Annotated in this window: 94 protein-coding genes and 1 rRNA gene (1 of these 95 running past the window's edge); 36 read left to right on the top strand and 59 right to left on the bottom strand. The window is 42.8% G+C overall.

Features of this window, described 5'->3' with window-relative positions:
• Positions 1-86 carry the final stretch of a hypothetical protein gene (locus tag GKR61_RS02640; RefSeq protein WP_036952573.1) on the top strand. It extends 541 nt beyond the left edge of the window, so the window shows 86 of its 627 coding nt (coding positions 542-627); the start codon falls outside the window, past its left edge; its stop codon occupies positions 84-86.
• A 131-nt stretch (positions 87-217) separates the two neighbouring features.
• On the opposite strand, the gene GKR61_RS02635 is transcribed toward GKR61_RS02640, so the two are convergent.
• The 9 genes from GKR61_RS02635 to dgt form a co-directional block, all read right to left on the bottom strand.
• Positions 218-1,603, bottom strand: coding sequence for an SLC13 family permease (locus tag GKR61_RS02635; RefSeq protein WP_036952575.1), 1,386 nt, complete (start codon positions 1,601-1,603; stop codon positions 218-220).
• Between the two features lie 374 nt (positions 1,604-1,977).
• Positions 1,978-6,945 carry a TcdA/TcdB pore-forming domain-containing protein gene (locus GKR61_RS02630; protein ID WP_230083108.1) on the bottom strand — a complete coding sequence of 1,656 codons (4,968 nt, stop codon included), beginning with the start codon at positions 6,943-6,945 and terminating at the stop codon, positions 1,978-1,980.
• Between the two features lie 35 nt (positions 6,946-6,980).
• The gene (locus GKR61_RS17650) at positions 6,981-8,783 is read right to left on the bottom strand and encodes a T3SS effector HopA1 family protein (RefSeq protein ID WP_230083107.1); all 1,803 of its coding nucleotides are present in this window, start codon (positions 8,781-8,783) and stop codon (positions 6,981-6,983) included.
• A gap of 207 nt (positions 8,784-8,990) precedes the next feature.
• On the bottom strand, positions 8,991-10,292 hold the full coding sequence (eno, locus tag GKR61_RS02625; protein ID WP_154639528.1) for a phosphopyruvate hydratase: 1,302 nt from the start codon (positions 10,290-10,292) through the stop codon (positions 8,991-8,993).
• A 64-nt stretch (positions 10,293-10,356) separates the two neighbouring features.
• The gene (gene pyrG / locus GKR61_RS02620; protein ID WP_036952584.1) at positions 10,357-11,994 is read right to left on the bottom strand and encodes a glutamine hydrolyzing CTP synthase; all 1,638 of its coding nucleotides are present in this window, start codon (positions 11,992-11,994) and stop codon (positions 10,357-10,359) included.
• Positions 11,995-12,358: 364 nt separating this feature from the next.
• A complete protein-coding gene (gene mazG / locus GKR61_RS02615) occupies positions 12,359-13,153 on the bottom strand; it encodes a nucleoside triphosphate pyrophosphohydrolase (RefSeq protein WP_154600103.1) in 795 nt (264 codons plus the stop codon).
• A 276-nt stretch (positions 13,154-13,429) separates the two neighbouring features.
• On the bottom strand, positions 13,430-15,661 hold the full coding sequence (gene relA / locus GKR61_RS02610) for a GTP diphosphokinase (protein ID WP_036952589.1): 2,232 nt from the start codon (positions 15,659-15,661) through the stop codon (positions 13,430-13,432).
• 16 nt (positions 15,662-15,677) lie between these two features.
• Entirely contained in the window at positions 15,678-17,009 is a 1,332-nt protein-coding gene (rlmD, locus tag GKR61_RS02605) for a 23S rRNA (uracil(1939)-C(5))-methyltransferase RlmD (RefSeq protein WP_154600104.1), read from the bottom strand.
• A 205-nt stretch (positions 17,010-17,214) separates the two neighbouring features.
• A complete protein-coding gene (gene dgt, locus GKR61_RS02600) occupies positions 17,215-18,747 on the bottom strand; it encodes a dGTPase (protein ID WP_036952594.1) in 1,533 nt (510 codons plus the stop codon).
• A gap of 131 nt (positions 18,748-18,878) precedes the next feature.
• Here dgt and mtnN point away from each other — a divergent pair, with 131 nt between their 5' ends.
• Both mtnN and btuF read left to right on the top strand, forming a co-directional pair.
• A complete protein-coding gene (gene mtnN, locus GKR61_RS02595; RefSeq protein WP_036952597.1) occupies positions 18,879-19,571 on the top strand; it encodes a 5'-methylthioadenosine/S-adenosylhomocysteine nucleosidase in 693 nt (230 codons plus the stop codon).
• Between the two features lie 95 nt (positions 19,572-19,666).
• Positions 19,667-20,476 carry a vitamin B12 ABC transporter substrate-binding protein BtuF gene (gene btuF, locus GKR61_RS02590; protein WP_195848375.1) on the top strand — a complete coding sequence of 270 codons (810 nt, stop codon included), beginning with the start codon at positions 19,667-19,669 and terminating at the stop codon, positions 20,474-20,476.
• A gap of 294 nt (positions 20,477-20,770) precedes the next feature.
• Here btuF and erpA read toward each other — a convergent pair whose 3' ends face one another.
• The gene (gene erpA, locus GKR61_RS02585) at positions 20,771-21,115 is read right to left on the bottom strand and encodes an iron-sulfur cluster insertion protein ErpA (RefSeq protein WP_036952599.1); all 345 of its coding nucleotides are present in this window, start codon (positions 21,113-21,115) and stop codon (positions 20,771-20,773) included.
• Between the two features lie 237 nt (positions 21,116-21,352).
• Between erpA and hemL the strand changes: the two genes are divergently transcribed.
• A complete protein-coding gene (gene hemL, locus GKR61_RS02580; protein ID WP_036952602.1) occupies positions 21,353-22,642 on the top strand; it encodes a glutamate-1-semialdehyde 2,1-aminomutase in 1,290 nt (429 codons plus the stop codon).
• Positions 22,643-22,863: 221 nt separating this feature from the next.
• Here hemL and mrcB read toward each other — a convergent pair whose 3' ends face one another.
• Positions 22,864-25,413: a bifunctional glycosyl transferase/transpeptidase gene (mrcB, locus tag GKR61_RS02575; RefSeq protein WP_154600106.1), complete on the bottom strand. Its 2,550-nt coding sequence runs from the start codon at positions 25,411-25,413 to the stop codon at positions 22,864-22,866.
• Between the two features lie 211 nt (positions 25,414-25,624).
• Positions 25,625-28,084, bottom strand: coding sequence for an ATP-dependent helicase HrpB (gene hrpB / locus GKR61_RS02570; protein WP_272537320.1), 2,460 nt, complete (start codon positions 28,082-28,084; stop codon positions 25,625-25,627).
• Positions 28,085-28,245: 161 nt separating this feature from the next.
• On the opposite strand from hrpB, the gene sfsA reads away from it, so the two are divergent.
• From sfsA to panD, 7 genes are all read left to right on the top strand, one after another.
• The gene (gene sfsA, locus GKR61_RS02565; RefSeq protein ID WP_036952609.1) at positions 28,246-28,962 is read left to right on the top strand and encodes a DNA/RNA nuclease SfsA; all 717 of its coding nucleotides are present in this window, start codon (positions 28,246-28,248) and stop codon (positions 28,960-28,962) included.
• 190 nt (positions 28,963-29,152) lie between these two features.
• The gene (dksA, locus tag GKR61_RS02560; protein ID WP_006659320.1) at positions 29,153-29,608 is read left to right on the top strand and encodes an RNA polymerase-binding protein DksA; all 456 of its coding nucleotides are present in this window, start codon (positions 29,153-29,155) and stop codon (positions 29,606-29,608) included.
• A gap of 377 nt (positions 29,609-29,985) precedes the next feature.
• Positions 29,986-31,512 carry a polynucleotide adenylyltransferase PcnB gene (gene pcnB / locus GKR61_RS02555; RefSeq protein ID WP_207910782.1) on the top strand — a complete coding sequence of 509 codons (1,527 nt, stop codon included), beginning with the start codon at positions 29,986-29,988 and terminating at the stop codon, positions 31,510-31,512.
• Between the two features lie 71 nt (positions 31,513-31,583).
• Positions 31,584-32,066: a 2-amino-4-hydroxy-6-hydroxymethyldihydropteridine diphosphokinase gene (gene folK / locus GKR61_RS02550; protein ID WP_036952614.1), complete on the top strand. Its 483-nt coding sequence runs from the start codon at positions 31,584-31,586 to the stop codon at positions 32,064-32,066.
• A 66-nt stretch (positions 32,067-32,132) separates the two neighbouring features.
• The gene (gene panB / locus GKR61_RS02545; RefSeq protein ID WP_036952616.1) at positions 32,133-32,924 is read left to right on the top strand and encodes a 3-methyl-2-oxobutanoate hydroxymethyltransferase; all 792 of its coding nucleotides are present in this window, start codon (positions 32,133-32,135) and stop codon (positions 32,922-32,924) included.
• Positions 32,925-32,958: 34 nt separating this feature from the next.
• The gene (panC, locus tag GKR61_RS02540) at positions 32,959-33,822 is read left to right on the top strand and encodes a pantoate--beta-alanine ligase (RefSeq protein ID WP_154639527.1); all 864 of its coding nucleotides are present in this window, start codon (positions 32,959-32,961) and stop codon (positions 33,820-33,822) included.
• A gap of 218 nt (positions 33,823-34,040) precedes the next feature.
• Complete coding sequence (gene panD, locus GKR61_RS02535) at positions 34,041-34,421, top strand: aspartate 1-decarboxylase (protein ID WP_036952622.1); 381 nt, start codon at positions 34,041-34,043, stop codon at positions 34,419-34,421.
• 155 nt (positions 34,422-34,576) lie between these two features.
• Here panD and GKR61_RS02530 read toward each other — a convergent pair whose 3' ends face one another.
• Entirely contained in the window at positions 34,577-35,347 is a 771-nt protein-coding gene (locus GKR61_RS02530; RefSeq protein ID WP_108478347.1) for an ABC transporter permease, read from the bottom strand.
• Positions 35,344-36,285 (bottom strand): ABC transporter ATP-binding protein, encoded by a 942-nt coding sequence (locus GKR61_RS02525; protein ID WP_036955596.1) that lies wholly within the window; start codon positions 36,283-36,285, stop codon positions 35,344-35,346. Before GKR61_RS02525 ends, GKR61_RS02530 begins: the two co-directional genes overlap by 4 nt.
• 254 nt (positions 36,286-36,539) lie before the next feature.
• Between GKR61_RS02525 and can the strand changes: the two genes are divergently transcribed.
• Positions 36,540-37,193 carry a carbonate dehydratase gene (gene can / locus GKR61_RS02520; protein ID WP_036955599.1) on the top strand — a complete coding sequence of 218 codons (654 nt, stop codon included), beginning with the start codon at positions 36,540-36,542 and terminating at the stop codon, positions 37,191-37,193.
• A 73-nt stretch (positions 37,194-37,266) separates the two neighbouring features.
• Here the strand turns inward: can and hpt are convergent, their stop codons facing one another.
• Both hpt and cueO read right to left on the bottom strand, forming a co-directional pair.
• A complete protein-coding gene (gene hpt / locus GKR61_RS02515; RefSeq protein ID WP_108478397.1) occupies positions 37,267-37,803 on the bottom strand; it encodes a hypoxanthine phosphoribosyltransferase in 537 nt (178 codons plus the stop codon).
• A 115-nt stretch (positions 37,804-37,918) separates the two neighbouring features.
• Positions 37,919-39,583, bottom strand: a complete 1,665-nt coding sequence (gene cueO / locus GKR61_RS02510) for a multicopper oxidase CueO (protein WP_154600108.1) — start codon at positions 39,581-39,583, stop codon at positions 37,919-37,921.
• A gap of 330 nt (positions 39,584-39,913) precedes the next feature.
• Between cueO and GKR61_RS02505 the strand changes: the two genes are divergently transcribed.
• The gene (locus GKR61_RS02505; RefSeq protein ID WP_036955602.1) at positions 39,914-40,261 is read left to right on the top strand and encodes a YacC family pilotin-like protein; all 348 of its coding nucleotides are present in this window, start codon (positions 39,914-39,916) and stop codon (positions 40,259-40,261) included.
• Between the two features lie 64 nt (positions 40,262-40,325).
• Here the strand turns inward: GKR61_RS02505 and GKR61_RS02500 are convergent, their stop codons facing one another.
• Both GKR61_RS02500 and GKR61_RS02495 read right to left on the bottom strand, forming a co-directional pair.
• Positions 40,326-41,366 carry an AbrB family transcriptional regulator gene (locus GKR61_RS02500; protein WP_036955818.1) on the bottom strand — a complete coding sequence of 347 codons (1,041 nt, stop codon included), beginning with the start codon at positions 41,364-41,366 and terminating at the stop codon, positions 40,326-40,328.
• Between the two features lie 191 nt (positions 41,367-41,557).
• A complete protein-coding gene (locus tag GKR61_RS02495) occupies positions 41,558-42,196 on the bottom strand; it encodes a TetR/AcrR family transcriptional regulator (protein ID WP_036955604.1) in 639 nt (212 codons plus the stop codon).
• Positions 42,197-42,599: 403 nt separating this feature from the next.
• Between GKR61_RS02495 and GKR61_RS02490 the strand changes: the two genes are divergently transcribed.
• Both GKR61_RS02490 and GKR61_RS02485 read left to right on the top strand, forming a co-directional pair.
• Positions 42,600-43,820, top strand: a complete 1,221-nt coding sequence (locus tag GKR61_RS02490; protein WP_036955606.1) for a Tm-1-like ATP-binding domain-containing protein — start codon at positions 42,600-42,602, stop codon at positions 43,818-43,820.
• 10 nt (positions 43,821-43,830) lie between these two features.
• Positions 43,831-44,658 carry a phosphoenolpyruvate hydrolase family protein gene (locus tag GKR61_RS02485; RefSeq protein ID WP_036955608.1) on the top strand — a complete coding sequence of 276 codons (828 nt, stop codon included), beginning with the start codon at positions 43,831-43,833 and terminating at the stop codon, positions 44,656-44,658.
• A 91-nt stretch (positions 44,659-44,749) separates the two neighbouring features.
• Here the strand turns inward: GKR61_RS02485 and GKR61_RS02480 are convergent, their stop codons facing one another.
• Complete coding sequence (locus tag GKR61_RS02480; protein ID WP_154600109.1) at positions 44,750-45,511, bottom strand: hypothetical protein; 762 nt, start codon at positions 45,509-45,511, stop codon at positions 44,750-44,752.
• A gap of 167 nt (positions 45,512-45,678) precedes the next feature.
• The gene (locus tag GKR61_RS02475; protein WP_108478351.1) at positions 45,679-46,575 is read right to left on the bottom strand and encodes a diaminopimelate dehydrogenase; all 897 of its coding nucleotides are present in this window, start codon (positions 46,573-46,575) and stop codon (positions 45,679-45,681) included.
• Between the two features lie 193 nt (positions 46,576-46,768).
• On the opposite strand from GKR61_RS02475, the gene GKR61_RS02470 reads away from it, so the two are divergent.
• Both GKR61_RS02470 and GKR61_RS02465 read left to right on the top strand, forming a co-directional pair.
• A complete protein-coding gene (locus GKR61_RS02470; protein ID WP_154639526.1) occupies positions 46,769-48,115 on the top strand; it encodes an MATE family efflux transporter in 1,347 nt (448 codons plus the stop codon).
• A gap of 196 nt (positions 48,116-48,311) precedes the next feature.
• Positions 48,312-49,637, top strand: a complete 1,326-nt coding sequence (locus tag GKR61_RS02465) for an L-cysteine desulfidase family protein (protein WP_154639525.1) — start codon at positions 48,312-48,314, stop codon at positions 49,635-49,637.
• Between the two features lie 166 nt (positions 49,638-49,803).
• On the opposite strand, the gene yjiA is transcribed toward GKR61_RS02465, so the two are convergent.
• From yjiA to GKR61_RS02445, 4 genes are all read right to left on the bottom strand, one after another.
• On the bottom strand, positions 49,804-50,769 hold the full coding sequence (gene yjiA / locus GKR61_RS02460; protein ID WP_154600110.1) for a GTPase: 966 nt from the start codon (positions 50,767-50,769) through the stop codon (positions 49,804-49,806).
• A gap of 39 nt (positions 50,770-50,808) precedes the next feature.
• On the bottom strand, positions 50,809-51,012 hold the full coding sequence (locus tag GKR61_RS02455) for a YbdD/YjiX family protein (RefSeq protein WP_036955629.1): 204 nt from the start codon (positions 51,010-51,012) through the stop codon (positions 50,809-50,811).
• A gap of 101 nt (positions 51,013-51,113) precedes the next feature.
• Positions 51,114-53,267: a carbon starvation CstA family protein gene (locus tag GKR61_RS02450; protein ID WP_036955633.1), complete on the bottom strand. Its 2,154-nt coding sequence runs from the start codon at positions 53,265-53,267 to the stop codon at positions 51,114-51,116.
• 394 nt (positions 53,268-53,661) lie between these two features.
• Positions 53,662-54,150 carry a WG repeat-containing protein gene (locus GKR61_RS02445; RefSeq protein ID WP_036955820.1) on the bottom strand — a complete coding sequence of 163 codons (489 nt, stop codon included), beginning with the start codon at positions 54,148-54,150 and terminating at the stop codon, positions 53,662-53,664.
• 373 nt (positions 54,151-54,523) lie between these two features.
• Here GKR61_RS02445 and GKR61_RS02440 point away from each other — a divergent pair, with 373 nt between their 5' ends.
• Positions 54,524-56,131 carry a GMC family oxidoreductase gene (locus tag GKR61_RS02440; RefSeq protein WP_154600111.1) on the top strand — a complete coding sequence of 536 codons (1,608 nt, stop codon included), beginning with the start codon at positions 54,524-54,526 and terminating at the stop codon, positions 56,129-56,131.
• 48 nt (positions 56,132-56,179) lie between these two features.
• Here GKR61_RS02440 and purT read toward each other — a convergent pair whose 3' ends face one another.
• Both purT and rarD read right to left on the bottom strand, forming a co-directional pair.
• Positions 56,180-57,358, bottom strand: coding sequence for a formate-dependent phosphoribosylglycinamide formyltransferase (gene purT, locus GKR61_RS02435; protein WP_154639524.1), 1,179 nt, complete (start codon positions 57,356-57,358; stop codon positions 56,180-56,182).
• 161 nt (positions 57,359-57,519) lie between these two features.
• Positions 57,520-58,446: an EamA family transporter RarD gene (gene rarD / locus GKR61_RS02430; protein ID WP_036955645.1), complete on the bottom strand. Its 927-nt coding sequence runs from the start codon at positions 58,444-58,446 to the stop codon at positions 57,520-57,522.
• 641 nt (positions 58,447-59,087) lie between these two features.
• Here rarD and GKR61_RS02425 point away from each other — a divergent pair.
• A complete protein-coding gene (locus tag GKR61_RS02425; RefSeq protein ID WP_036955649.1) occupies positions 59,088-59,717 on the top strand; it encodes a response regulator transcription factor in 630 nt (209 codons plus the stop codon).
• A 743-nt stretch (positions 59,718-60,460) separates the two neighbouring features.
• Here the strand turns inward: GKR61_RS02425 and GKR61_RS02420 are convergent.
• The 3 genes from GKR61_RS02420 to GKR61_RS02410 all read right to left on the bottom strand — a co-directional run bounded on the left by GKR61_RS02420 (position 60,461) and on the right by GKR61_RS02410 (position 63,740).
• Positions 60,461-61,093 (bottom strand): helix-turn-helix domain-containing protein, encoded by a 633-nt coding sequence (locus GKR61_RS02420; protein WP_154609512.1) that lies wholly within the window; start codon positions 61,091-61,093, stop codon positions 60,461-60,463.
• Between the two features lie 217 nt (positions 61,094-61,310).
• Positions 61,311-62,645, bottom strand: coding sequence for a 30S ribosomal protein S12 methylthiotransferase RimO (gene rimO, locus GKR61_RS02415; RefSeq protein WP_036955655.1), 1,335 nt, complete (start codon positions 62,643-62,645; stop codon positions 61,311-61,313).
• Positions 62,646-62,810: 165 nt separating this feature from the next.
• Positions 62,811-63,740, bottom strand: a complete 930-nt coding sequence (locus GKR61_RS02410) for a DUF7916 family protein (RefSeq protein WP_154639523.1) — start codon at positions 63,738-63,740, stop codon at positions 62,811-62,813.
• Positions 63,741-64,006: 266 nt separating this feature from the next.
• Here GKR61_RS02410 and GKR61_RS02405 point away from each other — a divergent pair, with 266 nt between their 5' ends.
• From GKR61_RS02405 to efeB, 5 genes are all read left to right on the top strand, one after another.
• Positions 64,007-64,564: an iron transporter gene (locus GKR61_RS02405; protein ID WP_036955660.1), complete on the top strand. Its 558-nt coding sequence runs from the start codon at positions 64,007-64,009 to the stop codon at positions 64,562-64,564.
• A 101-nt stretch (positions 64,565-64,665) separates the two neighbouring features.
• Positions 64,666-65,004, top strand: a complete 339-nt coding sequence (locus GKR61_RS02400; protein WP_036955670.1) for a cupredoxin domain-containing protein — start codon at positions 64,666-64,668, stop codon at positions 65,002-65,004.
• 8 nt (positions 65,005-65,012) lie between these two features.
• Positions 65,013-65,870: an FTR1 family iron permease gene (locus tag GKR61_RS02395; RefSeq protein ID WP_154639522.1), complete on the top strand. Its 858-nt coding sequence runs from the start codon at positions 65,013-65,015 to the stop codon at positions 65,868-65,870.
• Positions 65,863-66,750 (top strand): EfeM/EfeO family lipoprotein, encoded by an 888-nt coding sequence (locus GKR61_RS02390; protein WP_154637003.1) that lies wholly within the window; start codon positions 65,863-65,865, stop codon positions 66,748-66,750. Before GKR61_RS02395 ends, GKR61_RS02390 begins: the two co-directional genes overlap by 8 nt.
• Positions 66,751-66,761: 11 nt before the next feature.
• A complete protein-coding gene (gene efeB, locus GKR61_RS02385; protein ID WP_154639521.1) occupies positions 66,762-68,051 on the top strand; it encodes an iron uptake transporter deferrochelatase/peroxidase subunit in 1,290 nt (429 codons plus the stop codon).
• Between the two features lie 73 nt (positions 68,052-68,124).
• On the opposite strand, the gene GKR61_RS02380 is transcribed toward efeB, so the two are convergent.
• The 3 genes from GKR61_RS02380 to GKR61_RS02370 all read right to left on the bottom strand — a co-directional run bounded on the left by GKR61_RS02380 (position 68,125) and on the right by GKR61_RS02370 (position 71,004).
• A complete protein-coding gene (locus tag GKR61_RS02380) occupies positions 68,125-68,859 on the bottom strand; it encodes a vWA domain-containing protein (RefSeq protein ID WP_036955681.1) in 735 nt (244 codons plus the stop codon).
• A gap of 144 nt (positions 68,860-69,003) precedes the next feature.
• Positions 69,004-69,888, bottom strand: a complete 885-nt coding sequence (locus tag GKR61_RS02375) for a hypothetical protein (RefSeq protein ID WP_108478363.1) — start codon at positions 69,886-69,888, stop codon at positions 69,004-69,006.
• A gap of 180 nt (positions 69,889-70,068) precedes the next feature.
• Positions 70,069-71,004, bottom strand: coding sequence for a LysR family transcriptional regulator (locus GKR61_RS02370; protein ID WP_036955688.1), 936 nt, complete (start codon positions 71,002-71,004; stop codon positions 70,069-70,071).
• A 144-nt stretch (positions 71,005-71,148) separates the two neighbouring features.
• On the opposite strand from GKR61_RS02370, the gene GKR61_RS02365 reads away from it, so the two are divergent.
• The gene (locus GKR61_RS02365; RefSeq protein WP_154609509.1) at positions 71,149-72,975 is read left to right on the top strand and encodes an adenine deaminase; all 1,827 of its coding nucleotides are present in this window, start codon (positions 71,149-71,151) and stop codon (positions 72,973-72,975) included.
• On the top strand, positions 72,975-74,318 hold the full coding sequence (locus GKR61_RS02360) for an NCS2 family permease (RefSeq protein WP_036955694.1): 1,344 nt from the start codon (positions 72,975-72,977) through the stop codon (positions 74,316-74,318). Before GKR61_RS02365 ends, GKR61_RS02360 begins: the two co-directional genes overlap by 1 nt.
• 75 nt (positions 74,319-74,393) lie before the next feature.
• On the opposite strand, the gene mdlC is transcribed toward GKR61_RS02360, so the two are convergent.
• A complete protein-coding gene (mdlC, locus tag GKR61_RS02355) occupies positions 74,394-76,025 on the bottom strand; it encodes a benzoylformate decarboxylase (RefSeq protein ID WP_154600115.1) in 1,632 nt (543 codons plus the stop codon).
• Between the two features lie 707 nt (positions 76,026-76,732).
• On the opposite strand from mdlC, the gene gltS reads away from it, so the two are divergent.
• The 5 genes from gltS (at position 76,733) to GKR61_RS02330 (ending at position 82,565) form a co-directional block, all read left to right on the top strand.
• Entirely contained in the window at positions 76,733-77,938 is a 1,206-nt protein-coding gene (gltS, locus tag GKR61_RS02350; RefSeq protein WP_036955698.1) for a sodium/glutamate symporter, read from the top strand.
• A gap of 155 nt (positions 77,939-78,093) precedes the next feature.
• Positions 78,094-79,002: a LysR family transcriptional regulator gene (locus GKR61_RS02345; RefSeq protein WP_036955699.1), complete on the top strand. Its 909-nt coding sequence runs from the start codon at positions 78,094-78,096 to the stop codon at positions 79,000-79,002.
• Positions 79,003-79,058: 56 nt separating this feature from the next.
• On the top strand, positions 79,059-80,300 hold the full coding sequence (locus GKR61_RS02340) for a D-amino acid dehydrogenase (protein WP_154639520.1): 1,242 nt from the start codon (positions 79,059-79,061) through the stop codon (positions 80,298-80,300).
• Between the two features lie 3 nt (positions 80,301-80,303).
• Positions 80,304-80,657: a RidA family protein gene (locus GKR61_RS02335; RefSeq protein ID WP_036955705.1), complete on the top strand. Its 354-nt coding sequence runs from the start codon at positions 80,304-80,306 to the stop codon at positions 80,655-80,657.
• Between the two features lie 252 nt (positions 80,658-80,909).
• A complete protein-coding gene (locus tag GKR61_RS02330) occupies positions 80,910-82,565 on the top strand; it encodes an alpha-keto acid decarboxylase family protein (protein ID WP_036955708.1) in 1,656 nt (551 codons plus the stop codon).
• A 53-nt stretch (positions 82,566-82,618) separates the two neighbouring features.
• Here GKR61_RS02330 and GKR61_RS02325 read toward each other — a convergent pair whose 3' ends face one another.
• From GKR61_RS02325 to GKR61_RS02315, 3 genes are all read right to left on the bottom strand, one after another.
• Complete coding sequence (locus GKR61_RS02325) at positions 82,619-83,164, bottom strand: DedA family protein (protein WP_036955717.1); 546 nt, start codon at positions 83,162-83,164, stop codon at positions 82,619-82,621.
• 202 nt (positions 83,165-83,366) lie between these two features.
• Positions 83,367-83,636, bottom strand: coding sequence for a DUF1471 domain-containing protein (locus GKR61_RS02320; protein ID WP_108478370.1), 270 nt, complete (start codon positions 83,634-83,636; stop codon positions 83,367-83,369).
• A 244-nt stretch (positions 83,637-83,880) separates the two neighbouring features.
• Positions 83,881-85,527 (bottom strand): alpha-keto acid decarboxylase family protein, encoded by a 1,647-nt coding sequence (locus GKR61_RS02315; protein WP_154639519.1) that lies wholly within the window; start codon positions 85,525-85,527, stop codon positions 83,881-83,883.
• 124 nt (positions 85,528-85,651) lie between these two features.
• Between GKR61_RS02315 and GKR61_RS02310 the strand changes: the two genes are divergently transcribed.
• On the top strand, positions 85,652-86,542 hold the full coding sequence (locus GKR61_RS02310; RefSeq protein ID WP_154639518.1) for a LysR family transcriptional regulator: 891 nt from the start codon (positions 85,652-85,654) through the stop codon (positions 86,540-86,542).
• A 169-nt stretch (positions 86,543-86,711) separates the two neighbouring features.
• On the opposite strand, the gene rlmF is transcribed toward GKR61_RS02310, so the two are convergent.
• A complete protein-coding gene (gene rlmF / locus GKR61_RS02305) occupies positions 86,712-87,677 on the bottom strand; it encodes a 23S rRNA (adenine(1618)-N(6))-methyltransferase RlmF (protein WP_336426598.1) in 966 nt (321 codons plus the stop codon).
• Between the two features lie 407 nt (positions 87,678-88,084).
• Between rlmF and mutS the strand changes: the two genes are divergently transcribed.
• Both mutS and miaE read left to right on the top strand, forming a co-directional pair.
• Positions 88,085-90,652, top strand: coding sequence for a DNA mismatch repair protein MutS (gene mutS, locus GKR61_RS02300; RefSeq protein ID WP_154639516.1), 2,568 nt, complete (start codon positions 88,085-88,087; stop codon positions 90,650-90,652).
• Between the two features lies 1 nt (position 90,653).
• Positions 90,654-91,418, top strand: coding sequence for a tRNA isopentenyl-2-thiomethyl-A-37 hydroxylase MiaE (gene miaE, locus GKR61_RS02295; RefSeq protein ID WP_154634261.1), 765 nt, complete (start codon positions 90,654-90,656; stop codon positions 91,416-91,418).
• Positions 91,419-91,489: 71 nt separating this feature from the next.
• Here miaE and rpoS read toward each other — a convergent pair whose 3' ends face one another.
• The 15 genes from rpoS to cysJ all read right to left on the bottom strand — a co-directional run bounded on the left by rpoS (position 91,490) and on the right by cysJ (position 106,967).
• Positions 91,490-92,476, bottom strand: coding sequence for an RNA polymerase sigma factor RpoS (gene rpoS, locus GKR61_RS02290; protein WP_108478377.1), 987 nt, complete (start codon positions 92,474-92,476; stop codon positions 91,490-91,492).
• 51 nt (positions 92,477-92,527) lie between these two features.
• Positions 92,528-93,592 (bottom strand): murein hydrolase activator NlpD, encoded by a 1,065-nt coding sequence (gene nlpD / locus GKR61_RS02285; protein WP_108478378.1) that lies wholly within the window; start codon positions 93,590-93,592, stop codon positions 92,528-92,530.
• A 215-nt stretch (positions 93,593-93,807) separates the two neighbouring features.
• On the bottom strand, positions 93,808-94,434 hold the full coding sequence (locus tag GKR61_RS02280; RefSeq protein WP_036955749.1) for a protein-L-isoaspartate(D-aspartate) O-methyltransferase: 627 nt from the start codon (positions 94,432-94,434) through the stop codon (positions 93,808-93,810).
• The gene (surE, locus tag GKR61_RS02275) at positions 94,431-95,192 is read right to left on the bottom strand and encodes a 5'/3'-nucleotidase SurE (RefSeq protein ID WP_036955752.1); all 762 of its coding nucleotides are present in this window, start codon (positions 95,190-95,192) and stop codon (positions 94,431-94,433) included. Before surE ends, GKR61_RS02280 begins: the two co-directional genes overlap by 4 nt.
• Positions 95,170-96,219, bottom strand: coding sequence for a tRNA pseudouridine(13) synthase TruD (gene truD / locus GKR61_RS02270; protein WP_154639515.1), 1,050 nt, complete (start codon positions 96,217-96,219; stop codon positions 95,170-95,172). Before truD ends, surE begins: the two co-directional genes overlap by 23 nt.
• Positions 96,185-96,697 carry a 2-C-methyl-D-erythritol 2,4-cyclodiphosphate synthase gene (gene ispF / locus GKR61_RS02265; RefSeq protein WP_108478380.1) on the bottom strand — a complete coding sequence of 171 codons (513 nt, stop codon included), beginning with the start codon at positions 96,695-96,697 and terminating at the stop codon, positions 96,185-96,187. The genes truD and ispF overlap by 35 nt, the downstream gene beginning before the upstream one ends.
• Before the next feature lie 9 nt (positions 96,698-96,706).
• Positions 96,707-97,435: a 2-C-methyl-D-erythritol 4-phosphate cytidylyltransferase gene (gene ispD, locus GKR61_RS02260; protein ID WP_154639514.1), complete on the bottom strand. Its 729-nt coding sequence runs from the start codon at positions 97,433-97,435 to the stop codon at positions 96,707-96,709.
• A 60-nt stretch (positions 97,436-97,495) separates the two neighbouring features.
• On the bottom strand, positions 97,496-97,792 hold the full coding sequence (gene ftsB / locus GKR61_RS02255; protein WP_036955764.1) for a cell division protein FtsB: 297 nt from the start codon (positions 97,790-97,792) through the stop codon (positions 97,496-97,498).
• A 159-nt stretch (positions 97,793-97,951) separates the two neighbouring features.
• On the bottom strand, positions 97,952-98,575 hold the full coding sequence (gene cysC / locus GKR61_RS02250; protein WP_036955768.1) for an adenylyl-sulfate kinase: 624 nt from the start codon (positions 98,573-98,575) through the stop codon (positions 97,952-97,954).
• Between the two features lie 4 nt (positions 98,576-98,579).
• On the bottom strand, positions 98,580-100,022 hold the full coding sequence (gene cysN, locus GKR61_RS02245) for a sulfate adenylyltransferase subunit CysN (protein ID WP_036955771.1): 1,443 nt from the start codon (positions 100,020-100,022) through the stop codon (positions 98,580-98,582).
• 24 nt (positions 100,023-100,046) lie between these two features.
• On the bottom strand, positions 100,047-100,955 hold the full coding sequence (gene cysD / locus GKR61_RS02240; protein ID WP_036955774.1) for a sulfate adenylyltransferase subunit CysD: 909 nt from the start codon (positions 100,953-100,955) through the stop codon (positions 100,047-100,049).
• 14 nt (positions 100,956-100,969) lie between these two features.
• Positions 100,970-102,382, bottom strand: coding sequence for a siroheme synthase CysG (cysG, locus tag GKR61_RS02235; protein WP_036955777.1), 1,413 nt, complete (start codon positions 102,380-102,382; stop codon positions 100,970-100,972).
• A gap of 303 nt (positions 102,383-102,685) precedes the next feature.
• Positions 102,686-103,420: a phosphoadenylyl-sulfate reductase gene (locus GKR61_RS02230; RefSeq protein WP_154639513.1), complete on the bottom strand. Its 735-nt coding sequence runs from the start codon at positions 103,418-103,420 to the stop codon at positions 102,686-102,688.
• Positions 103,417-105,162, bottom strand: coding sequence for an assimilatory sulfite reductase (NADPH) hemoprotein subunit (gene cysI, locus GKR61_RS02225; RefSeq protein WP_036955784.1), 1,746 nt, complete (start codon positions 105,160-105,162; stop codon positions 103,417-103,419). The genes GKR61_RS02230 and cysI overlap by 4 nt, the downstream gene beginning before the upstream one ends.
• Positions 105,162-106,967: an NADPH-dependent assimilatory sulfite reductase flavoprotein subunit gene (cysJ, locus tag GKR61_RS02220; protein WP_108478384.1), complete on the bottom strand. Its 1,806-nt coding sequence runs from the start codon at positions 106,965-106,967 to the stop codon at positions 105,162-105,164. The genes cysI and cysJ overlap by 1 nt, the downstream gene beginning before the upstream one ends.
• A gap of 265 nt (positions 106,968-107,232) precedes the next feature.
• Here cysJ and queD point away from each other — a divergent pair, with 265 nt between their 5' ends.
• On the top strand, positions 107,233-107,598 hold the full coding sequence (gene queD, locus GKR61_RS02215) for a 6-carboxytetrahydropterin synthase QueD (RefSeq protein ID WP_036955790.1): 366 nt from the start codon (positions 107,233-107,235) through the stop codon (positions 107,596-107,598).
• A gap of 53 nt (positions 107,599-107,651) precedes the next feature.
• Here the strand turns inward: queD and queE are convergent, their stop codons facing one another.
• Positions 107,652-108,323: a 7-carboxy-7-deazaguanine synthase QueE gene (gene queE / locus GKR61_RS02210; RefSeq protein ID WP_108478385.1), complete on the bottom strand. Its 672-nt coding sequence runs from the start codon at positions 108,321-108,323 to the stop codon at positions 107,652-107,654.
• A 177-nt stretch (positions 108,324-108,500) separates the two neighbouring features.
• On the opposite strand from queE, the gene GKR61_RS02205 reads away from it, so the two are divergent.
• Positions 108,501-109,868 (top strand): amino acid permease, encoded by a 1,368-nt coding sequence (locus GKR61_RS02205; RefSeq protein WP_108478386.1) that lies wholly within the window; start codon positions 108,501-108,503, stop codon positions 109,866-109,868.
• Between the two features lie 102 nt (positions 109,869-109,970).
• On the opposite strand, the gene GKR61_RS02200 is transcribed toward GKR61_RS02205, so the two are convergent.
• The 6 genes from GKR61_RS02200 to rrf form a co-directional block, all read right to left on the bottom strand.
• Positions 109,971-111,161 carry a methionine gamma-lyase gene (locus tag GKR61_RS02200; protein WP_154639512.1) on the bottom strand — a complete coding sequence of 397 codons (1,191 nt, stop codon included), beginning with the start codon at positions 111,159-111,161 and terminating at the stop codon, positions 109,971-109,973.
• A 15-nt stretch (positions 111,162-111,176) separates the two neighbouring features.
• Positions 111,177-111,569 (bottom strand): hypothetical protein, encoded by a 393-nt coding sequence (locus GKR61_RS02195; RefSeq protein WP_036955802.1) that lies wholly within the window; start codon positions 111,567-111,569, stop codon positions 111,177-111,179.
• Positions 111,570-111,582: 13 nt separating this feature from the next.
• The gene (locus GKR61_RS02190) at positions 111,583-112,770 is read right to left on the bottom strand and encodes an NAD(P)/FAD-dependent oxidoreductase (protein ID WP_108478389.1); all 1,188 of its coding nucleotides are present in this window, start codon (positions 112,768-112,770) and stop codon (positions 111,583-111,585) included.
• Positions 112,771-113,013: 243 nt separating this feature from the next.
• On the bottom strand, positions 113,014-113,583 hold the full coding sequence (locus tag GKR61_RS02185) for a DUF1287 domain-containing protein (protein ID WP_154639511.1): 570 nt from the start codon (positions 113,581-113,583) through the stop codon (positions 113,014-113,016).
• Positions 113,584-113,663: 80 nt separating this feature from the next.
• Positions 113,664-114,455 (bottom strand): endonuclease/exonuclease/phosphatase family protein, encoded by a 792-nt coding sequence (locus GKR61_RS02180; RefSeq protein ID WP_187129611.1) that lies wholly within the window; start codon positions 114,453-114,455, stop codon positions 113,664-113,666.
• A 629-nt stretch (positions 114,456-115,084) separates the two neighbouring features.
• Positions 115,085-115,200 (bottom strand): 5S ribosomal RNA (gene rrf / locus GKR61_RS02175).
• Positions 115,201-115,343 lie beyond the last annotated feature (143 nt).

Genomic DNA, 115,343 nt, shown 5'->3' with positions numbered 1-115,343 from the left:
CTCAAACTAGAAATTCCTTACTACGTGGAAATAGTGAGATTTCAATATTCAGAACAGGAGACTTTCAGCTAGGGAAGAATCAATAGATGCATGTCATATCAACAGCATCAGAAAATAAAAACGGCCTCATTCTCTGAGGCCGTACTATTATTACGTTGCTATTTACGGTATTGCGCTTTATTAACAACGTCTATTTTGTTGAATTTTCCGGGGGCTATTACAGCCAGAAGAACCAAGCAAATAAAGAGATGACAATGATACATGCCACGTTCAATACAGCACCTACACGTACCATTTCAATTTGTCGAATATAACCCGAACCAAATACAATCGCATTCGGTGGTGTCGCGACAGGTAACATAAAGGCACAAGATGCACCGATACCGATAATCATGGTTAACGCCATAACAGGCATACCTAATGCTTCCGCAACCGTTGCAAAGATTGGAACCAACAGCGCCGCACTGGCTGTATTACTGGTAAATTCCGTCAGGATGATAATAAAAGTCGTCACCGCAAGAATGATTACAAACCAATGACTTTCACCAAATGTCATTTGCATCCAATCTGCCATGATTTTACTTGCACCAGATGAGCTTAAAATCGCGCTCAGTGTCAAGCCACCACCAAACAGCATCAATACGCCCCACTCGGTATTTTTCTGGATTTGTGACCAACTCGCCACCCCCGTAATACCGATTAATACTGCCGCGCTCAATGCAATGATGGTATCTAAATCTTTCACACCACCAAGAGCATCACTAATAAATGTACTAGTGATCCAGCAAACAACTGCCAATAAGAAGATACTCATCGCAGTAATACGCTTGCCATTCCATTCAACTTTTTCTAATTCAATTTCAAAACGGTGTTTTAAGTTTGGACGCAGCATCATATACATCAAAACAAACATCATTGGCAGTAAAACTACCATGATTGGAATACCGTATTTCATCCATGATAGGAAATCTAAGCCAAGAGCAGAAGCTGCAATTGCGTTCGGTGGGCTACCTACGATGGTTCCTAAGCCACCAATACTGGCACTATAAGCCACACCCAATAATACGAATACAAACGTATTGCGCTCATGGCGAACATCAAGGTTAGAAAGAATACCTAAAACCAGTGGTAACATCATTGCGGCAGTTGCCGTATTACTGATCCACATCGATAACCCTGCGGTCACCCCGAACAGCAAAATCACTGCAACAGATAAGCGTCCACGTGCTGCCATCAGCAGGCGGTTAGCAATCAGGCGGTCAAGACCTTGAATATGCAATGCAGTTGCTAGTGCAAATCCACCAAAGAATAAGAAGATAATTGGGTTTGCGAATGCTTTTAAAGCATCCCCTGTTCCCATTAATCCGAGACCTACTGCCAATAATGGGATACAAAGTGCGGTAATGGTCACGTGAATAGCCTCTGTCAGCCAAAGCACACCGACAAAAACCATTAAGGCCAGCCCAGCGTTTGCTTTGTCATCAAAAGGCAAATATTTCAACAGTAAAATCAGTAATACAACATCAACAGCTAAAATTATCCAACCACGCTTATTAGAAGGGGTTGGAGGAACTGCTGGTGTCAAAGATTCAGAAGCATCCATGTTTACTCCATAGCTCGGAAGCAATTTAAGTTTTCAAGTAATTTTTGTTAATCATTTTTTACAGGAGGTAAAATATAGAGTTAATTTAATGAGATGGAAATGTAGATAACCTAAAACTGCGATCTGAGCCGCGCAATTTATTTGCTTTATAGCTAAAATCTTAAAAATCTCGCTAGCGATTCACAAAAATCGCAATTTAATTACCGAAAACAAGGTATAAGCAAGCATAACTCACTACTTTCCCTTCTATAAATTATTCCCTTTAAAAATATATAACAATTTGATAGTTCAGATAAATCGTCCTATATTCATTTTGTGAACTGTAAGCCAGCTAATTGTGTAACTTAGACTGGCTTACATTTTTCTTTGTTATCTTAGGAAGGGGAATTTAACAGGCTATAATATAGTCTCTTTTGAGGCAGTTGCTCAGTCTGCATTCCTGATACCCCTAAAGATTCTTTTTGTTCAAGACTGGATGTGTACCCTGACAATAGTGATATATCCACGTCACTCTCTATATCACTGTAGTTTGGTATGCTAATGTTTGTTTCTACCAAGTCGTCAGTCATTATGAGCAGATGCTGACTCATAAATTCCTCAAGAGGAATACTATTTGGCTGGTTAATAAAACGTAATTGCAAATGTTGATGAGACGCTTTCTGATCCCCAAAAACCTGACGTAAAACCAGTACAGTATTTTGGCTAACATCCGTAATCAATAAATCATCCCCATGTTGATTCACGAGTAGCTCATCTATGTTTTCAATGGGTAATATCAATGTATCCAACTTTAAGTCATGTGAATTATTATCAATGATAATTCCATGATAGTGCTGCCAAACTTCTTGTGAAATCCAGTAAGTGTCCTCACCCTCACCTGCGCTTAATACGATATTTTTGACATTCTTAATGGTCGATGGAGACAATACATCATTCTCTCTTCCACCACGTATGACTAGCGAAGAGCCTATATGCATTCCATTATTTTCTAGTATATCGATATAGATAATCTCACCGCTCACCGCTGAAAGTAATAGCCCGTGACCAATCTGTTTAATATTTGAAAATTGCAAATTGGGATAAATATCCTCAGCAGAAGGTAGATCCTCATGCTTTAAAAGTGTTGAGCCTTGCGCAAACGCCAACCGTAATTGGCGTTCACTCACCACAGGCTGCCTATACAATTTTTTTGTCGTAGAATCGAAAAGTAAAGCACTTGATTTCTGTTCATCAAAACCCCAAAATTTAATCTCATTTTTCAGTGATAATTCGTGTGCTATCACAATTTCACCATTAACAAACCAACCGGGAAAGGAGTCTTGACCTGTCGAATCCTGTAATCCAATTAACATAATAGGCTGACAGCAGTAGTAATCACCTAATGCTTTCCACCATTCCGCTCGTTGATTAAACCAAGTTTCATTGATTGCAACCACATGGAATTTCCCTTCTGCATCAATTCGGCTGACAATTCCATCCGCATCAGACATAAAAATTTTCCCCTGTAAGAACACCACATTTTGTAAACTAAAAGGGGTATTTAAGAACCATGCGGTCGGTTTAATCACATTAAGTACATCTTGTCCTGGCCCTTCTTGGCGATAAACTTCCTTATTCTTCTTGCTATAAAAATAGAAAATCTCAGTACCTTGTTTATCGAACAAACTACCAACTAATGTGAGGTCAGATGGAATAGGCCAATGACTTTGGTGTAATCGAATATTTGTCGGTGTTTCTCCATAGCCTAAAGAAGGGGATAAATTAGGTTTGATAAGTAAACCATCCGTTTTTCTCAACCAATAGCGGTGCAATACTTGATTACCATCGACGCCTGAGATAGTAACTGTTTGACCTAAAATCGCATCCATATGTTGTACTTGTTGACCATGTAATTTATAGGTACTGCTAAGCATATAACTCTGTAGAAATGAGTGAGGGGATTGTGATGAAGATTGAGTCGGCGTTTCTGCAAGACGCATTAATAATCTTGAATCTGCATTTAAACCCAATAATTCGACTTGATTTTCCTTAAGCTGAAAATTGGCAACTTCATAAGTATCAGAATAACGGCACGAAAAATAAATATGTCCATCACCTTTCCATAATTGTAGTATTTCAAAATTCCGATTATTTTTATTTTCTAATTGGTATTCAGCATTAATCACACCTGTAGCAATATCAACTTCCCATATCTTTTTCTGTTCCGGCAAGTAAAAATAAGCGTTTTGACCAACAGTTGTGCTAAAAACTGCATTTTGTTTATTTTCATTCGTACTACTAATAAAAATATAGCGCTGAGAACTGACTTCATAGAACGCCCGCCCAACATTTTCATTATTATATTGATGATTTTCTATCACAACATATTGCCCATGATTTTGATTCTGTTCAGCGTAATGTTGTAAATGTTGAGTTAAACCTTGTGGCCCCTCTTTCCATTTTTTTTCATCTTCACTAAGGATACTCATTTGTTGTGATGAGAAAGTAACTTTTTGTATTTCATTATTTTTATCAATAAATAGTATCATTCCTTGAATACTACTGGAATCGACATCAATAATGATTCCATCTACTATCAACTGACCATTTTTTATCTCAACATAATTACTTCCTAACTGACTAATATCAATAATCCACTTAGAATGTTGATTATTAGATGAATCATCAGTTAGCTTAATTTTGACACCTTTATTCAACGTTAATTTATATGTACCGCCATAGCCTTGTATATGATACTCAATCTTTCCATACCATTCCGATGCTAATTGAGGTATAACTAAATTACGGTCCTTTTTATCAAGAACAATATTTATAGATGTATCTACATATTCATGAAAAATTTGGGTAATCGTATTTTCACTTGGGAATATGTAAAAGTCATAATCAAAGTTATCTTTTTTCTCTAAACGCCTAATAACATTAAAGCCACTATCATTACGCGATGTACAACCGGGCCATAAGTTATAACTGTATTTTATATAAGACTTAGGTATAACTGGAAGGATTATTGTGTCCACATGTTGAAAATCAATATCACGCTCTTTGTTTTCATAACCAATTCCTTGACGAATATTTATGGCTTTAGATTTATCCAATAGCATCGAGGGAAAATTACCAGCCCAAAAGATATAATTTTTCCGTCCACCTCCTGCTGAATTCGGTTTTGTACGATATATATACTGACTATCAAATTCAATTTTACTATCTCTAAGAGAGATAGTACTAAATACCGCACCAAATTTTGGAATGAGCATATTTTTATCTGAAATATAATCAAAACCATTACCTTTATAAGCTTCATCTAGTGTGTAAAAATAGCGTCCAACTGCCTTTGCATCCTCACCAATGATTGCAAAATTACGTGCTAATCCAACAAATCCGATACCTAACCCTGCCACAAGAACACTAGCGCTCCCTAAAGCACTTGCGGCCCCTGTACATCCAGCAATACCTAATCCTATTCCTCCAGAGCCTGCTGCAAAACTAGCAGAGTCAAAAGCAAGTTGAGTGCCAAATATAATACGTTCAGGATCATTTTCCGCATTTGATAATTCATAAGCATCAAAACCAACTAAGGCCCCACTAAAAATAACTGTCATTCCTTCATTCGCTGTTTTTGTCATTGATGAAAAGAAAAAATTCATTCCTTTCCCTGCTATTTCATTTTCTTGAGCTAGCTCTAATTTAACAATATCATTGATTTTTACTATGTCATTCATTGCACCATGTGCCATCATTGAGTAATTAACATAGCTATGAATTTTTAATGCTAAATATAAATTTGATGATATTTTTCCTTTTGATACATTATTATGATTCTTTTCTTCTGCCCATTGAATTATTGATTGGATTGCAATACCTGCATTTAATCCATCAAATGATGAAGAACTTGCTTCACCAAACTTTTCACGTAGATGGTTTTCTTCAAATGTATAATATTGTCTGAAGATTCCCATTTGTTCTAAGGAATGGCGCTGAAATCGCATAAAAACACTATCTTTAGTTTCAACCCAACAAGTTAACTTTGAGTCCTTAATATTAACGAACTGAATTTTGTAATTTTCATTACCCAATGACTCTACTGACGAAAATAATGGTATCCAGTTTTCATCCAATTTATTTTCTGTTGTTAATATTGTTAGAGATTGATCGATATTTTCAGCCCATTGCTCCGCATCTAAAATCACTAAAGATGTTTTCAATTGAGTGTCATGGATAATTTCATTTTGTTGATGGAATAAATCCTCGATTTCCTTTTCTCTTAATGACTTTATTGATAATTCTTCAGATGAAACTAAGTCATTTACAGTCAAATGATTACCGATAGGAACATCTTTCATACGACCGACATCAATAAAGACTAACTCAAATGCAGGATTATTATTACGCTCAAAAGCGCTATAATAACTTGCCATTTTCTTATCAATAAAAAAAATCTTTAAGGCTGCAAATAATCGTTTACTATTTTTGAAGGAAAATAAACCAAAATTAGGATCGTAAAAATAATATGTACTTTTCCCATTTTCTACAACCTTCCCAACTAGCATCGAATGGCTTTTACTGTTCATTGCAAACATTTTTGTTTCTTCATTGATATCTAGTAATGTCTGTATTTTCTTCAATTCCATCACGCCATGAGAAAAGGAGGATTCAACCGCACTAACATTGGAATGAAGATTTTTGAGTGACGATTGTAATAATAGCGCATCCTTACTTTCAGGCGCTGCCGCTGCCATATATAGCTTATCAATAAATCTATCAGCACCTGTATGTCCATTAAGAGCTAATGCTACAGACATCGTTCTCACTAAAGGGTAACAGCGACCACCTGAATCACTTCTTATTAATGATAAATAAAAATCTTGTGGTATTAACCGATTTGTTTTACTGCCTAAAGAAGAAAATAACTCACTAATCTTCCCTGTTTGATTTAAAACCTTTGAAATATATTCAGAATAACTTACATCTTGAATTTGGCGATATAGTGCACCTCTTTCTTTTGCTGTATATTCTCCAGTAACATACAATTTCTTTAATTTATTTGAATTCATTGATACATCAAAACCAGGAATGTTAATCTCTTTATAATCTTCAATACCTAGGTTAAATTCATTTTTAAATCGTAGGTTTCGAGTTAACTTATGTGAATAAATTAAATTTTCATAGCGTTCATTAATAGTAAGGTGGTATTCGGAGCTGGCATTTACTTCTATATTTTCATCATGATCAATTGTTTGAATAACAGCATCTGTCCCATGTTTTTCTTTAGTACTGATCCATATCCAACTCCGTTCCACCTCTCGTAAAGCATAAAGTAAATTCCCGTATTTTCTTTTATTCAATGAAACAATCGTTTTATTCGTTTTAATAAGGCTTTCTAGATACTGTCTTTTATTGCTATCGGTTGTATTGAAAGTTCAAATTCTAAGAATTTACATTTTTCATTTAGCTTATTATTTTGGATATCTAATTTTAATTTTATACACTCACCTATATCCAACCAAGTGTTTACTGATGCACTTTGCTCTAATGGCTCTTGCAACATATCTTCACTTTCAGGTATATCACTAAATATAATATTTAGATTACTAGCCAAATCTTTCAGTTCTTGATGTATCTTATTTCTATAAATATAAAAATCATGCATTCTTTGCTTTCTTGAGTAATCTCCAGGCTTTTGCCTTATAACCATATTACTTTCTGGATTTAATGAACTATCGTTTCTTTGCGGCTGAAAAATAAGGCTCCACTCTCCATCATTATAATGCATAAATACGCTAGCTTTAGTAATATTATGTTCTTTAATATTGTAATCTCGCTCATCAATAGCCATCACGACATTATCATATAATAAAGATGCATCACTTCGATTATCCCTATATACTCGATATGTTTCACTATTCAATTCTGTAACAATAATAGAACCACCACGCAATTGCCCTGTAAATAAAAATTGTATTTCCGAATTTTTTTTAGGGATATCAATATATTCAACTTGTTGACTATCTTTACTTCTCATTTTTGATTCTAAAAAATAGCAATCAATAGAATTAAAGTCATCATTTCTATAACTATCATCTACATACTCAATAAAATAACCGTGACCAATCTTTTTATTAAAAATAACTTTGCCTTCCGATGGTAACTGTAAAATTGTATTCAATTCTTTCGCATTCAATATATACTGCTGAGAAAAATTTATAGGATCCTGTTTAAAAATATTAATATCTTTACTGGGTAATACCTCTACCCCATGATTGCTGCCAGCTAAACTAATATCATGACTAGCCTCGCGAACGGATTGAGAGATCAATGCTGGATTTTCAACTGAATAACCATAGATACTTAGCTGATGGTCAAGACACTCCTCTACAGGCGTCCCTGTTAATAATGACTCGGACACAGCTTTAGCCATTATCTCTGCTCTTACTTCTCCATGGCTGCTCGATTGATTTTTCAAGGTTTCAGAATAAGAGATTCCCTTATCAATACGGTGCATCCCTATAGGTACATGTTCAACAAATGCATCTTCAGGTAATAGTTCCTTTAATTCATTCGCAATCTCAATTGCATCTTGTAAATTTGCATTGGGAAAATAAATAACAGCTTGATCTGTTAAGTTACCTAATTTTTTAGGTCCCATAATCTTTGACTGCATAATTTTATTATGAGGATCTCGTTCATACAAATAGACTAGTGCTTCAGCTAATGAAAAGTAATGCTCTTTTTTCACATTAATTGTTAATCGTGACATTAACATCGAATTATTTTTATATCGCCCATTGAAGTCCTTGGGTAAAAGACGATAAGCATCACCATCTAAGAGATCACTATCCGATAAGTGACTAAAATAGTCTTCATTTTTTCCTTGAATTCTAATTTCAATATTTGAATTATTTTCAGCTAATAATTTAAACTTATCCAAATATTCTTTTTGCTCTTCACTAGTTAAGCTGCTTGCATCTATAGGCTTATTTGAACTGTATTTTTTATATATAAAATTTGAAAGATTTGATTCTATTATTTTTAGTTTTTTAACTGAAGATGAACTCCAAGATCCATTATTTTTATATTCTGTCTTTATCTCCATCACTAATTTCTTAATAGCCGTATTACTATTGGCATATTGATAAAGATGTTTTGTTTCAGTTAACAATGAATTACGACTATTTGTCGGCATAATTATATCCCTATTTAGTATTCATATTAGTTAATACAACAATCCTATTAGATTGTTATCCTATTACTAACACAAACTTTCAAAATGACTAAATAGAGTTAATCTGTATTATTTATAGATTTTAAATACTTTCAAAAGCATTTTTTTTAAATAAAAAAAGGGACGATTTCTCGTCCCTTTTCTCAATTTAATCTAAGCGAATATAAATTACGCTTGACCTTTAACTTCTTTCAGGCCGTTGAATGGTGCGCTGTTACCCAGAGCTTCTTCGATACGGATCAGTTGGTTATACTTAGCAACACGGTCAGAACGGCTCATAGAACCGGTTTTGATTTGACCTGCAGCAGTACCAACCGCTAAATCAGCAATAGTTGCGTCTTCAGTTTCACCTGAACGGTGAGAGATAACGGCAGTATAGCCAGCATCTTTCGCCATTTTAATCGCAGCTAATGTTTCAGTCAGAGAACCAATTTGGTTGAATTTGATCAGGATTGAGTTAGCGATGCCTTTCTCGATACCTTCTTTTAAGATCTTAGTGTTAGTTACGAATAAATCGTCACCAACTAATTGGATTTTGTCACCAAGAACTTTAGTTTGGTATGCGAAACCATCCCAGTCAGATTCGTTTAAACCATCTTCGATAGAAACGATTGGGTATTGTTTAGTCAGTTCTTCTAAGTAATGAGTGAACTCTTGTGAAGTGAAGGTTTTACCTTCGCCTTTCAGTTCATAGTTGCCAGTTTCTTTGTTGTAGAACTCAGAAGCTGCGCAGTCCATCGCCAGAGTCACATCTTTACCCAGAACATAACCCGCTTGCTCAACCGCTTCTTTAATAGCAGCCAGTGCAGCAGCGTTAGATTCTAAGTTAGGTGCATAACCACCTTCATCACCAACAGCCGTATTCATACCTTTAGATTCCAGTACTTTTGCTAAGTGATGGAAAATTTCAGAACCCATACGTACCGCTTCTTTCAGAGTCGGTGCGCCAACAGGTTGGATCATGAATTCTTGGATATCAACGTTGTTATCTGCGTGCTCACCACCATTGATGATGTTCATCATTGGCAGAGGCATAGAGTATTGACCGTGAGTACCATTCAGATCAGAAATATGCTCATACAGAGGCATACCTTTTGCCGCAGCTGCTGCTTTTGCGTTTGCTAAAGAAACTGCCAGAATTGCGTTTGCACCGAATTTAGATTTGTTTTCAGTACCATCTAAGTCAATCATGATTTTATCGATATTTGCTTGATCTTTAGCATCTTTACCGATAACTGCTTGAGCGATTGGACCGTTAACAGCGGCAACAGCTTTCAGAACACCTTTACCCAGAAAACGTGATTTATCACCATCACGCAGTTCCAGTGCTTCACGAGAACCTGTAGATGCGCCTGATGGAGCCGCAGCTAAACCAACAAAACCACCTTCTAAATGTACTTCAGCTTCAACAGTTGGGTTACCACGAGAATCAATGATTTCACGACCGATCACTTTAACAATTTTGGACATTAGGTTTTCCTCAGTACAAGTTAAATTTCGGGAAGTTGGCGAAAATTGCCGACTTCCCCGTATCTTATTTCAACTCACCTTTCTGGTACTTACCAGCGGCTTTAACAAAACCTGCAAACAACGGATGACCATCTCTTGGGGTCGAAGTGAATTCAGGGTGGAACTGGCAAGCCACAAACCATGGGTGGTTTGGATTTTCAATGATTTCAACCAGTTTATTATCCACGGAACGACCTGCAATGTTCAGACCCGCATCTTCGATACGTTTCAACAGCAGATTATTCACTTCGTAACGGTGACGGTGACGTTCAACAATTGTTTCTGCGCCATACATACCGCGCACTAAACTGCCATCGGTTAAATGACATTGCTGACCACCAACACGCATTGTACCGCCAAGGTCGCTCTCTTCAGAACGCACTTCAACGTTGCCATCTTCATCACGCCATTCAGTAATCAGCGCAACAACTGGGAATTTGCAATCTGCATCAAACTCAGTGGAGTTCGCGTCTTTCATATTCGCAACATTACGTGCAAATTCAATGAGAGCGACTTGCATTCCCAGACAAATACCTAAATAAGGAATTTTATTCTCACGGGCATATTGTGCCGTCAGAATTTTGCCTTCAATACCACGAGAACCAAAACCGCCAGGAACTAAAATCGCATCCAGACCTTTGAGTAACTCAACGCCACGGGTTTCGATATCTTGAGAATCAATCAGCTTAATATTCACTGTTAAGCGATTTTTCAGACCCGCATGTTTCAGTGCTTCGATAACTGATTTGTATGCATCTGGTAATTCTACATATTTACCCACCATACCAATGGTAACTTCACCTGCTGGATTGGCTTCTTCGTAAATAACTTGTTCCCACTCAGATAAATCAGCTTCTTTGCAGTCAAGACGGAAGCGATTACAGATGTATTCATCTAAACCTTGCGCCTTCAGCATGCCAGGGATTTTATAGATTGAATCTGCGTCTTTCAGAGAGATAACCGCTTTTTCTGGAACATTACAGAATAGGGCAATCTTCGCGCGCTCATTCGCAGGAATGACGCGATCTGAACGACAGATCAGCACATCTGGCTGAATACCAATTGACAGTAACTCTTTCACAGAGTGCTGTGTTGGTTTTGTTTTCACTTCGCCCGCAGCCGCTAAGTATGGCACTAAGGTTAAGTGCATATACAGTGTGCGCTCACGGCCCACTTCCGCAGCCATTTGACGAATAGCTTCTAGGAATGGTAGAGACTCGATATCACCGACTGTACCGCCGATTTCGACTAATACGACGTCATGACCTTCACCACCACGGATGATGCGATCTTTGATTTCATTAGTGATATGAGGAATAACTTGGATGGTCGCGCCTAAGTAGTCGCCACGACGCTCTTTGCGCAGGACTTCAGAATAAACACGTCCAGTCGTAAAGTTGTTGCGACGTGTCATTTTGGTACGAATAAAACGCTCATAATGACCTAAATCCAAGTCAGTTTCAGCGCCGTCTTCTGTAACGAAAACTTCCCCGTGTTGGGTTGGGCTCATTGTGCCTGGATCTACGTTAATGTAGGGATCCAGTTTCATAATGGTCACATTGAGTCCACGGGCTTCGAGTATAGCCGCCAAGGAGGCTGCGGCAATGCCTTTACCCAGAGAGGATACGACCCCGCCGGTCACAAAAATATAATTAGTTTTCATGCTGAACCTGAACGTTTAGGTTTAAAAGATGATGGATATAACAGGACGGGAAAACAGTATACCCGAACCTTAAATCTCCTACAAATGTTCTAAGCGCAATAAGGCTAGTTTTCATTAATACCTTAAATAAATCAGCAAGTTAAAAATAAAAATATTTATCGTTTGATAAATAGTCACTTTCTAGGGTGCTATTCAACTGTTTTGCAAGATTAACACATTTTTGTGTAAATGCTAAATCCTTTCAGCTTAATCTATCACTGAAAAAACATCATTTTGCCGATTGTTTGATTTTGAATAACTATTTCAATCCGTGACTATCATTATCGACGAGCATTCTTTGCAAAATTTAGCTGTCTGAATTGGGTTATTCATTTAATTTGATAGACACCCACAATGCTTCCATCTCATCAAGTGTAGCAGTTTCTGTCGATTTGCCAGTTTTTGCTAATCGTCTTTCGATTTCACGAAAACGGCGTTCAAACTTACTGCACGCTTTTTGTAAGGCAAGCTCAGGTTTGTGCCCTAAATGGCGGGATAAATTCACTGTCGCAAACAGTAAATCACCAATTTCTTCTTCAAGATGCTGTTCATCCACTACTGCTTGAGTGGCTTCTTCCATCACTTCTGCTAGCTCTTCGGTGACTTTACCAGCCACAGGACCCAGTGTATCCCAATCAAAGCCTACTGAGGCACAACGTTTTTGAATTTTATAGGCTTTCATTAAGGCAGGAAGTGCATTCGGGATATCATCCAACACTGAGTATTGGTCTTTCTCTGCACGCTCTTTGGCTTTACGCTGCTCCCAACCTGCAATGGCTTCTTGGCTGCTGAGTTGGTTGTTTTCGTCGAAAATATGAGGATGGCGGCGTTCAAGTTTGTCGCTGACAGCTTGGCAAATATCATCAAAATCAAATAGATTTTGCTCTTGTGCCATTTGCGCGTAGAACACCACTTGAAAGAGAAGATCCCCCAACTCGCCTTTTAAGTCGGTAAAATCTTCCCGTTCAATGGCGTCTAGAACTTCATAGGTTTCTTCAAGGGTATAAGGGGCAATGGTTTTAAATGTCTGTTGCGTATCCCACGGACAGCCATTTTGCGGGTCTCGCAAACGCGCCATAATAGTGAGTAACCGTTCAATTTGTTTATTGCCCTGCTGCATATTTAACCCTTATCAAAAAATAATTACATGGTGTTTTAATGAGGGTTATACCTTAACCAAATTGAATTGAATACGCTAAATTTTCAGATTTTTATTAACTAAACAACGAAAAAACTCTTTTCAAGATCATACCCAAATATACCGAAAGTAGATTTTCAAAATAGTTTGGATGTGCAGCTAGGCGGCAAGTAAGCAAGACCCTAGGAGCATACATAAGTATGTGACTAGGGCGAGCGCGCGCAGCCAACAACGCTGCGCGCCAAAATATGAAGAAAATTAGGAAGAGTGGCGTTTCGCCTCGATAACATCCGGCAACTGATTCAGTTTCGAAAGCACCCTTCCCAACACCTCGATATTATACAGCTCGATGGTCATATCGATAGTGGCGAGCTGCTGCTTCACATCGCTGCGGCTGCTTACCCCTAGCACGTTGACTTTTTCGTTCGCGAGGATTGTCGTAATATCGCGCAATAATCCACTGCGGTCATTGGCTATCACTCTTACCACCAACGAGTAACCGCTAGAGTAGTTTTCACCCCAAACTGCATCAATCACACGCTCTGGCGCGTGGCTTTGCAGCTCGGCAAGCTGTTCACAATCCGCACTGTGAATCGAAATTCCACGACCTTTGGTAATAAAGCCGACGATTTCATCACCCGGAATTGGTTGGCAGCAACGAGCAATATGGTGCATCAAGTTGCCGACCCCTTCGACCACCACACGCCCACTACCGTGGGATGGTGCTCTTGGGACACCGGATTTATTCTCCAGCGACTTCATCGCAGCGCGATCTTCTTCCTCTGCCGTCGCTTTATTAAACTTAGCTTGTAGGAAGTTAACCAATTGGTTGATACGAATATCACCGCCGCCAATTCCCGCAAGGACTTCATCCAGTGAGTGTACGTTATAACGGGCAATCAACTGTTTTTCTGCATCTCGTAAACTGATATCTAGATGAGATAATTCGCTGTCGAGAATTTGACGTCCCGCCAGAATATTTTTATCGCGGTCTTGTTTACGGAACCAGTTTTGAATTTTCGCCCGTCCACGGCTGGTTGTCACATAACCGAGGTTAGGATTGAGCCAGTCGCGACTCGGGTTTGGGTGCTTCTGGGTGATAATTTCAATCTGATCGCCCATTTGCAATTGGTAGCTAAATGGCACGATACGGCCACCAATTTTCGCTCCAATACAGCGGTGTCCGACATCACTGTGAATATGGTAAGCAAAATCGAGCGGCGTTGAACCTGTTGGTAAATCCACCACATCGCCTTTTGGCGTAAACACATACACTCGGTCATCAAACACTTGGCTACGTACTTCATCCAGCATTTCACCAGAATCTGCCATCTCTTCTTGCCACGAGATGAGTTTACGCAGCCATGCAATGCGGTTTTCGTAGCTGCTGCCCTTACCTACGCCACTTGCACCTTCTTTATATTTCCAGTGCGCAGCAACGCCCAGCTCTGCATCTTCATGCATTTGGCGGGTACGGATTTGGATCTCTAGTGTTTTACCATTTGGACCTAAAACCACTGTATGGATCGACTGATAGCCATTTGGCTTTGGGTTCGCTACATAGTCGTCGAACTCATCGGGTAAATGACGGAAATGAGTATGCACAATCCCCAGCGCCGCATAGCAATCTTGCAGGCGTTCAACCACGATACGTACCGCACGCACATCGTATAACTCGCCAAATGCTAAGGATTTCTTCTGCATTTTGCGCCAAATACTGTAAATGTGTTTTGGTCGGCCATACACTTCAGCTTGAATTTGCTCTTTGAGCATATATTTGCGCAGTGTGCTAACAAAATTGTCGATGTATTCTTCACGATCAATACGGCGCTCGTGCAGCAATTTCGCAATTTTTTTGTATTCCTCAGGGTGCAAATAACGGAAACAGAAATCTTCTAATTCCCATTTTAATTGCCCGATCCCTAAGCGGTTTGCCAACGGTGCATAAATGTTGGAACACTCTTTCGCTGCTAAGACGCGCTCATCTTCGCTGGCATCTTTGACTTCACGTAAATGAGCGATACGCTCGGCGAGTTTAATGACCACGCAGCGGAAGTCTTCTACCATCGACAACAGCATACGGCGGATGTTATCCACCTGTACGGAACTGGTTTCGTTAGATTGAGTAGCTTTAAGTTCGCGGATGGCATCCATCTCAATCACGCCTTTTACCAGCGCATGAATGGATTGACCGAAATCATCAATAACGGATTGTTCGTCGAGTTTTCCCTCTTCAACTAAAGGGAACAGCAACGCAGCTTGTAAGCTACCAATATCCATGCTGAGCGTGGATAGAATTTCGGTCATTTCAATGCCGCGCCACAGTAGCAGAGGCGCAATATCCTGCCCCGATAATTTATCGTGACAATACTGCCAGGTATGGATGAGTTTTTCTTCTGATTGTTTATTATTCAAACCCAAATCATTAACCCATTTTTCGGGGGCAAATTCACCTGCTGGGGTTAAATGCGCACTTCTTACTGCAACCATATATTCTCCCTACCTGTTACACCTCTGGGCTACGAACAAATAGCGCCATGGATTCCAGATGACTAGTTTGCGGAAACATATCCAACATCCGCAATTGAGATAACTGATACCCGCCTTCAAGCAAAACTTTACTGTCTCTTGCTAACGTTGTTGGATTACAAGAAACATAGACAATTTTTTCTGGCATCAGTTTAATTAAATGTTCCATTACACCAGCGGCGCCTGCTCGAGCAGGATCTAGCAGCACTTTATTGAAACCTTCTTGCGCCCACGGCTGAGTGTGAATCTGTTCTTCCAAGTTCTCATTATAGAACGCCGCATTCTCAATTGAGTTGCGCTGGGCGTTATTTCTGGCTTGATTGACTAAATTTTCAACACCTTCAACGCCTACCGCTATTTTTGTTAAGCGGGCAATTGGCAGCGTAAAGTTACCCATCCCACAGAAAAGATCCAATACCCTATCTTCTGGGCTTAGATCTAACCATGCTAAGGCTTGTGCCACCATATGCTGGTTAATTTCACCATTCACTTGAATAAAATTGGCAGGGCTAAATTGTAAGGTTTCACCCGCCACCTGATATTCAGGTAAAATGGAGCCAGCCTCAAGCGGGACTAACTGACCTTCATTCCCTGCTAACCAAATACTAAGTCCATGAGACTTGGCAAATTCTAGCAAGTGTTTTCTATCAGATGCGTCAACAGGGGTTAAATGGCGTAGTAGGATAAGATTGCCGTTATCCCCGTGAATCAGCTCTACATGCCCTAATTTGCTGGCAATCGATAGCTGATTTAAACAGATGGACAATGGCGCTAACAGTGCATCAAGTTCTGCGTGCAATACTGAGCAACTTTTAATGTCCACCAGCGTGTTGGTTTGCGTTTGGCGAAATCCCATCATTAAGTGATTAGATTTATTTTGATATTGCAGCCCCAAACGCGCGCGGCGACGATAACCATATTCTTCACCGCCAATCACCGAAATAGGTGGCAGTACAGAGCCAGTCTCCCGCCCCATTAAATGTTGTAAAGCCTGCGCCTTGCTTTCGCGTTGAAGCCCAATCTCTACATGCTGCTGTTGGCAGCCACCACATTGATTAAAATAACGGCAGCGGGGTTTCACTCGTTGCGGGCTAGTGCTAAGGCGTTTAATGACTTTGGCTTTGGCAAAATGACGTTTATCTTCCGTCAGTTCGACTTGCGCCTCTTCCCCTGGTAATAAACCAGTGATAAATATGGCTTTGCCATCATGACGAGCTACGCCTTGCCCAGCGGCATCTAAACTATCGACATGAACCGTGATTTGACGGCGTTGGGTGGTGCGGCGATTTGGCGAGTAAAATTGGGCCATAAGTAGTCACTAAACGGAGTTAAATAAATTCTATTTCAAGCCACAGGTGGTAAGCCCATATTTACTTTATAACGGCTTACTTTATCACTGCGACTGCCTGATAATTGGGTAGACAAATTAGCGGGCTATCATAGCATTTTTTTTACCAAAATTAGTGACCACTTAGTTTTTTTGTCACGCTATATACTGACTTTTTTTATCAGCGTTAATTCGTCACCATAAATTTTCGATACTCTTCATAAGCATAATGGTCAGTCATTCCGCTAATGTAGTCTTGGAGCAGTCTGGCTCGATAATAAAACTCTAGCATCGATTTATCCGCATCGCTGGTGACTGAAATTTTTTCCAAGGCTTCGTTATAGGAGAGTCGATGTTTATTCGATAACTTATGAAATAGGCGAGTTTCGATAAAAAAGTGTTTATGGTAATTTTGTGCCACTAATGCCGCAAAATCCTCTCTATCCATCATCAATAGTGGGCTGTAAACATCTAACAACCCGCTAATAATTCGGTAGCCTTGTAGCTCTAACTCTTCCACTTCATGGTGATTAAACACATGCTTAAACGCCACTGTTTTTAAAGCTTTTAAGAGGCGATGCTCTTGGCTTTTATCCTCAAGTAACGCGCTGTTAAAGCTGCCGTGATAAATTTCAGGCAGGTTTTGAATAAAGCGCTGAGCACTGTAATGGGCGAGTTTTCCTGTAATATTGACACGCAAATACATAAAAAACTGATCTTGCTGAATGCGCCTTGTGTGGTTATCGCTGATATTATTGAATGCCCGCAAAATAGTTTGGTCGAAGAGATCCCCAGATTTTACCTCGCCCCACTCCGCTTTTAGGTATTCAATTAGCTGCTCAACGGTATAAATGCCCTTTTCTGCTGCATCGTCTAAATCCGCAATACAGTAAGAAATATCATCCGCAGCTTCCATGATATAAGAGAGCGGAAAACGGCAATATTTTCCCATTTCCAATTTTTTACTTAACTCGCTGACAAAATCCGCTTCAGACCAATAATAGCCCGGTTTTTTCATTAAATAATCAAATTCTGGCGGGATAGGCTCAAGGTCATAAGCGCCGCGAGTGTATTTCAAAATAGAGCCAATTTGGGCGTAGGTTAAATTCAGCTTGAGCAGGCGATGCGCCATGCGCAGCCCTTGAGCGTTCCCTTCAAACGAGCATAAATCACGCTTAAGCTGACGACGAAATAGATCCTGTTTTTCATTACCAGTCAGTTGTAACGCTTTAATTTTGCAAGGGTCTGTCGTTTCTGGCGTGAAGAGATAATCTGGCGATAACAATTTACTGAACCAGCGTTGAATAGCCGCTTCACCGAAATGCCCAAACGGCGGGTTGCCAATATCGTGCATCAAACACGCCATTTCCACCAGGCTTTCAAAGGCATCACAACGGTCCGTTAACCCATATTCATCAAGCATTTTTTTCTTTTTCAGCTCACCCAACACCGTTTTACTGATGTAGCGCCCAACTTGTTGGACTTCAAGAGAATGGGTTAAACGGCTGCGTACGGCGGAGTTTTGTTCAAGGGGAAAAACTTGGGTTTTCTGTTGTAAACGACGAATCGCAGCGGAGTTGATAATCCGCCCACGGTCACTTTCAAAGAGACGGTTTACGGCATCTTCATCATCGGGTGAGACTTTTTGATTTTTCGCACTGCTCATATAGTTACGCTGGAAACTCAGTTTTTTAACAAAATTAATCTTTTTTCCCGCCATGCTAGCCTCTATGCCTTACCGTTTTATTCCTGAATCTCCAAAGAAAAGGCAGAGGAAAACCCACCTTTCGATGTTACACTTTAGCCATCTACGACATAAGTGTCTAATTAATCAACAGTGAGTATGACATAATGAAAATCGGTATCATAGGTGCGATGGAGCAAGAAGTTGCGACCCTGCGCGAAAAAATTGAAGGTTGCCAAACATTGAGCCTTGCTGGCTGTGAAATTTATACAGGGAAAATAAACGGCGTTGACGTCGCTTTATTAAAATCGGGCATCGGTAAAGTCGCAGCGGCAATCGGTACCACATTATTGTTAGAACACTGCAAGCCTGATGTTATCATCAATACAGGTTCTGCGGGCGGTTTAGATCCACGTTTAAATGTAGGTGATATCGTCGTATCTACCGAAGTGCGCTACCACGATGCGGATGTCACCGCATTTGGTTATGAGCCGGGTCAAATGGCACAGTGCCCACCGGCATTTATTGCTGATGCAAAACTCATTGAAACTACCGAACAGTGCGTGAAAGCGTTAGATATGAACGCCGTTCGCGGTTTGATTTGCAGTGGTGATGCTTTCATCAACGGAGCTGAGCCTTTAGCGCGTATCAAAGCGACATTCCCAACCGTTGCTGCCGTTGAAATGGAAGCCGCGGCTATCGGTCATGTCTGCTACCAGTTTAAGGTACCTTTTGTGGTGGTTCGTGCAATTTCAGATGTGGCAGATAAAGAGTCCCACACTAGCTTTGACGAGTTTTTACCTGTCGCTGCACGCCAATCATCCTTGATGGTTGCTGCGATTGTCACAGCATTAGCGTAATTTATTTCTCACTTTCTAAGGCATAACTGACCTTCATTTATGCCTTTTCTAATACCTCTTTGTGAAGTAATGCTATGAATCTAACGACCAAACTCATGCGCTCACTGATTGGTTTTCTATTTTCCTTAACCCTAATCAATAGTGCATTCGCCACCCCCAAATCCCGAGTCATTAGTTTATCACCTGCCAATACGGAGCTGGCTTATGCCGTAGGGTTGGGAGATAGCTTAATTGCCGTAAGCGCCTATTCCGATTACCCAGAATCTGCCAAAAAGCTTGAGCAAGTAGCGGATTGGCAAGGGTTAAATGTGGAGCGGATTATTGCCTTAAAGCCAGATTTGATCTTGGCGTGGCGTGGCGGCAACCCGCAGCGACCTCTGGATCAACTTGCATCGTTAGGGATTCCAATTGTCTATTTTGATCCGCAAAGCATTGATGGGGTTATCGCCTCACTAGAGGAGCTTGCACAATACAGCCCTCACCCAGAAGTGGCAGAGAAAAATATCACCCAATTGCGCAGTACGTTAAAGATGCAAAAAGATAAATTAGATAGTAATAAAAAACCTAAGCAATTATTTATCCAACTCGGCACGCAGCCATTATTTAGCACAGGAGATAATACTCTTCAAAATGATGTCGTTAAGACTTGCGGCGCTCAGAATATTTTTGAAAACAGCGCTGTCCAATGGCCTCAAGTCAGCCGTGAGCAAGTCCTCGCTCGCAAACCTGATGCCATCATTATGACCGGTTCCCCCGAGCAAGAAAAAGCCGTCAAAGCCTTCTGGAGTACTCAACTCAATGTCCCTATTATTCGCTTAAATGAGGATTGGTTCCACCGCGCCGGCCCCCGCATCATCAATGCCACCGAGCAGCTATGCAATCAGCTAAACGCGCTACCAAACTAAGAAAAGAAATTAAGAATCTAAGAATCTAAGAATCTAAGAATCTAAGAATCTAAGAATCTAAGAATCTAAGAATCTAAGATTACAGCAGGATTTTTTGAGCAGAATTAATACAACAGGACAATAATATAATCGAACTAATTTTTTTCGTTTAAAATCTCACGAAAAAAGATTTTTCTAAATAGTTCGAGGTGTAGCAAGGCAGCAAGAGAACGAGGCCCTAGGAGCATACACAAGTATGTGACTAGGGCGAGAGAGCGTAGCTAACGAAGCTACGGCTTGAAATATGACGAAAAATCAGACGCTGAAGGAAGAACCGCACCCACACGTAGATTTCGCATTCGGATTCGTCACAATAAAGCGCGATCCTTCTAACCCTTCAGTGTAATCCACACTTCCACCCACTAAATATTGCAGGCTCATTGGGTCTACAACCAGTGCGACACCTTGTTTTTCGATGGTCATATCCCCTTCGTTGATTTGATCATCAAAGGTAAAGCCATATTGGAAGCCGCTGCAACCACCGCCCGTAATATAGACGCGCAGACGCAGGTTTGGGTTATTTTCATCGGCAACTAAGTCTTTTACTTTGGTTGCAGCTGCATCGGTAAATTGCAGAGGCAGAGCTACATCATCACTCATTTATTACTCCAGACCGGTGACCGGTAAATTCATAGGTAAGGCAAAGCCTACTTAGATCAATTTCTCAATTATCCGTCACCTGACTCATTGGTTCAAGTGTTGTTACACAATTGAGCACAGAGTTGCTATTCATCCTTATGATTGATCCATCATTGTGATTGATAGCATTGGTTTAATCGTCCTTGTGCTTTAGAATAGCGGCAACTTTTTATTTAGTCTCTTTTCAGGAGCCCTGCAATGCACCATTCCGAAGAATTATATAATGAAGCCCAACAGCTGATCCCTGGCGGTGTTAACTCCCCTGTTCGCGCCTTTAATGGTGTGGGTGGTACCCCGTTATTTATCGAGCGCGCTGATGGCGCTTACATTTATGATGTCGATGGCAAAGCTTACATTGATTATGTGGGCTCTTGGGGTCCAATGGTATTGGGTCACAACCATCCCGCTATCCGCGATGCTGTGATCAAAGCCGTCAATAAAGGCTTAAGCTTTGGTGCACCAACCGCTGCTGAAGTGGAAATGGCAAAACTGGTGTGCGAATTAGTCCCATCTATCGATATGATCCGTATGGTCAACTCCGGTACTGAAGCTACTATGAGCGCGATTCGCCTTGCTCGTGGTTATACTGGCCGCGATAAAATTATTAAGTTCGAAGGTTGCTACCACGGTCACGCTGACTGCCTATTAGTGAAAGCCGGTTCCGGTGCACTGACCATGGGCGAGCCTAACTCTCCGGGCGTACCTGAAGATTTCGTTAAGCACACATTGACCTGCACATACAACGATTTAGCCTCTGTTCGCCAAGCTTTCGAAAACTACCCAGAAGAAGTGGCATGTGTGATTGTTGAACCTGTCGCGGGTAACATGAACTGCGTTCCACCAACCGCAGAATTCCTGCCTGGTCTGCGTGCATTATGTGATGAATTCAACGCACTGCTGATCATCGATGAAGTGATGACAGGCTTCCGTGTTGCACTCGGTGGTGCTCAAGATCACTACAACGTACAACCGGATTTAACCTGTTTAGGTAAAATCATCGGTGGCGGTATGCCTGTGGGTGCATTTGGCGGTCGCTATGAAGTGATGGAAAAATTAGCGCCTATCGGCCCTGTTTACCAAGCGGGTACACTTTCTGGTAACCCTGTTGCCATGGCGGCGGGTTTAGCTTGCTTAAATGAAGTGTCTCAGCCGGGTGTTCATGCGCGTTTAACGGAGCTGACCGATAAACTGGCTCGTGGCTTAACCCGTGTTTCTAAAGAGCAAGGCGTGCCTATGGTTATCAACCATGTGGGCGGGATGTTTGGTCTGTTCTTCACTGACGCCGAATCTGTAACGTGCTACCAAGACGTGATGAAGTGCGATGTGACTCGCTTTAAGAAATTCTTCCACTACATGTTAGAAGAAGGCGTTTACTTAGCACCATCTGCATTCGAAGCGGGCTTTATGTCTGTCGCTCATAGCGATGAAGATATCCAGCGCACCATCGATGCCGCGGAAATTGCACTGGCAAAAATCAAAGCCGAATAACCCCCTGCAATAAACTGCACCCATAAAAATAGGCGCCATCTGCAAAAGACGGCGCCTATTTTTTTATCTATTTCTTAAGATCTATTTTTTGATCTGTTTTCTTTTCCAATCAAACTCAACATTCTCCTAAATCCCGTGCGCAGTAGCTAGGCGGCAAGTGAGCTAAGCCCTAGGAGCATACACAAGTATGTGACTAGGGTTAGCGACCGCAGCCAACAACGCTACGGCGTGCGGGATGACGGAGAATTGGATGGGGAGTCGCCGAACATATCTTTGACCCACTCAGGAGCTGCTCCATCTTCTTGCGGCGCCTCACCATTCCCATTCAAATTCCACGCTGGATCTTGCGATGCTGATCCTTGGCACAGGCTTTGCGGGTCTTCAGTCCAGACTGGTAACATTCTGCCGCCACCTAAATCAGAGCAGCTAAATTGCCCATCCATCATGACACGCATATCGGTTATCCCTTCTGGCGCTCGGTTGATCAGTGTCAGTGGCGTTTGGTTATCTAAATAGCGCTGATAAACACGTAATGCCCCTGTTGAGCCTGTTAACTGTGTTGGTCCGTTGTTATCGCGACCGACCCAGACAATAGCCACTTCCTTACCGTCAATACCCGCGTACCAGCTATCACGCAGGTCGTTGGTGGTACCCGTTTTACCCGCCAGATTGTATTTACCATATTTATTCAGTAATACGCGCCCAGTCCCTTGCAGCACTACTTGCTGCATACCAAATAGCGTTAAATAAGCGGCTTGAGATGGTACGGCACGCTCTGCGGATGGGTAACTTTGATACAGCTCTTTACCATCACCATCAATCACGGAACGTAATGCCGATAATTTTGCGCGATTACCTTCGCCACCAATGGTTTGGTACACTTGCGCCACTTCAGCTGGCGTTAAGTTCACCGCACCTAACAACATCGCAGGTACTTTTTCCATCGCACTTTCTGGCGCGCCTAAACGGATAAACGTATTCATCACTTGGTCGAGACCAATTTCCATCCCTAAGTTTACGGTTGGAATATTTTGTGATTTCGCTAATGCATCCACCAGCATCATACGACCATTGAAGTTACGGCTATAGTTTCGTGGGCTCCAACTTTGATTACCGACCTTGATGGTCAACGGTTCATCGGATAGCCACGTATTTAAGCGGAAACGGTCCGGCTCACTTAATGCCGTTAAATACACCGGTGGTTTTGCTAAAGAACCAATGCTGCGACGGGCATTTAGCGCTCGGTTAAAGCCTGAAAATTGTGGATCAGAGCCACCGACCATCGCACGAACTTCGCCGTTAATACGGTCGACAACCACCATGGCACCTTCGATATCATCCAATTTACGTGCTTTACGTAAATCAGCCACGCCGAACTCGACTGCATTTTCCGCCGCCGTTTGCGCCACCGGATCTAATGTGGTAAAGATTTTCGCCCCAGAGAGATCTTTAACTTTGTCTCCAAGCTTCTCACTCAGCTCTTGTCGCACCATCTGCATAAATGCGGGTTGAGATGCGACTAATCCCTCTTTGTTTTTCACACCGAGCGGTCGAGCACTTAGAACTTGGTACATCTCATTATCGATAACACCACGGGTTTCAAGGATTTTAAGCACAATATTACGGCGTTTAATCGCATTTTGTGGCTTAGTCCACGGGTTAAAGGTTGATGCACCTTGCACCATTCCCACCAGCAATGCTTGTTGGTCAAAGCTTAACTCATTGATTGGTCGACCAAAGTAATACAAACTCGCCAGCGGGAAGCCGCGAATTTCATCATTACCATTTTGCCCTAAATAGACCTCATTCAAATACAGTTCAAGAATGCGTTCTTTGCTGTAGTTATAGTCTAAAATCAATGCCATAAAGGCTTCATTAGCTTTACGTTTCAGGGTTCTTTCGTTGGTTAAAAATAGGTTTTTCACCAACTGCTGCGTTAAGGTACTTCCCCCTTGCACGGAACGACCTGCAGTGACGTTCGCTACCACCGCACGACCGATAGAATATAAGCTAACACCATCATGCTCATAAAAATTTCTATCTTCCGTTTCGAGGAGGATTTTTACCAGGGATTCAGGGAAGTCCGCCATTGGCAGCACTAAACGCTGTTCATTATTCGCAGATTGCATCATGGTGATCAGTTTCGGATCTAAACGGAAGAAACCGAACGAGCGCCCATTTTCAATATTTTCAATCTTGCTCAACATGCCATTTTCAAACACCAGACGCGCGAGGACTTGCCCCTCTTTTTGGTCTGGGAAATTAAATGGACGACGCAAAATTTCAATGGTATTGCCTTTCACCACAAACTCACCAGATGTGGTGATTTTGCTGACTTTACGGTACTGCATTCCTTCGAGCAGGTTGGTCATTTCAGCTTGGCTGTAATCCATACCGGGCTCAAGGTTTACCATGCGTCCATATACCGCCGCAGGCAAGTCCCACACCTTACCATCAAGGCGTTCTTTAATTTGTTGGTTTAGATAAAAACCGTAAGCCGCCAGTATGACTGCAAGTACTAGCATTAATTTAACTAGCAGCCAGAACCAGCGCCATTTACTCTTGCGAGGTTTGTTCTTTTTTGAGCCTTTTTTGGTCATTTGCTCTTCTTCATCGTCTTCATCATCAAGATATTCATCATCAATATCTTCATCATCGTAGAGATCTTCATCATAATCATCGCGGCGTCTACGGCGGCGTGAAGAGGATGACGATTTCTCAGCAGCGCGTCTTTTACGTCTGCCAATGGGTTCAAAATCTTTACCGGACATGGTCGCTCCATATCTCCTATACCTAAATAGGCATTAAAATCTAACTATACATACACAAGTACAACTACAGATACGTAGGTGTAACATAAGGCTAATTTTGGCTCATAATTCAAGGAATTTCACGGAAGAAAGCTCCTAATTACACTTCCTTACGCTGCCTATTGGGCGCCATTGCCTAATTTACAGCCCGTTATTAGAGCACAAAATTAGGTTATTTCGCACTCATCATCGCTTTTTTTGTTTGTCGCGTTGGTTCGGCATTCGCAGGGTCATCTGGCCAAGGATGTTTTGGATAACGCCCTTTCATCTCTTTTTGTACCTCTTTATAGCTCCCTTGCCAAAATGCACCGAGATCTTGAGTTATCTGAATAGGGCGCCTTGCCGGCGAAAGTAGCGATAATGTTAGCGTCACTTTACCATTTGCCACGGTTGGATTGGCTTTTTCACCAAACACTTCTTGCAAGCGAATTTCAACCACTGGCGGCTTGTCTAGCGCGTAGTGAATACTTACCTCGCTCCCAGAAGGAGCGATATAGGTCACAGGGAACGTGCTGTCGAGCCATTGACGCTGCTGCCAATCCAATCGATTCAATAATAAATTCATTAAATCAATTTCTTGCAGCTTTTTCTTGCTTGTCACGCCATTAAGATAAGGGGCTAACCATTCATCAAGCGTCTCGAGTAAAGTCTCATCAGTCATTGCAGGCAATGGCGTGTCAGGAAAATAACGCGCCGCTAATTCACAACGAATGCGCAATTGTAGGGTATTTTCTTGCCAGTTTAACTGTTGTAAACCATTTTGCTTAAGCCAGTAAACCAGTGCATTTTTAATCTCTTCCGGTTCTGGATTAGTCAGCCGTTGAGATTTCACCACTAACTGCCCACATTGCAAGCGCCTCCATGCCAGCAGGCTTCCCCGCTGCTCATCCCATTCAACTGTCTCTTGAGTGCTAAAAAGATGCGGGCAATCCTGTTGAAGCTTTTCAATTTCAATAGGATACGCCAGTGAGATACGCGCATCTGCCGATGTTTCTGATTGCCATAATGCCGCTACCATCAGCCATTCATTGCCCATCAATGGGTCATTGTCGTTCAGCGTTGCCCCTAACCCGCAGGCTAATTGATAACGAGTTTGATGGTCACGGGATTTTGCTATGTAGTCAGGAAACCCTGCGGCAAGTAATGTTGGTAACCACTCACTAATCAGCCCAGTGGTTTTCCCTAAAGAATGGGTAACTTTGTCACCACTTAAGATAGAGGCACGTTTGCACCAGTTCTCCGTCGGACGTTCTAAATGGGTATGTAGGTCGATCACTCCGCCACGGGGAGGTTCTTCAATAATTGCCGTTAATAATGCAGCAAGTTGAATAACGGGTTTATTTTGAGTTTGCTGTGCGTGATACAGCATGGCGGCAGTACGCACTGACATTCCCGTTCCCGCCATTTTATTGCCCATCGACGTGAGCTTTCCTTGGGCATCAGTGACACCCAATTTAAATAACAGGCTTTTCGCTGCCGATAATGCCGCCTCGGGGGGAGCGTCTAACCATTGGAGTTGAGAAATATCGTGACAGCCCCATTGAAGGAGCGATAACCATAACCCGCTTAAATCACTATTATTAATTTCCGCTTCACTAAATTGTGCTGCTCGTTCGGCTTGTTCAGCACTCATTAGATGCCAGCACACACCCGCTTCTAAACGCCCTGCTCGCCCCGCACGTTGGGTCATTGAAGCTTGGCTAATGCGTTTTTTAATTAGCTTTGTCAGCCCACTTCTCGGGTTAAATTGTCCCACGCGCTCAAAGCCGCTATCCACCACTAAACGGATCCCCTCGATGGTGAGACTGGTTTCCGCAATGTTGGTCGCCAGCACGACCTTACGTTTTCCTTCAGGGGCAGGCAGAATCGCTTGTTGCTGAGCTTGAATTGATAGCGCGCCATACATTGGGCATAACATCACATCGTCAGTCACTAACCCTTCTAACTCGCTTTTCGTCCGCTCAATTTCGCCCACTCCCGGTAAAAAGAGTAACAAAGAGCCACCTTGTTGCTGCATCAGTTGCCAAACCGCGCTCGCGACTTCTTGATGAAACGGTTTATTCGGATTGATGGGCTTATATTCCCGTTGAACAGGGAATGTCCGTCCTTGTGAACTGATCACCGGCGCATCAGAAAATAGCTGGCTAAGCCCTTGATCATCCAGCGTAGCGGACATTAGCAAAATTTTTAAATCATCCCGCAGTGCTTGCTGAGAATCCAACAACAGCGCTAACCCTAAATCAGCCTGTAAATTACGTTCATGAAATTCATCCAAAATGACCAATCCGACACCTTCAAGCATCGGGTCATTTTGTAATTGGCGAGTGAGAACCCCTTCCGTCACCACTTCCAAACGCGTTTTTGCGCTCACTCTGCTTTCTGAACGCATACGCAAACCAATGGTTTCCCCTACCGATTCCCCTAACTGCTGCGCTAAGCGAGCGGCGACTGAGCGTGCTGCAATACGCCGCGGCTCTAACATAATAATCCGCCCGTCTATCTGCCCACTTTTGAGGATTTCTAACGGCAATACCGTTGATTTCCCTGCCCCCGTCGGCGCATGCAACAGAACTTGAGAGGATTTCGCTAGAGCAGCGAGTAAGTCATCACTTACTTCTAAGATAGGGAACACTAAGGGGTAACTCCATGAGGTTTAACTTTCTATGTGAAGCATTGTAGCATTAACAAATTGTAGCATTAACGAATATGACGCATTAATACTGTCTATGAGCTAACACCATATATAGGATGGTGTAATGTTATGTCACGAACAACGCGGTAAACGGAGAAAACATGGAATTTATCCCCCCTTTAAAATCAGCCACATTAATTAAACGCTATAAACGTTTTTTAGCGGATGTCGTCACACCCGAGGGAGAGGAAATGACGATACACTGCGCAAACACGGGGGCGATGACAGGCTGTGCAACTCCAGGGGATACCGTGTGGTACTCCACTTCGGATAACCCAAAACGAAAATATCCGTACAGTTGGGAGTTAACGCAAACCAAAAACAACCATCTAATTTGTATTAACACGCTACGAGCTAATCAATTAGTGGCAGAAGCGTTGGCAAAAAAGCATATTCCAGAATTATCTGACTACAGTATAGTGACCCCTGAAGTGAAGTATGGAAGTGAAAACAGCCGGATTGATTTTTTACTCACTCAAGAGGGCTTAACTGATTGTTTTATTGAAGTTAAATCAGTGACTTTGTTGGAAAACAACCATGGCTATTTCCCTGATACTCAGACAATACGAGGACAAAAGCACCTTAGAGAGCTGACTTTGATTGCTAAAGAAGGAAAACGCGCCATACTTATGTTTGTCATTTTACATAGCGGTATCCACGTAGTATCCGCTGCTGCACATATTGATCCTAAATATGCAGCGTTGTTAGAACAGGCTATAACCAATGGCGTCGAAGTTCTGTGTTATCAAGTGGATATATCTAAACAAAAAATGCAAATAGGGACATCAATTCGCTTCACCCCGACTAAGTCATTTTAGTTTAGTCGATATTTAAACAAGGTCATCGAGTTATGAGTGCTTGTGAAGGGAAGAAACACGCTTGTCTTCACAGCATTACAAAACTCATCACATGAACGATTGCCAAGACGGCTGTCTTCTGATATTTATAGCGACCTTAAATTTTCCCCCTTGGGGTTTTTGTAAAATTTGCGTGTGTAGGAGAAGCATTATGCAAGAAGGGCAAAAACGTAAGACATCGTCCTTAAGCATTCTCGCCATTGCCGGGGTTGAGCCCTATCATGAGAAGGCTGGCGAAGAGTACATGAACGAAGCCCAATTGGCGCATTTTAAGCTCATTCTCGAAGCATGGCGCAATCAACTCAGAGATGAAGTGGACCGGACTGTTACTCATATGCAAGATGAGGCAGCTAACTTTCCAGACCCCGTTGATAGAGCCGCTCAGGAAGAGGAATTCAGCCTCGAATTACGTAACCGCGACCGCGAACGTAAATTGATCAAGAAGATCGAAAAGACGCTGAAGAAAGTTGAAGATGAAGATTTTGGCTACTGCGAATCTTGTGGTGTGGAAATTGGCATCCGTCGTTTGGAAGCGCGTCCAACAGCAGATTTGTGCATCGACTGTAAAACATTAGCAGAAATCCGCGAAAAGCAGATGGCTGGCTAATTGTTGTTTTGGGAGTCCTCAACGGCGCATTAACCCTGCGCCGTTATAAGGATTCGCACCCTCAAAAAAGTTTAAACTCCCCTTTACCTTATCTTTATTTCTCTCATTTTCTCTCATTTGTTATCGTTTGCGTCTCGCGCAAAAAGCTACAATTTGTATAATATTCACTGGTTTAATTGATATAAAAAATAATTAGCCATGACTTTTATTCGTTTAACCATTCTCAAAGAAACTTCAGTGAGCTATGATTAGCCGCTTATTTTGTTTAATGAATCTATGTAATGACATCGAGGTGTACTATTTTTAACCGAGTAGCAAATTTCTGCCGCAATATTTTATCTCGCAATGAACCAGCATCGTCCGCAGAACAGGACTCGATGCCAAAGCGTGGTGCGCGAGACACACAGGCAGCCGGTGAAAGGCCAGTCACTCCTTCTGCATCAGAGAAAAAATCTGAGAGGAAAACTCGGCATGAGCAGAATACTAGACATGACCAGAATACGAGACAAACAAAGAAAACGGTTCGTCCCTCTAAACGTTCAGATGCTCAAACACAGAAGCGAACATCCGTGACGAAACAAGAATCGATTACCGTTATTCCACGCGCTCAACACATAATTTCGCGTGATGACATTAGTGAAAACGCACTAAAAGTATTGTACCGCCTTAATAAAAATGGCTACGAAGCCTATTTAGTTGGCGGTGGTGTGCGTGATTTGTTATTAGGTCAAAAGCCAAAAGATTTCGATATCACCACCAATGCAACCCCAGAACAAATTCGCAAGCTATTTCGTAATTGCCGACTGGTTGGTCGTCGATTCCGCCTTGCGCACATTATGTTTGGTCCAGAAATTATTGAAGTTGCAACCTTCCGCGGTCACCACGACCAAGAAGTCGATGATAAAAATCTGTCATCTCAAGCGCAAAATGGCATGCTGCTTCGCGACAATATTTTCGGTTCCATTGAAGAAGATGCTATCCGCCGTGACTTTACTGTAAATAGCCTGTATTACAACATTGATGATTTCTCCGTACGCGATTACGTCAATGGATTACAAGACTTAAAAGAAGGCGTCATTCGTCTGATTGGCGACCCAGAAACACGCTACCGTGAAGATCCCGTTCGGATGATCCGCGCCGTGCGTTTCGCCTGTAAGCTGAATATGCGTATCGAGCCAAATACCGCAGAGCCGATTCATCGCTTAGCCCCATTGCTGCGTGAAATCCCTTCTGCGCGACTGTTTGAAGAGTCATTAAAATTACTTCAAGCCGGCTATGGCTACGCCACCTATAAAATGCTGAATCAGTACCATCTGTTTGAACAACTGTTCCCTGTGATTGCGAGCCGCTTCACTGAGAATGGTGATTCACCAATGGAAAAAGTCATTGAACAAGTGTTAAAAAACACCGATTTCAGACTAAAAAATGATAAGCGCGTCAATCCTGCATTTTTATTTGCAGCCATGTTATGGTATCCCGTCACTGAACACGCAGAAAAACTATCACAGGAAGGCGGTCTTGCTTACTATGATGCCTTTGCGCTGGCAATGAATGATGTACTGGATGAACAGTGCCGCTCTATTGCAATCCCAAAACGTATCACCACCACCATGCGTGATATCTGGATGTTGCAATTACGCTTACCTCGTCGCCAAGGGCGTCGTGCGAATAAATTGATGGAGCACCCGAAATTCCGTGCTGCCTTTGATTTATTAGAGCTTAGAGCCAATGTGGAACACCGTAATGAGCTACAAGAACTCGCTTTATGGTGGAATGACTTCCAACAAGCCAATGCCCAGAAACAGCGTGAAATGATCTCGGAGCTCGGTAGTGCGCCAACTCGTCGCCGCCAGCGTCCGCATCGTTCATCACAATCCGGTAATAGAAAACCGAATAAATCATAATGGTATTCATCTCAGCGGCTTAAGCGGTCGCTGCGATCACCATAGAGAGATTAAGATAGAGAGATAAAGAGATGGAGCAAGTGTACATTGCCATTGGCAGCAACTTAGGCGAGCCACTGAAGCAAGCACAACAAGCGATTGCCGCATTAGAGGCGATTCCAAGCACTCGCGTTGTGAGCACTTCCTCTATTTATCGAACTAAACCCCTCGGCCCACAGGATCAACCTGATTTTCTCAATCTGGCTGTTTTGCTGGAAACCGAACTTGAACCTGAAGACTTACTCAATCATACCCAAAAAATTGAACTGGATTTAGGGCGCGTTCGCAAAGATGAGCGCTGGGGACCGAGAACATTAGATCTCGATATCATGCTGTTTGGCAATCGAGTGATCCACACCGAGCGCTTAACTGTTCCACACTATGGGCTAAAAGAGCGTGAATTTATGCTTTATCCGCTCAGTGATATTACCCCTTCCCTGATTTTTCCTGATGGTGAAAAACTGTCAGAAAGACTTACACACGTCCCTCGAAATGGCCTAATGCTTTGGGAATAAATTCCTAATGTGTTTAACCTCGTTCAGGTATGGTCATAAGAGAAATCATTTCCGGAGGTTATTTTAATGAAACCCATTTCTCTCGCTGATTTGTGTCAATATAAAAAAGAGAAACACAAATTCGCTACCATTACAGCCTACGATGCCAGTTTTGCTCAACTGTTTGCTGAGCAAGGTATCCAAGTGATGCTGGTTGGTGATTCCTTAGGTATGACTATCCAAGGCGAAACCAGTACCCTTCCTGTCACTGTCGAGCAGATTGCTTACCACACTCGTTGCGTACGTAAAGGCGCCCCTAACGCATTTATCATCGCCGACATGCCTTTTATGAGTTATGCCACGCCTGAGCAAGCCTGTGCCAATGCCGCTATTTTGATGCAAGCTGGTGCGAATATGGTGAAAATCGAAGGTGGCAGCTGGCTATGTGAAACCGTCAAAATGCTGTGTGAACGTTCCGTACCAGTCTGCGGTCACTTAGGCTTAACGCCACAAGCGGTAAATGTACTTGGGGGCTATAAAGTCCAAGGTCGTGATGAAGTCACTGCCAATCAGCTTATCAAAGATGCGATTGCTCTCGAGAATGCAGGCATTCAGCTGTTGGTTCTTGAATGCGTACCGACATCCCTTGCGAACCAAGTCACTGAAGAATTACTGTTACCTGTCATTGGAATTGGTGCCGGTAATGGCACTGACGGGCAAATTCTCGTGATGCATGATGCGTTAGGGATCACCGCCAAACCACCAAAATTTGCGAAAAACTTTTTGGCTGAAGCAGGCAATATTCACGATGCTATTCGCCTATATATTCAAGAAGTTGAGCAAGAAATTTACCCGAGTGACGCTCACTCATTTTCGTAATTCTGTATGAAATATAACGATAAGGATGGGAAGTATGCGGATCGTTGAAACATCGCCAATCTTGCGCCGTGAAATTCGTCGCTGGAAACAAGAAGGCAAACGTATTGCGTTTGTCCCAACGATGGGCAATTTACATGATGGGCACCTGACACTGATTGACCAAGCTAAACAGCAAGCCGACATTGTCATTGCCAGCATTTTTGTCAATCCAATGCAGTTTGACCGTCAATCCGATTTAGCCAATTACCCTCGTACCTTGCAGGAAGATTGCGAAAAATTGAAACGTAAAAGTGTCGATTTAGTTTTCGCACCGTCTGCCGCCGAGTTTTACCCTGAAGGTATGGACAACCAAAGTTACGTTGAAGTACCTGAAATTTCTACCATGTTAGAAGGTGCTAGCCGCCCAGGGCATTTTCGTGGCGTTGCGACAGTACTGACCAAGCTGTTTAATCTCGTGCAGCCTGATATTGCATTATTTGGTGAAAAAGATTATCAGCAGCTTCAGTTAGTGCGTAAATTGGTGACTGACCTTTCTTTCGATATTCAGGTTGTCGGTGTCCCTATCGTTCGCGCTAAGAATGGCTTAGCCCTGAGTTCACGCAATAATAATCTGTCTGCCGATGAGCTAAAAATCGCCCCTCAGCTGTTTGCGATTATGCAAAAAGCAGGTGAGAAGCTCGCGGACTCTCCCGCGGCAGCAACCGGTTTAATTAGTGAAATGGAAGAATCTTTGCGCCAAGCAGGATTTACCCCTGACGAACTCTTTATTCGCGATGCCGATAACCTCGGCGAACTGACGGTTTCCAGCCGCCACGCCGTGATTTTAATGGCTGCATGGTTAGGTCAAACCCGTTTAATCGACAATCTGCAAGTCGAGTTACCGCTCGATATCGCTTAAAAACAAAATACTTTAGATTCAAGTTACCTAATATTTATTCAAACTCATTGCTGTCACAGCTAGGCGGCAAGTAAACGCGACCCTAGGAGCATACATAAGTATGTGACTAGGGCAAGAGAGCGCAGCCAACAACGCTGTGGCATACAATGAGGAAGAATAAATGTGACTAGGTAAGAGCACACAGCTAACAACGCTGTGGCTTGAATGAGGAAGAATAAATGCAAAGAAAAATGCTATTAGGCAAACTTCACCGTGCCACCGTCACTCAAGCTGATCTTCACTATGAAGGTTCTTGCGCCATCGATCAGGATTTTTTAGATGCCGTTGGCATTTTAGAATACGAAGCTATCGATATTTATAATGTGGATAATGGCGAACGTTTTTCAACCTATGCGATTGCAGGGGAACGCGGTTCTAAAATTATCTCTGTCAATGGTGCTGCTGCACGCCGTGCGGCGGTTGGTGATAAGCTGATTATTTGTACTTACGGTATGTTACCTGATGAAGAAGCCCGCCAGCATCACCCCAAAGTGGCTTACTTTGATGCGAACAACACCATGAGCCGGATTGCTAAAGCGGTACCGGTACAAGTCGCCTAATTTAATATAGAAATGCCCCTATTAGGGGCATTACGTTGATGACAAAGAGGGATAAAAGCGTGGTTTTTCCCTCTTTGTGTTATCAGGCGAAAATCAATAAATTGATTTTCCTTTAGGGACATTTATTCCAACCTCAGCTCAGCCGATTTGCTAGGTTAACTTCTTAACCCGCGACCTTGTTCAATTAAATACCATGTCAAAGCATAGAAGATAATTAAAAACACCATTAATACGCTCAAAGTCACGACGATGGACACATCCGCAATGCCTAAAAAGCCATATCTAAAGCCGCTTATCATATACACAATCGGGTTGAGTTTAGAGACAGCCTGCCAGAATGGCGGCAGTAAAGATAACGAATAAAAAACCCCACCCAGATAGGTCAGTGGCGTTAAAACGAATGTTGGAACAATGCTGATATCATCGAAGGTTTTAGCAAAAATCGCATTTAACAGACCCGCAAGGGAGAACACAATCGCTGTTAATAACAGCGTGATCACCACCATTGACCATGAATGAACCTGCAATGGGATAAAGAACAGAGATACGATAGTCACCAAGAATCCGACTAAAATCCCACGCGCAACCCCACCGCCAACAAAACCGGCGATAATCACGTGAGTCGGTACGGGAGCAACGAGCAACTCTTCAATATTTTTCTGGAATTTAGAACCAAAAAATGACGAACAGACGTTGGAGTATGAGTTAGTGATCACCGCCATCATAATAAGACCAGGGACAATAAACTGCATGTAGTCTACACCGCCCATATCGCCAATTCGTGAACCAATTAAATTTCCGAAAATCACAAAATAGAGCGACATGGTGATTACAGGTGGCAGCAACGTTTGCACCCAGATACGACCAAAGCGAGTGACCTCTTTGATCCAAATCGTTTTTAAGGCAACCCAATATAGCGAGATCATTGCGCACCTTCCTGCTCTGAAACTTGGTTATCTTTCTTCACTAAACTGACAAACAGCTCTTCAAGGCGGTTAGCCTTATTGCGCATACTCAAAATTTGAATTCCTTGGTCACTTAACTGGCTGAAGACACCATTGAGCCCTTGCTCACGCTTCACATCCACTTCGAGAGTTGACGTATCTACTAAACGGGATTCATACCCCGTTAAGCTTGGAATTGGGCTTTTTGGCATTAAATCGAAAATAAACGTTTCTGACTCTAGCTGGCTTAAAAGCTGCTTCATGCTGGTATTTTCCACCAGCTCACCATGCTGAATGATCCCGATATTACGGCACAGCATTTCCGCTTCTTCCAGATAGTGAGTGGTCAAAATAATGGTGGTACCCTGTGCATTCAGCTTTTTCAGGAACGTCCACATAGAACGACGCAGTTCAATATCAACACCGGCTGTCGGCTCATCGAGGATCAACAGTTTTGGTTGATGCATCAAGGCGCGAGCTATCATCAGGCGGCGTTTCATCCCACCGGATAAATTACGCGCACGCTCATTACGTTTCTCCCACAAATCTAACTGAGTAAGATATTGCTCAGCGCGCTGGTTTGCCACATTACGAGGAACACCATAATAACCCGCTTGGTTTAAAACAATCTGTAAGACCGTTTCAAACGGGTTAAAGTTGAACTCTTGAGGCACTAACCCAAGTTGCTGTTTAGCCAGTACAACTTGCTTATCTAAGTCATAGCCAAACACTTTCACTGAGCCACTGGTTTTGTTGACCAATGAACTAATAATGCCAATCGTTGTTGATTTTCCTGCACCATTCGGTCCAAGTAAGGCATAGAAATCACCATCTTCCACGCTTAAATCAATGCCACGCAACGCTTTCACGCCACCTGCATAGGTTTTGGTCAGCTGCGATAGTTCGAGTGCGTAAGTCATATATTAAAAATACCTTTATTCTTGGGGCTGTTTGGAGGCAATATAGATTAATGATGCCACTTTTTCCTGTCGGATGTTATGCAGAAAAGTGATAATAATTTAACAATATATTATTCAACATCCCCCTTAATGAGGGTTGTCATGTATAAATGAGTGGTTCATCATAGATGTGAAATTAGTATAACTAATTATTATTTAATCAATAAATGCTGTATAAGATTTTATCGCAAAGTCACACAACTAGGCTATAAGTCATGATGAGAAAAATTGAAGAGCTGTTTGCTAATAACGAAGCATGGTCAGCGTCTGTAAAAGAAAAAGATCCTGAATTCTTTAAAGAATTATCAAAAGCTCAAAAACCAAGATTTCTATGGATCGGCTGTTCAGACAGTCGAGTGCCTGCCGAAAAACTGATCAACGCAGCCCCTGGGGATCTCTTCGTTCACCGTAATGTGGCGAACTTAGTTATCCATACGGACTTAAACTGTTTATCAGTTATTCAGTATGCGGTTGATGTTCTGGAAGTCGAACACATTATTATCTGTGGTCACTATGGATGTGGTGGTATTGAAGCAGCGGTGGATAACACCGAATTGGGCCTGATCAATAACTGGTTATTACACATTCGAGATATCTGGTATCGCCATAGCTCTATGTTAGGTGAACTGAAACCGTGCGAGCGCTTAGATCGTCTTTGCGAATTAAACGTGGTTGAGCAAGTGTATAACTTAGGTCACTCCACTATCATGCAATCCGCATGGAAACGTGGTCAGAAAATCATGATCCACGGCTGGGTTTACGGTATCAATAATGGTCGCTTACACGACTTACACATTACCTCAGATAGCCGCGAGAAGTTAGAGTTAGGTTATCGTGAGGCTATCTCTAAGCTCACACAGAAAAAATAATCTTTCGAAAATAAAATAGCAAAAGAGCAGCCTAGGCTGCTCTTTTTATTGCTAAGAATACAGTTTAAAAAACTTACTCTTCCAGCAGAGTGACATGCCCAATGTACGGCAGATGGCGATACTGCTGCGCGTAGTCGATACCATAACCGACAACGAATTTATCTTCGATTGAATAACCAATCCACTCAACCGGTACATCCACTTCACGGCGAGAAGGCTTATCCAACAGAGTACAGATTGCCACAGATGCAGGCTCACGCAGGCCAAAAATTTCACGGACTTTATTTAACGTGTTGCCTGAGTCAATGATATCTTCAACGATCAGCACATGCTTACCGCGAATATCTTCATCTAAGTCTTTCACGATTTTCACATCACGGCTTGATGTCATTGCATTGCCGTAGCTTGATACGGTCATGAAATCAACTTCATGAGGTACGGTGATTTTACGGCATAGATCTGCCATAAAAATGAAGGAGCCTTTTAACAGACCAACCAGCACTAAATCACCTTGTTTGTCTTGGTAATGAGCACTAATGCTGTCTGCTAATTCACTGATTCTTTGAGCAATCTCTTCTTCAGAGATCATTACATCCAGAGTATGTTTCATCATCTATTACGCATGTATGGGAAAGGAAAGCGCGTAATTTTAACATAAGCCACACAAAGACGCGACGACAAAACAAATGGCAGTGACCACATCGCCACTGCCAGTTTCGATGACCTTAACCTACGGTAAAGCCCATCATCATGCCAGTATCTTCATGCTCCAGTAAGTGACAATGTGCCATATAAGGGTGCTGTGGCGTCGCAGTATGTTTAAATTCCACTAAGACTTCGCTCACTTGCCCTTCCACTTTCACAATGTCTTTCCAGCCTTGGCGATGCGGTTCAACCGGGCGACCATTTTCTTTAAGGATCCTAAAACGCGTTCCGTGAACATGGAATGGGTGCAGCATCATATCGCCACGCCCTGAAATCACCCAAACCTCTTGCTGATTTAGCGGCGCATTAAACGCAGGGTGTGTCATTGAGAAAACTTGTCCATTGATGGTATTCGCATTATGAATATCCAGATCACCTGTGCCCATACCGCAATGACCGCCATTACTTTGCGTACCGGCTGCCATATTGCCATGACCCATATTGCTGTTATTCATATTGCCATGGTTCATGTTTCCACTTCCCATATTGCTACCATTCATATTGGAATGATCCATATTCCCCATCATACCGCCATGCCCCCCCATGTTCCCCATCGCCTGCGGACCATATTTTTCGCGCAGCATCATCATGCCTTGCATATCCAAGCGCATATCCATCATCAAATGGAATTTACGGCGATTTAGCCCCGTCAGTGAAGGAATGGCAGCAATCGTTGCTAATTGCTCAGGTAATTTTCCAGCTCCCGCACTCAAGGTAGTTTCAATGCGTAAAACAGGCAGTGGCTGATCAAATGGCGCGATGGTCATTCCCATTTGCCCAACAGGTAAAGTGACAAGGTCGAAGGAACGACCGTCAGAGGCATCAATCAATACTTCAAAGCGTTCGCCCATTAAAATCGGTAATTCAGTTAATGCGATAGGTTCAGCCAGTAATCCTCCATCACTGCCCACCACATACATTTTACGCCCATCACTGGTCGATACATTCAAGCTACGTGCGTTACAACCGTTGAGTAAACGCAGGCGGATCCAACCTTTCGGCGCAACATGTTTAGGATAAACCGCTCCGTTGGTTAGCATCATATCCCCAAACCAGCCCACGGCAGCACTCATGACGTCTAATTGATAATCAATTTGTCCGTCATCTTTTAAGCGCTTATCTTGCAGAATAACGGGAATATCATCGACGCCCCACTCGCTCGGTAAGCTATGTTTTTGGCTGTATTCATCTTTAACAAGCACTAATCCCGCTAGTCCCATCGCCACTTGGTAACCAGTTTTTCCGTGAGTATGAGGATGGAACCAGCAAGTAGCTTCAGGTTGGTTGAGAGTGAAATTGACTTTACGGCTAGCACCGGGAGCGATAATCGCTTGAGGTCCACCATCTTGCTCGCCGGAAATTTCCAATCCATGCCAGTGTACGGTTGTCTCTTCAGGTAATTGGTTGGTGATATTAATGTTTACTGGCTGCCCATTTTTCAGGCTAAGTGCTGGACCCAATAAATCGCCGTTATATCCCCACGTTGTAGTTTTCTTGCCCGGTACAAACTGTGAAATACCTTGCTTGATAGCGATTTGAATATTCCCTTGTGCATCCGGTTCTACAAGTGGTGGAATAGCCAATGTGGGATAATTCCCAGCAGCAACAGCCATGCGGCTCCAAACTGGCAGTGCGCTCGCAGCATAAGCGATAGCACTCAGCTTCAGAAAATCACGACGTAACATAGATAACCTTCCTTTTATTTATCAAAATCAACAATCAGTGAGCACGGTATGACAAGTCTGAAATTGCCCTTGCCAAGCAAAACGTGGTTTAATGATTGGGATGATAAAGCTTCCCCTTACAGGAAGGTCAATAAACCCATGCATCTAATATGGGTTTATTACATAGATTTAAGAAAGTTAGAATTGACTAACGAATCTATACACAAAATAATCTAAAGTGCTTAGTATCTATAGAGTACATCGTAGTCATAAAGAAATCAGGCAACTTGATGTAATGCGAGTATGTTCTTATGCTAATGTTACTTGACATAAAAACCAGATGAATATCGAATGCAAAAATTTATATTGATGTCATGCTTAATGATGCTTTTGGGGCTAACCAATACCGCCAAAGCACTCTCTACCAATGAAGCTGAAGACCTCGCTGATCTGACCGCTGTATTTATTTATTTAAAATATGATTGCGGCTATTCCCAAATTCCTGACAGAGAAATTGAACGCGCCATTGTTTACTTTGCGAAAAGTAATAAATGGGATTTGGGAAATTACAACTCCGATAAAATGAGTAAGCTGAATAAAGAAAGCTACGATGATTTAAAAGGTATACCATTGACTCAAGAGTTTAAATGCCAATCTTTGGCAAGAGACTCTTTAGGGCTATTTGCTTACGTAAAATAAGCCTAAAATCCCAGCGGAAACATGTCGATGCCCTTTATAATCCACATCGATACATGTTTCCTCCTTATCCCTCTTTCTTCCCTTTTCGCTCCTGCCAAAACAGTACTACCGATGGAATCGTTTGGATAATCACCATCCGAATAATATGGTTGGACATGACAAAGCCAGCATCCAAATTCATCGTTATTGCCGCGAAAGTCATGGCTTCCATACTTCCCGGAGCCCAAGCCAACAATAACACCGCAATATCATATCCCGTGATCCACGCAGCAAACACCGTGATCAAAAAGGTCAAAATAATATTGATGATCACCACTTGGGCTGAAGAGTAGATATTTTTTATCAGCGCGGATAGCGGGAATACAATGAAATGATTACCAATATTCATCCCAATTAAAACCATACTCAGTTCAGTCAGCATCAATGGGAAATGGAGCTGAACATCAATCCAACCTTGAATTAACGTTGCCGCACCGAGGGACGTTAACATAAAAGGCGCCGGTACTCGCAGGCGTTGCAAAAACATCCCGACTACCACACCCACCGTCACAATCACCAATAACCAGAACGTGGATTCAAGCGTTAACGTTGGCCATTCAATTAGTGGCTGAGGATCGCCCTCACTTCCTACCACTAAACCTGCCAATAAAATAAGGATGATTAAACGGATAGTATGGGAGATAACAATTTTTTGCGGCGGCGTATGGGTGTGATCCGTTAAGGCAAGGATGGCCGCCATCGCTCCAGGCACTGAGCCCAACATCGCTTCTTGTTTTGTCCACCCGACCTTGCGGTGAAACCAAAAAAAACTAAATGAAAACTGCACGGCTAAACAGACCACCAACATCAATAACAGTAGCAATAAGTTATCTGCATCCTTCAGCGACACTTGATTAAACATCAGACCTACAGAGGTTCCGAGCGTCACTTGAACAAAAGTAATAGTGTGTTTAGGAGTGGGGAATGAGAAACCAAAACGATGGAAAATAATAATGGCGATAATCGGACCGAACATCAACGCTAAGGGAATGCCGATATAAGTGAGTGAGCCGCCAACAATGGCACAAAGAATGATCCCAACACTCATTTTTATCAGCTTTATCATCGGACAGTAACCATTGATATAATTAATCATGAGATTAAGTTATATCACAATCATTCAAGCTCATGAGGCTAAGAATGCTGAAATGAGCGTCATGCCTGTTTTTCGTGAAGGTTTAACCGATAATCCTACGAAGTGCATAAAATCCCCCTATAGACAGGAGGATATTAGGCGAATTTGAGAGGGGGAAATGTCTATGGTTTTTCAATCTGCTGCTTATCCGCAGTAGCTTGATTAATAATCGCTTTTGCCATCCATTGGGCGATTTCAGTTACCTGATCATTATCCAGTTTCCAGATATCTTTTAATACCAAGAAAATTTCCGAACCGTAGATCACGGAAAACGCTTTGATGACTTTATCAATCACTTCATTCGGGAACTCGGATTTCATCGGTGATGTCACCATCGCCAAAATATCTTTACGATTACCACGCTCTAATCGTTTCTCTTCAGGTTCTGGTGAAGGTGATGAACGCCCAAGCGCCCACTGTTGAAGTGATGTTTGTAACGCCGCACGCAAAACCCCTTCGTGAGCAAACATACGCGGGAATGCATAGCGTAACAGTTCATCAATTCGCTCTTCTGTTTTTTCGCTTTGCGGCTTCCACGTCAAAATAGGACCGAGGCTAACATTCACCGTCGCGGCAATCAGGTCACTTTGCGTTGGAAAATAACGATACGCAGTCGCACGCGAAACGCCCGCTTCCATTGCTAACTCAGATACTGACGGCATTGCCCCTTTTTCAAATAGCTCAACTGCCGTTGACACGAGTAAGTTATAGGTACGTTTGCGCGTTCCTTTATAGTCTGGCATGAGATGGCTCAGTGGCATGTCTTTATCCTTAAAATCGCCTTTCTATGAGTGTAGACAATATCTTTCACAGTACATATTCGCCGATAAGCATTCTTAATCATCTGACGAGTATGTCGTGTGCTCGCTTTCGAAATTACGCTATAAATACAGCACGGTAAATCATTATATTTAAATATTCAGGGACAAAAACCATTATTCTGATTTAACTATTTTATGATAACCACTCTATTTATAATGTTTTATCAACAAGATACAAGTCATCGTCTAAAGAACCAAGCAGATAACGCCAATAATGAGACTGTAGTCTCATTATTGACTTATCGTAAATGATACTATAGTCTCATTGAGATGAAAAATTCAACACACCCTACACATATTAAGTAACCAAACAACGTTACATAAAAAAACAAAGGATTTTTCTATGCCAAAGCATCAGGGTTTTATTTATGTTGCAAGTACCCTAGACACCAAAAGCGCTGAACTTTTTTATGTCAGTGACTTAATTAAAAATGCAGGGCTTGCTGTACGTACCGTTGACTTGAGTACTCAGCCATCATTATTAGAAAAAAATGCGGATGTCACCGCCGAAATGGTTGCCAGTTTCCACCCTCAAGGCGCTGGTGCCATTTTCTGCGGGGATCGAGGAAAAGCGATAGAAGCGATGGCACAAGCCTTCAGCCTCTATCTTGCTGCACAAACTGACGTCGCCGCAATACTTGGGCTAGGCGGCTCAGGGGGGACGGCACTGATTACACCAGCAATGCAAATTTTACCTGTCGGTGTGCCAAAACTCATGGTCTCCACCATGGCCTCGGGAGATATTTCCGGGTATATCGGCGCAAGTGATATCTCCATGATGTACTCCGTCACGGATGTTTCTGGACTCAATGTTATTTCACGTAAAGTCCTGAAAAATGCGGCCAACCAAATTGCCGGCGCAGTCTGGTTTGATAACGGTGAAGGCGATACCGCTGAAAATAAACCCGCTATTGCCTTAACCATGTTTGGTGTCACCACCCCTTGCGTCCAGCAATTAACGGCAAAATTAGAACACGACCATGACTGCCTAGTATTCCATGCAACGGGAAGTGGCGGCAAAGCCATGGAAAAATTGATTGATAGCCGCTTATTAGATTCTGTTTTGGATATCACCACCACGGAAGTGTGCGACTACCTGTTTGGTGGCGTATTGGCGTGCGATGAAGACCGCTTTGGTGCCATCGCGCGAACCCAAACACCTTGCGTATTATCTTGCGGTGCGTTGGATATGGTGAACTTTGGTCGCCCTTCCACCGTGCCAGAACAGTATAAAGATAGACAGTTTTATCACCATAATGCCCAAGTCACACTGATGAGAACCACCGTAGAAGAGAACCGTCAGATGGGACATTGGATTGCAGAAAAGCTGAATGCTTGTGAAGGCGAAATTCGCTTTATTATCCCAACAGCCGGTTTTTCCGCATTAGATATCGACGGAGCGCCATTTTGGGATCCGCAGGCAGATCAAGCCTTTATCGACGCATTAACACAGCACTTAGTCACGACAGAAAAACGACAATTAATATTAAGCCCGCATCACATTAATTCACCTGAATTCTGTGAGCAGGTAATTGAATTACACCAGAAAATAGTAAACAAGTAGAGGTTCATCAATGAAACATAACCGCGAAGACTTACTGAAAAATTTCAGAGAGATGATTGCTCGTGGAGAACCCATCATTGGCGGTGGCGCAGGTACTGGTCTGTCCGCTAAATGTGAAGAAGCCGGTGGCATCGACTTAATCGTTATTTATAATTCAGGTCGTTACCGTATGGCAGGACGCGGCTCTCTCGCCGGCCTGCTGGCTTATGGTAATGCCAACGAAATCGTGATGGATATGGCGAAAGAAGTTCTCCCAGTCGTGAAGCACACCCCTGTGCTTGCTGGAGTTAACGGTACAGACCCATTCTGTCAGTTCGATAAATTTCTTGATGATATCAAGGCGACTGGCTTTGCTGGGGTACAAAACTTCCCAACCGTCGGGCTGATTGACGGTAACTTCCGTGCCAATTTAGAAGAAACAGGCATGGGTTACGGTTTAGAAGTCGATATGATCCGCATGGCGCATGAAAAAGGGTTATTAACCACGCCATACGTCTTTAGCCGTGAAGATGCCATTGCAATGGCACAGGCAGGTGCGGATATTATTGTGCCACACATGGGTCTAACCACTGGTGGTAACATCGGTGCGGAAACCGCTGTCACACTGGCGGATTGCGTTGAACTTATCAATGATTGGGCGAAAGCCGCAAAATCTGTGCGTGATGATGTGATTATTCTGTGCCACGGTGGTCCTATCGCCACGCCGGAAGATGCAGAATATATTTTAGCGCACTGCCCTGATTGCCATGGCTTCTACGGTGCAAGTTCTATGGAACGCTTACCGACAGAAGTGGCATTGAAAGAGACCACACAGCAATTTAAATCAATAACTCGCTAATTTTCATTCTGTATTTTCTGTTTTACTTTATTTTTGCCAACACCAGGACGCCTACTTCGGTAGGCGTTTTTCTTTCTATCTACTATTCAACTTATTGGCTATCCACATCGGTAATTTGGTCTTTTTTCTTTTTGCGTAAACTCATTAGCCCAAATAATGCTGGCAAAACAACAGGTAACGAAAAATAGAGCACGCCAAACGCAAACGCCACATGCGGCTTTTCAGGGAACTCCCCGCCCGTACCAATAGAATCTAAATAATGAATGGATTCAAGATACTCTGGAGTAAGCCCTCCATACGGCACCATCCACGATAACAACAGCGCAGTAAAGATACTAAACATAAAGTTCATTGCCATTAAGGCGGAATAACCCATGTTTTCTTGGCGTTCTTGGTCGGTTCGACTGGTTAATCCAAACAGCATCCGGTTTACCACCGTCGCACTGTAGAGATATAAAATGACAGGAGAATCTCCCAGAACTGACATATTAATGGCCAGTGCAAAAAGACCATAAACCAAGGCAAATCCTAATATCACAAAAAAATTCTTAAATACCGACATAAATACGCCGGAGTGCACCAGAATAAACTCGAATATAAGGATCAGCGTGAGGTTATAAATAATCTCGATACTGTAATTTTCAGGAAAAAACCAAACTGAAATAATAAAACCCACATAGAATATTGAAAATCCATAATTTATCATTTTTGAAAAAGCACGAATGACACTAAATGAATTTTGGGTCTCTTTGACGCTTTTTACCCCTTTATTTTTAGGGAAAAAGCTTGCCGCTGAGGATTGGCGCCCTTTATTTTTATTCGTAACCGGTTTCTTTTCCTTTGGTGTTTCCATTCCATTTCTCCGCTGAGACTCTTATATGCTTATGTCGTACCAATCCTAAATAATGGCGTTATTCTGAAGGGGAATAAAATAAAAAGCGAGGAGAGAAAATGGTACGCGGTAGCAATGCTATTTATTATGCTGCGCACCATTAATCAGTGATTAAAGCGATTTAAAAATTAAACCAGCTTAGCGATTAAGCTATCTAAATCACCTTGCAGGAAATTCACTGGTGGGATTTCAATAACGGTATAAGCTCCCGCAGGCTGTTTCATGGTTGCTCGTGCGGCCGATACCATAAACTGCGATGTTAATGCAGGGTTATTGATGCGCATTGAGTATTCGAATAACTGATTATGCGTCGCACCGGAAACCCCTTTATGGGTCATTTGAACGCCGTGCCCCACATCTTTTAAGGCATCAATGCTATCTACTTGGCGAATATGGGTTTCATCGGAAGAGAAATAACTATCTAGCTTGATCCCACGCACCACATCATCAAAACTTGCACCCGCTTCCAGCTCAACATACACCATACGGCGATGGACACCAGTGCCTAGAGGGATGGTGACTGAAAGCGCATCTTTCACGCCATCAACCGCTTTCGCAGCTACACTGTGCCCCATGCTCATGCCTGGTCCAAAGTTCGTGTAAGTCACCCCTTTTGGTGCCATTGCCAGCATCAAGGTACGCATGATGGAGTCAGAACCTGGATCCCAGCCTGCCGATACAATTGACACACTGTTATGTTTCTTCGCGACACTATCAAGCTGATGTTTTAATGCCACGATATCCGAATGTACATCGAAGCTATCTACAGTATTAATCCCTAGACTTAAGATTTTCTCTGCTAAAGTTCCGATAGCGCGTGTAGGGGAACAAAGTAACGCAACATCCACACCATCTAATTTTTCGATGTCATCAACCACTTTATATCCGGCTAATTCCGCTGGAATATCTTGGGTATTACGGCGTACAATTCCGACTAATTCGAAATCATCAGCGGCTTGAACAGCTTCTAGTGCATAACGACCTATATTGCCGTAACCCACTATTGCTGTTTTAATTTTTGTCATTGTGACTCCTCGGTCATTCTGATGTCATATTTCAAATACAAGACACATATCAATAACAAATTTATATAGATTAAACAAAGCCTAATTATCTAAAAAGTTCCGACTTTTATTACTAGGTTACTTTATCAATTAGAGGTAGAATCCGAGCAAATCTCGTTCTTTTCTCTAATTTCAACGAATACAAAGGTTCTTAATGCATCAGCCCGATGTCACTGAGAGGTCACTCTATTCCCTCAGTTGGCCAATCTTTATTGATATTTTCCTTCATTTGGCCACCTTATTAATTAATACCTATATGGTGAGCCATGTATCGACTGCCTACCTCGCCGCAATGGGGGTCGGGAATCAGGTCTTTGACCTATTTATTACTATCTTTAACTTTATTAGCGTAGGATGTAGCGTCGTTATCGCTCAATATTTGGGTGCAGGTCGCCGTGATAAAGCCAGCCAAGCGGTTCATACTTCCATCGCCTTTAACTTTATATTAGGTTTCTCCAGCGCCTTAATTGCGCTCTTTTTTGGCTACAAAATTCTGACCATTATGAATACTCCATCCCATTTAATGGATGATGGGTACGCGTATTTGCACATTTTGGGTATCTGTTTAATTCCAGAGGCGATCTCCATCATTCTCGCGGCTTGTTTACGCGTTTATGGTAAAGCTCAGCCGGCGATGTGGGTCACGTTGATTGCCAACATCATTACCGTGATTGGTAATATGATTGTGCTGTATGGCTTCTTTGGTTTACCACAATACGGTCTGGAAGGCGTTGCATGGTCAACGGTGGTTGGGCGCGTAGTAGCGGTCATTTTACTGTTCTGCCTACTATTCTATGGTTTAAGGATCAAGTTTACCCCGATGATGCTGATCCGCTGGTCCAGCAAAATGCTCAGTAAAATCCTGCATATTGGTTTACCAGCAGCAGGCGAAAACTTGGTGTGGATCCTGCACTTTATGACCGCATCCGCCTTTATCGGCTTAATGGGTGAAACTGCCCTTGCGGCGCAAACCCTCTACTTCCAGCTTTCCCTATTTATTATGCTGTTTGGAATTTCCATCAGTATTGGTAATGAGATTATGGTTGGGCATTTGGTGGGCGCTAAGCGCTTTGAAGATGCCTATCGTCGTGCGTTTAAGAGCTTGAAATGGGGCTTTTACGTCACTATCGGCGTGGTGTTTGTGTTCTGGTTATTCCGCGCGCCAATCCTCGATAGCTTAACGGACGATCAAGGCATCATTCAGCTATTACTGCCAATTTTCTTATTATCCGTGTTCTTAGAGCCGGGGCGTACTATCAACATCGTCATGGTAAACGCCCTTCGTGCCTCTGGTGATGCGAAATTCCCATTATTGACCGCCGTGCTCTTTATGTGGGGGATCGCCATTCCATTGGGCTACTTCCTTGGCATAAAAATGGAAATGGGGTTAATCGGTATCTGGATTGGATTCTTTGTCGATGAGTGGGTTCGCGGGCTCACCAATGCGTGGCGCTGGCGTTCACGTAAATGGCAAAGCAAACGCCTCGATTTAGAAAGCTAAGCTTACGGTATCCTACCTATGAAAATAGGTAGGATTTTTGTGATCGGCATCATATTTGAAAATATTTACCCCCACTAAACCATATTAGAGATAAATTTTCTCTCTTATCCCCATTTATCCATAAACATTGTGAAGTTTTTCTCCGTCCTCTTCATTAAAATAATTCCATCACCACATGACTTTTAGGGATATAACCATGGCAACGCAAACTGAAGAACTTCTCTGGCAATATTTTATCAATGCCGTCAAACAAGACGTTAAACCTGCACTGGGCTGTACTGAACCCATTTCCCTTGCTTATGCAGCGGCAAAAGCAGCGTCTTATTTGTCATCGCCAGTGATCCGCGTTGCCGCATTTGTTTCCCCAAATCTCATGAAAAATGGTATGGGTGTCACCGTTCCGGGAACAGGAATGGTGGGATTACCGATTGCTGCGGCGCTAGGTGCTGTGGGTGGTGATGCTGATGCTGGGTTAGAAGTATTAAAATCCGCGTCGCCTGAAGCGATTGCACGCAGTAAAGCGATGCTCGCAGACGGTTCCATCACCGTTGATATTAAATCCCCTTGTGATGATGTTGTTTATTCAGAAGCGACAGCCTACAGCGAAAATGATTCTGCCACGGTGATCATCGCAGGCTCTCACACTCATATTGTCAAAATTATCCACGGTGATCAGGTTCTATTCGATATTACTGAGAATAAAACAGAAACTCGGGATCCCGTTGATTGTGGTACCGATGTCAGCTTACCGAAAGTCACCGTTAAGGCGGTTTATGAGTTCGCAACTCAAGCACCATTAGACGATATTCGTTTCATTCTTGAAGCCGCACACTTAAATGATGCGTTATCTCAAGAAGGTTTGCGTAATAGCTATGGTCTGCATATTGGTAAAACATTGCAGGCTCAACGTGACCGCGGTTTATTGTCCAAAGATTTATTATCCGAAATTATGATCCGCACAACGGCAGCCTCCGATGCACGTATGGGCGGTGCGGTATTGCCCGCCATGAGTAATTCCGGTTCCGGTAACCAAGGTATTGCAGCCACCATGCCAGTTGTTGTCACCGCAGATTACCTGCAATCTACCGAAGAACAGTTAGCTCGCGCGCTAATGCTCTCCCATTTAATGGCAATTTATATTCATAACCAACTGCCTGCACTTTCTGCATTATGTGCGGCAACCACCGCAGCAATGGGTGCTGCCGCTGGGATTGCATGGTTATTAGAAGCTCGCTATGACGTGGTCGCAATGGCAATCTCAAGCATGATCGGCGACGTCAGTGGCATGATCTGTGATGGCGCATCAAACAGCTGTGCAATGAAAGTCTCCACCAGCGCAAGTGCGGCATACAAAGCCGTATTGATGGCGTTAGATAATAGCTGTGTAAGAGGCTCGGACGGAATTGTGTCGGATGATGTGGATCAGTCGATTGCGAACTTGTGTTCGTTGGCGGCGGGTTCTATGCGGCATACAGACATTCAAATAATCGAAATAATGTCCTCCAAAACTCTTCGTTCTTAACGCTGCTGGTGCGTTGACTTCTCTTAGCTACCCTAGTCACATACTCTTGTATGCTCCTAGGGATAGCTGGCGTTTGTCGCCTTCCTTCAGCGCTAATAACTTTGAGTTTAATTTTGATTTCTGAATTTTATTCTGACTACTGATTACTATAAGTTTGATTCTGATTTTAATTTCTGGTTTCTAGTGCGGCGAATTTTTCGCGAATTTCGGCTTCGGGGAGATCGATGCCGATGAAAACGAGGACGCTGCTGCGCGGTTCATCTTCGCCCCAATCTCTATCCCAATCGGCACTATAAAGGCGCTGAACACCTTGGAATAATAGGCGTTTTGGCTCGTCGACAATGGATAAAATTCCCTTATAGCGTAATAAATTATCTGCAAAACCGAGTAGTAAATCTTCCATCACTTGGGAGACGGCCATCAGCTCAACCGGATAATCAAACTCCAGCACAATCGACCCCACCTCATTTTGCTGCTTAGGGGCAAAACGGAACGTCGGTTGCTTAACATTGAGCTTTGAATCCAGCAAAAAGCCGTCAATATCTAACAGCAAATCTAAATTAATATCCCCATGAACCACCGAATAAATCGGTGCTCGGGCATTAATACGCTGCAAACGCTCAATCAGCGCATCGGTATTTGGCTCAATGTCGGTTTTGGTGAGAAGAATTCTGTCAGCATAACCAATTTGCGCTTGGGCAATGGCGAAATCATTAAGTTGCTTATCGGCGTGAACCGCATCCACCAAGGTAATAATGCCATCCAATAAATAACGCTCGCACAGTACTTCATGGGAGAAAAATGTTTGTGTAATCGGACCTGGATCTGCCATTCCCGTGCACTCAATCACTAAACGCTCAAAATCGAGTTTGCCGCTGTCTAAACCGTCCAATAAATCCAACAACGCATTTTCTAACTCATTAGAGCGACTGCAACAAATACAGCCATTACTTAAGGTGGTGATTTGCGTGGCACGGTCACCAATCAACGCATTATCGATAGGAACTTCGCCGAACTCATTTTCGATCACGGCAATTTTATGACCATGATCCGCGTTGAGAATGTGGCTCAATAGCGTGGTTTTTCCTGCACCCAAAAAGCCCGTTAAAATCGTTACATTGATTGGTTTCATTATTGCCCTCATCATGCCATTCATTTATAAGAAAGTTGGTTAACAGCAGCGAAATCCACCTTTACCACTGCCGCCGTAGCGAGCATCTTGTCGTTCACGGAAAAACTCTTTATAGGTCATCACAGGTTTATCGGGGTGATTATCTTTCATATGCTGCACATAGGTATCGTAATCGGGGATCCCCACCAGCATACGCGCCGCCTGCCCTAAATATTTACCGGTTTTACCCAAGTTTCCAAACATAACCATCTCCAAAGGCAAAATGCCCGACATTGTTTTTTCGTACAATGTCGGGCTTCCCTTACTGTTTCGAGTGAAACTCAACTCGACGCATTATTCTGCTCTTAGTGTGAAGATGACACTTTCACACCCTCTTTAGGAACAGGAACATAAGGGGTTTCTTTATCTGTACGATTTGGGTTTTTATGGGCTTTCATTCCCACTCGAATACCGTAGAAGATAATACCGTAAACCACCACTAAGAACAGAATACTCAGACCCGCGTTAGTGTAGTTATTAATAATAATGTGATTCATATTAGTAATTTCTTGTGCCGTTAACTCAGCACCACCCGCGGCGATTTTCTCTTTGTAAGATTTCGCTAAGTATAAGAAACCTTCCAGTTGAGGATTATCACTGAATAATTTCAGTCCTAGTGCCCATGTAGTACAGATTAATAACCATACCGCTGGCAACACAGTCACTAAGATGTATTTACTGCGTTTCATCTTAATTAATACAACCGTACTCAGGACTAACGCTACCGCTGCCAGCATCTGGTTGGAGATACCGAACAGTGGCCACAAGCTCTTAACGCCGCCCAGTGGGTCAACAACGCCTTGATACAGTAAGTAACCCCACAAACCTACACATCCTGCTGTACCAATGATCCCTGCAAACAGAGAATCGGTTTTCTTCAGGAATGGCACGAAGTTACCCAGTAAATCTTGCAGCATAAAGCGACCAGAACGGGTACCCGCATCCAGAGCCGTTAAGATAAACAGTGCTTCAAACAGAATACCGAAGTGATACCAGAAGCCCATGTTGGCAGCTGGCATAATTTCGTGGAATACAAACGCAATACCGACAGCTAAGGTTGGCGCACCACCAGCACGGTTTAGAATCGAAGGCTCACCAATGTCTTTTGCTGTTTGCATGATTTGTTCTGGGGAAATGACAAAGCCCCATGAACTGACCGTTGCTGCCGCATGAACAGACACATCTTTCAGTTGCGCCATAATTGCAGCGCCATCTGGACCACCCAGCTCATGCAGGTTAGGCATAGTGATACCTAATGCTGATGGTGGGGTGTTCATTGCAAAATACAGACCTGGCTCGATGATAGAAGCTGCGACTAACGCCATGATAGCGACGAAAGATTCCATTAACATCGCACCGTAGCCGATGTAACGCGCGTCTTTTTCGTTCGCTAACAGTTTTGGCGTCGTACCGGAAGAGATCAAGGCATGGAAACCGGATACCGCACCACACGCAATGGTGATGAACAAGAATGGGAACAGTGTACCTTTCCAAACTGGACCAGAACCATCAACAAACTGTGTCACCGCTGGCATTTTCAGCTCAGGGTTCAGGATAACAATACCTACAGCCAAACCAACGATAACCCCGATTTTCAGGAATGTCGCTAAGTAGTCGCGAGGCGCCAAAATCAACCATACTGGCAGTAACGCGGAAACAAACGCATAACCGACTAATGCATAGGTAATCGTCGTATCTTTAAAGGTCAGTGCTGGACCCCAGTAAGGGTCATGAGCAATCACACCACCAAACCAAATAGAAGCGACTAACAGTGCAATACCGATAACGGCAATTTCACCCACACGCCCTGGTCGGATATAGCGCATGTATATCCCCATAAAGAGCGCAATCGGCACAGTGGAGCAAACTGTGAACACACCCCATGGGCTTTCTGCCAGTGCCTTAACCACGATCAGCGCCAATACTGCGAGGATGATGATCATAATTAAGAAACAGCCAAACAGTGCTAGCGTACCTGGGATTGGACCCAATTCTTCTTTAACTATCTCACCAAGAGATGCACCGTTACGGCGTGAGGAGATAAACAGCACCATAAAGTCCTGTACCGCACCCGCAAGAACAACCCCAGCCAATAGCCACAATGTTCCTGGTAAGTAACCCACCTGAGCCGCTAATACTGGCCCAACTAATGGACCCGCCCCTGCGATAGCCGCAAAGTGGTGACCAAACAGAACGTTTTTATTGGTTGGAACATAGTTTAAGCCGTCATTATTAATGACCGCCGGTGTAGCACGCGTTTCGTCCAACTTCATCACTTTTTTAGCGATATATAAGCTGTAGTAACGATAAGCAATCAAGTACACCGCCACAGATGCGACGACGATCCACAATGCACTAATGTGCTCGCCGCGTCTTAGCGCGACAACCCCTAAACAGATTGCACCGATGATCCCGAGGATCATCCATGGAATGTGTTTTAAAATACCATTTTTGTTCATAGAACACCCTTCTGAGGTAGAACGAACATGCCATTAATACGTAATTACCGTTTATTAAACTGCGAAAACGTTGTTTTTAATCGTTTTCGATGAATAACAAATGATTTTTTAATAGGCAGTGGTTGAATGATTTTGAATGTAAAAAATTGAGTTCTGCCATAGTGGGTATGGTAAAAAATTACTATCAGGAAAAGCGAAAAGTTACCTTGAGTGGTGGCATACAGAATTAAGCGGTTAGTTTTTTGCGGTGAATGGTTTTCAAGAGTCGCTAAACCCTCAAAAAATGTGATCTGAGTACCAAATATTTTTCATTTCAACAAGTTAAGTAACTTTTAAAATCATATTTAGATTGTGACTTTTGTTAAATTCCTGAGGTTAATACATGAATAAAACGCTAATTTTCCCTACTCAGTGGATTAACAATTTCTTGCCATTCGCCCCCAACCCACCAGCTATGTTCTCCATCGGTTTGTCGCTCACACTTCTTGCCTACCTTGGCTTTACTGTTTTCAAATGGATATGCACAATCATAAATCGGCTCAATCACAATCTCTCCGGTTTGGGCGTTGGCATAACCTATTTTTTCCCCCTGACGAATTCGGTATAGCCCTTCACTCGCAGGGTCGAGACCATTATCAAAATAGTAAAATTGATACACTTCATTACCCTGCTTATCTATGAGCCTGATACCACCTTTTTTGTATACGCTTCCTTTAAGGCAATACAGGAAAGGTGAAGAAGGTTCAAAGCAGCGGATTTTTTCGCTTTCATCTTCCGCCATTAACTGAAACTGTTCTTCAAGCGGCATGGCTGACGCCATCGCCGTCATAAACACAGAAATAGACAATCCCATCAGCTGGCTTTTTATTGGTATTGTTTTCATTAATATTGCTTTCATTCGTAAAAGTACCTCTTATTTTATTAGGCGTTCAGCATCCCTTAAAGCATTCCCAATGGGTATCAGATAATCACGCAATTCTTTTCTATGCATCTTTTTCGCTCGCACTATTTTTCACTAAGAATAAACCAATTAATAAAACATTAACTTATTAATGAAATTAAAAACAAGACTAAAAAATTATGAAATTCATATTTTCCTTTTAAATAACAATAAGTAGAAAAAATTAAAAATAGTTACATAGGAAATTATTTTTGAAGCGAATCACACTAACAGAACATTATTTATACATTAATAACCTAAAGGCGTTATTGTTAAAGAAATGATGATTGAATGTTAATTTCAACAGGGAAATAAAATGAGCACACAAAAATATGACTATATTATTGTCGGTGCAGGCTCCGCAGGTTGTGTTCTCGCCGCACGTCTGATCCAAGAAACCCAAGCTCGCGTGCTGCTTATTGAAGCGGGCGGTAGCGATAACCATATGTTTATCCGTATGCCTGCTGGTGTCGCTAAAATTATTGCCCAAAAAAGCTGGCCATATGAAACCGAACCTGAACCTCATGCCAACAACCGCAAAATGCAAATTGCTCAAGGTCGCGTGCTGGGGGGCAGTAGTTCAGTCAATGGCATGATCTACATTCGCGGGCAAAAACAGGATTATGATAACTGGGCACACAAGTACGGATGCGAAGGCTGGGGTTACCAAGACGTTCTACCGTGGTTTAAAAAAGCCGAGCGCAATGAAAGCTTAACCGGAGAATACCACGGCACGGAAGGACCTCTTCCCGTCAGTGAAAACCGCTATCGCCATCCACTTTCTATGGCATTCATTCAAGCGGCTCAAGAACATGGTTTACCATACGTTAATGACCTTAATGGAGAGAGCCAGCAAGGAACCAGTTTCTATCAAACCACAACTCACAACGGGGAAAGAGCCAGTACATCCAAAACCTATTTGAAATCAGTAGCAAATAGCGACCGTTTAACCCTCAAGCTCAATACCCAAGTTAACCGCATTATTATTCGCGATGGACAAGCAGTCGGCGTGGCTTACCAAGGTAAAAATGGTCACGAAATCGAAGTCCTAGCGCGTGAAGAAGTGTTGGTTTGCTCCGGTGCAATGGGGTCAGCGAAGTTGTTGATGCTCTCTGGTATCGGACCTGAAGAACACCTTTCCTCTTTAGGGATCAAAACCGTGGCAAATTTACCGGTGGGCAAAAACTTTCACGATCATTTGCATATGTCTATCAACGTCACCACCAAAGAGCCAATCAGCTTATTTGGTGCCGACCAAGGCTTTGCCGCTATCAAACATGGTTTTGAGTGGATGGCATTTCGCAGTGGGCTACTCGCTTCTAACGTTTTAGAAGGCGCTGCCTTTAAAGACAGCTGCAACCAAGGTCGCCCAGATGTGCAAATTCACTTTTTGCCTATTTTAGATAGCTGGGATGATGTACCGGGGGAGCCGCTACCTGCCGCTCACGGTTTTTCACTGAAAGTCGGTTACTTACAGCCTAAGTCACGCGGGGAAATTTTACTGCGTAGCCAAAACCCGCAAGATCCGTTAAGAATTCACGCCAATTACTTGGCTGAACCAGAAGATATGGAAGGTTGTAAACGAGCGGTGAAATTCGGTTTAGAGGTATTAAGCCAGCCATCATTGCAAGCTGTCAGTAAAAATACATTAATGCCGCCAGCCCAAGTTCAGCATGATGAGGGGCAATTAGAAGAGTTTGTGCGTAATTTCTGTAAAACAGTTTATCACCCCGTTGGCACCTGCCGTATGGGTACCGATACCGCAAATTCCGTCACTGATTTACGTCTTCGCGTTCATGGGATCAACAAACTACGAGTGGTGGATTGTTCGGTGATGCCAGAAATTCCAAGTGGCAATACCAATGCGCCAACCATCATGATTGCGGAGCGTGCAGCCGCGATGATTATTGAAGATAAACAATAATCCCCCTAAAAAGCCCCCCGCCAGAACCTAACAGGCGGGGGATAATCACTATCCTGTTACTTTCACTCGAGCCGCCGCTGTTTTTGCCATCTCTAGGGCTTGCTCAATCGAATCTCCGACCGCAAGCGCTACACCCAAACGGCGAGTTCCCGCAATTTCCGGTTTGCCAAATAAACGCAATTGAATATCAGAACCGAGTGCCTCGTAAATGCCCGAAAAAACCACATTCCGACTATGCAGCTCAGGTAAAATCACAGCCGATGCGCTGGCACCATACTGACGAATAGTGCCAATCGGTAAGCCTAAGAAAGCACGAACATGTAATGCGAATTCAGACAGGTTTTGAGAAATCAACGTCACCATGCCGGTATCATGAGGACGAGGAGAAACTTCGTTGAAAATGATCTCATCACCACAGACAAACAGCTCCACACCGAATAAGCCGTATCCCCCTAAAGCGGTGACAATTTTCTTCGCTACGTCCTGTGCTTTTTGCAAAGCAGCATCACTCATCGCTTGCGGCTGCCAAGATTCGCGATAATCACCTTTTTCTTGGCGATGCCCAACTGGCGCACAGAAATGCACACCGTCTGCCGCGCTAATGGTTAGTAATGTAATTTCAAAATCGAAATTCACCATTTTTTCAACAATCACGCGCCCTTGACCTGTACGCCCGCCTTCTTGGGAATAATTCCACGCACTATCAAGCTGCTCCGCTGAGCGAATGATGCTCTGCCCTTTCCCCGATGAGCTCATGACTGGTTTTACAATGCAGGGAAAGCCAATTTCATGGGCTGCGACTTCAAAATCCGCTTTCGTTTCCACGAAGCGGTATTCCGACGTCGGCAGTTGTAGCTCTTCGGCAGCTAAACGACGGATCCCTTCACGGTTCATGGTTAGGTAAACCGCATTGGCAGATGGCACGACTTTTTGACCTTGCTTTTCGAGTTCCACCAACGTTTTGGTGGCAATCGCTTCAATCTCAGGAACGATAAAATCTGGTTTCTCACTTTCAACAAGTTGGCGTAGTGCCTCACCATCCAACATATTGATGGTGTAGCTGCGATGAGCAACATGCATCGCAGGTGCATTGTCATAGCGATCCACCGCAATCACTTCAATACCCAAACGCTGGCACTCAATCGCCACTTCTTTACCTAACTCCCCCGAACCGAGAAGCATAACTTTTGTCGCGCTAGAACAAAGTGCAGTACCTAATTGGCTCATGATAATGACCTTATATCCCCAGAGATAAATGCAGCTACATAAAAGATAATGTCTAAAAAGATGGCAGGATTATATACGCAATCGTTTGCTTTGACTATGATAGAAGCATAGCCCGTTAACAGTATTATCTGTAAAACAGGCTAACCCATTAAAATTAAAAGTTAAATTTTGGGAGATTCATCCCGCCCAGTCACATACGGTTGATGGCGGGCACCTTTGCCATAGCGTTTATGGAGTAGCGCTAATACACAAAACAGTAAGCCAATCCAAATCAAGGTAAAACTGACACCTTTGACCCAATCGAAAATTTCATTAAACAGGAAAACCGCTAACAAGAATTGAATTGTTGGCTCGATATATTGCGCTAAACCAATCACCGTTAATGTGGTGCGTTTAATGGCTGCCGTGAAAAAGAGTAATGGAATGATAGTCACAGGCGCCGCCAACATGTACAGCATTTTGGTTTGCCAATCACCATTTTCTACCGCGCTCATTCCATGTGCGGATAACCACCATGTAATACCTATCGCCAAGGGTAATAACCAAAGCGCCTCTAAAAACAGCGAGGTGATAACATCAAAACGAATAAATTTACGGATCAAACCATAAACTGCAAAAGCGCTCCCCATCACTAACGCTAAAACGGGCAATTCCCCATATTGTATGATTTGGTAGGCAACACCTGAAAAAATAAACACAACCGCCAGTTTTTCAGCAAAGACTAAACGCTCTCGCAAGAAAATCACACCTAGCAAGATTGAAAACAGCGGGTTAATAAAATAACCCAAGCTCGCAGCCAGTACTTGCCCATGAGTTAACGCATAGGTGAAGGTTGTCCACGATACCGCCATAATCGAGGAACTAAAAAAACATAACACAATTGAACGTTTATCCGCCCACACTTGCTTCCACAGAGATTTATTCTTGATAAGCAACCGAATGAAAAATAAGAACGGAAGAGACCAAATCAATCGTTGCGCCAGTAATTCCATGGCTTGTGCATCAGGAAGTAACCGATAAAACAGCGGGGTTATCCCCCAAAGAATATAAGAAAAGATAGCTAATGCTACCCCGGAACGCAGCAACATAATTTATCCGTATGAAAGTGTGGTTGATTTTTCTTCTCTATAATACGCCAATAACGGAAAGATAATAGGTTGAAGTGCAAACTATCACTAAGGTTATCGATCAATTTATTCACACTAAACACTTTTATTAATCATACGAAAACCTATAGTGCAATATCTTTTAAGGAAATCATTACGTGTATTCACTCACTTTTTTAGAGTACTTTGCAATTTTACTGAGATAATTTTAGTAACTTAACCACAAAACTTAAAAACAGAAAAAAATTATCAAGGAGGATGATTAATTAAATTTCATAAAATTGCTAATAGTGCTTTTTATGACTACCATTTTGCGATATTATTACTTAGCTAAATAACATTATTTTCATGTTATCTAGAAAACATAATAATCGTAAGACAAGCTTAAAACTCTATCTTGTTACAAAACATTAAACAGATGTTACGTTTTGACACATACTTTAACCTTTGTTTCTTTTTTATATTAAAATTAGGCAAGTACTTTTTTTAATATCATTTACGTTCAGCAATAATCTATAAAAAAGAATAGTTGAAAATATATTACCATTTCCATCGGTGAATTATTCTCATTCTATTAAACTACGTTAATTTGAATGTCAAATCCGTTTAACAGGAGTTTGGTGATGAATAGCGCCATTCATGTAATCGTTGAAAACGATAATGTCTTTAAGAATAAACTGAAATCAAAGATGGAATCTTTTGATTTTATATTTAAATTCTATAATGACGAAGAGGTATTTATTAGTACTTATACTTACCCTAAAGAAGATAATGCAAAGGATTGTGTTTTATTATTCGTAGGCAATAACTCCAGTCATATTAATAAATTAAAAAACCTTACTCAATCTTTAGCCGTTGTTCCTGTTATCGTCATCGCAGAAGAACCTTCTGCTGCACTATGCAGAGACTACTTCAAGGCTGGAGCCTTTGATTTCTACGCATTTCCATTTGATGACAGAGTGTTTCTAAGCGCTATTCAGGGAGCTAATGAACACTTCGATAAACAAAATGAAAATCATAAAAAATATATCTATTTAACCAATAAATTCGACCGTCTCTCAGCTAGAGAGCGTGAAATTATGGACATGATTTTAGACGGAAACACCAGCCGAGAAACGGCCGAAAAACTGTCATTATCACCAAGAACCGTAGAAGTGCACCGTTCAAATATTTATACAAAACTAGGAATAAAATCACTACCTCAATTAATCCAAGAGTATGAATATATTAATACTTATTCTGCAAACGCTTAATTCTCTTTATTCACCAGACACCCCCTCTGCCTAATGGTTTATCAAAAAACCATTAGGCATTTTCCGTTCGCAAAATTACCCAGAAAAATATAATTAAATTTAGATTTTTATTTAGATAACTATTTAATTTAATCATTTAACTTAACTATTCACTTAACTATTCGGTTAACTATTTTTCACTATCAAACTTAGCATAATGATTATGCTTTCTATTCCTCTTTATTAATCTATCATCCTAAAATAACTATTTTTTAAGCAATAGTGGAAAATCAAATAAATTACACTATCATTTTTATACAGGAAAACTGTTACTCTAGTTATTAATGATAAAAATCGCATTTATGGCTAAATATAAAATTAATATATTTAGTTTAAAATAAAATATAAACCTATATATATCCCCGCAACCATTTACTCCAACTGTGAGTATGTGAGTTCACTGAAATAAAAATCTATAACATCAAATTAAAACCAATTCCTAAAAAAAAGCGTACTGAGATCAACATACTTAACAACAAGATAGGTTGATAATCTTAGCTCTTTTTCATTTCTTCTCTTTCGTTTCGCTGAAAGGCGTGACTGAGCCCGCAATCAATATGCATTGATATGTTGGGCTTAGTGATTACCGTAAGGCTGTGTGATTTGAATGCTTCGAACGTTTTCAGCATTGCTGCAGAAAATCAGTAGAAGCTTTTTTTATTGGCAGGGCTGTTTTTATTGGCGGACTATTTTTATTAACTGGACTATAGCTTGTATTCGCGAATATCAATCTGATATTGCTTCAGCTTGCGCCACAGTGTAGTACGCCCCATATTTAATGCTTGATGCATCTCCTGAATTTTTCCACCGTACGCCAACGCGGCTTCGATGATTAGCGCTTTTTCCACTTCATGAATGTTCAAGTCGTGGAATAGATTATGTCCGTGTGTTTTCTCTGAAAGTTTTTGCCAGTAAAAGTGACACTTTAGCTTTTCACTAATTTCTCGCCCTAGGGTAAGAGTGAGAGCTAACAGTATATTACTGCTGGTTGACTCCCCACGTAACACCAACGTGGCTAACAAGCGCGTTTCATCATAAATAGGGGCGAAATAGTAAGTATGTCCTTGTGAGTTAATTGGCTGGTCATCTAGAGAAGTGACCTGTATTTGAGAGAATATCCAAGATGGCAACATGGCGCTGCTGTCTGATTTACGGTTAGACCATAAAGTTTGACCGTATTTATCCAACAACATTCCTTCAATGTCGAAATCATGGATAGGTGATAAACCATTTGTGATGGCATCACTTGCCAGTTGTATCAATAACTCCGGATCAATGGAGCATGATGATTTTTCTGTAAGCTGTGCGAGTTTGGGAATTGTAAAATCAATAGTCATAATCAGCCTTATTCTTCGATAAGTATTCTCCCTGATTATGTCAAGTTATCAGTTAAGTTTTATATCCTAGATCAAGTTATGATTTGATAGATTTTGGCGGGATGATATAGATCAAGTATTTGAAATATAGAAAAAATCCAAAATAGTGGGTTATATCGAAAAAAGCCTGCAAACATGATTCGCAGGCTAAATTTCGAGCTAGATGATAGCCTATTTTTTATTCGCTAACAACGGAGCCCCACAGGTCATATTCATCAGCATGCTCAATCAGCACTTTAACGATATCCCCTGCTTTCACATCAAACTCGCCATTGAGGTACACCATACCATCAATTTCTGGCGCATCGGCCATACTACGACCCACTGCACCTTCGTCATCGACTTCATCGATAATAACTAAAAGCTCGCGACCCACTTTCTCTTGTAAGCGCTGAGTGGAGATCTCTTGCTGAAGCTGCATAAAACGATGATAACGCTCTTCTTTAATCTCTTCAGGTACTTGGTCAGCCAGTTCATTCGCTTTTGCGCCTTCAACTGGGCTGTATTTAAAGCAACCAACTCTATCTAATCGCGCTTCTTGTAAGAAATCCAACAGCATTTGGAAATCTTCTTCTGTTTCACCAGGGAAACCAACAATAAACGTCGAACGTAATGTCAGCTCAGGGCAAATTTCACGCCAGCGCTTAATACGCTCTAACGTTCTTTCTACCGCTCCTGGGCGTTTCATCAGTTTTAAAATTTTCGGACTGGCGTGCTGTAATGGAATATCCAAGTAAGGTAACACTTTACCTTCTGCCATTAATGGGATCACATCATCAACATGTGGGTATGGGTAAACGTAATGCAGACGAACCCAAACACCCATAGAAGCTAGCTGCTCACATAATCCAACCATGCTGGTTTTCACCGGCTGACCATCCCAGAACCCCGTACGGTGTTTAACATCCACACCATAAGCAGAAGTATCTTGAGAAATCACAAGTAACTCTTTAACGCCTGATTCCACTAAACGCTTAGCTTCATTTAATACATCACCAATAGCACGGCTATCTAAGTCACCACGCATAGAAGGGATGATGCAAAAAGTGCAACGGTGGTTACAACCTTCGGATATTTTTAAGTAAGCATAATGTTTTGGCGTTAATTTTACGCCTTGCTCTGGGACTAAACTAAAGAACGGATCATGCTCTGGTTTTGGCACATAGTGGTGAACGTGATTTAACACTTGTTCATAACTATGTGGACCCGTAATTTCTAATACCTTCGGGTGAACTTCACGGATTTGGTTCTCTTTTGCGCCCAGGCATCCTGTCACAATCACTTTACCATTTTCGTTCAATGCTTCGCCGATAGCTTCTAACGACTCTTGAACGGCACTATCAATAAAGCCACAAGTATTCACGATAACCAAATCGGCATCGTCATAGCTAGGAACGACTTGGTAACCATCAGTACGCAGCTCCGTTAAAATACGCTCTGAGTCAACGAGGTTTTTTGGGCAGCCAAGTGAAACAAAGCCAATCTTTGGCACTGAATTCGTATTTTGCGACATAGCTCACTTCTTTATTATGTTATAGATATTGTTTTAAAAAATGGGCTGGATTTTACCTGAAGTATAGCGGGAATTGTATATTTTTTTAGCGATGAAAATGATATTTCGAGCGAAATTCCCGCACCATTTCGAGCTCGGGAATTTCACTCAGAAAAACAGCAAAGATTAGCGGTTAATTGAGCGGGCGATACGGGAATAGGTGTGTCTAACACCGCGGATCACAATACTGTAATTCAAGATATTCTCCGGTAAGGCAATGCCGTTATAACCTGAGTCACCAATATGATGTAAATCTGTTCCTGCCATTTTGCACATTAACGCAATCTGGCGGATGGTTTGTAGGTCAGCCCCTTCTTGGGATGTGCCAATCGCGGTCATGGTCATCACTCGCTGAGAATGGCAATAACTCACCATTCTTTGCACAAATTCCGAGGATATGCCCGGAACGGTACCCGGTGCTGGCAATAAAATAATATCCGCACCACTCTTAATAAAGGAATGAATATCCTCTTCGGTAATTAACTGCTCAGCAGACGCATTGAGGACTCCCGCCGCATGCATTTTTCCCGTAATAAGAACAATCTCTTCCCCCACCACCGCTTTGAGTTCTTTGAGGCTTTGGTTGATTTCTTGATTAGTGACACCATTGCCCGGATTCCCAGTCAGGACAATAATATCTGCCCCCATCTGCTTTAATTTCAGGGCATTTTTGACAGTGGCCAAGCGCCCTTCAGAAATTTGCCACTGTTTATCTTGATGGGGATTATTAAATCCTGCTGGCACTGGTTCCAAATTCACGCCAATCGCGCGTCCTGTTAAGTACTTTAAGGTACGGATAATGTCATCGGGTGCAATGCCTTCTGGTAAACCTTGCATCACCGGATTATTCACATCAAAAACATTCAATAGCAAAATATCTGCGCCTTGGCTTGCTGCCAGTTCCGCATTAGTGACATTCATCAAGACTGGCTGAATAGTCCCGATAGTTTCACTCACCAGTAATCGCCCTTCACTGGCTTTAATCGCTTCCAGTAAGCTTTTCTTATTCATTTTCGCAATTTCAGAAGCGGAACAATCCAAATAACGTTTTTGCATCTCCAGTACCTCGACTTTATACCTAATAAATACCGTTCAACGTTTCGACTATAGCATGTGAAACCGACTACAGTGTCTGAAGCAAATCACCTTTCTAATACTTATTTTTTATCACTAAAAAAGAAAGTATTAACACTTTGATTAATATTAAATTTAAATATATTCATAGTAAGGATTGGATATAAACCTAAAACATTCTGCTTGTTTTTGATTAATAGTAATGATTATCATTATGCTTCTAACTTCATTCAGGTAAGGATGTCACAATGAAATTCGCTTATCAGGCAGCCGTTTCGGGCTTAGCCTTATTCTCTCTATCCGCCTTTGCTCAAGAGTATCCTCTCGGTCACCCAGTCATTAAAAACGGCATGGAAATCCAAGGTGTTTATTTACAGCCTATCACCATGGACACCGAAGAAGGCCACCACAAGATGGCTCACCTGCCAGCGGATAAAGCCGACGTTCACTTAGAAGCCGACATCCACGCAGTAGAAGATAACCCGAACGGCTTTGCAGAAGGTGATTGGATGCCTTACTTAACCGTCGAATATACCGTCACCAAACTGGGCGATAAGCCACAGACTCAATCAGGCACCTTTATGCCGATGGTAGCAAGCGATGGTCCTCACTACGGTGAAAATATTAAACTGGACGGCAATGGTAAATATCGCGTTACCTACAAAATTTACCCACCTTCACACAATCAACAAGCCGCTTTCGGTCGTCACATTGATAAAGAAACTGGGGTTGCCCCTTGGTTTGAACCGTTTGAAGTCTCTTGGGACTTTGACTATGCCGGCATAGGTCGTAAAGGCAGTTACTAATTTTTCAATGATGCGCTGAGGGCTTTCGCGGGGGTAATATTCCGCGCGAGCCCTTTTTCGCTAGTAAGGAACTCTCAATTTTCAATAAGTTTGAGCCAACAATGAAAACATTACTCAGCTTTTTACTGGTTTTTATTTGTGCATTACTTCCGCAATCAGCCTTAAGCGCCGAAAAATATACCGTTGAATTAGAAATGAAAAATGGGGATTTAATCCCTCGCGTTCTGGAAGTGCCAGCGAAAACCATTATTCGTATCAAAATTACCAATACCGGCACTGAACCCGCAGAGTTTGAAAGTTTGCAACTGCGCAAAGAAAAAGTATTAGCACCCGGTGCCAGTTCCGTGGTGGTCATTGCACCGTTAAAACCAGGTAGTTACACATTTTTCGACGATTTCCATCTGTCACATCCAAAAGGCGAGATCATCGCTAAAGAGTAGGACTCAACATGGGACAAGTTCTCTTTGTAGTTTGGCGCGAAAGTTTTGAAGCGCTGTTAGTTATCGGCATCATTTATGCGTGGATCAAACGCCACCCTGACGCTCGCAATGGAATGAAATACCTGTGGGGCGGTGTTGGGCTGGGTATCGCCATGTCCATCTTACTCGCACTGCTGATTTACGGCGTATTCAATGTCCTTGATGACACTGGGCAATCTATTTTCATGATAGTCATGGAGATCCTCGCCTGTATCTTGATTGTTCAAATGGTCTATTGGATGAACAAAAGCGGCGGCTCGATGAAAAAAGAGCTGGAATCAGGTATCAATCGTAATGCAGAACACCATAGTTGGTGGGGTGCAACCTTGATTATCGCTATCGCGATTGCCCGTGAAGGTAGCGAAATTGTCGTTTTCCTTTCCAGTTTTATCATGTCGTTGACCGCTGAAAATGCCAACGAATTTATCTTTGAAGTTGCAGCGGGTGTCGTTATTGCGGGTATGACGCTATATGCCTTCTTATTAACTAACCGAATTATTTCATGGAAAATTTTCTTTAAAGTCACTGGCGTGATTTTACTGTTCCTTGCCCCCTCCTTGCTGCTTCGAGGCGTTGAAGAAATTTCAAACTTAATGATTGAGTTTGACTATCCAATTCCTGAATTTTTAATCTACCCAGCATGGGATACCAGCGCATTACTGGATGATTCTGGTGTAGCTGGCAACTTTATATCATCATTCTTTGCATATCGTTCACAGCCAATTTGGCTCAGTGTTATCACCTTTGTTGTCTATTGGATTGTGATCCTCGCACTGTTTGTTTGGAGCAAAAAACATGCCGCTAAACGGAACTTACAAAATGCGTAAAATCACCCACTTAGCCATTAGCGTAATCGTTGCTTCACTCGTGGCATCTACCGCCTATGGAAAAGCTCTACGCTCCCCTGTGCAAACAGGGGACAACATCATTATTGCTAAGGGGGATATTCCCACCCCTGAAAAATATCAGCCTGCCATTCAAGAATACTTATCCTTCGTCAACAAGGAGTTAAGTGAAATGGTGGAGCAATTAGAAAAACTCAATCAAAGTGTGCAAAAAGGTCAATTAGCGCAGGCGAAAGCAGCTTATATTCAAGCCCACCAGCACTATGAAACCGTGCGTCCGATCATTGTTTTGTTTGGTAATACCGACCGAACCATCAACCCTCGTGCGGATTATTTTCTGGATAAAGAAAAAGACTACCGCTTCGTGGGATTTCACTTGGTTGAATACCTTTTATTTGCCAAGCAAGATCTCAAAGCAGCGCTGCCAGCGTCTGATGAGCTGTTATTAAAAGGAAAAGATTTACAAAAGCGTGTCTTAACCGAAACCATTGAGATTCCGAAATTGGTGCAAGCCTCCGCAGATTTTATGGAGATGATCCTAGAAACAAAACTGTCGGGACAAGAGAATATTTATAGTCTCTCTGACCTGTCAGATATGGCGGCTAATGCCAAAGGTTCTCAAGCCATCATCGAGGTGATCAGTCCGTTTATTGAATCCAAGACCCTCGATCAGATAAAAGAAAATGATCAGAAAATTAATAAAATAGTGCATTCATATCAATTAGTTAAAGGCCAATACAAGCCTTACAGCCAACTAAAACAACAAGACAAAATGGCGCTCTATTCCCTGTTAACGCAACAAGCCGAACTGCTCGCGACATTGCGCGCTCAGTTAGATGTTGATGTTTACTATAAATATTAAGGCATAAATTTATGCAAGCTAAACTAAAAAGCGAGTCACAACCTTTGGGGTTTTCTCAATCTAAAGTATCTCGCCGCCATGCGCTAAAAACCTTAGTCATGGGAGGTGCAATCCTCGCCGTCCCCGCCCTCAGCGCAAAAGCATCCATTGCGGATTGCGAACTGACTTATGATAAAAGCATCAATTATTTAGGTTCACACCAAGCGGGTGTGTTAACCCCAGAACAGAAAAATGCCTCGTTTATCGCTTTTCGAATCACGTCAACGACCCTTGATGAGCTGCAAGCGCTGTTCTCGGTATTAACTCAACGCATTGCTTTTCTGACCCAAGTACAAAAATCCACGCCAAATCAGAATGATAAAATGCCTCCCGCTGAGTCTGGGATTTTAGGCACGCTCATTCAACCTGACGCCCTGAGTGTCACGGTTTCCTTGGGAGATAGCTTATTTGATTCACGCTTTGGATTAGAAAAGCTTAAACCGAGTCAATTGGTGGAAATGACCAGCTTCCCGAACGACCGTTTAGAAGACAAATGGTGTGGTGGTGATGTGGTGCTGCAAATTTGTGCCAATAGCCAAGAAAGCGTGATTTATGCGCTGCGCGATATTCTCCGCCACACTTCACCTTATTGGTTCCCGCTATGGAAAATCGATGGGTTCTTACCATCACGGGATATCGATAGACGCTCTACCCCAATTAATTTATTTGGCTTTAAAGATGGCACTGGTAATGCACCAGCCGACGATAGCAAATTAATGGATGAGCTGATTTGGGTGACTGAGGATAACAAAGAGCCAGCATGGTGTGTCGGCGGTACCTACCAAGCGGTTCGCCTAATTCGTTTTAATCTCGAATTTTGGGATAGAACACCGCTGGAAGACCAAGAAAATGACTTTGGGCGCCATAAAGCAACAGGTGCCCCCATGGGGATGAAGCACGAAATGGATGACCCTGCATTCGACAAAGATCCGCATGGTGACCGCGTGTTATTTGACTCCCATATGCGCCGTGCCGAACCAAGAAATCCAACGCGCCACACCGCCAAGTTACGTCGCCGTAGTTACAGCTACTCTCTTGGCTTAACTGATAACGGCGCTCTGGATATGGGACTGATTTTCGTTTCATACCAAAAGAACTTAAAAACCGGCTTTATTGATACTCAAAAACGGTTAAATGGCGAACCACTGGAGCGCTATATTAAACCGTTTGGTGGGGGTTACTATTTCGTTTTACCCGGCATTCAATCAGAGCAAGACCAACTTGCTAAAGGGTTATTTGCCGCGCTGAAAGACACTAAATAGCACCATAAAAAAGCCCCGAATATAATTTCGGGGCTTCTAGCTCGTTCATTTACAGACTGATTTTATTATCTTCTTATTTTTTGCGATCCTTCGCGTCTTGCTCAACTTCCTGTTTCCATTCCTCTGATATTGGTGCAGCATTCTGTTTGGCTTCTACGGCTTTATTGACTGCTTTATATGCCTTATCGTAACCCGTGCCATCTTGAACATAACCTGTAGCATTCGAACTCTTAATACCTATATTATCCGCAGCCGTAATCGCATCAATATTGGCACCCAAGAAAATAAAGTCCCACTTATCTTCAACTTCTGCAGATTTAATCATAGATTTAATCTTAGCCTGACTATATTTGGTGCTACTGTTCTCTTCACCGTCAGTAATAATCACAAACAAAACATTATTGTTCTTGGTGATTTTTCTATTCTCACGCATTTTCACCATGGTATCGCCAATGGCATCTAATAATGCGGTGTTTCCACCGACAGAATAGTCATCTAGCGTGAGGTTTTTCACTTTATCAATAGGTTCTCTGTTGTGTAATAAACTGGTTTTATTATTAAACAACACCGTGGTAATAAAGGTTTTACCCGCTTTATTTCTATTTTCTGTCAGCACGCTGTTATATCCACCAACAGTGTCAGATTCAAATCCTGACATTGAACCGCTTTTATCCAAGATAAACACCAAATCTAATACTTCAGAATCTTTAGCGGGTTCAACAATGGATTTAGCGCCAGAAACGCTAGAAAAAAAGAGTAGGAATACAGCAGATATTGCAGTAAAAAATGAAGTCTTAAATAAATTCATCACTGAGCCTCTTTATAATATTATCCTGACGAAACTACCTTTTAGTTTCCGTGTTTCAGCGGGATATCACATAAGATTACTCTGCTTAATTTATAAGCAAATTCTTAATTATAAAGACACTCAGATAAACTTAATGGAATATACTTACCTTACCCACACACCATAATTTCTGAGTTTGTTAATTTCTTTAATAAACCCATTAAGTTTTATATATTCCTCAGCCATATTGCTCGAAGGACTTTCAGTATACGTTTCCACTAACTGAACAGTTAATTGATGATATTGTTTATTTAAGTCTTGATGAATATCGACTTTGTTCGCATTTTTCAGCGTTTCTGTTAACGCTATAATCTCATTCGCCACCGATTGAACCTGTGGATCACGGAAGGCCGCTTGAGGAACTTGATAACTTAAGTGCTGGCTAATTGAATTATTTTCTTCATTTTGCGGTGAATTAGGTACTAAATTTTGATCGTGTTCGTTCGCAAAATATTCAATTAACTCAGATTGATCAAAACATTTTGATTTAATATCTTCTTGCTTGTACTGCTTATTCTCTGCCCCCGGCAACGCTTTGCCAATTGGGTAAGTACAACGGAATAAATTGCCATCAATCACCACGGCATCACTGCTTTTGATAGGTAAGCTTAATTCATGCCCATAAATAGTGACATTTCGCGGCGCGGGTTGATACCCCTTTTTATCTTGCTCGGTATACACTTCAGAAAATGTGTAATACACCCCATGATTAGGGTTTAGGATCCCGCCTGAGTTATGTTCAAACACCATAAATTTGGTGACATGACCTGTATTATCTTCAAGTGTATGTTCACCACTGGCTAATGATACTGATCCATACTGACTAGGCTCGACCAGATAATCTTTACCATCCACTTTAAAGGAAATCGTGTTTTCTGTTGGATTGCTATAATAGAACTTTCCTTTATTTCCCATAATATCGAGATCACCACAGGCAGTAATCAATAGCATTACTGTTGTGAGCAGGCTGACTTTCAATATAGCTTTCATGTATATCCTCAACATATTACACATCAAAAAAATAGACCAAAAAACAAACAGCCAAGGGTAGTAATCTTATTCATCCCAATAAAAATAGTTTTACGATTAGTGCTTAACACTTCTTACTTGTTGAAAATCAATCAATAATGACGAACTATAAAAAATAAGGTATAGAAAAGCGCTGTAAAATTAAGATTGATGAGTGGGCGTACGACGTAATGCTTTAAATAATAGCTGGAAAACAGATTCCATCGTCGGCGTTAGCGTTTGGTTATTACGCATTAAGGATATCGAACGTGTTAATGCAGGTTGTTGTAACTGTAAAACTTTTAGCTCAGGATCCCGCAAATGCACCGTATATAACTGAGGTAAAATACCAATCGCTAATTTCGACCTGACTAAACCATATAAGGTTTCAATATAATCGACTTGATAACGCGGATTAATATTAAAGCGATTACTTTCAATTGTAGCGCTCACTAATCGATTAATATTTCCTTTCGAAAACATAGCAATGTCACGGTTATTTAAGAACTTCCACGGTAGATGAAATGCATTATCTGAAATAAATTCATCACGGTGGATTACTGCAACAAATGGGTCATCTTGCAAAGGATATAAAGTTAACTCTTCAGGAACCGAGCTATCCAATACACCTACCCCAAAATCAATTTCGTTATTCACTAATTTATTCACTAGTGTATCATTCGTTTGGTCATAAAATTCCACATTCAGTTTAGGAAAATGTTGCTGTAATTGTTCAGGAATAATCGGGAATAATAACGAACTGACAGAAGGAACCAATCCAATGCGTAATGTGCCATCACCGCCCTCTTCGATAATTTTTTGAATATCACTGAAGCCTCGGTGGGAGACACTTAAAATACGCTCTGCATGAGGTAAGATTGCGGCGCCTAGCTCCGTCAATGTTACTGACGCTGCCGTACGGTTAATCAACTTACCGCCAATTACGGTTTCAATCTGCCGTATCGCACTGCTCAATGCAGGCTGACTCACCGCTAAGCGATTTGCGGTTTCAGTAAAATGACGCAGATGTGCAAGAGTCACAAAATATTGCAACTGCTTTAGAGTTAATGCCGGAAGGCGCTGCCATGGCTCAGTCATTGTATTTCCTCGCAAATTGGATCGTCATTCTTATCATGATGCGCTTCATTATAACCTCTCTTTATGATTCGATAAATTTTATCATCTTGGCAAACGTTTGCCTTGCTCATAAAGTAGCGACATAAATCTTTGAGATGGTGTTTTATGAAGCTAACAAATCAAACTCGACGTCGAGCCGTACAAGCCGCAAAAGGCGAAGTACCTTTTGACCTTTTACTCACCAATGCCAATATTATTGATATGGTCACTGGGGAAATTCGATCTGCGGATATCGGTATCATTGAAGGGCTGATTGCCAGCGTACACCCAACAGGAAGTCGTACTGATAGCCATGAAACCCATAATTTATCAGGAAAATTTATTTCCCCAGGTTTTATTGATACCCACGTTCATTTAGAAAGCTCCCATCTTCCCCCTGCTCGTTATGCTGAAATTGTCCTCACACAAGGCACCACCGCCGTATTTTGGGATCCCCATGAACTTGCAAACGTATTGGGGTTAGATGGCGTACGCTATGCCATTGATGCTAGCCGTAATTTGCCCCTTGATGTGATGGTTGCAGCCCCTTCTTCTGTGCCCTCTACACCAGGATTGGAAATGTCAGGTGCAGACTTCGCAGGACAAGAGATGTCCACGATGTTGAGCTGGCCGGAAGTACGTGGTGTGGCAGAAGTGATGGATATGTTCGGCGTGCTAAATGGCAGCGAACGCATGGAAGAGATCCTCGACGCCGGATTAAACTCAGGAAAAATCATTGAAGGTCATGCCCGCGGATTAAAAGGTGCTGATTTACAAGCTTACCTCGCTGCTGGCGTTACCTCCGACCATGAACTCACTTCCGCAGAAGACGCCCTCGAAAAATTACGAGCGGGGCTAACACTGGAAATCCGTGGTTCTCACCCTTACCTGCTACCTGAAATTGTGGCGGCATTGCAAACACTGCCGCATTTATCCTCACAAATCACGGTATGCACAGACGATGTTCCGCCAGACATATTGATTGAAAAAGGCGGCGTGATTGCGCTGCTGAATTTATTAATTGAGCACGGAATGAAAGCCACTGATGTGTTGCGCTTTGCGACATTCAATGGCGCAATTCGCTTACAGCGCAATGACTTAGGTTTGATAGCCGCAGGTCGTCGCGCCAACTTAGTGGTTCTTGATTCTCTCGATACCTTAAAAGCTCAGCAAGTTTATGTCGATGGCAAAAAAGTGGCAGAGAATGGGCAACTTGTTTCGCCGATTGCCACTGAAAATACGATTTTACCGCCACGCGATACCATGCACCTAGCGCCAATCTCGGCTCAAGATTGCCAGCTTCAATTAGCTGACTTGCAAAATGGTACTGCGCGTTTACGTCATATTAGCGGTGCCCGCTTTACTCAGTGGGGAGAGGTCGATGTTCAAGTCGAAAATGGCATCGTGCAACTGCCTGATGAATTTAGTTTGATCCGCGTACAACATCGCCATGGACGCCATAACGCCAAACCACAAATTGCCTTACTAAAAGGATGGGGAGAATTACGCGGCGCCATTGCCACCAGCTACTCCCATGATTCCCATAACCTTGTAGTGCTCGGACGTGATGCCAACGATATGGCAATGGCAGCCAACCTGCTGATTGAAAGCGGTGGCGGTATGGCGTTAGTTCAAGATGGTAAAATCCTTGCTCATGTGGCGATGCCCATTGCAGGTATGCTCTCGGAATTACCTGCACCTGAGCTGGCAGAACAATTTCGCCAACTCAGAGAATTGAGCAGCCAAATTGCTGACTGGGAACCCCCATATCGTGTATTCAAAGCCATCGAAGGCACTTGTCTTGCCTGCAATGCTGGCCCACATTTAACCGATTTAGGACTGACTTGCGGTACCACTCGCCAGATAGTTGATGCCGTCTTAGAACGTGCTGAAAGTAATAACGGTATTAAAAACACTCATCCAATAAAAAATAATGATAGGAGCGCCAATTAATGGCTAACGATTCTCTTCATCAGCCAACATCAGGGAGTTGGTTAGAAAGGCGTTTTGCGCTGCGTGAACGTGGCAGTTCAATCAGAACAGAATGCCTCGCCGGAGCCACTGGGTTCCTTGCAGCAGCCTATTTGCTCGTAGTTATTCCCGGACTGTTAGCCGCAGGCGGCATGGATAAAGGCGCAGCGACCACAGGCACTATAATCGTGTTTGTACTCGCTAGCCTATTAATGGCGTTCTACGCTAACTTGCCTTTTATTGTGGGTCCCGGTATTGGTGGCTCGGTATTAGTGGGGATTACCCTTGCAGGCAGTGAAGGAATTGATTGGCAAATCGGTTTAGGCATCGCCTGCTGGTCTGGAATTTTATTTTTCCTGCTCACCAAATTCGGTTTACGTGAGGTTGTGACTCGCTCCGTACCACAATCCATCAAATTAGGCTTAACAGCATCTATCGGTCTGTTTGTGGCAGTGTTGGGCTTTCGTAATGCAGGCTTAGTATTAGCCAACCCAAAAACCAACGCATTAATGCTGGGGGATTTTCTCTCTCCGGGTGCCTTAGTCGCTCTTGCAGGCTTCTTTGTGGCTATCGCATTGCAAGCTCGCCGCATTCCCGGTGGGATCTTATGGGCGATTTTGTTCGCCACCGTGTTAGGCATTCCGTTCGGCGTCACAAAGTTACCAGAAAGCTTTATTGGCATGCCGCATTCTATTGCGCCAGTCTTAGGTCAGGTGGATTTAATTGGCGCCTTAAATATCGCCTTCTTACCTTTCTTATTTGTGTTCTTCGCCGCGGAGTTTTTCTCTACTATGGGAACCACATTAGCTGTCGGCGGTGAAGCCGGATTGCTGGATAAAGAAGGCAACATGCCAAATATCAACCGCCCGTTTATTGTCGACTCCATCGCCGCGGCGTTAGGTCCAATGGTCGGTATTCCAGCGGCAACCGCATTAATTGAATCTTCAGCAGCCGCTGAAGCAGGCGGTAAAACCGGTATGACAGCATTAGCGGCGGCGTTCATGTTCCTGCTTATGTTACTGTTTACCCCAATCGCACTAATGATCCCGGCACAAGCTACCGCTCCTGCATTAATTTTAATTGGCTTAAATATGTTCAGCGGATTACGTAAAGTGGACTTAGCGAACTTTACCGACGGTCTGCCAGTATTAATGATGGTGATGATCACTTTAATCGCGAACAGCTTTGGTACAGGGATTGCAGGTGGGTTACTGTTTTATATCTTAATTAAAGCGGTGGCAGGCAAGTGGCGTGAAATTCCAATCAGTCTGTGGATCCTCGCTGTGCCATTAGTGTATTACTTCTCAACGTTAGTGAAGCACTAAGTCTGCTCCCCTTTTTATTAAAATAGCCTCTATTTGAGGCTATTTTTCTATTTGCATCTTATTTAAATCTGCATATTAAATCAGTGGGGGAATTTGAGGCTGAATTGGCACTTCGATCACCGTTGGGCCTTGACGCTTAAATGCCTCACGGCAAGCCGCTTTGACCTCATCTACCGTCGTGGCTTTTAACGCCGTGCAACCATAACCTTTACCCAGCGCCACAATATCCAAGTTTGGAATATCCAGCCCCGGAACTCCTGGCGTTTCTTCTAACACCGCGAAGGATTTCAAAATGGCGTACTCGCTATTTCGTGGGATCACAAACACAATCGGTAAATTATGTTGTGCCGCACTCCATAGCCCTTGAATCGAATATTGCATCGAGCCATCACCAATAATCGACATCACAGGGCGGTGTCGACCACTGTCTTTTTCCGCTAAAGCGATTCCCACGCTTGCTGGTAAGTTCCAACCTAATGATCCACTGGCAAAGGTATAGAACGAATCCGGTGCATCAATTGGCCATTCACGATGTAATTCGCCGAGGTTTGACGGCGATTCTTCCACCAAGATAGTCTCTTTCGGGGAGACTTCTCTCAGCGCTTTAAACAGCTGCGCTGCACTTAATACCGTTGAATCCCCCTTCACCCCTGGTGCGGCAGGGTGTGGAGCCATACCATGGGACTGTTTCTCAACCTTATTTTTCGCTGCCGTTCTGGCGTTCACTAACGGAGTCAGCCCTTCAATCGCGAGTACCGCATCACTGAGTAAGCTATCACCAACCGGTGCTCTTCCTACCTCAATAGGGTCATCGGTAATGTGCAGTAAACGCATGCCATCTGGCAAATAACTCCCTGCTACATAAGGATAATAACGGAAAACAGGCGCCCCGATAATCAACGCCAAATCATACCCTTTTAGCTTATCGGACAGCGGTCCCATCGCGAAAGGCAACCCGCCAGCATACAGAGGATGCGTTTCAGGGAATGGCGGACGTTCCGATGCTGGCGCCGCCCAAACAGGTACATTCAATTTTTCGGCTAACGCAATGCCCGCGTCCCAGCCTTCCCCCCGCGCAATGGCGGAGCCATAAATCAGCACTGGATTTTTGGCAGAATTCAGAGCATCCGCAAATGCTTGTAAACGAACAGGATCATAACCAATGCGCTGGGAAACTTCACGCACAACCGCCTCTTGGGCAACGGCAGGTTTATCCCAATCATCAAGGGGGATTGATAAGAAAACGGGTCCCGCTGGTGGCTGAAGTGCCATCGCATATGCTCGCATAAATGCCGCTGGCACATCTTCCGCACGCTCCGGCTGGTAACTCCATTTGACCCATGGTTTTGGTAAGGTTTCAGGCTCAATATTGGTTAGCCAAGGTTCCATCAGCAACATTTCACGGGTTTGGTTACCCGCCGTGATAATCAGTGGCGTACGGTTCATATAGGCGGTGAGAATATTACTCATCCCATTACTTAGCCCCGCGGAAGTATGCAAGTTGACCATTGCCACTTTGCGCATTCCCTGAGCATAACCGTCAGCTGCTGCTACAGCAGATGCTTCATGTAATGTTTGGATATAACGAAAATCACTCGGAAAATCTTTTAAGAATGTCTCTTCAGTTGAACCAGGGTTACCGAAAATGGTCGTAATATTCAATTGGCGTAGTAAATCAAAAGTCACTTGGCGAATGGTTTTCTTCATTTAAAATACCCTAATTAAGATACCTGAATTAATCCCCATCATAACCAATCCCCCCAATGAAAAACATTTTCCTCTCAGAGAATTAATCTTATTTAAAACCTAAAGATTGCTTTTTATTTTATTTAAATACAATCAGTTAAATGAACATCTTGTTTCGATGATAACAATCCAATGGGAATAAATACTGCACTCTAAGATTTAATCCATATAAAGCATGAAAGATGCTTAAGAATATTGGTCTTTATACTAATTTCAGCTTCAATTTGACGCGGAAAAAGCAGATTAATCGCCAACAAAACTGACTAAAACGTGAGTTATGTAGCAATTTTTTAACATTCATTAACAATATAGCGGCTTTTATGTCACCCATCACATTTCCAACAATTACCACGACTTAGCGCCAGCGCTAATACACCAAAAGAGATGATGAAATCACGTTATTTTCCCGCCAGATAAGAGAAATTAAAATGCCTAATAAAATCAATTTGTTATTTTATTATTATTTATTTCTTTGATTAAATCCTCCTCTAGTAATGACTTAAACCAATCAATGAAAGTACTTTTTTCATACGATTTACTTAACTAAAAGTTATATCAACCTCAACAAAACTCATTGTTAAACAAAAGTTAAGCAAAGTAACTTCATTTAACACTAATGTTAAATCGCAAAAGTGAATGCTCTGGTAAACAAATGTGAGGTAAAAATAATGACACTAGATGCCAGCTATACGCTATTGTTTGCATGCTTAGCGCTGCTTATTGGGATGATTGTGGTGAAAATCAGCCCTTTTCTACAGAAAAACCATATTCCTGATGCTGTTGTCGGTGGATTTATTGTTGCTATCGTTTTATTAATTGTTGATAAAGCAGCAGGCTATACTTTCTCGTTTGATACCTCATTACAAAGCACATTGATGATCGCTTTCTTCTCATCAATTGGTTTAAGTTCAGATTTTTCGCGATTAATAAAAGGCGGGAAGCCTCTCGTTATTTTAACACTCGCAGTTACCATTTTAATTGTGATCCAAAATGCTGTGGGCATGGGTATGGCTGTCATGCTAAATGAAAGTCCATTTATCGGTCTGATTGCAGGTTCAATCACATTAACAGGCGGTCACGGTAACGCTGGTGCTTGGGGTCCTATCCTTGCCGATAAATATGGTGTAACAGGGGCTGTTGAGCTGGCGATGGCGTGTGCGACTATGGGCCTGGTTCTTGGTGGGCTTGTCGGTGGGCCAGTAGCACGCCACTTACTAAAAAAAGTGACCATCCCAAAAGCAACTGAGCAAGAAAAAGAGACCATCCTTGAAGCATTTGAGCAACCAACGGTAAAAAGAAAAATCAACGCCAATAACATCATTGAAACCATTTCAATGCTGATTATCTGTATCGTTGCGGGTAGCTATATCAGTGAGTTAGTAAAAGATACGCCAATGCACTTACCAACTTTCGTTTGGTGTCTGTTTGTCGGTATCATCATTCGTAACGTCTTAACCCACGTGTTTAAACATGAAGTTTTCGAACCAACCGTTGACGTTTTAGGTAGCGTGGCACTCTCGTTATTCCTTGCTATTGCGCTAATGTCATTGAAGTTTGGTCAATTAGCTAGCATGGCGGGTCCAGTATTAATCATTATCGCAGTACAAACCGTTGTGATGGTGTTATTCGCCTGCTTTGTCACATTCAAAATGATGGGCAGTGACTATGATGCTGTCGTTATCAGTGCGGGTCATTGTGGATTCGGAATGGGGGCAACGCCAACGGCAATCGCCAACATGCAAACCATTACTCGTGCATTCAGCCCATCACACAAAGCCTTCTTAGTGGTACCAATGGTCGGTGCTTTCCTGGTGGATATCACCAACAGTATCATCATCAAGCTATATATTGAATTAGGCGCAGCCATCGCATAATCCTCAATAGCATATGCCGGCTCATAACCAAAAGTATATGAGCCGGCATTTTTCATTTCTGGTAAGTGACCCCGATATCGGATCCATGACACCTTTTTCTGTAGAATAAGAAAAAATGCAAAGTATTACCTAGTTCTAACCATGGACGACCAATAATGAAGTTAAGGCACCTTGATATCTTTTATGCTGTGATGACCTGCGGTTCACTCACTCGAGCAGCAGAAGTTCTGCATATTTCCCAGCCAGCGGCGAGTAAAGCACTCAAGCATGCTGAACAGCAATTGGGACTCGTTTTATTCCAACGGATCCGAGGGAAATTACTGCCAACAGATGAAGCCAATTTATTATTTGAAGAGGCAAAAGAGGTTTATCAGAATTTAGATAGACTCAGAATTTTGGCACAGAATTTATCTAGAAACCCACAAGGTAAGTTGGCTATTGGGTGTTTACCTAGCCTAGGGCTTAACTTAGTGCCTGAAGTCACAGCACTGTTTATTAAAAAGCATCCAAATATCAAACTCACTATTGGTACCCATCACACCACAGATATTTTGCAATTATTAACTCAACAAGATCTCGATATTGGTATCGCATTTAATTTGGCCATTGAAGGTGGGATCACCGTATTGCCTGTTGCTGATATACCTCTCGTCTATGTGGATAGTCAGGCTCCCGCGAAATCTCCCGTCTCACTGGTGGATATCGACCAAGACCGCTGGATCCACCCAGGCTCCGACTCCCTCTCTCAACTGCTACAGCAGAGGCATGAGTTCCAAGAATCAAATATTAGCGTGCACACTTACCACATGGCTGCGGAGTTTGTTCGTGCAGGCCTAGGTTGCAGTATTACTGACATTTTTTCTGCAGAACATACGCTGCCAGAATCGATGATCTACCCTCTTAAAGAAAATTTGCATTTAGCCGTATCCGTTTTCCATCGAGCAGATAGACCGCTCACGAAAGCCGCACAAAATTATGTAAACACCTTGTCGCTAATACTAAAAAAACGCAACGCAGTAGTTAACCAAAAGTTATACTCCGGTGATGAAAACTCAATTGTTTAGTCTGACTATTCGCCGTTAAATGATAACTCCTAAGTTATTATTGGTTGCGGAATATTATGACTAAACATGTGGTAGTGATTGGTGCTGGAGTGATTGGATTAAGTACCGCATATGCTTTAATTAAAGCGGGTCAAACAGTCACATTAATTGAATCTGATTCTGGCGTTGGCATGGAAACCAGCTTTGCCAATGGCGGACAATTAAGTTATCGCTATGTTTCGCCGCTTGCAGATGCAGGCGTTCCATTACAAGGCTTACGCTGGATGGGTAAAAATGATTCCCCATTAAATTTAAGAATCGATTTTACATTACAGCAGCTTTCTTGGATGACCCAATTCACCTTAGCCTGTAACCGCACCACCAATAAAATTAATGGCGCTCATTTATTACGATTATCACTACTCAGTCAAAATGTCATGAATACGTGGCGTATGAATGGTGATATTGCCGATTTCGCTTGGGAAAAATCAGGAAAATTAATTATCCATCGCGAACAATCTAGCTTTAAAAAAGCCAGTGAAACCGTAGATAAGGAATTTCAAAAAGTTTTGAATGCCAATGAAATCGTTGAGTTAGAGCCTGCATTAAAAAATATTCAATCAGAGTTAGTGGGTGCGATTTACGCCCCCGATGATGAAACCGCTGATTGTTATTTATTCTGCAAAAATATTCTGGCTTATTTATCAACACAGCCGCAATTTACATTATGCCTTGAGCACTCGGTCAAATCCTTTATTAAACTTGGCAATATCATTACGGGTGTAGAAACAAATCAAGGCTCAATTCAAGCAGACGATGTGGTAATTTGCGCAGGTAATGGTAGCCGTGAGTTATTAAAACCCCTTGGCATTGATGTGCCAATTCTCGGTTTAAAAGGCTATAGCCTCAGTGTGGAATATCCACAAATGGCACATATCGTTCCTAAACTTAGCGTGACCGACTACGGCAATAAAATTGTCTACGCCAAACTAAATGATCAATTACGCATCGCTGCTATGGTCGATATTGGTTATGACAAATTTGGATTACGAGAAAACAGAATTTCTGCATTAAAAAATATTATTAAAAAAACATTCCCGGATTTACCTAAAATTGATAAAGCTGAAACATGGTGCGGTTTACGTCCGTCAACACCAAAGGGACCACCAATGTTAGGCAAAACTACACACAGCAACTTATGGCTCAATGTGGGTCACGGCAGTTTAGGTTTTACATTAGCAGCGGGTAGCGCAGAGATATTAACTCAGCTCATTACCCAGCAACGCTCCCCTATTTCATTAGAAGGATTAACGAGGTAATTAATGTCCATTAAACGTAATAACCCAAAACCACGCTTAGCAGACAGCGTTGAATATGCTGGATTAGTTTACTTATCTGGACAAGTGCCTACAGATTTAACCGGAGATATTACCGCTCAAACCCAAGATGTATTAAACAAAATTGACACATTATTAGCTGCTAGCAATAGCGATAAAACCCGTATTTTATCAGCTCAAGTGTGGGTAAAAGACATGAAGCGTGATTTTGCTGACTTTAATACCGTTTGGGAAAATTGGATGCCAGCTGAATTTAGCCCTGCTCGTGCCGCTGTTGAAGCGAATATGGCTCGAGATCAAGTACTCGTTGAAATCATGGTGACCGCAGCACAACGCTAATTTTAATTTACTCTATGGCATTCAAAAGACTAAATTTATTCTCTTGAATGCCTTTTTTATGCCTTTTATCATCTTTTTTATCCAATTTCCCTCTTAATAACTCTTTTTATTATCACTTCTAATAAAAAAAATGCTCTCCTCTTGGTTATTCCATCTACTATTATCTATATATATATATTGAAATAATTGTTTGAAAAATAAAAATAAAACCAATGATTATCGGTTAGTTTTATACCAACGTGGAGAAATTACATGATCCAAACCGTCATTGAGCATGTTTTATCCAGATTACAGTCTCTCGGCATTAATGATATTTTTGGTGTTGCAGGTGATTATGCCTTTCCTATTAATGATGCCGTCTGCGCCTCCCCAAATTTACGTTGGATAGGAAACTGTAATGAATTAAATGCCGCCTATGCCGCAGATGGCTATGCCCGTTTAAAAGGCGCCGCAGCGCTTGCCACTACTTTCGCAGTTGGAGAGCTCAGTGCATTAAATGGCATTGCAGGGGCTTATGCAGAAAGATTACCTATTTTTCATTTAGTCGGTATGCCTGCCAGCCATATCCAAGAAAATCAGGCTATTATGCACCACACTTTAGGCGATGGTGATTTCGAGGTATTTTACAAAGTCGCTCAATCCTTTTCGTGTGCTCACGCGATTTTGACACCAGAAAACTGTGTCAGTGAAATGACCCGTTTAATAACTCAAGCTTTTGCGCAAAGACGCCCAGTTTATATTGGCATTCCGGCTGATCAAGCAATAAAACGCATCGTTGTACAGAACATCAGACCGCTCACATTACCCAGTAGTCGTCCTGATAACTTAAAAAAAGTCATCAGTTTGATAGTCAATAAACTCAGCCACAGCGAATCTCCATGCGCCTTACTGGGTTCACTCATATCACGGTTTGATTTAGTCAAAGAAGCAGAAGCATTTATTAAAGTCACTCAATTACCTTATGCCACCATGTTTATGGATAAAGGCGTTTTAAATGAAACCTACTCACAATATATAGGCATGTACAGTGGGCATTTAATGAATCCTACCATTGCTGAGTTTATTGATAGCTGCGATTGTATTATAAATATTGGCGCAGTAATGAGTGATGTGAATACAGGGTTTTTCACCGCAGATCTTCACGCCAATAATATGATCCATATAATGGATAATTATGTGGTTATAGATTCAACGGTCTATTCTGATGTCTATATCTATGAGCTACTTTCTGAGCTAAAAGATATCCTGACATTTATTCCGAGTAACTCAATAAAAGTTCACGGCTTAGGCGAACCAACCAGCAATGATAACGGAAAAATAACTAGTCATTACTTATACCCGCGATTTGAAAAATTCATTAAGCAAAATGACATCGTGATAGCGGATACTGGGACATTTTCCATGGGGCTAGGCTTTGCACTTCTTCCTAAAGAAGTTTCTTTTCAAACTCAATCCCTATGGGCGTCGATTGGTTGGGCAACCCCTGCGGCACTAGGAGCAGCACTTGCCGCACCTCACCGGCGAGTGATCTTGGCTACCGGCGAAGGCTCCCATCAATTGACAGCGCAAGAAATTAGTTTATTTGCCCGCTGGGGGCTGAAACCACTGATTTTTGTTCTCAATAATGATGGTTATTTAATTGAGCGCCTTTTCTGCCATGAACCCGAGACCTATTACAACGATGTCCACCCCTGGAACTATGCCCAGCTTCCCGCTGCTCTTGGATGCAAAAATTGGTATTGTCAGAAAGTTACCACTTGCGATGAACTCAACCGAGTTCTCAATACACTCGAAAGAATAGATACTGCGGCTTATATTGAAATCATCACAGATAGATATGAAGCCTCAGATTTACTGCGAGCAATGGGAAAAATGATCAAGGCTGAGATACCAAAACATCTAAAATAATGACACTTAGCCCCCTAGGCTACGGAGGCTCACAATCATAAACGGAGAGATCCTCAGCGTCGCCTCCTGCGGATCCACCAAACTCCAACAATCACCAATACAATAATAGCTAGCCAAGAGAAATGCGGGTGAAATGGGAGCGCAAAGATAAGAGAGCTAACAAAGTAACCGATAGAAACAATCAAGCATCCCCAAATGGCGCCGCCAAGGATATTTAATGCAAAAAATCTGAGTGGATTTACCTTGCTGGCACCAATAATAATCGGTCCAACAGTTCTCATTCCATACGCAAAGCGGATCCCAATAATAATCCAATTTTCATGGCGTTGTATTAACTGCTGAACCCGTACAATCTTACTCTGATGTTTTTGAAATTTAGGCAATACCCGAGCACCAGCATAACGCCCGACAAAAAAAAGCACATTGTCACTGACGACACCACCAAGAGCGGCAAATAACATCGTCAAAGGATAAGAGAGTAATTGATTATGTGCGGCCACTCCCGATAGAAAAGCAGCCGTTTCCCCTTCGAGCATCGCGCCAAGAAATACAGCCCAATAGCCATATTCCATTAACCACTGAGTTAATACTTCAGACATAAGACCGAGATCCCTTCCTGAACAACTGATAATGGATATCTTTAGCTAAAATCTTAACACAGATAAAATTAAATTTTTGTTTGTATTCTTGGTCATTCAATAAGGTGGGAGCCTTACGGCTAAAACGAATGGCACATAAAAAAACTGCACTTAACGACAACTTAAGTGCAGGGGATCACGACGCATAAAATATAAATATAGACTATTTATTGTATAAGCTAGCATTGATTGAAATATCGTTACCTTCACCTTCAGAGTTCACTGAGGTAATAATAAAGTATTTTGCGCCCGCTTCATCCGCTTTTTGTGAAACCGCATTAACATAATCCGTTGTGGTCGCTGCATTCATTACGATATTAATATTGCCAACTAATTTCATTTCCATGGACTGAACATAATTAATCTCAGTTGCACTCATCGCAAATGGACTTAAAAACATCAAAGAAACCAATGCAATTTTTAATTTATTCATCAACATCACCTTTTATTAAAATAACGCCTTCATTTAATTACATTCTTTTTTAGAGAATGAAATCATGAGCATCGTTAAAAGAATATTAATTTCCTGATAATATAAGACTATATTTACCTATTAAAATAAAGAATGTAGCGATGAATATCAAATTTAATATCGTGTGAAACTTAGCATAAATTGCTTTTATTTATGCGATTTCTGACGTTTTAAATCAGTACTAAAAATATGTCCCAGTCTGATGCTAAAACGAATATAACGATGCCACTGACTTACCTAATTTTTTGGCCAGATCAGAAGAGGCATACCTATCCATGACTATCTCAATATAGGCTGCTGAATCCGCGACTTCCGCTTGTTTAATGACAGCATCTAACTCATCGCAAGTGGTGACTTTTTGACAATACCAATCAGTGCAACCTAATGCAGCTGGCAATTGTGCATAATTCCACTGCGGTAAGTCGTTATAGTATGCTTCAGGCTCTTTACATAATAATCGCTCAATTAAATAACCATCATTATTGAGTACAAAAACAATCGGCTTTAATCCAAAACGTGCAAACTGACTAATTTCTTGCGCTGTTAATTGGTGTGAACCTTCCCCCGTCACTAAGATCACGCGCTTATTGGGTGCTGCTATTGCTGCACCAAATGCCGCTGGCGTTGCCCAACCAATTGAACCCCATAATGTTTGGTTATGAAACTGAGCATCTTTAGGCAGTAAAGCAAAACCTAAACCCATTGATGCAGTTCCTGTTTCGGCCATCACAATATCCTGTTCCTTGAACATTTTCTCTAAACGCGGATACAGATATTGTGCGGTAATTTGACCATTATCGCCTTGTCGAGGCTCACCCAATCCTTGAGCTGCAATACCTTGATGTTTTAACGAAGGTGCTAATGTTTGCAATTTATCCAATACCTCTTTCATCATCACATTTGGGTAAACCGCAGAACCTACTTTCACCTGATCCGCTAAAATATTAATACGTTGCTCAGTAGAGATAGATGCCGTAAAACTGCCGGAGTTAAAGTCAGTTAATACCGCGCCAATGCCTAAAATACAGTCGCAACTTTCAACAAACTCCCCAACTTGAGCATTCATTAATTTGCCATTATAGATTCCCATATACGTCGGGTTAGATTCACTCACAATACTTTTATCCATAAACATCGTGGCATACGGCAGGCCTGTCTTATCAATAATTGCCTGCACATCATCCGAATACCCTAAGCGCGCCGTCAGAATCCCCGGAATAATACAGGCTTTTTGGCTGGCATTAAGTTTATCTAAAATGGCATTCACTGCTGCATTGAGTGACTGCATATCACTTTTCTGTGGCTCAATTTTTTTATGTTTTCCATTGTCAATGACAGGCATCACTGCGTAATCAGATGGGAATCCCATATAGACAGGACGACGCTCTTTTAGGGCTGTTGCAATTAATCGCTCGGTTTCATCAATGCAATTTTCTGGCGTCAATATCGCATGGGCGCAGCTCAAATGTTGGCTCATTTGATAAAACACATCAAAATCACCGTTGCCTAAAGTGTGGTGAACAAGGCGATGATTTTTCTGGACGCCACTCGCAGGCATGCCCACTAGATGAAAGACGGGCAAATGCTCAGCATAAGACCCCGCAAGACCATTCAATGCGCTGAGTTCACCCACACCAAAGGTTGTCGAAAGTGCGGCAACACCTTTGATTCTTGCATAACCATCTGCGGCATAAGCGGCATTTAACTCATTACAATTACCAATCCAACGCAATGAGTCACTTTCACAAACCGCATCTTCAATAGGAAAAGCGTAGTCCCCCGCAACCCCAAAAATTTCGTTGATACCCAGCGCTTGCAAACGTTCAAGAACATATTCGATAACAGTTTTCATAATATCATTCCCAATAATAATTTATGCTGATTGTTCAGCCTTGTATTATTACTAGTCCTAATATTGCATTAGCGGAAATTATTTATAATCATTATTGCTATAACAAAATGTAATAGAGGTCACGATGGATATTCGAGGGTTACGCTATTTTGTCGAAGTGGTACAAGAAAATAACTTTAGCCGAGCGGCAGATAAATTATGCGTCACTCAGCCAGCAATCAGCCGCAGTATTCAAAAATTAGAGCAAGAACTCGAAGTGACCCTACTGATCCGAGAAACCGATGACGTGAAACTGACCGATGATGGTGAGATTTTATTTCGTCATGCTCAGCAAATTTTGGCGCAGTTCGACACTCTTAATAACGCACTAAGAGACAAATCGGGTCCACTCACTGGAGTCTTGAAAGTTGGTTTACCACCTGTCATCGCCTCAACCTATTTTGCCGACATCATCATGGCATTTAGCCAGAAATATCCGCAGGTTGAGTTGCAGATCATTGAATTAAGTTCAAACCATATGATGAATGCCATGCTCAAAGGAGATGTAGAAACAGCAGCGGTAATGTCACCATTTGATGAACAACGATTTCATTTATACCGCTTTGCTACCGACCGATTGATGCTATTAGTGAACGATAAACATCCATTAGCCACCCAAAATAGCGTTAAGTTTGCAGAACTTCTGAATGCGCCATTTATCTTTTTTCAAGATAGCTTTCGAATTAATGAATTAGTTGTGAGTGCTTGTGGGATCTATGGCAAAAAACCGATTATTGCAGGACGCAGTGGGCATTTAGATCTCGTGATGGCGATGGTACGTGCAGGGGTTGGCGTCACTTTACTCCCTGAAAGTATGTGGAAAAAGAACCATATTGAAGGGCTTTCCATTATTCCAGTCACAGAGCCAGTTCTGGCTTATGAGCTGGCACTGGCAACTTTGAAAGAGTCCCATCCAAGCCGCCGAGCGATAGCATGGAATGAGTTAGCGTTAAAAATGCTGAATACACGCCCATAATTATTAACTATTACAATGGATTATAACTGACAGACACCGACTTGATAGATACCTTTAAGTTAGACAAGCTTGTTTTAGGAAGACATATTGAGAATAACGCGACATGTAGAAATTGAAAGAAAAATGCGAGATTTTATCGGTGCCGGTTAAATAACCGACACCAGAGAAATTAACACCAGCGTTCTGCCGCCCATTCGGCCTGCTGTTGCGCATCGTGGAATGTCCAGGCCACGAAGCGACTGATTTTTTGCCCTTGCGCCATTTCAATGGTGCGAACTTCGGCCGCACCCACTTGCTTCAACACGTGATAAATCGAAGGCAACGTCGCGCTTTTAGAAATCAACGAGGTGAACCACAGGCAGTTTTGCGCCAGGCTCACGCTCTCCTCTACCATTTTACGTACAAAGGCTTCTTCACCGCCTTCACACCATAGCTCTTTATTTTTTCCACCAAAGTTCTGTACTGGCGTGCCGACCTCCTCGCCTTTACCCAGCTTTTGCAGTTTGCGGCGGGTACTGGCTTGCGCTTCCTGTTCAGAGCTATGGAACGGAGGATTACACATTGTGGCATCAAATTTCTCCGCCACACCGATGATGCCGTTCAAAATAGATTCAGGTTGTTTTTGCAAACGCAGACGCACGCTGTTTCTCAGCGTCGGATTCATCTCCACGATCATTTTGGCCGCATTGAGCGATACAGGTTCAACCTCCGAACCAGTAAAACGCCAGCCGTACTCACGCAGGCCAATGATAGGATAAATACAATTGGCGCCAACGCCCACATCAAGGATAGCCACGCCTTTACCACGAGGGATCTCGCCGCCGTTACTGGTCGCCAGCAGGTCAGCCAGATGGTGTAAATAGTCGGCACGCCCAGGGATCGGCGGGCACAAATAACCGGCAGGAATGTCCCAGTGTTCGATGCAATAAAAATGTTGCAGCAACGCACGGTTAAGCATTTTAACTGCCGTAGGATCGGCAAAATCTACCGAGATGTCGCCCCAGGCGTTCGGTTTGACGAATGGCTCCAGAGCAGGGCAACTGGCGATCAGCGCCGGGAAATCATAGCGCGAGCGATGACGATTACGCGGGTGCAAGCCGCTTTTCTGCTGCGGGAAGGTTTTCTTTTTTTCCACCGTGACGGGCTCTCTTAAAGGTATTTCTGGCGCGTACGATACCATATACCCTAGAGCTTTCAAGTTGCAGGTAGGCGACAAGCGAAGATAGGCGGGAAGCATATAGATAAACTATGTGACTCGGCGAGCTGAGCGTATAGCTCAGTGACCAGGCATCGACCTAATTGGCGTAACTGTTTCAACTCATGTAACTCATGTAACTCATGTAACTCAACTTACCACGCAATAACATTTTGAGGTAAATTCCCCGTTATTAGCAGTACAAGTTTTCCCTTAACTGGGCTACTATGAGGGTCGCAAACGCCCTTTCAACTTTCCGCGAATTCACCCTAACAACAAGATAAAATAGCGTTTACGCCGAAAGTCAAAAGCCCATAAATACATCAAATATTCAACAAGTTAAAAACATGACAGAAAACCAAAGTTTCGAATCCCATACGCCGATGATGCAGCAGTACTTAAAACTCAAAGCACAACATCCCGATATTTTGCTGTTTTATCGTATGGGGGATTTTTACGAACTGTTCTTTGATGATGCTAAAAAAGCCTCTCAGTTACTGGATATCTCTCTCACCAAGCGTGGTCAATCTGCAGGTCAACCTATCCCGATGGCGGGCGTTCCTCACCATGCAGCCGAAAACTATTTAGCGCGATTGGTACAGATGGGAGAATCTGTCGCCATTTGTGAGCAAATTGGTGATCCTGCCACCAGCAAAGGTCCTGTTGAGCGTCAAGTGGTGCGCATTGTGACACCGGGTACCATCACCGATGAAGCCTTACTTAATGAACGCCAAGACAACTTACTGGCAGCGGTATGGCAAGAGTCCCAAGGGTATGGCTTTGCGACCTTAGATATCGCATCGGGTCGTTTTATCATCAGTGAAATTGATGATGAAGAGTCATTAAAAGCCGAGCTTCAGCGTACCCGTCCAGCGGAATTACTTTATCCTGAAGATTTCGCTAGCATGTCATTGATTGAACTTAATAAAGGCTTACGCCGTCGCCCATTATGGGAATATGAATTAGACACTGCAAAACAGCAATTAAACCTGCAATTTGGTACCAAAGACTTAATCGGATTTGGCATCGAAAATGCGCATAAAGCCTTACGGGCTGCGGGTTGTTTGCTGCAATATGTGAAAGATACTCAGCGAACTGCACTGCCGCACATTCGTAGCATTATCATGGAAAAACAACAAGATAATGTGATTTTAGATGCCGCAACTCGCCGAAATTTAGAGCTAACCCAAAACCTTGCGGGGGGAACCGAAAATACCCTTGCCGCGATTTTGGACAAGTGTGTCACCCCAATGGGGAGCCGTATGCTAAAACGCTGGCTTCATACCCCATTGCGTAACCTCACTGTGTTGAATAACCGCCAGCAAGCCATTGGCGCACTGCAACAATACGACTTTGAGTTACAGCCGTTCCTTCGCCAAATTGGTGATTTAGAACGTGTACTCGCTCGCCTCGCATTACGCTCAGCGCGTCCTCGTGACTTAACGCGTATGCGCCATGCATTCCAGCAATATCATGATATTCACCAAATTCTGGCGCAATCCGATTGCGACTACCTCGGTGCGTTAACGCAACGTATTGGTCAATTCGATGAGCTTCAAAGCTTACTCGAAAAAGCAATTGTTGATGCCCCTCCGGTTTTAGTTCGTGATGGCGGTGTCATTGCCCCAGGTTACAACGGCGAACTCGATGAATGGCGAGCGCTGGCAGACGGTGCAACAGATTACCTCGACCGTTTAGAAATTCGTGAGCGTGAAAAACTGGGTATCGATACCCTAAAAGTGGGCTATAACGCGGTACACGGTTACTACATTCAAGTAAGTCGTGGACAAAGCCACCTCACGCCAATTCATTATGTTCGTCGCCAAACGCTGAAAAACGCGGAGCGCTACATTATCCCTGAATTGAAAGAGTATGAAGATAAAGTCCTGACATCAAAAGGCAAAGCGCTAGCTATCGAAAAAGCCTTGTATGATGAACTGTTTGATATGCTGCTGCCACATTTAGCCGCGTTACAAACCAGTGCCGAAGCGCTGGCTGAATTGGATGTTCTATCCACCCTCGCGGAGCGTGCAGACACCCTTGGATATGCCTGTCCTCAATTAACAGATAAACCTGGCATTCAAATTACTGAAGGTCGTCATCCGGTTGTCGAGCAAGTGCTTAGTGAGCCTTTTATTTCTAACCCGCTATCCCTTTCTCCCCAACGCCGCTTGCTGATCATTACTGGTCCCAATATGGGCGGTAAAAGTACCTATATGCGCCAGACTGCACTGACCACCTTACTGGCCTATATCGGTAGTTTTGTGCCAGCCAGTAAAGCCGTCATTGGGCCAATTGACCGTATTTTCACACGCGTCGGAGCCTCTGATGACCTCGCATCTGGGCGTTCAACCTTTATGGTAGAGATGACCGAAACGGCGAATATTCTGCACAATGCCACTGAACACAGCTTAGTATTGATGGATGAAATTGGTCGCGGTACATCTACCTATGATGGGCTTTCTTTAGCGTGGGCATGTGCTGAAAACTTAGTTAATCGCATCAAAGCAATGACCTTATTTGCAACTCACTATTTTGAATTAACCACCTTACCGGAAAAGCTGGAAGGTGCGGTCAATATTCACCTCGATGCGATTGAACACGGTGATACCATCGCCTTTATGCATAATGTGCAAGATGGCGCGGCAAGTAAGAGTTATGGTTTAGCCGTGGCTTCACTGGCTGGCGTCCCAAAAGAGGTGATCAAACGCGCGAAGCAAAAACTCAAAGAACTGGAAGTTATCTCCAATAATGCCAATGCGAGTCATGTAGATAGCGCTCAGCTGAGCTTCTTAGGGAGTGTGGAAGAGGAACCATCTCCAGTATTAGCCGCTTTAGAGGAAATCGACCCTGACAAGCTAACGCCACGCCAAGCCCTTGATTGGCTATATCGTTTAAAGGAAATGGATAAGTAGCATGGATGAGTACGCTGAATTATTAGCGCCAATTAAGCAATTTTTGCAGTGTGAAACTCCCGATGCGTGGATCCACAAAGCCAGTCAGCCTGAAAATTTACCGACGATTTTGAAGGATCATCTGCTGTGTGAATTAAAAGCGGCGCAAAGTGCCATGTTTTTAATTCGCAAATATGCAGTGGATAAAGAAAGTGCGGCGATTTTATTAGAGTGGTTCAAACCCTATGAAGCCTTTGCATATGATCGCATTGGTGATGTTCACACATTGAAGAATAAGAACCAAATTTCAAAACAGATCCTAGCAAAAAAACAGTCTCCGTATAGCCAAGATTTGATTAATAAAATGGTGTTGTTAATCAAAGAGGAATTGCACCATTTTTACCAAGTGCTAGAAATTATGCATCAGCGAGACATTGCGTATGATGGCATCACCGCAGGGCGTTACGCAAAAGGGTTATTCAACCATTTAGATCCTCATGATCCGAAAACCTTGGTGGATAAGCTTATTATTGGAGCTTACATTGAAGCACGCTCTTGCGAGCGGTTTGCCAAATTAGCGCCACACTTAGATGAGCAACTTGCCAATTTTTATACCTCATTACTACGTTCAGAAGCGCGCCATTATCAGGATTACCTACAACTTGCCCAGTTGATTAGTAAAACAGATATTACTGAGCGTGTACGTTTTTATGGAGAAGTTGAAGCGCAGTTGATTTCAACGCCAGATGATGATTTTAAATTCCATAGCGGCGTACCGATTGATTAACTCCACCGACTAAAAAGAAAAGCCTCTGTTATCAATGACAACAGAGGCTTCATGTGTTTTAACACGGCAGATTACATATTGAATAACGCTTCCAGCGTTAAATCTTCGCCTTGTAAAATATCTTTTAGACGTCTTAAACCTTCAACCTGAATTTGACGAACTCTTTCACGAGTGAGCCCAATTTCGCGCCCAACCTCTTCCAGAGTTTCCGCTTCATATCCCAACAAACCAAAACGACGCGCTAAGACTTCACGTTGCTTAGGATTGAGTTCATATAACCACTTAACGATATTCTCTTTTAAGTTGTTATCTTGGATAGTGTTTTCAGGCCCTGAATCATTATCATCCGATAATACTTCCAGCAATGACTTCTCAGAATCCCCTGCGATAGGCGTATCAACCGATGTAATGCGCTCATTTAAACGTAGCATTCGGCTGACATCTTCAACAGGTTTATCTAATTGTTCAGCTATCTCTTCAGGACTTGGCTCGTGATCGAGCTTTTGAGCAAGTTCACGGGCTGTACGAAGGTAAATATTGAGTTCTTTGACGATATGAATCGGTAGACGGATTGTTCGGGTTTGATTCATGATGGCACGTTCAATCGTTTGACGGATCCACCAAGTCGCATATGTTGAAAAACGGAAGCCTTTTTCAGGATCAAACTTTTCAACTGCACGAATCAACCCAAGATTTCCTTCTTCGATCAGATCGAGTAAGGCAAGACCTCGGTTGTTATAACGGCGAGATATTTTTACCACTAAGCGAAGGTTGCTTTCTATCATGCGCTGACGCGATGCCACATCCCCCCGAAGGGCTCTGCGGGCATAGAAAACTTCTTCCTCTGCGGTGAGGAGTGGAGAGAATCCAATTTCACTGAGATAAATTTGGGTTGCATCCAAAACACGTTGACTCGCGCTTTGGAGTAACTCCGTGTCTTCATCCAGTTCTGAAACTAGATCCTCTTCTTTGAATTGACTCTCATCAAATGCTTCATCCATCGCATTTTCATCGAGGTCATTATACAACTCGTTAACTTTCAGCGAACTTTGGCTCATCAGTGACTCCGACCCAAGATAATGAGGACGGAATGTGTCACTCCGCCCAGTTTATCGCTGCGGTAAATAACGCAACGGGTTTACTGATTTTCCCTTATAACGAATTTCAAAATGCAAACGAACAGAACTTGTTCCGGTGCTACCCATAGTGGCTATCTTCTGACCTTCAGCAACATCCTGTTGGTCACGCACAAGTAACGTATCGTTATGTGCGTAGGCACTTAAGTAGTCATCGTTATGTTTTATTATTATGAGATTTCCATATCCGCGCAGTGCATTGCCAGCATAGACGACTTTACCAGGAGCAGCTGCAATAACAGATTGACCGCGAGAACCAGCAATATCAACACCTTTGTTTCCACCTTGCGCATCAGAGAAGCCTTCAATCATCTTCCCATCAGCAGGCCAACGCCATTTAATTGACGAATTGTTGGTGCTACTTCCTGTTGTTGCTGTTGCAGTCGTAGTGGTTGGGCTCGCTGTTGTCGTTGAAACCGTTGAGGCTGGTTTCTTGTTATTCGGCAACATCTTACCTGAATTCTGCCCGCTACTATTTTCAGGATACCCATTAGTTGGTTGAATATCAACCGGGCGCTGTTGACTATTTGACGCCGTTTGTGTGATCGAGCTCACATTTGTATTACCAATATTTATCACCTGACCTACATCCAAGCTGTATGGTTCAGAAATATTGTTTTTCGATGCTAACTCACGGAAATCATTACCCGTTATATAGGCGATATAAAACAGAGTATCGCCGCGCTGAACGGTGTAGGTGTTGCCGTTATAACTGCCTTTAGAAATGCGGCCGTAGTCTCGATTATAAACAATACGTCCATCGCTGCTGGTTGAAACAGGTCTAGAGGTATTATTTCCCATCGAACTATTAGACGACAAATTAGGTCTGTCTGAAGGCATCGCCGTACTCATTCCAGTATTGGACGGAGGATTAGGCACCGTTCTTGGTGCAGATTGTTGGCTAGATGAACCTCCATCATTCACACTCGAAATCGGTGCTGCGGGATGATAAGGCGTTGAGCATCCTGCTAATAAAGCACCGCTAAATGAAAAGATAACCGCCCATCGAATTCTGTTTATTGGGCTAACAATTTTCATATTTCTTCTCCCGTGAAGAAAAATCTGACCTGATACTAAAGGGTTAGAATGCAATTAATGCTTATTGAATATTAGTATCTTAAAATATTTCGCTTATTAAAGCAGAAATATAAAATAATGGACAAGTTAAATGTATCAAAAGTATAACAAATTGAGATTATCACTTAACAGTTTGAGCGAAATAACCCATTAATTCCAAATAACTTAAAGGGCTATTAGCTCAAATCACCGGCAACAAGAGGGACAAAACGTACTTTTTCAATCACATTGGTGTGATAGTCATTACCGCGACGGGTAATTAATTTCAGAGCCTGATCTTTGTCACCGACAGGGAGCACTAGGCGCCCTCCATCTTTTAACTGCTTAAGTAACAATGACGGAATTTCGCTAGGTGCGGCAGTGACAATGATCCCATCAAAAGGACCTTTTGATTGCCAGCCTTCCCAGCCATCACCGTGGCGAGTAGAAATATTGTGTAAATCTAACAACTTGAAGCGACGTTTTGCCGTCCACTGCAAGCTTTTGACTCTTTCGACTGAATACACATGCTCACAAAGATGAGCCAAAACCGCCGTCTGATACCCAGATCCCGTGCCAATTTCCAGCACATGGTCCGTCGGTTTAACCGCCAATAAGGCGGTCATTTTTGCCACAATATACGGCTGTGAAATGGTCTGCCCATGACCAATTGGTAATGGGATATTATCGTAGGCTTGATGAGAGAGCGCTTCGTCAACAAACCGTTCGCGAGGAACTAGCGCGAGCGCGTCTAATAGGCGCTCATCGTGAATTCCCTGTTGGCGCAACTGTGCCAGCAGTTCTTTCATGAGCCCGATTTTCATTTTGCCTTCACTCCTGACTTATCTAGCCACTCTTCTAATACTGACTGAGTTTTATAAGACGTTAAATCCACTTGCAATGGCGTTATTGAAACATAGCCATTTTGTACGGCTTCAAAATCCGTGCCCGGACCTGCATCACGAATTTCCCCAACCGGTCCTAACCAATAAAGCATATTACCGCGAGGATCTTCCAAATTATAAACTTCAGATGCCGCATGACGGCTGCCACAGCGGGTAACTTTGATCCCTTTTAACTCATCATAAGGAATATCTGGCACATTGATATTCAAGATATTTCCCGCACGTAATGGATTTTTTTGCAGCATAGTGAGGATATCGCACGTTACCTTGGCCGCCGTTTCATAATGCACATCGCCATCCAATGAAACCGCAATAGAAGGCAAACCTAAGTGACGCCCTTCTGTCGCCGCTGCAACGGTACCAGAATAAATCACATCGTCCCCAAGATTTGGACCACAGTTAATTCCAGAGACCACAATATCAGGGCGAGGACGCACAACTTTATTCACCCCAATATACACGCAATCCGTCGGTGTACCTTCTTGAACAGCAAGGTCACCATTACTTAATGTTTGGATTTTTAATGGTCTATCCAACGTTAGTGCGTTTGAAGCACCACTACGGTTGCGATCGGGTGCAATCACCTGCACATGATAATGTTGGCGTAATGCCGCCGCCAAAGTTTGAATCCCCGGCGCAGTCACCCCATCATCGTTACTCAATAATATATTCAGCATCCACACAATCCTGATTAATAATTTCGCGTACTACACTCGTGGCAAAACTGCCTGAATTTAGGAAAAAACACAGCTTCACGGTTGACGAGTCTAGCCACTGCCATTGCAGATTTTGCGGCTTAACCAGTACAGCCCGTCTCGCTGGAGACACTCGCTCACTTTTCATTAGTGCCATAAATGGCTGATAATCTTGTAGACAGTGAGTCTCGAAAGCAAGGGCATCATCTTGGGTGCCTAAATCACCATCCCCAGGAAGCGGCGCTGTCACACTTAGCTCAGCAGATTGTAAACGAACTTTCAGAGAGTCTAACTCTTCTGCTGTCGCCACAAACCAGCTACCACGCCCGGTTAATTGCAGTGCATCCCCTAACATTGCGTGTTGCTGTGTCTGATTTGCAATTCGCGCACTGGCGATATCATTAAACATAGCACTTCGCGCGGCAGAGAGATAAAAACTGCGTTTATTTCGTTCACGTACTGTAATTTCTTGATTTGCCCAGCGGCGAGCTTGAACCAAGTTTTGCCCATCCCGACCAAAACGTTGTTCGCCAAAATAGTTCGGAACACCTAAATCAGCCACTTTTTGTAGGCGTTGTTCTACATCATCGGTGTCCGTAATATCCCGCAATGTCACTTCGAATTGATTCCCTTTTAGGGAACCAATACGTAATTTGCGTTTCTGACGAGTGACCGCTAATACACGGCACCCTTCAAGCTGCCAAGCAGAAAAATCGGGCGTGTCTTTACCCGGCATTTGCAGACAGAACCACTGCTCTGTCACCGCATGTCTATCTTTTAATCCCGCGTAACTGACTGCTCTGGCTGAGATTTTAGCAAATTTTGCCAGTTGCTCCGCAACAAATAATGTATTGCAGCCTGTTTTTTCGACGCGAACCATAACGTGCTCGCCTTCGCCATCAAGCTCAAAACCTAAATCTTCTTTCACCACGAAATCTTCAGGAATACTTTTTAGTGTCCCTGAAGAGAGGGGTTTACCATGCAGGTACTGAACATTCATAACTTTCATTACTATTATCTTTGATAAGTAAAACCACAGCGGCGCAAGCAATCCCTTCTTTTCGCCCCACAAAACCCAATTGTTCTGTGGTGGTTGCTTTCACATTGACGTCGTCCATGTGGCATTCGAGATCTTCGGCAATATTCACGCGCATTTGTGGGATATGCGGCAACATTTTGGGCGCTTGTGCCATGATAGTGACGTCGATATTGCCAATCAAATAACCTTTTTTACGTACTTGGCAAAAGGCTTCTCTGAGTAATACTCGGCTATCTGCGCCTTTATATGCCGGGTCAGTATCTGGGAATAATTTTCCGATATCCCCGAGTGCCGCAGCACCTAAAATGGCGTCTGTCAGCGCGTGTAAAACCACATCACCATCCGAATGTGCGATAAGACCTTGTTCGTAAGGAATGCGAACGCCACCAATAACGATAGGGCCTTCACCACCAAACTTATGCACATCAAAACCGTGTCCGATTCTCATTTTTTTTCCTTATGATTTCATTCTTGAAAGATAAAATTCCGCTAGCGCCAAGTCCTCTGGTCGCGTCACCTTAAGGTTATCAGCTCGCCCTGATACTAATATCGGTTGATAACCGCAATGCTCAAGTGCGGAAGCCTCATCCGTGATTACTGCATTTTCTTTCAATGCTTTATCTAAACAGTCACGTAGTAATACTAATGGGAAAAACTGCGGTGTTAAGGCATGCCAGAGCGCTTCTCGCTCAACAGTATGGGAAATACCTTGCGTTCCCTCCACGCCCCGTTTCATCGTATCCCGAACCGGAGCCGCCAGTATCCCCCCACAACAATCATTCTGAGTGGCTAACTGAACGATAGTATTTAAATCATCTAAATGCAGACACGGACGTGCCGCATCATGCACCAATACCCAAGCATCATCATACTCAGGTTGCGAAACCAGATAGTTTAATCCTGATAATACTGAATTTGCACGCTCTTTCCCCCCGATAACCGTGACAACGCGAGGATCTTTGGCAATATCGAGGTGATGGAAATAATCATCTTCAGCGCTTAATGCAACCACGATTTTTTGTACGTCTCCACTGCGCAATAAGGCATCAATGGTGTGTTCAATAATGGTTTTCCCTGCGATCGACAAATATTGCTTTGGGCAATCTGCATTCATACGACTGCCCACTCCGGCAGCGGGGATCAACGCAACAATCGGTGCTGCGCTGGATGTTCTTGGATTTATCATGATTCGAATCTTACATCAGAAATTATCAGGCTCTTGGGTGTGGTCGACCCTACACGATGATTATTGAGATGACGGTGGATTATTACGCTCTTTGACCATTCGATAGAATGATTCCCCAGGTTTTAACATACCTAGCTCGCTACGTGCGCGTTCTTCAATTGCATCCTGACCATCATTCAAGTCATTGATTTCTGCAAATAGCTGCTCATTACGCTGTTTTAAACGCGTATTCACAATTTCCTGCGCAGCAACATCATCCTTGACTTTGACATAGTCATGGATGCCATTTTTGCCTAACCATAAGGAATATTGTAACCAAGCTAATATCGCAATTAATAGTAGCGTTAATTTACCCATCTTGCCCCCTGAAATGATTTGCTAATCATCCCATAACTAAGCGCATGACGCTACTGCGATGCAAATATTGTCTAAAAAAGTCAGAATTGTTCGCGCTAGAAGAGATTAAATATCACCCAATTCCCTATAAATGTAGAAAAGGATGATATTTATGTAAAATCAATTTGCTATAGAAATGATATTTCGCTGTTGCAGCAGTTGAATCACCTGCGCTAAAGAATCATGAATAGGACGCAGGCCATCAAGGTGAAGTTCTGGATTTTGTGGTGGTTGATAAGGCGAATCAATCCCCGTGAAATGAGATATTTTCCCTGCTCGCGCTTGCTGATATAACCCTTTGGGATCTCGCTTTTCACAAACTTCAATGGGCGTATCCACATACAACTCATAGAACTGATCAGGTTCAAACAATTCGCGAACTCGCTGTCTATCTTCTTGATAGGGAGAAATAAACGCCGTCGCCACAATCAGCCCCGCATCCACCATTAACTTTGCAACTTCGCCAATTCGTCGAATATTTTCCTGCCGATCCCCATCACCAAATCCAAGGTCACGACATAATCCATGGCGAACATTATCTCCATCTAGAAGATAGGTTTTGATCCCCAAATTCGCCAATTGTATCTCTATCGCCCCCGCCAACGTGGACTTTCCTGATCCCGATAAGCCCGTCAACCACAGCACTGCGCCTTTGTGACCATTGTGCTGCTCTCGCCATTGCCGAGTCACATTATGGGAATGCCAAACAATATTCTCCGACCGACCATTTTCCAATGTATCCATAACGTTACTTCCCACCTAACACATCGCGGGCACCCCAATGAGGGAAGTGGCGGCGGATCAGTTGGTTAAGCTCAATTTCGAATTGGCTAAATTCACCAAGGTGTACCGTTTCTTCTGGCTGCGCTTCTCGAACTAGCCCTGCCCCCACCGTCACGTTTGTTAGCCTATCAATCAAAATCATCCCACCGGTATCCCCATTATTTTGGTAATTTTCCAGTAGTAACGGTTCATCGAATGAAAACTCCACCAAACCGATGCCGTTCAACGGCAGTTCAGTGGCCACTTTCTGAGTTAAGTTATTCACATCCACTTGATACTGAATGTTTTCAACTTTGCCTCGGCTTCGCTTGCCTGCCACTTTAATATCCACTTGTTGACCTTGCACCAGCGGCTGTTCTGACATCCACACCACATCCACTAATGCATGCTGACTCGCAAGCAGCTCCTCATTTTCAGCGACAATTAAATCGCCGCGACTGATATCAATCTCATCGTTTAGTACTATCGTAATCGCCTCACCCGCAATGGCTGAAGTCGGGTTACCGGAAAATGTCACAATCTCTTTGATGGTTGAAACGCTTCCTGAAGGCAGCACTTTCACTCTTTGCCCTACCTGTACAACCCCCGATGACACGGTGCCACTGTAGCCACGAAAATCTAAGTTTGGACGATTCACATATTGCACAGGAAAACGCAATGGCTGGTCAGCGGCCGTCTGAGTGACTTGCACCGTTTCCAGTAACGACAATAACGTTTCCCCTTGATACCATGGCAAATTCTCGCTTGGCGATACGATGTTGTCCCCATCCAGTGCAGAGATTGGCACAAACCAGACGTTTAAATCTACCGGAAGTTGCTGCGCAAATTGCTGGTAATCTTGCTGAATTTTATCAAACACGGACTGACTATAATCCACCAGATCCATCTTATTCACCGCGACGATCAAATGGCGGATCCCCAAAAGCGTACTAATAAAACTGTGGCGTCGCGTTTGCTCTTGAATGCCTTTTCGAGCATCGATCAACAGAATAGAGAGTGAGCACGTTGATGCGCCTGTCGCCATATTGCGGGTATATTGTTCATGTCCGGGGGTATCCGCGATGATAAACTTGCGTTTTTCCGTCGAAAAATAGCGATATGCCACATCGATGGTGATCCCCTGTTCGCGTTCAGCCGCTAATCCATCCACCAGCAATGCCAGATCCAATTTCTCGCCTTGAGTCCCTATCCGCTTACTGTCGCTTTGTAAAACTGACAATTGATCTTGGTAGATTTGTTGAGTGTCATGCAGCAAGCGTCCAATCAAGGTACTTTTCCCATCATCCACATTGCCACAGGTAAGAAATCGCAATAATCCCTTATGTTGCTGAGCCAGCAAGTAAGCTTCTACGCCACCTTGCTGTTGAATTTGATGCGCCATTGCGTCGTTATACGCTAATTCAGCCATGATGTTGCTCTCCTCACCGATTGATTAAAAATAGCCTTGGCGCTTTTTCAGCTCCATAGAGGCGGATTGGTCACTATCAATCAAACGCCCTTGGCGTTCACTGGTGGTGGATAGCAACATCTCTTCGATAATTTCAGGTAGTGTGCTGGCATTCGACGGCACAGCCCCCGTCAATGGCCAGCAGCCTAATGTCCGAAAACGTACTTTTTTCTTGGCGATGACCTCTCCCGCTTTTAGCTCTATACGCCCATCATCCACCATGATTAAGGTGCCATCACGCTCAATCACAGGACGTTCATCCGCAAAATAGAGTGGGACAATATCGATGTTTTCTAAGTAGATATATTGCCAAATATCCAGCTCAGTCCAATTGGATAATGGGAAGACGCGGATACTTTCCCCTTTATTAATTTGCCCGTTGTAATTGTGCCAAAGCTCCGGTCTTTGGTTTTTCGGATCCCAGCGATGCGAGCGATCACGGAATGAATAAATTCGTTCTTTTGCGCGTGATTTTTCTTCATCACGCCTAGCACCACCGAACGCGGCATCAAAGCCATATTTATCTAGCGCCTGCTTTAAACCCTCGGTTTTCATGATATCTGTATGCTTAGCGCTACCATGAACAAACGGATTGATACCGAGACGCTCCCCTTCAGGATTTCGGTGAATCAATAATTCAAAACCGTATTTTTTCGCCGTCTCATCACGGAACTGGTACATTTCACGAAATTTCCATCCGGTATCCACATGCAGCAAAGGGAAAGGGATAGTCCCAGGGTAAAATGCTTTTCGAGCCAAATGCAGCATCACGGATGAGTCTTTACCAATGGAATAGAGCATCACAGGGTTAGCAAATTCCGCCGCCACTTCACGAATAATATGAATACTTTCCGCTTCTAATTGCTGTAAGTGGGTTAATTTTTTTTCGTTCACGATTTACTCCTCGATTAAGCCAATTCCAGCACGGCTGAGCGCCATTGAATGGTTTCGGGTTGCTGACCAAACCACGCCAGCTGCTGATGTAATGCCGCCACTTCACCAATGACGATTAATGCAGGTGCTGGCGCTTGCTGAGCCAATGACTCCAATTCATGCAACGCTCCCACAATCACTTTTTGATTTTGCCGAGTCCCACAACCAATCACGGCTACGGGGGTATCTCGATGACGTCCATATTGAATAAGCTGCTGGCGAATATTAGCGGCTGTCACAGTGCCCATGTAGATAGCCAGAGTTTGGTGACCGCGAGCTAATGCTTGCCAGTCCAACTCCGCTCCTTCTTGTCGGCAATGTCCGGTAATAAACGTGATACTCTGCGCGTGTTCTCTGTGGGTCAGTGGGATCCCCGCATAAGCCGCCGCACCAATAGCGGCGGTGATACCGGGTACAACTTGAAAAGGAATGTTGGCTTCGGCAGCAACTTGCAACTCTTCACCACCACGACCAAAAATAAACGGATCCCCACCTTTTAAGCGAACAACCTTTTTGCCTTGCTGGGCATAGTTGACGATCAATTGATTAGTTTCCTCTTGGGAAACGCTATGATTTCCTGCTCGCTTACCCACACAGACTTTGTCTGCATCACGGCGAACAAGATCAAGGATTTCCGTGCTCACCAGATGGTCATACAGCACTACATCCGCATTTTGTAGAACTCTCAAGCCTTTAAGTGTTAATAGCCCCGCATCACCCGGTCCAGCCCCCACTAAGGTTAACTCCCCTTGGTTATCCGGCTTCGCTAGCTGTTGCTCCAGCTGCTTTTCGGCATCATCCAGTTGCCCGCTTTCCACCAAAGAGGCAAAGCGCCCGCTAAAACTCAATTCCCAAAAACGTTTACGCTCACTGAGCTTAGTCAGATTCTGTTTTACGCGCTCACGCCAGCGCCCTGCAATCTCCGCCATTTTTCCCAACGATGTTGGCAGCAAGGTTTCCAGTTTTTCCCGTAATAATTTTGCTAACACAGGCGCGGTGCCACCCGATGAAATCGCCACCATAATGGGAGAACGGTCGATAATCGAGGGAACAATAAAGGAACAGAGGGGCTGGTCATCCACCACATTGACAAAAATATGTCTCTGCTGTGCATCATGAAAAACTTTCTCATTGAGCGCTTGGTCATCCGTGGCAGCAATCACCAAGTAAGCATCATCAAGGTGATAAGCTTGATAAGGTTGCTGTACCCAGTGCAATTGTTTTTGTTGATAAGCCAACTGCAAGCTTTCGCAAAGTTCAGGGGAAATCACCACCAGCGAGGCATGGGCTTTCAATAGTAATTCGGCTTTACGTGCGGCGACCACACCGCCGCCAATCAAGACAACTTGTCTTTCTCGCACACTCACAAATAAGGGTAGATAATCCATAAATCGCTTCCATCCAACATTTTAATTATAAGAGCAATGAAATTGACTATATGGCGTGAATTGGTCACTTTGAAATGACAAAAAAGCATGAATAGGAACAGAAAGGCATAAGCTAAATAAAGAGGGGAAAACCCAGTAAATTAAGCCTATCTTCCGCGATTTGACATAAATAAAAAATAAAGGGACACCCTTATTTTAGATAAAGGCATCCCTTTGTTATTACACAAATAAATTAACTTTCTACTTATTAGTAATGTAAGTAATTAATTATTTAAACGAAGTCTTTAGTTTTTTAAAAAAACATTAATTTTCATGTAGCCCGCATTCACGCTTTAAACCAAAGAAACGAGTTTGCTCTTCACTCATACCGGATTCCCATGGACGACTGGTATGAGTATCTCCCACCGATAAATACCCTTTTTCCCATAATGGATGGTAGGGTAAATTATGTTTGGTCAAATACTGATAAACTTCTTTATTATTCCAATCAATCACTGGCAGAATTTTAAAAATCCCGCGTCCAATACTCAGCACTGGTAACGCTGCTCGGCTCGCCGATTGTTCTCGTCTTAGTCCTGAAAACCAACTTTGCGCCTGCAATTCATGCAGCGCCCGCGTCATAGGCTCTACTTTGTTCAATTGGTTATAACGCTCAATTCCTTCAACCCCTTGAGTCCACAACTGCCCATGAATGGCTTCTTGCCATGCAGGGCTGGTTTCCGCTCGGTACACTTTCAAGTTTAAGTTTAACCGTTCCGTTAACTGTTCAATAAACTGGTAAGTTTCAGGAAACAAATAACCCGTATCCGTTAAAATCACAGGAATATTGGGGACCACTTGCGTGACTAAGTGCAGCGCCAAAGCACCTTGGATGCCAAAGCTTGATGACAACACGAATTCAGCAGGAAGATGTTCAACCGCCCATTCAACGCGAGCTAGCGCAGTCATTTCTTCAAGTTTCGCGTTGAATTCCGCTAAATAAGCAACTTGAGCCTGTTTATCTAACGGCTGAACTTGCGCTAATTGAAGTCGGCTCATACCGCCTCCTTGACCTCGTAAAAGTCGATAGCTGAGTTGAGTACTGGCTTCACGACGTTAGCGCGGATCAGGTAATCACCAAAACCTTCATTCGGTTGACGTTCAGCCGCCCAGCGACCAATCAGCTCATCCATGATGGCTAAAATCTCTGCACTGCTGATATTTTCCTTATACATTCTAGGGATACGCGTACCGATGCGATTTCCACCTAAATGTAAGTTATAACGGTCGAGAGCTTTACCCACCAGCCCAACTTCCGCCAGCATCGCGCGACCACAACCATTTGGGCAGCCAGTTACACGTAAAACAATATGCTCATTCGCCACATGATGCGCTGCCATGATGTTTTCAACTTGCGTGACGAACTCCGGTAAAAAGCGCTCCGCTTCCGCCATCGCTAGCGGACAGGTTGGGAAAGAGACACACGCCATCGAGTTTTCACGCTGACGCGTCACTTCATTGCTCATCAAACCGTGCTCAATAGCAATTTTCTCTATTGCCGCTTTGTCTTCTTCCTCAATCCCCGCCACAATTAAGTTTTGGTTGGCCGTCAGGCGAAAGTCCCCTTTATGGATTTTCGCGATCTCGGCGACGCCGGTTTTTAACGGTTTGTCCGCTAAGTCGATTAAGCGCCCATTCTCCACAAATAAGGTTAAATGCCAGCGATTATCAATGCCTTTTAACCAACCAATTTGGTCGCCACGCTCCGTAAATTGGTAAGGACGAATAGCGTCAAACTGCACACCAGCTCGTTTTTCCACTTCCGCTTTAAACACCTCTATCCCAACTCGCTCAAGGGTGTATTTGGTTTTGGCATTTTTACGATCAGTCCGGTTTCCCCAATCACGCTGCGTAGTGACAATCGCTTCAGCAATTGCCAAGGTTTTATCTAAGGGAATAAAACCAAATTCACTGGCAAGACGTGGGAACGTGTTGGTATCGCCGTGGGTCATCGCTAAACCGCCGCCCACCAGCACGTTGAAACCGATCAATTGCCCTTTTTCAGCAATCGCCACAAAGTTCATATCATTAGCATGGAGATCCACATCATTTAGCGGTGGGATCACCACGGTAGTTTTAAATTTCCGAGGAAGATAGGTTTGCCCTAGAATCGGCTCTTCATCGGTGGTCACAATCTTTTCTTTATCCAACCAAATCTCAGCATACGCACTGGTGCGAGGTAGCAAATGCTCAGAGATTTTTTTCGCCCATTCATAGGCTTGCTGATGCAGTTCAGACTGCACAGGGTTAGACGTACACAGTACGTTACGGTTTACGTCATTGGCGGTAGCTAACGCATCCAGCCCCACATGGCTGAGCATTTGGTGCGCCGGCTTCACATCCCCTTTGAGAATACCGTGAAACTGGAATGTTTGACGGTTGGTAATACGAATGCTGCCGTATAACGTGTGCTCAGAGGCAAATTTATCAATATCGAGCCACTGTTTCGGGGTAATGATGCCTCCCGGTAAGCGACAACGCAGCATCATGGCATGACGCGGTTCTAACTTCTGCTCTGCTCGCTCTGCGCGAATATCTCTGTCATCTTGTTGATACATTCCGTGAAAACGGATCAGCAAGAAATTATCTCCGTCAAAACCGCCTGTTAAGCCGTTTTTGAGATCGTCTTTGATAGTGCCTCGTAAATAGTTACTTTGCTGCTTCATCCGCTCGCTGTCAGCGAGCTTTCCTTCAACCACTAAGGCCGGCTGAGGTGCAACTTTTTGATGTTCATTGCTCATTAATAAACGTCCCTCTGATAACGGCGCATCACACGCAGCTCACTTAAAAAGTCATCCGCTTGCTCTTCATCCATGTGCCCGTGCTCGCTGATGACATCCAATAATGCTTGTTCCACATCTTTCGCCATGCGATTTGCATCCCCACACACATAAATATGTGCGCCTTGTTGGATCCAGTCCCACACTTCGCTACCTTGTTCGCGCAATTTGTCTTGCACATACACTTTTTCAGCCTGATCCCGCGACCACGCTAATGAAATATGGGTCAGCAAACCGTCTTTGACATAACGCTGCCATTCGACTTGATATAAGAAGTCGTCAACAAAGTGCGGATTGCCAAAAAACAGCCAGTTTTTACCTTCGCTACCGTCGTTATCACGTTGTTGTAAGAAAGCGCGGAATGGGGCAATTCCCGTTCCCGGACCAATCATAATCACGGGAGTATTTGAGTCTGCGGGTAGGCGGAAATTATCATTATGTTCAATAAACACCCGCAGTTCGTCACCTTCATTGAGACGATCCGCTAAGAAGCCAGAAGCACCACCTGTTCTTGGACGTCCATCAATCTCATAGCGTACAACCCCGACGGTAGCATGGACTTCATCCGTCGCTTCTGCCTGTGAAGAAGAAATGGAATACAAGCGTGGCGTTAATGGGCGCAGTAAATCCACAAACTCTTGCGCACTTGGTTGAGCCGCCGCTTGGCGTACCATATCAACGATAGGAGTGGTTTGTGCATACTGCATAATGGCTGGCTTATCACTGATCAAGCCTAATAAGCTATCGTCTTTGGATAACTGAGCGTATTTTTCGACGATCAAATGGGTATTTTGGGTCAGTTCCAGCTGGTAAGTTAACGCATCACGCAGCGAATGGCGCTGTTGACCAATAAATACGTCTTCATCCCCTTGTAGCCATAACAGGCTAATCAGCTCATCCACTAACGCAGGGTCATTATCAAACCACACGCCTAGTGCATCTCCCGGCTGATAGCGTAAACCAGAATTCCCCAAATCAATCTCAATATGGCGCACATCTTTGTCCGATCCGCGCCCCGTGATCTTTTGGTTACTCAACAGCGAGGCGGTTAATGGCGCCGTTTTGGTGTATGGGGAAGAATCGAGCTGATTCACACTGCCAGATTGAGTATTGATGAGCTGGCTATCTGACTGAGCAGGTACTCGCGCTTTTAAAATCTGCGTCAAAGAGCTTACCCACTCGTCTGCCAATGCCTGATATTCAACATCCGCATCGACCCGAGGAAGCAACGCACTCGCCCCGAGTTTCTCAAACTGGCTATCGAAATCTTTTCCTGCTTGGCAAAAATGCTCATAAGAAGAATCGCCAAGCGCAAAAACTGCATAATGGGCGGATGAAAGATCGGGTGCTTTCTTCGAATTCAAATACTTATGTAATGCAACAGCCTCTTCGGCTGGCTCCCCTTCACCTTGGGTGGATGCCACAACGATCACCACTTTCTCTTGGTTGATCTGCTTAAACTTGTAATCACCAGCATTGACTAAATTGGCACTGATTTTCTCACTCAGTAGCTTTTCTCGAAGCTGCTCAGCTAAACGACGGGCATTACCCGTTTGGGAGGCTGAAATAATGGTCACGGTTTCTTGAGGCGCATTGCTTGCAGGAACAGATTCACTTTGCGCACTGTTTTGATTCACCATTCCCCACAAATAGCCAGATAGCCAAGCCAGTTGATGGGATGAATAATCCCCCACTGCGGTTTGTAAGCGCCCTAATTGCTCCGTCGAAATCGGTAATGCTGATAATGGAGGTTGCTTGTTTTGCATTATTTTGTCACTCCAACGTGATCCATCATTGAATAGTCAATAAAACGTTATATATGCCATTCTCTATCCCAAATGAAGATAAAGGTTATAACAGCCATAACTAGGAAGATAAGAAACTATAGCCATAACTAATAGCTAAAAATCCTAAAGAAAATATTCGATGATGAATATCGAATAAAAAGATTAGCCAGAAATCGATAAATAACGACATTTTGAGTAAAAATAACAGTAGAATACGCTACTAAACATTAGTAAGGAGAAATTTATGAGCACAACCATCTACAAAGATTTTCACTTTGAAGCAGCCCACCGCCTTCCTCATGTACCCGAGGGGCATAAATGTGGTCGCCTGCATGGGCACTCTTTCATGGTGCGCTTAGAAATCACGGGTGAAATTGATGCGCATACGGGATGGATCATGGATTTTGCTGATGTGAAAAGCGCCTTTAAACCTATCTATGAGCGTCTAGACCATCACTATTTAAATGAGATTGAAGGGTTAGAAAACCCAACCAGTGAAGTACTTGCTCGCTGGATTTGGCAGCAAACCAAGCCACTGTTACCACTATTAAGTGCCATTACGGTTAAAGAAACCTGCAATGCAGGCTGTGTATATCGCGGAGAAGCCTAAGTCAAATAGGTGCTGAGCTGTAAGTTATCACCTACAGCTCAAAGACATAATGATTACTGAATATTTAAATATTTATGGGTTTGAATGGATAGCCGCCAGTTGCGTTGGATGCAGGTATCAATACATAGCTTCGTCGCTGACATTTTTTGGCTAATAGGCTGAAGCGCCACAATCGGTGACTCCCCTTGAGTTCGCAAAGATAATAGCTGATCAAGGGCTTCAATATCCTTTTCACGCGCTACAGGATGCTTGATTTCATTGGCTCGATTAATCGCCTGTTCGAGTACTTGCAATCCACCTTTCATACCCACTTTCGGCGAGACAGTGACCCAGGTATTTTCAGTGCAGATGATTGGGTAAGTGCCGCTGGTTTCAATCTGGCATTGAAACCCATTCGCTTCAAGGGATTGCGTTAAGTTCGTTAAATCATAAATGCACGGCTCTCCACCCGTTATCACAATGTGTTTTGCGGTATAGCCGTTTTGTTGCATCAGTTGGATTAAGCTTTCGGCATCGGACATTGCCCATAAATCACTGTCTTGTGTTTTTAATGCAATATCACCCAATGTGGATTCCTTCGCGGGCTCTTTGTCCCAGGTCTGTTTGGTATCGCACCAACTACAGCCCACTGGACAGCCTTGCAAACGAATAAAAACAGCAGGGACGCCAGTAAAAACACCTTCCCCCTGTAAAGTTTGGAAGATTTCATTAATTGGGTATTTCATATTGCTCCTAGAAGATTCCATTTGGCGCATATTATATTGCAGATATCTATCTCGCGGGCAATGCACTTTGTGATAATGTAGTCACCCTGCGTTCAGGAAAGTACGTCAACTCAAACAACGAAACCGAAACAATATTCGGTACAATATTTCGAAATAAAGTCAATGACAGGAAAAGACATGCAAAGTAGTGAACAAAATCAACTCAGAAAGGGGCTGAGTGTCCGGCACATTCGCTTTATGGCCTTAGGGTCAGCGATTGGTACTGGGCTATTCTACGGTTCTGCGTCTGCGATTCAGGCAGCAGGTCCTGCGGTGTTACTTGCCTACATGTTAGGTGGTGCCGCTGTATTTATGGTGATGCGTGCCCTCGGCGAAATGGCGGTTCATCATCCAGTCCCTGGTTCATTCTCTCACTACGCAAGCCATTATATGGGTCCTCTAGCGGGTTTTTTAACAGGTTGGAACTACGTATTTGAAATGCTGGTAGTCTGTTTAGCCGATATTACGGCCTTCGGGATGTATATGGGCTTCTGGTTCCCGCATGTCGACCAATGGGTATGGGTATTGAGTATCGTGCTATTTATTAGCGCCCTCAATCTTTGCCACGTTAAGATTTTCGGTGAGATGGAATTCTGGCTATCGATTATTAAAGTTAGTGCCATTATTGCCATGATTGTCGGCGGTGCCTTCTTGATGATCTACGGTTTTGGTCAAGAAACTAACCATGAAGTGGGTATCCAAAACTTGTGGGAGCATGGCGGCTTTATGCCAAATGGCATTGAAGGGGTGATAGCCTCTCTAGCCATCGTTATGTTTGCTTTTGGTGGTATTGAGGTAATTGGTATCACGGCAAGTGAAGCGCAAAATCCTGAAAAAACCATACCTAAAGCTATCAATGCGGTGCCTATCCGTATTCTATTATTCTATGGATTAACGCTGTTTATCCTGATGTGTATCTACCCATGGAATCAAATCGGTCAAAACGGTAGTCCGTTTGTCCAAATCTTCGATAGCTTAGGTATTCAATCCGCAGCCAATATCCTGAATATCGTGGTGATCACAGCTGCAATTTCCGCTATCAACAGTGATATTTTTGGCGCAGGTCGCATGATGTATGGTATGGCTCAAGATGGGCAAGCACCGAAAGTCTTTACTAAACTGACCAAAAGCGGTGTGCCATGGGTAACAGTGCTGGTGATGTCCGTTGTGATGTTATTAGGGGTTTATCTGAACTACCTGTTACCAGAAAAAATCTTTGTGATCATCGCGTCAATCGCGACCTTCGCAACGGTGTGGGTCTGGTTAATGATTTTACTGTCACAAGTGGCAATGCGCCGCAAGATGAGCCAAGAAGAAATCAAAAAACTGAAATTCCCTGTACCGTTCTGGCCTGTAGGTCCAGCAATCACCATCGCATTTATGGTGTTTGTTATCGCTTTATTAGGCTTCTTTAAAGATACGCAAGTGGCGCTGATCGTAGGCTTTGTGTGGGTGGCTTTACTCAGTATCACTTTCTTTGCGATGCGTTATTACCAAAAACGTTGATCCCTTTTCATTAAGAGATCAATAAAACAGCCCTACATCGAACAGATCTAGGGCTGTTTTTTTAATGATTTTTGATTTTATGGAACCGTTAGTTCTACTACATCACGCTGACGCAAGCGCCTGTTCAATATCTGCAATTAACTCATCGACATTTTCTAAACCAATAGATAGTCGAATCAGCCCATCACTAATGCCATATTGCAGCCTTTCTTCCGGTGTATAGGTCGAATGAGTCATACTGGCAGGATGCTGCGCCAATGACTCGCAATCTCCCAAACTCACCGCCCTAGAGAACAGCGTTAAATGGTTTAAGAACCGCTTGCCTGCTTCCAGCCCCCCTTTTAGCTCAAATGCAATCATGCCTCCGGCTAATTTCATCTGCTTTTGAGCTAAATGGTACTGCTCAAAACTCGGCAAACCCGGGTACATAATGGTAGCGACTTTTGGGTTCACTTCTAAATATTCAGCAATTTTCTGTGTGCTTTGGACTATCCTATCCATACGAACAGACAAGGTTTTCATTCCTCGAATAATCAGGTTAGCGTCATGAGGAGATAAGCATGCCCCCGTCATATCCTTCAACCCCACTAATCGAATTAGTTTTGCGTACTCTGCCGTTGTGGCTACCGCTCCCCCCATAGCATCCCCATGACCATTCATGTACTTGGTCAACGAGTGCAGCACAATATCCGCCCCCAATGTCAGTGGTGTTTGAATATACGGCGTGCAATAGGTGTTATCGACTACCACTAAGATATTATGTCGATGAGCAATCTCACTCACCGCAGCAATATCCACCAAACGCATGTTCGGGTTAGCGGGTGACTCAAAGAATATCATGCGCGTTTTTTTCGTAATGGCTTGAGCGACACACTCTGGATCACTCATATCAATGTGCTTAATTTTCACACCAAATCGAGCCAACCCATGATGAAAAAAGGCATAAGTACAGCCATAAACTGTTAAGTCCACTAACAGTTCATCACCCGGATTTAATAATGTCCAAAATGTAGCCGTGATTGCGCCCATACCTGACGAGAACACAATTGCCGCCTCTCCCTCTTCAAGAGAGGCAATTCTATTTTCCAATAGATTTAATGTTGGGTTATTAATTCGGGTATAAATATAGCCATCTTTTTCACCACTAAAACAGGCTGCGCCCTCTTCGACACTTTTAAATACATAAGTCGATGTTTGATAAATTGGCGATGCCAATGAACCTAAATGATCTTGTGCATTATAGTGACTATGAATTGCCCGTGTTTCGAAAGAACGTTTTATATCTAAACTCATACCACCTCCGAAAAATTACCCTCCTTGGGATTGAGATAATCGAGAACCGACAATTTGCATTGTTCGCAAAAGCGTCGTAATTCCACGCAATGTATTTGGATCTTTTAATAATCCATACACTGAGCGAAAGTTAGGATTTTTACTATCATGTATTCCTTCCATTTTTGCCATATTGTAGGCAGTACCTAATTCCCATACAGGCACTAAAGTATCTTCAAAAGAATTTGATAATCGTTCTACTGTACTGTTATCTAATATATCAACAAGGTCAGATACTAGTGAAAGCAGATCCACAATATTGTCTAAGCGATTTAAGTGTAATAACGGTGCTAATTTTTCAGCAAGATGATTACCAGATTCGGAACTTAATAGTTCAACCAATTTACTTTGATTTTCATTATTCGACATTTTTAATTCCTTATTAAACTAAGCCACGGATTGCTGCCCAATAAATACCTCTATTGAAGCCATTTCTTAGTAATCCACCGAGCTTTGTTGGCGGAGTTGGAATAACATCGTGCTTGTAATCGTATTGCAAAGGCATACCCGCCGTTAATCCCATTTGAGCAACAGCTTGTACTCGACCATCATAAATAGCCGCTGGGTAACCATAAATTAACTCACCACAAATATTATCAGCAATAATTGCAGCTTGGTTATGGCAGCTCCCCCCCGCTTTACTAATTGGTAAATCAACTGTATCACCAATAACATAAACACCTTCAACACCATAGACTTGCATTGTTTCATGGTCTGTTGGTAACCAACCTTCACCATTATTGTGTTCACTTAATCCGGTATTTACGACCGCCTCTACTGCGGTAATAGGTGGAGTGCTAATTAATAAATCGAAAGGCTGCTCATCACCTTCTTTGGAATAAGCTAATTTCTTATCTGGGTCGACTTTATTTAAAGTAAACCCTCTTTGAGCTTTAATATTTCGAGCTACAAACACTTCAGGAATGACTTCGCAAACCGGCTGTTGCATGAATAAACAATTACGCAGTAATTGTGCAACCGTTGGATAGGTATAAACAATTTCAATATTATCTCTAACTCGACGTTTACGTAAAAACTCATCAATCATGAGTGTTGTTTCCATCGGCGCTATACCACACTGATGGGGAACGTTTGGTGTTTCAGGAAATGAAACGGTAATAAAAATACGACCTTTTTCAATCTTAGATAATTGGTCGGCTAATTTACGCGAGGCATCATAAGCATAAAAATGGTTACCTATTTCCTTTAATCCTTCAATACGCTCAGGTCTAGGGATACACCCTGTGGCAACGACTAAATAGTCATAGTGATATTTTTTATTATTTCTTGAGTATAATTCTTTATTTTTAAAATCAAATGAGTCAACTTTATCAATTACTAATTCAATTTCTGGTCTTAATAATTCACGCTCAGGTCGGCTTAGTTCTTCTTTAAAGAACATATTAAAAGCCACATACATAAATGCAGGTTTATAATAATGTATCGGATTATCTGTTATTAACGTTATTTTTATTCTTTGAGAAAAAATGTCTTTATTAAGTTTTCTAGCCAAAATATTAGCTAACATGGTACCGCCAGTACCACCACCCACAATAACTATATTTTTCATGATTTAAAATCCTTAAGAAATAAAACAGCCCGATAAATAAAACCTGCTCATCGCCGTGCTTTACACTTAATAAATATAGTTTAATACCAATAACAACCAATACAATAAATTGCATATAATTCGAGAATCAACAAAAAAAACTAATCACTTTGAGATATTAAAACGCTTTCTCTGGTAAAAGAAAAGTGAAGCATTCATAAGTGATAAAATTAAATTTCATTGCAGCTCATTGAAAGAAAAACACTAATATGAATAATGTCCAACTATCTTCCATTTAAACAAGACATCCTCAGCAACTTGTCCATATCCAATATTGTGCATCACTAAGTAATATCGACTATTCGACGCTTTGATGGATGTCACAATTCCTATATGTGGACGACCGTTATCTAAACGCCATGAAACGATATCACCGGGTAAATAATCCTCCCCTTTTAACGTAATAGGTTTAACAGTACCTTTTCGTGCAAAAAAGGTTTCTAAGTTAGGTACTCGCCGATGATCAATATTGGTATCAGGCTTACGAAGCCCCCACATTTTTTGACTTGGATATTGGCTAAAGTTTTTTTTAATATCTTCATGAAGCTGTTTTTGAAGATCAATACCCAACTTACGATAACTGCGGATCACAACATCAGAACAGACACCATAATGGCTGGGAACATCCCCATTAGGGTAATCTATCTGGCGATAAGATGAATCATAAACAACAAGGCGAGGTAATTGTTCGGCTTGTTTTGCCAACTCAGGGTTACTTTTTCCTAATGCATAGGGCGTGCAAAATAGTAAAGCGATAGATAGTAATCGTTTCAAGGTATGAATCCCCATAAAATAGAGAATAAAATCTACAATAATTACAGGGATAAATAAGGTGGGATAATCTTAAAAAGGTATTACTTAGTTAATTTAAATTGGGTAATGATAGGGTTATGATCTGACGCATCAGTCTGTAATACGTGGCTTTCCTTCAGTTTTAAGCCGCGGTAAAACATAAAGTCTAATGGACGACCAAACGCTTTTGTCCGTAAATCTGAATTGTAGAGAACTTCCTTCAAGCCAACTGAACGAATAAAGCGCTTCAATGCATTTACTCGCTGACGGCTCCATGCATTAAAGTCCCCCGCGAGAATAACGGGACCGACATGTTTGCTAATATGAGAACCTAATTTGCTCAATTGCTTCGTATATACATCAACCCCAAAACTAAAGTTGATTGCATGTACATTAGCGACCATTAAATGCTTACCATTAGGCAATGGATAAACCGTGATCAAAGCCGATTTAGCTAGACGTAATAGCGGCTCTTTTTCCCGTAATGGACAACAATAAATAGGGTGAGCTGTCGCGAGAGTCATTACCCCTGATGGATGAGGAGAAAAAGGTAAGGCAGGGACTTGATCAGCAATGAGTTGATGAGATGCCGCAAAATTAACTAACTCTGGGGACATTTGAGCTTCTTGAAGCAAGAGTAATTTCTTTTCTTTGACAAGCTCTGCTAACGTAGATTTCCAATTGGGTCGCTGCTGCTTATAAATATTCCAGCTAACCACGTCCAGCGTTTCGCCCGCAGGAAACAGAGGAAGACCTATAGGAAGAGAATCTCCCAGCATATGGATTGGCATAGGCTGAATACGTTTTGCAGGCTCGCCCGCAATGTACCGAACAGAATAGGTTCTTTTAGCCACGTACCGGATTCCCTACGAAATTGATAACAACAGTATTATTGGTAACAACAGTATTGCTGCCAACTATGCTAGTTTGGCATTGGTTTGACTCACTCACGTACAGTATATCAAATATCTTACCGGTAATCTTACGGAACTTATTATTCCTTTTTGCGACCTTTCTAAGTCAGTCTGACTATCTCCATCAAATTCTCTATCATTCACCGTGATAAATATGCTAGATAACGACTTAACAAAGGAAAAAGGTGCGTGTAATGGAGGTATTCTTTGCTGTTTGGTTAGGATATAAAGTAGATAGGGCTCATATGACGGTCGATTTTCACTCAATATGTAGGATAACTTCATTACTGATAATGGTTATTGACAATGAAAGCTCCGTTTATAAGGCGGGAAGCCAGAGCGATATTCGGTCTTTTGTCTTGAATAATGATTTTCGGGTGGTAGTTTTTGCATAGTGGCCTTTAAATACAGGCATCCAGAGAGTAAGAACAACGAAATTAGTGAGATCTGAAGGGGGCTGTTTCGATAATCACGCTTCAAAGGATGACTACCTTGCCTTTTATCACCTATTTTTTAGGCCCCCAAACGCAAAAAAGCCACCCAATGGGTGGCTTCTCGGCTAATTTAATGTCTGGCAGTTCCCTACTCTCACATGGGGAGACCCCACACTACCATCGGCGCTACGGCGTTTCACTACTGAGTTCGGCATGGGGTCAGGTGGGACCACCGCGCTATTGCCGCCAGACAAATTCTGTTTATTCCCGTCTAAGTTTTCTCTTAAACCAGAATATCAATCCTGAACAAGCTGTGTGTCTACCTTCCGGATTCTCACTTTCTTTGAAAATCAACTTAATCTCTCTTCTCGAAAACACCTTCGGTGTTGTCAGG

It is taken from the genome of Providencia sp. wls1916, from assembly GCF_009706585.1.
GTDB classification, from domain to species: domain Bacteria; phylum Pseudomonadota; class Gammaproteobacteria; order Enterobacterales; family Enterobacteriaceae; genus Providencia; species Providencia lanzhouensis.
The sequence above is the reverse complement of the archived record's forward strand: the minus strand, read 5'-3'. Positions and strand labels throughout refer to the sequence as shown.

Coding starts and splice junctions, on each gene's coding strand:
- GKR61_RS02635 (WP_036952575.1), bottom strand. CDS start 1,603: ATGGATGCTTCTGAATCTTTGACACCAGCAGTTCCTCCAACCCCTTCT.
- GKR61_RS17650 (WP_230083107.1), bottom strand. CDS start 8,783: ATGCCGACAAATAGTCGTAATTCATTGTTAACTGAAACAAAACATCTT.
- eno (WP_154639528.1), bottom strand. CDS start 10,292: ATGTCCAAAATTGTTAAAGTGATCGGTCGTGAAATCATTGATTCTCGT.
- pyrG (WP_036952584.1), bottom strand. CDS start 11,994: ATGAAAACTAATTATATTTTTGTGACCGGCGGGGTCGTATCCTCTCTG.
- mazG (WP_154600103.1), bottom strand. CDS start 13,153: ATGCAGCAGGGCAATAAACAAATTGAACGGTTACTCACTATTATGGCG.
- relA (WP_036952589.1), bottom strand. CDS start 15,661: ATGGTTGCAGTAAGAAGTGCGCATTTAACCCCAGCAGGTGAATTTGCC.
- rlmD (WP_154600104.1), bottom strand. CDS start 17,009: ATGGCCCAATTTTACTCGCCAAATCGCCGCACCACCCAACGCCGTCAA.
- dgt (WP_036952594.1), bottom strand. CDS start 18,747: ATGGCGGGAAAAAAGATTAATTTTGTTAAAAAACTGAGTTTCCAGCGT.
- mtnN (WP_036952597.1), top strand. CDS start 18,879: ATGAAAATCGGTATCATAGGTGCGATGGAGCAAGAAGTTGCGACCCTG.
- btuF (WP_195848375.1), top strand. CDS start 19,667: ATGCGCTCACTGATTGGTTTTCTATTTTCCTTAACCCTAATCAATAGT.
- erpA (WP_036952599.1), bottom strand. CDS start 21,115: ATGAGTGATGATGTAGCTCTGCCTCTGCAATTTACCGATGCAGCTGCA.
- hemL (WP_036952602.1), top strand. CDS start 21,353: ATGCACCATTCCGAAGAATTATATAATGAAGCCCAACAGCTGATCCCT.
- mrcB (WP_154600106.1), bottom strand. CDS start 25,413: ATGTCCGGTAAAGATTTTGAACCCATTGGCAGACGTAAAAGACGCGCT.
- sfsA (WP_036952609.1), top strand. CDS start 28,246: ATGGAATTTATCCCCCCTTTAAAATCAGCCACATTAATTAAACGCTAT.
- dksA (WP_006659320.1), top strand. CDS start 29,153: ATGCAAGAAGGGCAAAAACGTAAGACATCGTCCTTAAGCATTCTCGCC.
- pcnB (WP_207910782.1), top strand. CDS start 29,986: ATGCCAAAGCGTGGTGCGCGAGACACACAGGCAGCCGGTGAAAGGCCA.
- folK (WP_036952614.1), top strand. CDS start 31,584: ATGGAGCAAGTGTACATTGCCATTGGCAGCAACTTAGGCGAGCCACTG.
- panB (WP_036952616.1), top strand. CDS start 32,133: ATGAAACCCATTTCTCTCGCTGATTTGTGTCAATATAAAAAAGAGAAA.
- panC (WP_154639527.1), top strand. CDS start 32,959: ATGCGGATCGTTGAAACATCGCCAATCTTGCGCCGTGAAATTCGTCGC.
- panD (WP_036952622.1), top strand. CDS start 34,041: ATGCAAAGAAAAATGCTATTAGGCAAACTTCACCGTGCCACCGTCACT.
- GKR61_RS02530 (WP_108478347.1), bottom strand. CDS start 35,347: ATGATCTCGCTATATTGGGTTGCCTTAAAAACGATTTGGATCAAAGAG.
- GKR61_RS02525 (WP_036955596.1), bottom strand. CDS start 36,285: ATGACTTACGCACTCGAACTATCGCAGCTGACCAAAACCTATGCAGGT.
- can (WP_036955599.1), top strand. CDS start 36,540: ATGATGAGAAAAATTGAAGAGCTGTTTGCTAATAACGAAGCATGGTCA.
- hpt (WP_108478397.1), bottom strand. CDS start 37,803: ATGAAACATACTCTGGATGTAATGATCTCTGAAGAAGAGATTGCTCAA.
- cueO (WP_154600108.1), bottom strand. CDS start 39,583: ATGTTACGTCGTGATTTTCTGAAGCTGAGTGCTATCGCTTATGCTGCG.
- GKR61_RS02505 (WP_036955602.1), top strand. CDS start 39,914: ATGCAAAAATTTATATTGATGTCATGCTTAATGATGCTTTTGGGGCTA.
- GKR61_RS02500 (WP_036955818.1), bottom strand. CDS start 41,366: ATGATAAAGCTGATAAAAATGAGTGTTGGGATCATTCTTTGTGCCATT.
- GKR61_RS02495 (WP_036955604.1), bottom strand. CDS start 42,196: ATGCCACTGAGCCATCTCATGCCAGACTATAAAGGAACGCGCAAACGT.
- GKR61_RS02490 (WP_036955606.1), top strand. CDS start 42,600: ATGCCAAAGCATCAGGGTTTTATTTATGTTGCAAGTACCCTAGACACC.
- GKR61_RS02485 (WP_036955608.1), top strand. CDS start 43,831: ATGAAACATAACCGCGAAGACTTACTGAAAAATTTCAGAGAGATGATT.
- GKR61_RS02480 (WP_154600109.1), bottom strand. CDS start 45,511: ATGGAAACACCAAAGGAAAAGAAACCGGTTACGAATAAAAATAAAGGG.
- GKR61_RS02475 (WP_108478351.1), bottom strand. CDS start 46,575: ATGACAAAAATTAAAACAGCAATAGTGGGTTACGGCAATATAGGTCGT.
- GKR61_RS02470 (WP_154639526.1), top strand. CDS start 46,769: ATGCATCAGCCCGATGTCACTGAGAGGTCACTCTATTCCCTCAGTTGG.
- GKR61_RS02465 (WP_154639525.1), top strand. CDS start 48,312: ATGGCAACGCAAACTGAAGAACTTCTCTGGCAATATTTTATCAATGCC.
- yjiA (WP_154600110.1), bottom strand. CDS start 50,769: ATGAAACCAATCAATGTAACGATTTTAACGGGCTTTTTGGGTGCAGGA.
- GKR61_RS02455 (WP_036955629.1), bottom strand. CDS start 51,012: ATGTTTGGAAACTTGGGTAAAACCGGTAAATATTTAGGGCAGGCGGCG.
- GKR61_RS02450 (WP_036955633.1), bottom strand. CDS start 53,267: ATGAACAAAAATGGTATTTTAAAACACATTCCATGGATGATCCTCGGG.
- GKR61_RS02445 (WP_036955820.1), bottom strand. CDS start 54,150: ATGAAAACAATACCAATAAAAAGCCAGCTGATGGGATTGTCTATTTCT.
- GKR61_RS02440 (WP_154600111.1), top strand. CDS start 54,524: ATGAGCACACAAAAATATGACTATATTATTGTCGGTGCAGGCTCCGCA.
- purT (WP_154639524.1), bottom strand. CDS start 57,358: ATGAGCCAATTAGGTACTGCACTTTGTTCTAGCGCGACAAAAGTTATG.
- rarD (WP_036955645.1), bottom strand. CDS start 58,446: ATGTTGCTGCGTTCCGGGGTAGCATTAGCTATCTTTTCTTATATTCTT.
- GKR61_RS02425 (WP_036955649.1), top strand. CDS start 59,088: ATGAATAGCGCCATTCATGTAATCGTTGAAAACGATAATGTCTTTAAG.
- GKR61_RS02420 (WP_154609512.1), bottom strand. CDS start 61,093: ATGACTATTGATTTTACAATTCCCAAACTCGCACAGCTTACAGAAAAA.
- rimO (WP_036955655.1), bottom strand. CDS start 62,645: ATGTCGCAAAATACGAATTCAGTGCCAAAGATTGGCTTTGTTTCACTT.
- GKR61_RS02410 (WP_154639523.1), bottom strand. CDS start 63,740: ATGCAAAAACGTTATTTGGATTGTTCCGCTTCTGAAATTGCGAAAATG.
- GKR61_RS02405 (WP_036955660.1), top strand. CDS start 64,007: ATGAAATTCGCTTATCAGGCAGCCGTTTCGGGCTTAGCCTTATTCTCT.
- GKR61_RS02400 (WP_036955670.1), top strand. CDS start 64,666: ATGAAAACATTACTCAGCTTTTTACTGGTTTTTATTTGTGCATTACTT.
- GKR61_RS02395 (WP_154639522.1), top strand. CDS start 65,013: ATGGGACAAGTTCTCTTTGTAGTTTGGCGCGAAAGTTTTGAAGCGCTG.
- GKR61_RS02390 (WP_154637003.1), top strand. CDS start 65,863: ATGCGTAAAATCACCCACTTAGCCATTAGCGTAATCGTTGCTTCACTC.
- efeB (WP_154639521.1), top strand. CDS start 66,762: ATGCAAGCTAAACTAAAAAGCGAGTCACAACCTTTGGGGTTTTCTCAA.
- GKR61_RS02380 (WP_036955681.1), bottom strand. CDS start 68,859: ATGAATTTATTTAAGACTTCATTTTTTACTGCAATATCTGCTGTATTC.
- GKR61_RS02375 (WP_108478363.1), bottom strand. CDS start 69,888: ATGAAAGCTATATTGAAAGTCAGCCTGCTCACAACAGTAATGCTATTG.
- GKR61_RS02370 (WP_036955688.1), bottom strand. CDS start 71,004: ATGACTGAGCCATGGCAGCGCCTTCCGGCATTAACTCTAAAGCAGTTG.
- GKR61_RS02365 (WP_154609509.1), top strand. CDS start 71,149: ATGAAGCTAACAAATCAAACTCGACGTCGAGCCGTACAAGCCGCAAAA.
- GKR61_RS02360 (WP_036955694.1), top strand. CDS start 72,975: ATGGCTAACGATTCTCTTCATCAGCCAACATCAGGGAGTTGGTTAGAA.
- mdlC (WP_154600115.1), bottom strand. CDS start 76,025: ATGAAGAAAACCATTCGCCAAGTGACTTTTGATTTACTACGCCAATTG.
- gltS (WP_036955698.1), top strand. CDS start 76,733: ATGACACTAGATGCCAGCTATACGCTATTGTTTGCATGCTTAGCGCTG.
- GKR61_RS02345 (WP_036955699.1), top strand. CDS start 78,094: ATGAAGTTAAGGCACCTTGATATCTTTTATGCTGTGATGACCTGCGGT.
- GKR61_RS02340 (WP_154639520.1), top strand. CDS start 79,059: ATGACTAAACATGTGGTAGTGATTGGTGCTGGAGTGATTGGATTAAGT.
- GKR61_RS02335 (WP_036955705.1), top strand. CDS start 80,304: ATGTCCATTAAACGTAATAACCCAAAACCACGCTTAGCAGACAGCGTT.
- GKR61_RS02330 (WP_036955708.1), top strand. CDS start 80,910: ATGATCCAAACCGTCATTGAGCATGTTTTATCCAGATTACAGTCTCTC.
- GKR61_RS02325 (WP_036955717.1), bottom strand. CDS start 83,164: ATGTCTGAAGTATTAACTCAGTGGTTAATGGAATATGGCTATTGGGCT.
- GKR61_RS02320 (WP_108478370.1), bottom strand. CDS start 83,636: ATGAATAAATTAAAAATTGCATTGGTTTCTTTGATGTTTTTAAGTCCA.
- GKR61_RS02315 (WP_154639519.1), bottom strand. CDS start 85,527: ATGAAAACTGTTATCGAATATGTTCTTGAACGTTTGCAAGCGCTGGGT.
- GKR61_RS02310 (WP_154639518.1), top strand. CDS start 85,652: ATGGATATTCGAGGGTTACGCTATTTTGTCGAAGTGGTACAAGAAAAT.
- mutS (WP_154639516.1), top strand. CDS start 88,085: ATGACAGAAAACCAAAGTTTCGAATCCCATACGCCGATGATGCAGCAG.
- miaE (WP_154634261.1), top strand. CDS start 90,654: ATGGATGAGTACGCTGAATTATTAGCGCCAATTAAGCAATTTTTGCAG.
- rpoS (WP_108478377.1), bottom strand. CDS start 92,476: ATGAGCCAAAGTTCGCTGAAAGTTAACGAGTTGTATAATGACCTCGAT.
- nlpD (WP_108478378.1), bottom strand. CDS start 93,592: ATGAAAATTGTTAGCCCAATAAACAGAATTCGATGGGCGGTTATCTTT.
- GKR61_RS02280 (WP_036955749.1), bottom strand. CDS start 94,434: ATGAAAATCGGGCTCATGAAAGAACTGCTGGCACAGTTGCGCCAACAG.
- surE (WP_036955752.1), bottom strand. CDS start 95,192: ATGCTGAATATATTATTGAGTAACGATGATGGGGTGACTGCGCCGGGG.
- truD (WP_154639515.1), bottom strand. CDS start 96,219: ATGAAAGTTATGAATGTTCAGTACCTGCATGGTAAACCCCTCTCTTCA.
- ispF (WP_108478380.1), bottom strand. CDS start 96,697: ATGAGAATCGGACACGGTTTTGATGTGCATAAGTTTGGTGGTGAAGGC.
- ispD (WP_154639514.1), bottom strand. CDS start 97,435: ATGATAAATCCAAGAACATCCAGCGCAGCACCGATTGTTGCGTTGATC.
- ftsB (WP_036955764.1), bottom strand. CDS start 97,792: ATGGGTAAATTAACGCTACTATTAATTGCGATATTAGCTTGGTTACAA.
- cysC (WP_036955768.1), bottom strand. CDS start 98,575: ATGGATACATTGGAAAATGGTCGGTCGGAGAATATTGTTTGGCATTCC.
- cysN (WP_036955771.1), bottom strand. CDS start 100,022: ATGGCTGAATTAGCGTATAACGACGCAATGGCGCATCAAATTCAACAG.
- cysG (WP_036955777.1), bottom strand. CDS start 102,382: ATGGATTATCTACCCTTATTTGTGAGTGTGCGAGAAAGACAAGTTGTC.
- GKR61_RS02230 (WP_154639513.1), bottom strand. CDS start 103,420: ATGAGCCGACTTCAATTAGCGCAAGTTCAGCCGTTAGATAAACAGGCT.
- cysI (WP_036955784.1), bottom strand. CDS start 105,162: ATGAGCAATGAACATCAAAAAGTTGCACCTCAGCCGGCCTTAGTGGTT.
- cysJ (WP_108478384.1), bottom strand. CDS start 106,967: ATGCAAAACAAGCAACCTCCATTATCAGCATTACCGATTTCGACGGAG.
- queD (WP_036955790.1), top strand. CDS start 107,233: ATGAGCACAACCATCTACAAAGATTTTCACTTTGAAGCAGCCCACCGC.
- queE (WP_108478385.1), bottom strand. CDS start 108,323: ATGAAATACCCAATTAATGAAATCTTCCAAACTTTACAGGGGGAAGGT.
- GKR61_RS02205 (WP_108478386.1), top strand. CDS start 108,501: ATGCAAAGTAGTGAACAAAATCAACTCAGAAAGGGGCTGAGTGTCCGG.
- GKR61_RS02200 (WP_154639512.1), bottom strand. CDS start 111,161: ATGAGTTTAGATATAAAACGTTCTTTCGAAACACGGGCAATTCATAGT.
- GKR61_RS02195 (WP_036955802.1), bottom strand. CDS start 111,569: ATGTCGAATAATGAAAATCAAAGTAAATTGGTTGAACTATTAAGTTCC.
- GKR61_RS02190 (WP_108478389.1), bottom strand. CDS start 112,770: ATGAAAAATATAGTTATTGTGGGTGGTGGTACTGGCGGTACCATGTTA.